This window comes from Stenotrophomonas sp. GQ19 (assembly GCF_059758695.1).
This window is the reverse complement of sequence record NZ_JCAXES010000012.1, coordinates 1-111,673: the sequence shown is the minus strand read 5'-3', so window position 1 is coordinate 111,673 and position 111,673 is coordinate 1. Positions and strand designations below refer to the sequence as shown.

The following is a 111,673-nucleotide window of genomic DNA, read 5'->3' as shown; positions in this document are numbered from 1 at the left end:
CTACCGGCAATCTGGCACCCGCCGAGGTAGGGTCGGTTCCCAAACGACCGCCGATATCCCGTCCACACCCGACGAACGCATGGCAATCATCGCGGCCACGCACGGTCACCGCAGAGCCGGCATCGTTCAATCGTAGGGCAGGACCTGCGCCGTTCAACGGTCATGTCGCCACCGCACGTTGCACCGTTACCGGCAGTCGATCAAAGGTTCGACCCTACCGGCGGACGCGGTGCGTGCGGTCTCCTAGGCCGCCTGTGCCAGGCGCAGGAACGCGTCGGCGGCCACCGGCCGGCCCAGGTGGTACCCCTGCAGCAGGTCGCAACCGAGGTCGCTCAGGTACTGGCGCTGGCCATCGGTCTCCACGCCTTCGGCGACGATCTGCAGCTGCAGCGAACGCCCCAGCGCGATGATCGAGGACACGATCGCGGCGTCTTCGGCGTTGTCTTCCAGGTCGCGCACGAACGCACGGTCGATCTTCAGTTCCGTGGCTGGCATGCGCTTGAGGTAGAGCAGGCTGGAATAGCCCGTGCCGAAATCGTCGATGGAGATGTTCACGCCCATGTCGGTCAGGCCATGCAGGATCTGCAGGCTGGCTTCCACGTCCTTCATGGCGGTGGTTTCGGTGACTTCCAGGGTCAGGTGGCGCGGATCCAGGGCGTGCTTTTCCAGCGTGCGCCGCACCGTTTCCAGCAGGGAACTCGAGGCGAACTGCAGCGGCGACAGGTTCACGGCCATCGACCAGTCCGGGTGGCCGGCGTCGTGCCACTGCCGCAGCTGCGCGCAGGCCCGGTCCAGCACCCAGTCGCCCAGCGGCAGGATCAAGCCGCTGCGTTCGGCCACCGGAATGAAGCTGTCCGGACTGAGCAGGCCCAGCTCCGGGTGCTGCCAGCGCACCAGGGCTTCGGCGCCGATCAGGGCCTGGCCATTGGCCGGGAATTTGGGCTGGTAGTGCAGCACCAGTTCGTCGCGCTGGATGGCACGGCGCAGTTCCTGCAGCAGCTTGAGCTGGCGGTTGGCGCTGACATGCATCGATTCGGTGAAGAAGGTATAGCCGTTCCGGCCCGAATCCTTGGTGTGGTACATCGCCGCGTCGGCGTGCGCCATCAGCGCCCGCTCGTCGGTGGCATCGGCCGGGTACAGCGCGATGCCCAGGCTGGCGGTGACCTGCAACTCCAGCGCATCGATAAGGAACGGCTCGGCCACGCAGGCGATGATGCGTTCGGCAACCACGGCGGCATCTTCGGGATCGTCCACCTGGAACACGATCACGAACTCATCCCCGCCCAGCCGCGCGAACGTGTCGTGACTGCGCAGCAATGCACTCACGCGCTCGCTCATCTGGATCAGCAGCTTGTCGCCAAGCTGGTGGCCGTAGGCATCGTTGATGGCCTTGAAGCCGTCCAGGTCGCAGAACATCACCGCAAAGCTGAACTGTCGCCGCTGCGCCTTCTCGATGGCCTGTTCAATGCGATCCTGCAGCAGCATGCGATTGGGCAGCTGGGTCAGGGGGTCGTGCAGGGCAGCCTGCAGCAGCTTTTCGTTGGCGTGGGCCAGTGAATCGGCCAGCAGGCCGGTGCGGGTGCGCATCTGGCGGTCGAACACCGAGGCCAGCAGGGCGATGCCGAGCGTGGCCAGGGTGGTCACGATGACCAGCACCGCCAGCCACTTGCTGTCCAGCCCGTCGCCGATCACGGCGCCGCAGATGCTGCCGGCGGGGAAGTTCGCCGCCGCCATGCCGGTGTAGTGCATGCCCACAATGGCCAGCCCCATCACCACCGAGGCCATGCCACGCAGCAGCAGCGCACGGCGCTGTTCCAGCCGCAGCCGGAAGGCGATCCAGAGGGCTGCACCGGCCGCAACCACGGCAATCAGCAGCGACAGCGTGAACCAGAACGGGTCGTACTCGATGCCCGGCTGCATCTGCAGTGCGGCCATGCCCAGGTAATGCATGGCCGCGATGCCCAGGCCCATCAGTACCGCACCGGCGCACAGCCGCGCCCACGGCAGTGCTGGGCGCGAGACCAGCCACAGCGCGTAGGCCGACGCGCCCACCGATACCGCCAGCGAGAACAGGGTGATGCCCAGGTCGTAGCCCACCGGGATCGGCAGGTGGAAGGCCAGCATGCCGATGAAGTGCATCGACCAGATGCCCAGCCCCATCGCACCGGCGCCGCCGGCCAGCCACCAGCGGGCGACCCGCCCCTGGGTGCTGGCCAGCCGGCCGGCCATGTCCAGCGCGGTGTACGAGGCGAGGATGGCGACCAGCAGCGAGAACACGACAAGACTCTGGCTGTAGGTGCCGGTCATGGAAAAGCCTGGAAAAGAACGGAAGGGGCAGTCGCCCGCTGTGGTATCGGCATCGCCGGGAGGATCTTTAGCGATGGGGGTGAGGCGGCGTCTCGGTTGCTGCGACGCGGCTCGGCTATCCTGCCCGACAACCGATGAAGTGGAAGTGGACATGGCCAAGCGACTCACCGCGTACGTCTGCAGTGAATGTGGCGCCGAATACAGCAAGTGGCAGGGCCAGTGCAGCGAGTGCGGGGTCTGGAACGTGCTGACCGAGATCACTCTGGAAAGCGCGACCCCCGCCGGCAAGGCCTCGCCGGCGTCGCGCCGCTCGGGCTGGGCGGGCAAGGTCGACGCGCCCAAGATCATGGCGCTCAAGGACGTGCAGCAGACCGAACACCTGCGGGTGAGTACCTGCATCGGCGAGTTCGATCGCGTGCTCGGTGGTGGCCTGGTGGAGGGCGCGGTGATCCTGGTCGGCGGTGACCCGGGCATCGGCAAGTCCACGCTGCTGCTGCAGGCGGTGGCGAAGATGGCCGCCACCCTGCCGGTGCTGTACATCACCGGCGAGGAATCGCTGTCGCAGGTCGCCGGCCGTGCGGTGCGGCTGGACCTGCCGCTGGACAACGTCAACGCACTGGCCGAAACCCAGGTGGAAGCGATCCTGCAGCACGCCAGCGTGGCCCGGCCGAAGCTGATCGTGGCCGACTCCATCCAGACCCTGTGGACCGAATCGCTGACCGCCGCGCCCGGCTCGGTCAGCCAGGTCCGCGAGAGTGCCGCGCGGCTGGTGCGCTTCGCCAAGGAAACCGGCACCGCCGTGTTCCTGGTCGGCCATGTCACCAAGGAAGGCGGTATCGCCGGACCGCGCGTGCTCGAGCACATGGTCGATGCGGTGCTGTACTTCGAAGGCGAGAGCGGCAGCCGCTTCCGCCTGCTGCGCGCGTTCAAGAACCGCTTCGGGGCGGTCAACGAACTGGGCGTGTTCGCGATGGGCGAGAAGGGCCTGAAGGAAGTCTCCAACCCGTCGGCGATCTTCCTGTCCGGCGGCAGCACCCAGCAGCCCGGCAGCTGCGTGATGGTCACCCGCGAGGGCACCCGGCCCCTGCTGGTGGAAGTGCAGGCGCTGGTGGACACCTCGCCGTTGTCCAACCCGCGCCGCGTCGCAGTGGGGCTGGAGCAGAACCGGCTGGCGATGCTGCTGGCGGTGCTGCACCGTCACGGCGGCGTGCTCACCGGCGACCAGGACGTGTTCGTGAACGTGGTGGGCGGCATCCGGGTGCAGGAAACCGCCGTGGATCTGCCGGTGCTGCTGGCAGTGCTGTCCTCGCTGCAGGACCGGCCGCTGGCCGAGAAGACCATTGCCTTTGGCGAGGTCGGCCTGTCGGGCGAGATCCGCCCGGTGCCCAACGGCGAAGATCGTCTGCGCGAAGCGGCCACCCATGGGTTCAAACGCGCGATCGTGCCCAAGGCCAACGCGCCCAAGACCGGCAGCGTGAAGGGCATGGAGGTGATCGCGGTGGAGCGGCTGTCCGAGGCGATCGAGGCGATCTGAACGCGGTGTTTCCGAAGCACCCGCCGCGCAGGCAATGCGCGGCCGGGCTGTGCTAGTTTTCCTCCCCTGAAATCCTCGTTCCAGCGCGTATCCCGGCCGGGGTGCGCCCGCCAGAGAAAACGATTCCATGCAAGAGACTCCCCTGGATGTACAGGGCGCCAGCGAGATCCGTCGCGCGGGTGTCGACCTCAACGGATTGATGACTGTCCTTGGCAAGCATCTGTATTCCACCCCGGTGGTGGCACTGCGCGAACTGGTGCAGAACGCGCACGATTCGCTGGTGCGACGGCGCCTGGAACAGGCCGACTGGCAGGAGCCGGGCCGGATCGAGGTGCACGGCGATGCGGTCAACGGCATCGTGCGCATCGTCGATACCGGCGCCGGGCTGACCCAGCAGGAAATCCACGATTACCTGGCCACGGTTGGCGTGGGCTATACCCGTGGCCTGCGCCAGGCCGGCGAGGACGACGAAGGCCTGATCGGCATGTTCGGGCTGGGCTTCCTGTCCGCGTTCGTGCTGGCGCGCCGGGTGACCGTGCGCACCACCTCCTACCAGCAGCCTTTGCTGGGCCACTGCTATGTCTCCAGCAACGCCGAGCAGTACACGGTGTCCCCGATGCCGGCACGCGCGGTCGGCACCGAAGTGGTGCTGGAACTGCATGGCAGTTACGTGCACCTGGCGCAGGAGCAGAACCTGCGCGATATCCTCGGCCGCTATTGCGCGCTGCTGGGCGAGCCGATCCACATCGGCCAGGATGCGCGCGCGATCAACCCCGAGCCGCCGCCGTGGCGCCCGCAGGCCGGCGTGGTCATGCACCCGCTGCAGGCGCAGCGCCGTGGCCTGGAGTTCGCCGCGCAGTTCGAGCGCAGCTTCGAGCCGATCGCCTGCATGCCGCTGCGCGCCGATGGCGGCAGCGATGCGGTGGGCCTGCTCTGGGTACAGGACGGCGCCACCTACGGCACCAGCGACAACCGCAATCTCTCGGTGTTCGTGCGCGGCATGCTGCTCGACGACGACGCACGCGACCTGCTGCCGCCCTGGGCCGGTTTCATCGGTGGTGTCATCGAATCCAGCCGGTTGACGCCTACCGCCAGCCGCGAGGACCTGCAGCGCGATGAAACCTACAGCGCAGTCCAGCATGCATTGGGCGAGGCGCTCATCGATGGGCTGGTGGAGATCGCACGGCAGCAGCCGGAGGCCTGGCGACGCATCCTGGCGCGGCACAACGAAGCGCTGCTGGGTGCCTCGCTGTGCGATGAGCGTCTGTTCCAGTTGCTGCTCGAACACGTGCGCGTGCCAAGTTCGCAGGGCGACATCAAGGCAAGCGAACTGCCCTCGCGCGGTGCGGTCCACGTGATCCTGGACAACGGTGGCGGTTTCGAGGAAATGCTGTTCCGCGCGATGGGCGTGCCGGTGGCGCATGGCAACCGTTACGCGGTGGTGCCGTTCCTGCGCCGCTGGACCCAGGCCAAGGGCATGCGCCTGGTGGAGCTGGGCACCGAACAAGGCAACCGCGCGCTGTTCCGCACCGATACGCTGCCCGAGGCGGACATGGAGTGGCTGCAGACCCACCTGGGCGACGGTGAGCAATTGTTGCCGGCGCATTTCAGCCCGGCCGAGCTGCCGGTGGTGGTGGTGCCCGACCGCGAGGCCGAGCTGAAACGCCGCCTGGAAGACGACGAAAACGACAAGCGTGTATCAATGGCCGCGCTGCGGCTGGCGCGCCAGTTCACCGCCCGGATCGTCGCGCGCGCACCCTCGCGCCTGTACCTCAACCTGGACAACCCCGCCGTGCAGGCGTTGCTGGCGGCGATGCGCGCCGGCAACCCGCAGGCCGCGTCCGCCGCGCGCCTGCTGCGCTCGCTGAAGGTGATCGTCAGCGCGCAGGGGCGCCCCCAGGACGGCGGCGCGGCCAGTAGCGACCTCAACCGCGCGTTCGGCGACATCGCCGATGCCTTGCAGCAGATGCTGCAGGCGCGCTGATATTCCCTTTCTTCATCATTACGCACGGCAGGACGACACGACCGCATGGATATCTGGAACTGGGTGGAAAAACTGCAGGACGATCTTGGCGAAGCCGGGCAGGCGCAGAGCGCACAACTGCTGACGCGCTTGACCGACGAAGTCTGCGAACTGCGCCTGGACCGTGTGGATGCCTTGCTGCCCGAAGCGCGTGCGTTGGGCAAAACGCTGGGCAATCCGTGGCTGGACGTGTTCGTCGGCCATTGGGACATGCGCAACCGCGTCGGCAACCGCCTGGAAGGCGAGTCGGCACTGGGTGACGCCGTGGCGCTGTTCGAGCGCGCGCACCGTGCCGACACGGTGGAGTGCCCGCAGTCGATCTGCGTAACCCAGGACCTGGCCGCCTGTTACGGCAACATCGACGGCCCCGGCTGGGTGCCCGAGCGCATCGAGGTCTGCGAGGAAACGCTGGCGCGGATCGATCCGAGCTGGGCATGCTTCCAGTGCCTCAGCTGCGAGAAGGCCGATGCATTGCTGGACGACGGCAACAGCCAGGGCGCCCTGGATTACCTGGACGTGCAGGCCGGCACCGTGCTGGCGCATGGTGGCAAGGTGTACGACAGCTTCCCGGAAATGCGCATCAAGATCCTGCTCGCCAGCGGCCGCGCGGCCGAGGCGCTGGCATTGATCGACGCGCGCCAGGCCGAGGTGGATGCCGAGGGTGACTACGAGCCGGCAAACTGCACCATCCCGCGCAAACTGTCGCGCGCATGGGCGCTGGCGCAGCTGGGTCGCGATGAAGAAGCGCTGGAATCGCTGGTGCCATGGAACCAGTTGTCGCCGAACTACCGCCGCATGTGGGCGCATACGGTGGCGCTGCTGGTGCGCAACGCACCCGAGCGCAACAGCTGGGACCTGGGCCGCCGGCTCAGCGCGACCCTGGCGCATTACGCAGCAGTCGGCGCGCATCGCTTCGTGATCGAGATTGCCGGACTGTGCGTGGACATGGCGCTGCAGCGTGGCGCGGTGTGGACCGCACGGCGCCACTTGGCGCTGGCCCGGGAGCACCTGGGCAGCCTGCGCCAGGACCGCGGTGCAAGCGAGGCCGTGAGGGCGATGGCCGCGCGCATCGATGCCGCCCCCGGCGCGGTGGCGTTGCCGGTGCCCGCCGAGGGCCTGCTGGACTGGCTGGTCGAACAGGGCGAGCAGGGCGACGGGCGCGACCCGGAACGCGAGGCGCAGTGGTTGCTGCAGGGCGTGGAGCAGCGTCCCGACGACGCGGCGATGCTGGATGTCGCCGCCTCGGCGCTGAATGCCTGCGGTGCCGAGGATGACGCGATTGCGATGCTGTGGGCGTTCGTCGAGCGCCACGCGCATGAGGATGCTCCCCCGGCGTACTCCCTGATGGGCCTGCTGGTGCAGCGTGGCGACCAGGCTGGGCTGGATCGCCTGGCGCAGCATTACCAGGCGCGGGTGCCGGTGTTCGCACTGTGGTGCCAGGCGCAGATGGCGCACAAGCTCTCCGATTGGCCCGCGCTGGAGCAGGCGAGCAGCGCGCTGCTGGCACTTTCGCCGCAGTCGCATGGCGCCCGCAACCTGCTGGCGATGGCCCTGATGGCCATGCAGCGCTTCCAGGACGCGGCCGCGCAGTACCGTCACCTCACCGAGGTACTGGAGGAGCCGCGCAGCGCGCACTGGGACCACATGACCGCCGCCAGTGCCGCCCGCGACTGGGCCGCCGTGCGTGGCTCGGCAGCGGCTATCGGCATGGAACTGGAAAGCACCGATGGCCCGGTCGAGGAATCCTTCGGCTGGGTGATCATCCGCTGCGCGGACGGCGGCGAGCCGATCGAATACTATGCGCGCCGCACCGGCCCGGTCACCGCGCGCATTGTCGAGAACGCGCCGGCCAACCGCCGCCAGCGCGTGGATGACTGGGTGGTGTTCGACGCCGAACTGGTCCATCCGGCACCGGAGGACGAGCAGGAGCGCGAGCGCTTCATGCCTACCTACGCCGAAGTCCACCTGCTTCAGCGCGGTGGCTATGCAGGCAGCTGGCTGGTCGATGGCGTGCACCCCGGTGAAGACGCGTGGACCGCATTCTCCGAGGCCGTGGAGGCCCGGGGCTGGAAGCTGTGGACGCACAGCCCGGACGATTACCAGCTCACCGATGCCCAGGGCGACGATGCGCCGCTGCCGGGCGTGCTGTTCACCCTGGCGCAGCCGCTGGAACAGCCGCCGCTGGACCTGCACCGATTCCTGCTCGAGGCCACCGCGCACTGGCCGCACCGGCTGTGCTGGCTGCGCCTGGCCGAGGCCTGTGGCCAGGACGAGCAGCGTCATGTGGACGTGATCGAGCGCTACGGTCTATAAGAGCCAGGCCGGGTGCGCCACTGGGGCGCCTGGCCCATTCACAGGGAAGGGAACGGGATATGCGGACACGTGGTTGGAAAATGTGCGGTGGCATGGTGCTGATGGCGCTGTGCGTGCCGGTGGTACAGGCCGCGCCGGCCTGTAGCGATCCGGTGGCAGTGGGGCAGGCCTTCCTGAAGGCCAGTGCGGACGATTTCCTCGCCACCTCGCCGAGCGTGCTTACCCCCGGTTTCGCCCAACTGCTGGCGGCCGAACGCGAATGCCAGCGGGTGGAGGAGGGTATCTGCCGGTTCGACAGCGATCCGTGGCTGGATGGGCAGGACGGTGAGATCGATGCGCCGCCGGTATTCACGGCCACGCCGTCGACGCAGGCCACGCGCGTCACCGTGGAAGCGCGCTACCGGGTGTGGAAGGCCGCGCGGTTGACCCGCCTGACGCTGGTGCGCGCCAACGATGGCTGCTGGCGGGTGGATGACATGATCACCCACAGCGGGCAATCGCAGCGCGCCTTGTTGTCGGCGCCGCTGTAAACCGTCGCCCGGATCCCGCCCGGCAATGGGAACCCCCGTAGTGCCGGGCTCTGCCCGGCAACCCTGGATCAGCAGCCGAGCGTAGTGCCGGGCTCTGCCCGGCAACCCTGGATCAGCAGCCGGGCAGAGCCCGGCTCTACGAGGCAACCCGTGGATCACGCAGCCGGGCAGAGCCCGGCTCTACCTGGAATGGCCGAACACCAGTTCGATCACGAACTGGCTGCCGAAGAACGCCAGCAGCAGCAGCGCCATCGCGGTCAGCGTCCAATGCACGGCCTTGGCGCCGCGCCAGCCGTACCGGCGACGACCGATCAGCAGCGTGCCGAACACGATCCACGACAGCACGCTGAGCACGGTCTTGTGCACCAGCTTCTGGGCCAGCAGGTCATCGACGAACAGCACGCCGGTGACCAGGGTCAGGGTGAGCAGCGCGAAGCCGACCGTGATCACCCGGAACAGCAGGGCTTCCAGGTCGGCCAGCGGCGGCAGGGCCCGCAGCCAGGGGCGGAAATCGCGGCGGCGCAGCGCACGTTCCTGCAGCCACAGCATGATCGCCAGCAGCGCGGCCACGCTCAGGGTGGCGTAGGCCAGCAGCGCCATCCACGCGTGCGTGGCCAACTGCCAGCCCAGCGGCTTGCTCGGCTCGTGCCCATACCCGTGGTAGATGCACAGCACCGCTGCGGCCATCGGGAAGACCAGTACGCCCAGCGCGGCCATGCGCCCGCGCGCGGCCACCAGCGAGGTCAGCCAGGCCATACCCAGGCCCACCAGCGACAGCGCGGCGAAGAAGTGCATGTCCGGGCCGCCGGTGGTGCGCATCGCCACCAGCACGTGGTAGCCGCCGTGCAGCAGCATGGCCGGCAGCGCCGGCCACAGCCAGGCGGGTGAGCGGATCGCGTCATCGCGGCTGACGGCGCGCACCAGCAGGGCGGTGGCGGTCAGGTACAGCAGGGTCGCGATGAGAACGATTGTCATCGTGGCAGTTTCGCATACCCCCGGGGTGCTGGCGATGCCTGCGGCCACGGCGCGCAGGTGCGGTCCGGGGTGCTTGGTGGACCCGCTATACTGTGCGTCTCTCTGTCTTTCGTTCTGAACAGGTTGCCTCCATGTTCGAGTCCCTGACCCAGCGCCTCTCCGGCACCATCGAGCGGCTGCGTGGCCGCGGTCGCCTCACCGAGGAAAACATCCGCGAGGCCACCCGCGAAGTGCGCATCGCGCTGCTTGAAGCCGACGTCGCCCTGCCGGTCGTGCAGGCGCTGGTCGAGCGCATCAAGGTGCGCGCCGTCGGCCAGGAAGTGCTCAAGTCGCTGACCCCCGGCCAGGCGCTGATCAAGGTCGTGCGCGACGAGCTGACCACGGTCATGGGCTCGGCAGCGTCGGACCTCAACCTCAACGTGCCGGCTCCGGCAATCATCCTGATGGCCGGCCTGCAGGGGGCGGGCAAGACCACCACGGTGGCCAAGCTTGCCAAGCACCTGAAGGAAAAGCGCAAGAAGAAGGTGATGGTGGTGTCGGCCGACGTCTACCGTCCCGCCGCGATCGAGCAGCTCAAGACCCTGGCCGACCAGGTGGGCGTGCTGTTCTTTGCCTCCAGTGCCGACCAGAAGCCCGAAGCGATCGTGCGCGCGGCCATCGATGACGCACGCAAGTCGTTCGCCGATGTGCTGATCGTCGATACCGCCGGCCGCCTGGCCATCGACGACGCCATGATGGCCGAGATCAAGGCGCTGCACGCAGCGGTCAACCCGGCTGAAACCCTGTTCGTGGTCGACGCCATGACCGGCCAGGACGCGGCCAATACCGCCAAGGCCTTCGGCGAAGCACTGCCGCTGACCGGCGTGGTGCTGACCAAGACCGACGGTGACGCCCGTGGCGGTGCCGCACTGAGCGTGCGCTACATCACCGGCAAGCCGATCAAGTTCGTCGGCGTCAGCGAAAAGCCCGACGGCCTGGACGTGTTCCACCCCGACCGTATCGCCAGCCGCATCCTGGACATGGGCGACGTGCTGTCGCTGGTGGAGCAGGTCGAGCAGCAGGTCGACAAGGACAAGGCCCAGAAGCTGGCCGAGAAGGTCGCCAAGGGCAAGAAGTTCGACCTGAACGACATGCGCGACCAGCTCGAGCAGATGCAGAACATGGGCGGCATTGGTGGCCTGATGGACAAGCTGCCGGGCCTGGGCAACATTCCCGAGCACCTCAAGCAGCAGGTCAGCCAGGGCAAGGAAGTGCCGCGCATGATCGCCATCATCAACTCGATGACCAAGAAGGAACGCCGCAACCCGGGCCTGCTCAACGGCTCGCGCCGTGCCCGCATCGCGCGCGGTTCCGGCCTCACCCCGGCCGACGTCAACAAGCTCATGAAGCAGTTCCAGCAGATGGAAAAGATGATGAGCAAGATGGCCGGCGGCGGCATGAAGGGCATGATGCGCAGCATGAAGGGCATGATGGGGGCCATGGGCGGCCGCGGCGGCCTGCCGTTCCGCTGAGTGCCCTGTGCGCGGCCGGCCTGCGGGCCCCGCGCACCCACTGCTTCAACGTAATGTCCGCACGCGTCATCGGCCTGCGCCGTTGCCTCTTGCCAGCGTCCTGGCCGGGTGATTGACTAGCCCGCTGTTGAACCTCTCAAAGGAATGCCCGTGAACAAATCGATCGTGGTGGTGGCGCTGGTCCTGGCGCTGGCCGCCTGCAAGGACGACACGTCGATGTCGCAGAAGGCAGGCAGTGCGATCAGCGGCACCGCCGCCGATTTCGTCGCCGGCCTGGGCGAGGGCGTGGACAAGCGCATGAGCGTGACGCTGCAGACCGACCCCGGTCTGGCCGCGCGCGGCCTGACCGTGACCCAGGGCAAGAGCCGTGGCATGGGCTCCAAGGACGCGGCGGTGTACGTGGTGGCCGACAAGCCGTTCAAGGGCAAGCTGGTGGCACGCGCGCTGGATGCCGAGGGCACCGAGATCGGTCGGGCCGTGGTCGAAGAAGAATTTGCCGCCGACGACGCGCGCTATGTGACCTTCACTTTCAACGAAGAAATGGACAGCCAGCTGGTCCGCACCTACGCGGTGTCTGCGCGCTGAATCCTGCCGGGGTGCATGCCGGGCAGGGCGGTGCGGCGTATGCTGGCCGGGTCTGACCCTACAGGTGCGCCGCGCGTGAGTCTTTCGCCGATCCTCGAACGCGCCGACAGTTTCTGTCGGCGTTTCGCCTTGCAGGCCCCGATCCTGCTCGCCCCGATGGCCGGCGCCTGCCCGGTGCCGCTGTCGGCCGCGCTGGCCACCGCCGGCAGCATGGGCGCCATGGGCGCGGTGTTGTCCCAGCCGCAGGACATCGTGGCGTGGATGGAGGATTTCCGCGCCCAGTCCAACGGCCCCGCCCAGGTCAACGTATGGGTGCCCGACGCGCCGCCGCAGCGCGATGCGCAGGCCGAGGCCGCCACGCGCGCATTTCTGGCGCAGTGGGGGCCGGAGGTGCCGGCCAGTGCCGCCGATGCCGGCCCAGCCGATTTCGATGCGCAGTTCGATGCGCTGATCGCCGCGCGTCCGGCGGTGGCCTCGACCATCATGGGCGTGCTGGACGCCGGTCAGGTGCAGCGTCTGAAGGACGCCGGCATCGCCTGGTTCGCCTGTGCCACTACCTTGTCCGAAGCACTGGCCGCGCAGGCCGCCGGTGCCGATGCCGTGGTCGCGCAGGGCTTTGAAGCGGGCGGCCATCGCGGCGCCTTCGAGCCAGAGGCGGCCGAGCGCCAGCTGGTGGGGCTGTTCGCCCTGCTGCCGCGCCTGGCCGACCACCTGCAGGTGCCGGTGATCGCCGCCGGTGGCATTGCCGATGGGCGCGGCGTTGCTGCCGCATTGCTGCTCGGTGCCAGTGCGGTACAGGTGGGTACCGTCTTCCTGCGCACCCCCGAATGCGCGATCGACCCGGCCTGGTCGCAGGCCCTGGCCGCGGCCGAGCCGGAAGACACCTGGCCGACGCGGGCGTTCAGTGGCCGCCTCGGTCGCGGGCTGGCCACCGCCTACGTGCGCGCCGCGGCCGGTCCCGACGCGCCGACGCCGCGGCCGTATCCGGTGCAGCGCGGGCTCAGTGCGCCGATGCGCGCGCAGGCCAACCGCGACCACCGCATCGACGCCATGCAGGCCTGGGCCGGGCAATCGGCCTGGATGGCGCCGGCACGCCCGGCCACCGAGGTGCTGCAGCAAATGTGGTCCGACGCACGGGCGCTGCTGGGATGACCCTGTACTGCAACGGCCAGCGCGCCAGCGTCGATGACCTTGCCGGCGCCTTGACCAACTACGGCCACTTCACCTCGCTGCAGGTGCGCGGTGGCGCGGTACAGGGCCTGGACCTGCACCTGCAGCGTCTGCAGGAGGGCACCGAGGCCTTGTTCGGCACCGTACTGGATGCGGCGCAGGTACAGGCCTGGATGCAGCACGCGCTGCACGCCGAAGAAATGCGCGATGCCGCGTTGCGGGTGACGGTGTTCTCGCGTGCGTTCGATTTCCGCCAGCCGCTGCGCCCGGTCGCGGTGGATGTGCTGGTGGCCGTCGCCCCGCCGGTGTCGATGCCGGCCACGGCGCGGCGCGTGCGTTCAGTGGTGTACCAGCGCGAGCTGCCGCACCTCAAGCACGTAGGCACCTTCGCGCTGTTCGAACAGCGTCGACAGGCGTTGCAGGACGGGTTCGATGATGCGGTGTTCATCACCGACGACGGGCAGGTCAGCGAGGGCAGTACCTGGAACATCGCCTTCCTGCACGACGACCAGGTGGTGTGGCCCCAGGCGCCGGCCCTGCGCGGCACCCACGAGCGGCTGCTGCAGGCCGGGTTCGCACCCGCGCAGCAGCAGGTGCGCCCGGTGGCGCTGGCCGAGCTGGACCGGTTCAGCGGGGCCATCGCGTGCAATTCGGCCGGGGTCTGGCCGATAGAAGCCATCGACGGGGTGACCTTCACCCGGTCCGAGATGTTCTGCCAATGGGCCCGGGGCAGCCTGGAGGCCGCGCCCTGGCAGCCTCTGGGGGCCATCGCCGGCGCCGGTTAGCGCGCTATTCAGCTTGGCCGGTCTTCACAGGCTTGGAATGGCGGCAGGCCGCCGCTATAATCGCCGGCTTACCGCGCCATCCTGGCGACTGGGCAATTGAGGAAACAACACCATGGTCAAGATTCGACTGACCCGCGGCGGCGCCAAGAAGCGTCCCTTCTACCACATCATCGTGACCGACTCGCGCAGCGCCCGTGATGGCCGCAACATCGAGCGCGTCGGTTACTACAACCCGGTGGCCCAGGGTGCGGAATCCCGCATCGTGCTGGACCTGCCGCTGGTCGACAAGTGGGTTGCCAACGGCGCCCAGATGACCGACAAGGTTCGCAACCTGTACAAGGAAGCGACCAAGGCCCAGGCCTCGGCGGCCTGATCCTGAAGGGCCGCGCCTGCCGCGGCCCATTCGGTCTATTCAGATGAAAGATACCGAGCGCCGGATCCTGCTGGGCAGGATTGTCGGCGCTTTTGGTGTGCGAGGCGAGATCAAGCTCGAGTCCTGGACCGAGCCGCGTACCGCCATTTTCAACTATCAGCCCTGGATCCTGCGTACGCCCGCCGGCCAGGAGAGCACCCTGACCGGGGCACGCGGACGTCAGTCCGGCAAGCATCTGGTCGCGGTGTTTCCGGGCATCACCGACCGCGATGTGGTCGAGTCGATGTACGGAACCGAAGTTTATGTATCGCGCAGCGCGCTGCCGCCGCCGAAGGCCGACGAGTATTACTGGGTCGACCTCGAAGGCTTGCAGGTGCGTACCGTTGACGGCGTCGAACTGGGGCGGGCTTCGCACCTGTTCTCGACCGGCTCCAACGATGTGCTGGTGGTGCAGGGCGACCGTGAGCGGATGATTCCGTTCGTGCAGCCCGAATTCGTTGTCTCGGTGGATTTCGAGACCAACCTGATCGTGGTCGACTGGGACCCGGAGTTCTGATCCGGTGAGAATCGACGTCATCACGTTGTTCCCCGAGTTCATGGCGCAGTCGGCCGCGCTGGGCGTGGTCGGCCGTGCCGCCGAGCGCGGCCTGCTCGACCTGCATGGCTGGAATCCGCGTGACTATGCCGAAGGCAACTACCGCCGGGTGGACGACCGTCCGTTCGGCGGCGGCCCCGGCATGGTCATGCTGATCGAGCCGCTGCGCGCCTGCCTGGCCGCGGCCAAGGCGGCCGACCCGGCGCCTGCGCCGGTGATCTACCTCAGCCCGCAGGGCGCGCCGCTGACCCAGGCCAAGGTTCGCGAACTGGCCGCGTTGCCGCGGATGATCCTGCTGTGCGGGCGGTATGAAGGCATCGATGAGCGGTTCCTCGATGCGGAAGTCAGCGAGGAAATCTCGATCGGCGATTACGTCCTGTCCGGCGGTGAGCTGGGTGCGGCGGTGATCGTCGATGCCGTCACCCGCTTGCAGGAGGGCGCCCTGGGCGATGCCGAATCGGCCGCGCAGGACAGTTTCGAAGGCCCGCAGGGGCTGCTGGACTGCCCACACTTCAGCCACCCGGCCCAGCATGAATGGGGCACTGTCCCGGATGTGCTGCGTTCGGGCAACCATGCCGCCATCGCCCGCTGGCGCCGCCAGCAGTCGCTGCTGCGGACCGCAACCCGGCGGCCGGACCTGCTTGACGAGGCCCAGCTGTCCAAGGCCGACCGGATTCTGCTCGCGCAGGCCCGGCAGGCCCTCGCCGACGACCCTTCCCCCTAGCGCGGGGCGGGAATCTTCGGTTATCATTGGCGATTCCCATCAGGCCGTTGCGCCCGGTGGTGGAAACCCTACAAAAAACGTGCAGCACAGTCCGGTGACTGCATGAGCCCACGTTGTCGAACGACACGACCACCCGAACACTATCGGTGCACCCATGAGCAAGCTGAACAAAACCATCCTTGCGGATTTCGAATCCGCCCAGATCACCCGCGAGCTGCCGAAGTTCAGCCAGGGTGACACCGTCGTCGTCAACGTGAAGGTCAAGGAAGGCAACCGTGAGCGCGTCCAGGCTTACGAAGGCGTCGTGATCGGCACCAAGAACGCCGGCCTGAACTCCGCTTTCACCGTCCGCAAGATCTCGCACGGCTACGGCGTCGAGCGCGTCTTCCAGACCCACAGCGCCATCATCGACTCGGTCGAAGTGAAGCGTCGTGGTAAGGTCCGCGCCGGTAAGCTGTACTACCTGCGTGGCCTGGAAGGCAAGGCTGCCCGCATCAAGGAAGATCTGGCTGCCGCTGCGCAGGCCAAGCAGGCCCGCCTGGCTGCTGCCAAGGCTGCCCAGTAATACCGCGCCGACAACCCCGGTTGTCGCGCAACGAACGGCCACCTTCGGGTGGCCGTTTTCGTTTGTGGCGCAAGCCAACGGTGTGGGCATGATCCGCAGGGGTACGTAGTGTTTGCCTCACCGGCCACGCACCGATTACGGTAACCCCCCCCAATGCTCAGGTCAGGATGACGATGCGCCCGTACCCCGCCAAAGTCCGCACCGCGCTGCAGCTCATGCACGATGCCGGTGTTCCGCAGGCGCTGCGCGCGCCGCCGTTGCACCGGCTGCTGTGGCGGTTGGGCATCGCGGTGCCGCCACCGCTGCTGGCCGGGTTCGCCGCCAACGCGCTGTCGATGGGCGTGTTCTTCGGCGTGACCTGGGGCGTGTTGATGCTGCCGCTGTTCGGGCTGCTGGTACCGCTGAAGACGTGGGGGATCGCGGGTAGCGCCTGCTTGGCCGGCGCATTGTTCGGCGTGATCATGGGGCTGATCATGCGCGCCCAGCAGCAGCGCTACCGGCTGCCGGCCTGGCGCAGCCTGCCGGATGGGCGCGCCGCTTAACCCGTGCGGTGTGGCACCGGTTGCGGGGCCGCCGTGGGCGGCGCTTCCGGGTTGAGGTCGGCCACCGGTGAGGGCGGCATGGCCGGCACTTCGGCCGGGGCCGCCAGTTCCTCGCGATGGGTCGGCAGCATGTGCGCCTTGCGCCAGCCGCCCCAGCGGTAATACGCCAGCGACAGCAGCATCGCGCAGAACGAGCTGACCGGGAAACTCCACCACACCGCGTCGGCGCCCCAGCTGTCCTGCAGCAGTTCGGCGAACGGCACGCGGATGCCCCACAGCGAAACGGCCAGGATCAGCAGCGGCGGAATCACCGCGCCGGTGGAGCGCACCACGCCGGAAATGACGAAGTTCACGCCGAAGAACAGGAACGACCACACCGCGATGTGGTTGAGGTGGCGGGCCACCTCCAGCGACTGGCTGGCCTCGGGCAGGAACAGCGCCAGCGTGTAGCGGTCCAGCAGGATCAGCGGCAGGATCAGCACGCCGGTGAGCAGGAAGTTGTACAGCACGCCACTGCGCGCGGTGCCCCGCACGCGATCCCAGTTGCCGGCGCCCACGTTCTGCGCCGCCATCGACGAGCAGGCCGCGCCAATCGCCATCGCCGGCATCTGCACATACGTCCACAGCTGCAGCGATGCGCCGTAGGCCGCGGCCGTGTCGGTGCCGTAGCCGTTGACCATGCTCATCATCAGGATCATCGACAGCGAGATCAGCACCATCTGCAGGCCCATCGGCACGCCCTTGACCACCAGCGCACGCAGGATGGTGGGGTCGATGCGGAACATGGCCATGTCCTTGCGGCCCAGCCACAGCACGTGCCGTTTGTTGCGCATGTACCAGAGCAGGCCGATCAACGACAGCGTCTGTGCGATCAGCGTGGCCCAGGCCGCGCCGGCGATGCCCAGCTGCGGGAACGGACCGATGCCGAAGATCAGCAGCGGGTTGAAGCCGATGTCCAGCACCACCGACAGCAGCAGGAAGCGGAACGGTGTGCGCGAATCGCCGACACCACGCAGTGCGGAGCTCAGGAACGCGAACGCATACAGCGTAGGCATCGCCAGGAAGATGATGCGCAGGTAGGCCTCGGCCAGCGGCAGCGATTCGGCCGGGGTGCCCATCGCGGCCAGCAGCGGGTGCGACAGCCACCAGCCGGCGATGGCGATCACCACCGACAGCCCGATGAAGAAGGTGGCACTGGTGCCCATCACCCGGCGCGCCTGGGGAATGTCGCGCGCGCCCATGGCCTGGCCGATCAGGATGGTGGCGGCCATGCCGATGCCGAACACCGAGCCGATCAGGAAGAACATGATGTTGTTGGCGTTGGCCGTGGCTGTCAGCGCCGCTTCGCCGAGGAACCGCCCCACCCAGATCGCATTCACCGACCCGTTCAATGACTGGGCAATGTTGCCGGCCAGGATCGGCAGCGCGAACAGGAACAGGTTGCGCCCGATGGGGCCGGTGGTCAGGTCAAGCGGCGCCTTGGCCATGTGCGGTGGAGATCGGGCTCGGGGAGAGGCACACTAGCATCAAGCCCGTCAGGGAGATATCGCGATGCCGATGTTCAACCGCAGCAGGGGCCGGCGCGCCGCACTGGCTGACCGGTTCATGCCCGCGCTGGCGCTGCTCTTGATTGCCGCGGTGCTGCCCGCATGTTCTTCGGGTATGGACCGCCTCGGCGATGCGCAGGTGCGGCCCATGGACCGACCGGAATGCCAGGTCGGCAGCGAGCGCCGGGATCTCGATGCGGGCGTGCCCGTGCTGATCGGTGGCACCGGCTGCCGCGGCAATCCGGCGGCGCCGCAACCCTTGAACCGACGACCGGCAGAGCCGGGGAGCTGAACAACCCGCATGATCGAAGCAACGCCGTTGGCCGCCGTGCGGCTGGACGTGTGGCTGTGGGCCGCACGCTTCTTCAAGACCCGCAGCCTGGCCAAGCAGGCCGTGGAGACGGGCAAAGTGGACGTGGCCGGGCAACGCCCCAAATCCTCGCGCGCGGTGCGCGTGGGCGAGCAGCTGCAGATCAGCCGGGGCGACGACGTCTACGAGGTGCAGGTGCGTGGCCTGAGCGAGCTGCGCGGGCCCGCGCCGGTGGCGCAGCAGTTGTACGAGGAAAGCGAGGCATCGCGCGCGCGACGGGCGGAGGTGCATGCCCAGCGCCAGGCTGCGCGCAACGGTTACCTGCCGCCGGAGCATCGCCCGGACAAACGCGCGCGTCGCTTGATCCGTGCACTCGGGGACATCGATTCGCTCTAGCGGATGGCGGGCTTCCACGCATTGTGACTATTGATGTCGGAAACAGGGACGTAGTCACGGTGTATGCCATGGGCATGCGTCAGGCTGCCGCTTCGTTCAAGGAGGTGCGCCCATGCGCCCGCTGTCGATCCGCCTTTGCTGCATGCTGCTGTGCCTGTTCGCCTTCAGTGCGCAGGCCGCCGTCAACACCTTCTGGAGCCAGCCGCAGCGCGGCGGCAACAGCTTCAACGAACAGCCACCGGACCGCGCCTATTTCGATGCGCTGCGCGCCACCGGCGCCACCTGGGTACGGCTGACACCGGACAAGTGGCGTTCGGCCGGTGGCCGCGATTTCCTGATGGGCAATGCCGATCGCTACCAGGGCTTGGTGCCGGCCGACGTCGCCACCCTGCGCCGGGTGCTCGACGATGCCGATGCCGCCGGCATCAAGGTGGTGCTGGTGCCCTTGTCGCTGCCGTTGCTGCGCTGGAAGCAGAAGAACGGCGGGGTGGTCGACCAGCGGCTCTGGCAGTCGTTCGACAACCATCGGCCCGCGCAGGCGTTCTGGCGCGACCTCGCGCGTGCGCTGCACGGGCACCCGGCGCTGGTGGCGTACAACCTGATCAACGAGCCCGCCCCGGAGTACGGCACCCCGCTGCGCGAGCATGCCGACCCGGCCGCGATGCGCGCGTGGTATGCCACCGTGAAGGACGGGCCGCGTGATCTGCCACGCTTCTACACCGGCTTGATCGCGGCCGTGCGCGAGGTCGATGCCGAGATGCCGTTGATGCTGGACCCGGGCTGGTATGCCGCGGCGGACGCGCTGGCGTACTGGCCCGCGCCGCTGAAAGATCCCCATCTGCTGTACAGCGTGCACATGTACGAGCCGTACGCGGCCACCAGCGCCCCCAACCAGAAGCGGGCCACGCCGTATCGGTATCCGGCCGTGGTGCCGTTCGGCCCGGGCAAGACGCAGTGGGATGCCAAGCGCGTGGCCAGCTACCTGCAGCAGCCCCTGGCGTGGGCCGACGAGCATGGCGTGGCGCGAAGCCAGATGGTGGTCGGCGAGTTCGGCTGCATGCGCCGCTGGCCGGATTGCCCGGCCTATCTGGACGATGTCCTGCGCGTGCTCGAGGCACAGAAGGTGCATTGGGCGTTCTACGCCTTCCGCGAAGACGCGTGGGATGGCATGGACTACGAACTGGGCGACGCCGCACTGCCGGCGACGTACTGGCGTGACGTGGAGGCGGGCAAGGTGCCTACGCCCATGCGCACCGAAAGCCCACAGTTCGCGCCGATCCTCAAACGTCTGCGCGCTGCCGGCCGCTGATACCCGCATGCGGCTGCAGGCCGTGGCATTGCATGCCGACGGACGCCGGAAGGGACCGACCCGCAGGTCGGTCCCCTGGATGGCTCAAGCGTGCAGGTCGTAGCGATCCAGTTCCATCACCCGCGTCCAGGCGGCGACGAAATCCTGGACCAGCTTCTTCTCGCCGTCGGCACTGGCGTACACCTCGGCCAGGGCACGCAGCACCGAGTTGGACCCGAACACCAGGTCGGCACGGCTGCCGGTCCAGCGCTTGGCACCGCTGCTTTCATAGCCACCGCCAGCGGCCTTCCACTGCGTGCGCATGTCCAGCAGGTTCACGAAGAAATCGTTGCTCAAGGTGCCCGGGCGATCGGTCAGTACGCCCTGCGCATTGCCATCAACGTTGGCACCCAGCACCCGCAGCCCGCCGACCAGTGCAGTAAGCTCCGGCGCGGTCAGCGTGAGCAGCTGCGCCTTGTCGATCAGCAGCACCTCGGCGGGCACGCTGTAACGGCCCTTGAGGTAATTGCGGAAGCCGTCGGCATACGGTTCCAGCACCGCGAACGATTCCACGTCGGTCTGGTCCTGGCTGGCATCGGTGCGGCCGGGAGTGAACGGCACGCTGATGTCGTGGCCACCGGCCTTGGCGGCCTGTTCAACACCCACGCCGCCGGCCAGCACGATCAGGTCGGCCAGCGATACCTGCTTGCTGCCGCTGCCGTTGAAGCCCGACTGGATCTTCTCCAGCGCGGCCAGCACCTTGGCCAGCTGCTGCGGCTGGTTCACCGCCCAGTCTTTCTGCGGGGCCAGGCGGATGCGCGCGCCGTTGGCACCACCACGCTTGTCCGAGCCGCGGAAGGTCGATGCCGACGCCCACGCGGTGGACACCAGCTCGGCCACGCTCAACCCGGCGCTGGCGATCTGTTGCTTCAAGCCGGCGATGTCCTGTGCGTCGATCAACGGCCGTGTCGCTGCGGGCACCGGATCCTGCCAGATGAATTCCTCGGCCGGGATCTCCGGGCCCAGGTAGCGCGAGCGCGGGCCCATGTCGCGATGGGTCAGCTTGAACCAGGCGCGTGCGAAGGCGTCGGCGAAGGCCTGCGGCTCGGCCAGGAAGCGGCGCGAGATCTTCTCGTACGCCGGGTCCACGCGCAGCGACAGGTCGGTGGTGAGCATGGTCGGGCGATGCTTCTTCGACGGATCATGCGCGTCGGGAATGATCGCCTCGCTGTCCTTGGCCACCCACTGATGGGCACCTGCCGGGCTCTTGGTCAGTTCCCACTCGTGGCCGAACAGGATCTCGAAGAAGTCGTGGCTCCACTGCGCCGGGGTGCGCGTCCAGGTCACTTCCAGGCCGCTGGTGATGGTGTCGCCGCCCTTGCCGGTGCCGAATCTGTTGGCCCAGCCCAGGCCCTGGCTCTCGAGCCCCGCCGCTTCCGGTTCCACATCGACGTTGTCGGCCGGACCGGCGCCGTGGGTTTTGCCGAAGCTGTGGCCGCCGGCGATCAGGGCAACGGTTTCCTCGTCGTCCATGGCCATGCGGCCGAAGGTATCGCGGATGTCGAAGGCGGCCTTGAGCGGATCGGGGTTGCCGTCCGGGCCTTCCGGGTTCACGTAGATCAGGCCCATCTGCACGGCCGCCAGCGGGTTCTCCAGGTCGCGCGAGTGCACGTCGCCGTCGGCGTCGTCATCGGACACCAGCACGCCGTGGTCTTCCTGCACGCCCTCGGAGCCATGCGCATAGCGCACGTCGCCGCCAAGCCAGGTGGTTTCGCGGCCCCAGTACACGTCCTGGTCCGGTTCCCAGGTATCGGGGCGGCCGCCAGCGAAGCCCAGCGTCTTGAAGCCCATCGATTCCAGCGCGACGTTGCCGGTGAGGATCAGCAGGTCGGCCCAGGAGATGGCCTGGCCATACTTTTGCTTGATCGGCCACAGCAGGCGGCGTGCCTTGTCCAGGCTGACGTTGTCCGGCCAGCTGTTGAGCGGGGCGAAGCGCTGCTGGCCGCGACCGCCGCCGCCGCGCCCGTCGCCGATGCGGTAGGTGCCGGCGCTGTGCCAGGCCATGCGCACGAACAGGCCGCCGTAATGGCCGAAGTCGGCCGGCCACCACTCCTGCGAGTCGGTCATCAGTGCGGTGAGGTCGGCTTTGAGCGCGGCGTAGTCCAGCCCCTTGAACGCGGTGGCGTAGTCAAAGCCGTCATCGAGCGGGGTGGAGCGGTTGGAATGCTGGTTGAGCAGGTCCACGCGCAGCTGCTTGGGCCACCAGTCGCGGTTGGTGGTGGCATCGCCGACGAGGGCGTGGTTGAACGGGCACTTGGCTTCGCTTTTCATGGGTCGCTACCTGTGTACTTGCGAATGTGGGCACCTGCCGCGGTTGGGCAGGGCAATCGGAAAGAGCGCTTCGCTCAGGGCGAGGAGCATCCGGCACGGTCGATGGGCATGGATTGGACGCGCGTGCGCGATGGGGTCAATCGATGCATCCGAGGATCTCCTGCGGGAATGCCTCTACGTTAAGCACGTTCAGGCATTCGGTAAATTCGAACGAATCAACCAAAGCGATAGGACAGGCCTATACCAAAGCGGCCCGCCGGTAGTGCCGGCCGCTGGCCGGCTCCCAGCACCCTATGGTCAATCGGACATCACCGCTTGCCGAGCAACCCGCCCCCCAGCTTGAGCAGATCCCCAATTCCCAGCTGGCCATCGCCGTCCTGGTCCAGCACCGAGGTGAGCAGGCCGCCACTGCTGGCCGCTTCCGCTTCCTGGCCGAGCGCCTGGCTGAGCTGGCCGGCGTTGCCGCCATTGGCGAAGCGCTGCGCCAGGTAGGACATGACGATCGGGGCGAGGATGGCCAGCAGCTGGCTGGTCTTGCTGCTGTCCAGCCCGGTGGCCTGGCTCAGGCCCTGCGCGGCGCGGTCGCTGTTGCCGCCAAACACATGGCCGAGGATGCCGGCCCCGTTGGTGGCGTTGCCACCGCCGCCGCCCAGCACGCTGCCGAGCAGGCCGCCCAGATCGAAGCCCCCCCCGGCGGCCGGCGCGTGATCGCGCTGCAGTGCGCCAAGCAGGGCGTCGGCGCCCTGCGGTTGCTGGGCGTTGCGGCCCATCGCGCCTAGCAGCAGCGGCAGCGCCGCGCCGACGGCGCTGCTGGCCTGGGCAGGTTCAATGCCCAGTTGCTGGGACACCTGCTGCAGGCCTTGGCCCTGCTGCAGTTGTTGGAAGAGAGAGGCGGCAAGTGATGCGTTGTTCACGACGGACTCCAGGCAGGTGGCGGACCGCCCGAGCATACCGCCGGATTTACTACGGGGATGCGAAGGGCCACCCGACCAACGGTCGGGTGCTACCGGGGGAAGAGGCCACTCGACCAACGGTCGGGTGCTACCGGTGTGGGGGCCGTCCGACCAATGGTCGGTCGCCCCCGTTGTGGTGTTCCGTGGGCGGTGCCCGGTTATCACCGGGTAGGGCACGGCCGTTGGTCGTGCTGCGGTGGGGTGCGTGGAGCCGGCCAGCGGCCGGCACTACCGGGGCTGTCCGATGGGTGGCGTCGTTGGGTTCGTCGTCGCCACCCGACCAACGTCGGGTGCCACCGCGTGGGCGCGTGGGCGTCCTTGCATCGCCCGGTAGGGCACGACCGTTGGTCGTGCCGGGCGCCGGTCAGACCAGCGCCTTCAACCGGTACAGCGCTTCCAGCGCCTGCTTGGGGGTGAGCTCGTCGGGGTCGATCGCGGCCAGCGCGTCCTGCGCGGCGGTGTTGGGCGCGTTGAACAGGCCGAACTGCTGCGGTGCATCCAAGGCCTGCGGGGTGACCGTGGCGACCTGGCTTTCCCCGCCACGCTGCTCCAGTTCGGCCAGGCGCCGGCGGGCCTGGGCCACCGTGGATTTCGGCAGTCCGGCCAGCGCGGCTACCTGCAGGCCGAAGCTGCGGTTGGCCGGGCCGTCCTTCACCGCATGCATGAACACCAGCGCGTCGCCATGCTCCACTGCATCCAGATGCACGTTGGCGATACCGCTGGTGCCGCCTTCGTGCTGCTCGTCGGCCAGTGCGGTCAACTCGAAGTAATGGGTGGCAAACAGCGTGTAGCAGCGGTTCTGGTAGGCGAGGTGGCGCGCCACCGCGTCGGCCAGGGCCAGGCCGTCGTAGGTGGACGTGCCGCGGCCGATCTCGTCCATCAACACCAGCGAGTGGGCGCTGGCGTGGTGCAGGATGTAGCTGGTTTCGGCCATTTCCACCATGAACGTCGACTGCCCGCGCGCGAGGTCGTCGCCGGCGCCGATGCGGGTCAGGATACGGTCGATCGGCCCGATCACCGCGCGGCTGGCCGGCACGAAGCTGCCGATGTGGGCCAGCAGTACGATCAGCGCGTTCTGGCGCATGTAGGTGGATTTACCGCCCATGTTCGGGCCGGTGATCACCAGCATGCGGCGGTCCGGGTGCAGGTCCAGGTCGTTGGGTTCGAACGGCTGCTCGCGCACCGCTTCCACCACCGGGTGGCGGCCACGTTCGATGCGCAGGCACGGTGCGGTCTCCAGCTCCGGGCGGGCCCAGTCCAGCGCCTGGGCGCGCTCGGCGAAACCGGCCAGCACATCCAGCTCGCTCAGGGCACCGGCGCACTGCTTGAGCGGTTCCAGCTGCCCGCCCAGCGTGTCCAGCAACTGCTCGTACAACACCTTCTCGCGCGACAGCGAACGCTCGCGCGCGGACAGCACCTTGTCTTCGAACGACTTCAGCTCTTCGGTGATGTACCGCTCGGCATTGGTCAGGGTCTGGCGGCGGGTGTAGTGCACCGGCGCCTTGTCGCTCTGGCCCTTGCTGATTTCAATGTAATAGCCGTGCACGCGGTTGTAGCCGACCTTCAGCGTGGCGATGCCGCTGCTGATGCGCTCGCGCTGCTCCAGGTCGATCAGGAACTGGTCGGCATGGGTGGACAGGCGGCGCAGTTCGTCCAGCTCGGCATCGAAGCCTTCGGCGATCACGCCGCCATCGCTCAGCTTCATCGGGGGCGTCGGCGCGATCGCGCTGGCCAGCAGGTGCGCGCATTCGTCGTGCTCACCCAGCGCTGCATGCAGCGCCACCAGGCGCGGCGAATCCAGCGGCGCCAGTACCGCGCGGACCTCGGGCAGCAGGCCCAGGCCATCGCGCAGGGTGGAAAAATCGCGCGGGCGCGCCGAACGCAGCGCCACGCGGGTGAGGATGCGCTCCAGGTCGCCGAGCGCCCGGAAGGCATCGCGGATGTCGCCCTCGGCACCGCGGTCGATCAGCGTGGCCACCGCATCGTGTCGGTGCACCAGCACCTCGCGCAGCCGCAGCGGGCGGTGCAGCCAGCGCCGCAGCAGGCGCCCGCCCATCGGGGTCACCGTGGTGTCGAGCACGCCGAGCAGGGTGTTGCGGGTATCGCCGTCTACCCGCGTGTCCAGTTCCAGGTGACGGCGCGTCGCCGCGTTCATCGCGATGGCCTCGCTGGCCGTTTCGGTGGCGATCGCGGTCAGGTGGGGCAGGCGCTGTTTCTGGGTCTCTTCGACATAGCCCAGCAGCGCGCCGGCCGCGGCGGTGGCGCGCGGCTTGTCGTCGATGCCGAAGCCGGTCAGGTCGTGCAGTTTGAAGAAGGCGAGCAACTGGCGGCGGCCACTGTCGGCATCGAACAGCCAGGGCGCCCGGCGGCGGATGCCGTTGCGGTGCTTGAGGAACTCGGGCCAGTTTTCTTCATCGGGCACCAGCAGCTCGGCCGGCTCCAGCCGGGCCAGCTCGGCCTCCAGCGCGTCTTCCGAATCCACCTCGTTCACCAGGAAGCGGCCACCGGCCAGGTCGGCCCAGGCCAGGCCATAGCCGTGCTTGCCGCGCGACAGCGCCATCAGCAGGGTGTCGCGGCGCTCGTCCAGCAGCGCTTCGTCGGTGACCGTGCCGGGGGTGACGATGCGCACCACCTTGCGTTCCACCAGGCCCTTGGCCAGGGCCGGGTCGCCGATCTGCTCGCAGATCGCCACCGATTCGCCCAAGGCCACCAGCCGGGCCAGGTAGCCTTCATAGGCATGCACCGGCACGCCGGCCATCGGGATCGGCGCGCCGCCGGAACTGCCGCGCTGGGTAAGGGTGATGTCCAGCAGGCGCGCGGCCTTGCGCGCGTCGTCGTAGAACAGCTCGTAGAAGTCGCCCATGCGGAAGAACAGCAGCAGGTCCGGGTACTCGGACTTTGCGGCGAAGAACTGCTTCATCAGGGGGGTGTGTTCGGGCTGCTTTTCGGTCACGCGGGGTCCATCAACGTCGGGGGCGGGCCGGAAGGCCACCAGAACGACCATTGTAGGGGAGGGGGCGGGGAGGGCGAAGCGCGGGCGGGCTGCCGGGTGCAGAACACACTCGGCCCGGGACAGCGGGCGCTGCGGATCAGTCCGTGGTCAGCCGCACGTTGGGATGCGCGGCGAAGATGTCCATCACGATGTCGAAGTAGGTCTGGCCGGTGCCGCGTTCCAACGCATCCAGCTGGGCATCGATGGCGTCGATGTTGAAGGTGCCTGGCTGTGAGCGTTTGCCCTGCAGCCAAGCCTTGGTTGCCGAAACGCCAAGGGCCGCGCGGCTGTGGGCGATGTCCTTCCAGTGCACGCGGGCGGCTGCCTGCCCGGCCAGTGCGCCGTAGCCGCCGTACAGCAGGTCATCCAGCGCGTCCAGGCTGGGCCCGAGCTGCCAGTCTTCGTCGGCCATGAACACGCGGTTGATCTCGGCATAGAAGCTGGCGATGTCGTGTATCGCGCTGCCGTCGATAAGCAGCGAGAGGGATGTCATCGCGCTACCCACGGGCTGGCAGCAAAAGATGGTTTTCCAGTGCAGCGCATGGAGGTCCACCACGGCGTGGGTGAGAGGGTCACGCCGGATCATACCGGGCCGTTGGACACGACTGCGTCGACGCCGCGCCGCATCGCCCGCAGGTGTCCGCCGCCTGAACACAATCACGACATTGACGTGGCCTCGACATGTTTTCACTGCCGGTTGCAGCCAACGGGCGCAGGCTGGCCCCATGTCCTGCGAATGAGGAGACGAACATGAAGACGATTCAACGTGTGATGTGCATGGGCGCCCTGATTGCTGCCTCGTTCGGCGCCGCTGCGCAGACCTATGGTCCGAAGGACGAAGGCCGCCGTTTCAACGACGGCAGCAAGGTGGTCTGCAAGAACGTGGAAGTGCAGCGCAACGCCAAAGACCCCAATCGTATCGCCGGTACCGCCACCGGTGCGGTGGTGGGTGGCCTGCTGGGCAACCAGGTGGGCGGTGGCAACGGCAAGAAGCTGGCGACTGTGGCCGGCGCCGTTGCCGGTGGCGCTGCAGGCCGCAACATCCAGGGACGCAGCCAGCAGAAGAACGGCGACCGCGTGGTGGAGCGCCGCTGCGAGCGTCAGTACCGCTGATTCTGCGCCCCCTGTAGCGATGACACGATGCCGGCCCCATGGGGCCGGCATTTTCGTGTCCGGGCCAGTGGCAACCTCGGGGACCGGCCGTATACTCCGGCAACACACCCCAGCACGAGCTGCCCGTGAGCGAAGCATTGGAGCCTGGCAGTACCCCCGGCCACCCGCCAACGGCGCCGGACCACGAGGGACGCTTCGCACGCCTGCGCGAACGCACCGATGAGCTGGAGCTGTTCATTTCGGGCCTGTTGGCGTTCGCGCTGTTGGCCGTGCCGGGGCGCATCTTCGAGGCGTGGGCCACCAGTACCGTGCATACCGAGGGCGTCTACGGCTACGCGTTGTGGTTTGGCTTCAGCACCAGCGTGGGCCTGTGCTACGTGGTGGCGGTGGCGCTCATCGCACACCTCGCCATCCGCGGGTACTGGGTGGGCCTGATCGGGTTGAAGGTCCACTTCCCCGACGGAATCCGCTGGGAACGGATACCGCTCATGGGGCGGGTGTCGCGGGTGTTCTACCAGGCACGCGTGGGTAGTCTGGACGGGGTGATCGCCAACGCCGACCGCGCCGCGTCCACGCTGTTTTCGGCCACCCTGCTGTTCGCCCTGACCATGGTGCTGATCGGCGCGGGCGCGGTTCTGCTGTTCGCCGTCGCCGGCGCCATCGGCGCGCTGTTCGGGAATGCCGACCGCTTCATGCTGATCATCGCCGGGCTGTTCTTCACCGTCCTGGTGCTGAGCAACTGCGTGCCCCTGGTACTCGAGAAAGTGATCGCGCGCCGGCACCTGCGCGGCGTGGCCAGCCCGGGGCTGGAACGGATCACCCATCGCGTGCTTGCCTTCAACCAGTGGTTGATCCCGATGCGCCTGCTGCTGCCGGTGCAGTTGACCCTGCAGAGCAACCGCTACGCCCGCAATTTCATGGTGGCGTACTTCGTCGCGGTGATGGTGGCGATGTCCATCGGTGGGTTGCAGGCGATCAGCTCGGCCAAGTTCTCGCTGTTCAACCGCTATGAGGTCATCACCACCGAAGCGGTGGACGAGGGCATGGTCAGTGCGCATTACGAGTCGCTGCGTGCCGACCACGATCGCCTGCTGCGCTACCCGATGATTCCCACCGACGTGGTGGAGGGTGCGCTGCTGCGGGTGTTCATTCCGCACCAGCCGCAGCGTGACAATGAACTGGCACGGCGGCTGTGCGGCGCACTGCCCGGCGGCGAGAACCGGCTGCGCGGGCCGGCGGCTGAAACGGCGGCGGTGCAGTGCGTGGCGCGCTTCTGGGCGGTCACCCTGGATGGCACGCCGGTCGCGTTGGACGGATTCGTGGCAATGGAGCGGCGCGACCTGGAAATGCGGGGCCTGGTCGGCTACCTGCCGCTGTCGGCGTTGTCACCCGGCCGCCACGACCTGCGGCTGGTCTGGAATGCCGGCGGGCCCGAGCGGGGCGCCATGCGCCACCGCGAGTTCCGCATTCCGTTCTGGTACGCGCCGGACGCTTCGCGCTGACTCAGGGCGTGCGCCGGCGCGCGCCCAGCCGCCACACGGCAAGCGCACCGTAGAGCACCAGCAACGCGGCCAGCGTCCACAACTCGTGGCTGACTTCGCCCAAGCGGGCATCCATCTGGTTCAGGCGCACCATCAGGTTGATGCCGGTGGTGGTGGGCAGCAGGTGGGCCAGGGCGACCAGCGCTGGCGGCGAGGTAACCGCCGGCCAGGACAGGTTGGCCAGGAAGAACAGCGGGATCGAGCAGGCGATGACCACCTGGAAGGCGCGTTCGCGGGTGGCGAAGAAGCTCCCGACGAACAGGCCGAACGCCACCGTAGCGGCAATGAACAACGTACCGCCGAGCACTTGCCCGAGCGGATTTCCGCCGCGCGGATAGTCCTGCACCCACGCGGTGAAGCCAGCGTAGTAGAGCAGGCCCAGCAGCCCGATGATGCCGAAGCCAAGCGCCATGCCGGCCAGGGTGGGCAGGTCGAAGCGCAGGCGCCGGCCGAGTGCCAGACGCCGCGTACCCAGCAGCACGCCAATGCCCATCAACAGCGTCTGGTGCACGATCAGTTCGGCCACACCGGGCACGATGGCGCTGCCGTAGCCTTCCAGCGTGTTGAACAGCGGCCGCTGCACCAGGGTGATCGGCGGTGGCTGCGGGGCGCCCATGAAGGCGGCCTGCGAGACCGCTGTTTCGCGCGCGAACGCGGTCAGTGCATCGGCCACGCCACCGAGTACCCAGCTGGCCCGGCCGAGGTAGGCACCGTTACCCATCAACACCAGGTGACCGGCACCGCCGCGCAGGATGTCGCGCTCCAGTTGGGCGGGAATCAGCAGGATGCCTTCGGCCTCCCCACGCTCGAGCGCGTGGCGGGCCTGGTTGAGGGTGGGGGGTTGGGCAACGATGCGCACGGTGCGCAACGCGTCCACGCGCCGCAGCAGTTCGCGGCTGGTGGCACTCTGGTCGTGGTCGACCACCACGATGGGCAGGTTGCTGGCCACCTGGTGGCGGTACGCGGCCGGGTAGAAGAACGAGTACAGCACCACCGCGCCAATCATCAGCACCACCGCATAGCGGTCGGTCAGCACCGCACGCAGGGTCTGGCGCAGGCTGGTGGTGAAGCGGCTCATGCGGCCGCCCCGTTGGAGGCCACCGGCGTGGGCAGGGCGCGCGCTGCGACGATCAGGCGCCAGCCGCCGATGCCGCCGGCCACCAGCACCATCAGCAGCAGCGTGGCCAACGGCCACAGCGATACCGTCCACGGTGCGCCCACAAACTGCTGCTGGGTCTGCAGCTTGACGTAGGCGGTGAGCGGCAGCAGCAGGTTCCAGATGCGGGTGAACAGCGGCGCATCCACCACCGGGAAGGTGGCCCCGGAGAATGCCAACGCGGTGCCGATGCTCAAGCCGATGGCCGACAGCGCGGTGCCCATGTCACGGGTGAGCCCCACAAACAGCAGCGCCACCGCCGCGCACGCGAGGTAGAACAGCGGCTGGCCCAGCATCAGCAACAGCAGGCTGCCGGCGATGCCGTCGCCGCGCAGCAGCGCCAGGTACAGCACGCCGAGTGCGCCATACACCGAGAACAGCGCGACATAGGGGCAGATCTTGCCGGCGATGGCCGCCCAGGGCGTGCTGCCCAGCCACGCACGCAGCTGGCCGTCGCGCACCTCGCGGCCCAGGCTGGCGGCCACCGCCAGCGCCAGGCCCAGCGACAACACTGCCGGAAACAGCAGGGGCAGCAGGAACAGTTCGTAGCTGCGCGCCGGGTTGTGCAGGATGTCCGACTGCACCGCGATGGGCGGCGCGCGCAGTTTGGCCGGGCCGACCTGTTTGCCGATGCCGCCGGTCAGCAGGCGCGCGTTCCAGGCACCGACCGCTTCCACGATATCGCGCACCGCCGACTGCCCGGTGGTGAGGTAGGTCGCGTTGTAGTAGGCGAACACGGTGCCCTGGCTGCCACGCAGCGCCTGGCGGGTGGCGTCGCGGGGGACCAGCACCACGGCAAAGACCTCCAGCCGCCGCAGCTCGGCCTGTGCATCGGCCAGGCTGGCCGGTTGGCTGGCCACGGCGATGCCCGGGCTGGCATCCAGCATGCGGGCCAGCAGGCGGCTCTCGGCACTGTGGTCGAGGTCGACAAGGGCAATGGGGATGTCGCGCATCACCGACGCGGCAAACAACCAGGCCATCACCGCCAGCATCAGCAGCGGCAACAGTGTCACCAGCAGCAGGTCGGCGCGGTCGCTACGCAGGTGCTGCAGCTCGCGTTGGAAGGCGGCGCCGAAGCCCGCCCGCCGCGACCGGTTCATCCCTGCGGCCACGCGAACAGCACGCTCATGCCGGGGCGGAAGCCCTCCACGCGCGCCACCGGGCGCAGCCGGATCTCGAAACTGCGCACGTCGTAGCCCGACGACTGCCGGGTAGCGCGCCAGGTGGCGTAATCGCCGGCCGGGTTGATGAAGTACACCTCGAACTCGACATCGCGATCCAGCGCGGGGACCTGACCGCGCAGTCGGTTGCCGATCTTCAGGCCCCGCATCTGCGATTCGCGCAGGTTGACCGATACCCACATGCGGTCGATGTCGACCAGGGTGAACACCGGGTAGCCTGCCGGCACCAGTTCGCCCACATCGGCCATGCGCTTGTTGATCTCGCCGGCCAGCGGCGCGCGGCCGTTGACCTCCTCGCGCGCGGCATCCACTTCGGCCACTGCGCCGCGTGCCTGGCGGACCTTGCCCTGTGCGGCACGCTTGTCCTGCTCGCGCGCGCCGGCCAGCGCCTGGTCGTACTGCGCACGGGCGGCATTGGACAGCTCGCGCGAACTGCGTGCCTGGGCCAGCGCTTCGTCGCGCTTCTGCCGGGTCATCACGCCTTCGTTGAACAGGTTCTGCACGCGCTGGTAGGTGGCATCGGCCAGCGTGGCACCGGCTTCAGCGCGTTTCCAGTTGGCCTGCGCGGCGCGGATGTCTTCGCTGCGCGCGCCGGCATCGGCCTTGTCGGCCACGGCGCTGGCAGCCTCCAGCGCGCCTTGCGCCTGTTCTTCCTTGGCGGCCACTTCCGGGCTGTCCAGCACGAACAGCACCTGGCCGGCCTGGACCCGGTCGCCTTCGCGCACCTTCAGTGCGGCCAGACGTGCGGTGATCTTGGCGGCCACGTTGACGGTGTCGGCGTCGGCCATGCCCTGCAGCTGTTCGGCCGGGCTGCGCCAGGCCAGCCACAGGCCAACCACCACCACGATCGCCAGCACCAGCGCGAGGGCAATACCGAGTTTGCGCTTGTTCGGCGGCGGCGCATCGGCGGGCGCCTGCAGTGTGTCATTCATGCGCGATCACCTCGTCGGCCTGGCGGCGGAATTCGTCATAACGGTCCATCTGTCCACTGATCTCCAGCAGTTGTGCCAGCGCCACGTCGTACTGGTACGCCGCCTGTGCGCGTTCCACCTGTGCACCGCCCAGCCCCAGCCGCGCATCGATCACGTCCAGCGAGGTGGCCTGGCCTTCGCGGAACGCCAACTCCTGCAGGCGCAGGTTCTCGCGGTTCTGTTCGATGCTGCTGTCCAGCAGCAGGAACTGCTGGCGTGCGGTATCCAGTTCGTACCAGGCCTTGCGCACGCCCAGGGTGACCTGGTTTTCCGCTTCGCGCAGGCCGGCCTCGGCCTGCTCCTGCTGCGCGCGCGCGGCGCTGATCTGCGCCGGGCGTGAACTGGGGGACAGGAAGGTGTACTTCAGGCCGATGCCGAACGCCCAGTCCGGGTCGGTCAGCATTTCGTCGCGGCGCAGGAAGTCGTACTGGCCAAACAGATACACGGTGGGCTTGAGCTTGGCCTGCTGCACGCGTACGCCTTGCTCGGCCTGAGCTACCAGTGCGCGCAGCCGCGCGATCTGCGGCTGCCGGGCCTGCGCATCGCGTTCGAAGCTGGGAAGCGCGCCGATCGGCGTGCGATGTACGAACAACGGCGACAGCGGGCGCACTTCGCCCCCGCTGCGCAGCAGGGTGGCCAGCGCGGCCTTCAGGGTCTGCAGGTCGTTGAGCGACTTCTGGTAGTCGCGCTCGGCCTTGTCGCGGGCCACGTTGGCCTGCAGGCGCTGGGCGCGGGTGGCGAAGCCTTCGCGTTCCAGCTTCAGTGCATCGTCGAGGTGGCGCTGCAGCCCGTCGCGCACGTCACGGCGCACGTCCACGGCCTGCTCGGCCAGGCGCTGCCCGAAGTAGGCCTGGGCCAGCTGCACGCTCAACGACTGGCGCTGCGATTCGCGTTCGGCGCTGGCCTGCGCGGTGGCGCCGGCGGCGGCCTGTTGGGCGGCCGGGATCAAACCGCCGGTGTACAGCGGCAGCACCGCGGTGACGACCGGGCGGGTGCGCCAGTCGCGCTCGGTGAACTGCAACGGCGACTCGATGCCGAACGCCTCGGCCACCGGGGCCAGCGAGCCCAGGGGCAGGGTCAGCGTCTTCTGGAACTGCAGGCGGCGCACTTCACCGGTGATCTCCGGCAGGCGCAGCAGGCGGGTGGCGTCCTGCAGGTCCTGCTTGTTGCGCACCGAGGCATCGGCGGCGGCCAGTGCGTCGGACACCTGTTCCAGGCGCTGCTGCGACTGCTGCCAGTCCAGCGCCGGAACGGCCGCCTCGCCGATGGACGACTGGGCCATGGCCGCGCCGCTGCACAGGAGCAGGGCGGTGCAGTGAAGTCCTTTCTTTGCGCGCGCAAGCGCCGTGTGCCGGCTCACGAATGGGCGTTCCGTATGTAAAGCATTCGGCAAAGTATGGTGCGCGCCGCGTGAAGCCCGGGTCTTCACGCCGGTCCCGTGCAGTGGCGGTGGCCTGCGAACCGCGTTGAGATGCGGTGCCTCGCATCATCGTTCGCTCGCACGCAGGCGATGCCGTGCGTATTGATGTCGATCAAGGCGCGGCGGGATCGGCGGCGTAACCTGACGGAAAGCACGGCGGTGCTACCGTCGGCGCAAGGCCGCGAGCGGCCATGCGATACCCCTGCAGACCAGAAGGATAGGTGCAATGACCCAGCAGCCCGCGCAGTCCGCTACGCCCGCCACGTCGCCCACGTTCGACCATGAGCCCGACGGCAGTGGCACCTACTGGTCCAACCAGCCGCTCAACACCCTGCCGCCGCCGGACACGATGGGCGCCTACATGCGCAATCGCCCGCTGCCGACGGAAGGCATCGCGCAGCGCCATGCGTACATCATCGGCACCGGCATTGCCGGGCTCGCCGCGGCGTTCTACCTGATCCGCGATGGCGGCATGCCGGCGGCCAACATCACCCTGATCGACAGCCTGGACATCGAAGGTGGGTCGCTCGATGGGGCCGGCAATCCCGAGCAGGGGTACCTGGTGCGCGGCGGGCGCGAGATGAACTGGAACTACGACAACTTCTGGGACCTGTTCCAGGATGTGCCCGCGCTGGAACTGCCCGAGGGCTTCAGCGTGCTGGACGAGTACCGCGCGGTGAACGACCACGACCCGAACTGGTCCAAGGCGCGGCTGCTGCACCAGCAGGGCAAGGTCCAGGATTTCTCGACCTTCGGCCTGAGCCGTGGCCAGCAGTGGGAACTGGTGAAACTGCTGCTCAAGCGCAAGGAAGAGCTGGACGATGTGACCATCGAGGACTACTTCAGCGAAGGCTTCCTGCAGAGCAATTTCTGGTTCTTCTGGCGATCGATGTTCGCCTTCGAGAACTGGCAGAGCCTGCTGGAGATGAAGCTGTACATGCACCGTTTCCTGGACGCGATCGACGGCCTCAACGATATGTCGGCGCTGGTGTTTCCCAAGTACAACCAGTACGAGAGTTTCGTGGTGCCGCTGGCGCGCATGCTGCGTGCGCAGGGCGTGCAGATCCAGTTCGATACGCGCGTGCATGACCTGGAAATGGCCGTGAACGGCGATGCACGCGCCGTCACTGCGATCCGCTGCAAGGTGGGCGGGCGCGAGGACCGCATCGCGGTGGGCGAGGGCGACCTGGTGTTCGCGCTGACCGGCTCGATGACCGAAGGCACCGCCTACGGCGACATGGATACCGCGCCGGTGCTGCAGCGTGATCGCCACGAACCGGGCGAAGACAGCGACTGGTCGTTGTGGCGCAACCTGGCGCGGCAGTCGCCGGTGTTCGGCAAGCCGCACAAGTTCTACGGCGATGTGGACCGCTCCATGTGGGAGTCGGCCACGCTCACCTGCCGTCCGTCACCGTTGGTGGACAAGATCGCCGCGCTGTCGGTCAACGACCCGTATTCGGGCCGTACCGTCACCGGCGGGGTCATCACCATCACCGACTCCAACTGGGTGCTCAGCTTCACCGTGAACCGCCAGCCGCATTTCGTCGACCAGCCACGCGACGTGCTGGTGGTCTGGGTGTACGCACTGCTGATGGACCAGGACGGCAACCACATCAAGAAGCCGATGCCGGCCTGTACCGGTCGCGAGATCCTGGCCGAGCTGTGCCACCACCTGGGCATTGGCGACCAGCTGGATGTGGTGGCCGAGGCCACCAAGGTCCGGCTGGCGCTGATGCCGTACATCACCGCGCAGTTCATGCCGCGTGCCGCTGGCGATCGCCCGCACGTCGTCCCGGCCGGCTGCACCAACCTGGGCCTGCTCGGCCAGTTCGTGGAAACCCGCAACGATGTGATTTTCACCATGGAAAGCTCGGTGCGTACCGCGCGGGTGGCGGTGTACACGCTGCTGGGGCTGGCCAAGCAGGTGCCGGACATCAGCCCGGTGCAGTACGACGTGCGCAACCTGCTCAAGGCGGCGCGGGCGTTGAACAACGGCGAGCCGTTCCCGGGCGAGCGGGTGCTGCATCGGTTGCTCGGCAAGAGCTACTTCGCCCACATCCTGCCGCCGCTGCCGGACGCGGAGAAGGCGCAGGACAAGCGCGGTTTCATGGAGGACGAACTGTCGTGGCTGTCCAGCAAGGGCAGCCTGGCATTGAAGGAGGTCTCGGCCCGCCTGGACCGCCTCGGCGACAAACTCGGCAAACGGTAGGTACCGACCGTTGGTCGGTACGTTGCGCGACCACCAACGGTGGTCGCCTACCGGGGCATTCACGTTGGGGTTGGCCGTGGGTCGACCGACACCGGTCAACGCGTCGGCGGATTCCCGGCGATGGTGCGCGCGCCGGTGATGATCATGCGCAGCATCTGCGACAGCTGCTCGATCAGTTCGGCGTCCTTTTCCTGCGGCTGGTCCACGGCGGTGGCCCCCATGGCAAACACCAGCCGGGTGATCGCCTTGGACGCGAGCGCCGGTTCGTGCAGCACCGCGCCGCCATCGGCGGCGGCCAGCCGGATCAGGTCGACCCGCAGTTCGTCTTCGAAGTAGTTCAGTTCGCGATCCACTGCCTGCTTGAACGCGTCCGAGCCGGCGCTGCCTTCGCGCAGCAGCACGTGCAGCAGCTTGTGGTCGGCGCGCAGCTGCTCGAAGAAGGTCTCCACCGACAGCCGGATCACGCTGCGCTCGGACGACGCCGCGCGCTGGCGCGCCTCGCCGATGATCGTGCGGAGAGAACGCCCGGACAGATCGATCAGCGCCACGGTCAGTTCGTCCATGTCGCGGAACTGGCGGTAGAACGAATTCGGGGCGATGCCGGCCTCGCGGGCCACTTCGCGCAGGCTCAGCGTGGAGACACTGCGGTGCGGGCCGATCAGGGCCAGCGCGGCGGCCAGCAGGTCGTCGCGCGAGATCGAGGCTTTGCGCGCCGGATGGGCATCGTCGGCAGCGGACAGGGGCAGGTCTGGGGAGGTCATCGGGGGCAGGGCGGTCAAGTCCCTGAATCATAGCCCGTCCGGTCAATATACAAGTGTATACACGCCTGTATGTGCGTGCGTATAGTGACCCCATGAGCGCCCAACCCCGCCCCCCGATCCGCCGCCGCAACCCGATCTCGCCCCGTCATTGGGTGTCCGAGGAGCTGTTCGACTTCTGGGCCGGGCGTCTGCACCCGCTGTGGACCCTGCGCCGGGCGCGGGCGCGGCTGGTGGCGCGCGAGCAGGCCAGTGCCGATGCGGTCACCCTGGTGCTGCGCCCGAACCGGCATTTCCGCGGGATGCAGCCGGGCCAGCACGTCACCCTCGGGGTGGACGTGGATGGCCGTCGCCTGTCGCGCAGCTACAGCCCCACGCGGCTGGCCGATGGCACCCTGGCGATCACCGTCAAGGTGATCGAGGGCGGCAAGGTCAGCCAGCACCTGGCCCACCACGCGGTGATCGGCGAGGCGTTCGAGCTGGGCCAGGCCTTCGGCGAGATGATCGTGGACCCCACCCAGGCCCAGCGCCTGCTGCTGTTGGCCGCCGGCAGCGGGATCACCCCGATGCGCGCGCTGCTGCGCCAGCTGGATGCCGCCGGCATGCCCGGCACGGTGGACCTGGTGTACTGGGCCCGCCGCCGCGAGGAACTGTGTTTTGCCGACGAACTGGCGGCACTGGCCGCGCGCCACCCGAACCTGCGCGTGCACCTGGCACTGACCCGCGACCCACACGCCGCGTCGCCGCGCGTGGATGCCTACGCGTTCGATGCACTGGGCGACCTCCGTGCGGCCCAGGTGCTGGTGTGCGGCCCGGGTGGCTTCGTTGATGCTGCCCGCGCACGCCTGCAGGGCAGCGTGGCCGCGCTGCAGTTCGAAGCGTTCACCCCGCCGCTGCTGCCCGACGCGGAAACCGGCACGGTGCAGGTCGAACTGCGCCGCAGTGGCCGCACCCTGACCCTGCCGCGCGGCACCTCGCTGCTGCAGGCGCTGGAAGCCGAAGGCCTGCGCCCGGCCAGCGGCTGCCGCATGGGCATCTGCAATACCTGCGTGTGCGGCAAGGCGTCCGGCGTCACCCGGCACACCCTGACCGGCGACTACGCCGATGAACCGGCCACGCAAGTGAAGCTGTGCGTCAACAGCGCCTGCACCGACCTGATCCTGGAGCTCTGAGCATGTCTTCCGTGCACAACCGCGTGCTGTCGCCTACCGAACTGGATGCGTTCGGCAATGAACTCGATGCGCTGCGTGCGCGCCAGCTGGCCACGCTGGGGGCCGCCGACGCGCGTTACATCCGCCGCGTGGTGGCCGGCGTGCGCTGGACCGGCGTGGCCGGCCGCGCGCTCCTGTTCCTGGGTGCCTTCGTGCACAGCGTGCTGATCCCGGCGTGGATCGCCGGCGTGGTGCTGCTGGCGCTGTCCAAGATCCTGGAAAACATGGAGCTGGCGCACAACGTCATCCACGGCCAGTACGACTGGATGGGCGACCCGCAGCTGCAGGGCAGTACCTACGAATGGGACATCGTCGGCACCGCCGACAACTGGCGCAAGACCCACAACTTCCGCCACCACACCTACACCAACGTGCGCGGGCTGGACGATGACATCGGCTACGGCCTGCTGCGCATCTTCCCCGAACAGCGCTGGCGCCCGTTTTACCTGACCCAGCCGGTGGTGGCGGTCGTGTTCGCACTGCTGTTCGAATGGGGCATCGCCATCCAGGACCTGCGCCTGGGCCGCTGGTTCGCCGGCAAGATCACCTTCCGCCAGCTGCTGGCGCAGGCGCGCCCGGTGGGCCGCAAGATGGGCAAGCAGATGTTCAAGGACTACCTGCTGTTCCCCGCGCTGGCCGGCCCGTTCTTCCTGCCGGTGCTGCTGGGCAACGTGGTGGCCAACCTGATCCGCAATGTGTGGACCTACGTGATCATCTTCTGCGGCCACTTCACCGCCGACGCCGAGACCTTCCCCAAGGAATGCGTGCGCGACGAAAGCCGTGGCCACTGGTACCTGCGCCAGCTGCGCGGCTCGTCCAACCTGACCGGTGGCAAGCTGATGAATGTCATGTCGGGCAACCTCAGCCACCAGATCGAACACCACTTCTTCCCGGACATCCCGGCCAACCGCTATGCAGCCATCGCGGTGGACGTGAAGGCGATCTGCGCACGCTACGGCCAGCACTACAACACCGGCTCGTTGCCGAAGCAGTTCGGCCAGGTGATGTGGCGCATCGTGCGGCATGCCTTCCCGAGCCGGCCGGTGCGCGCCAAGGCCGCTGCCGTCAACGCTCAGCCACTGCCGCAGCAGGGCTGAGCCGGAACGCCGGGGCTCAGTCCTCCAGCCCCATCGTCCCCTCGGCCAGCGGCACCCGGCTGCCGTCGAGCAGGCCGCGGCTGAGCACCCCGTCCTCGATGAACAGCAGTTCGCCGTTCTCGCCATTCTTGATGCTGCTGTCGATGGCGATGATGCGGTCGCCGTGGAAACTGCTCACGTGCGGCATCGAGGTGTGCCCGACCACGATGCGCTTGAGGTCCAGCTGGGTGAGCAGCGCATCGACCTGGGCCGTGTCCAGTTGCCCGTCGAAGTAGCCGCGGTACCAGATCGGGCTGGTCTTGCCGTCGAACAGGCGCGCCGTGTCAGGCGCTGCCTTGACCTGATCGCGCGGCAGCCCCACGGCGGCCTGGTAGGTGGCGTTGGTGGCGTCCATGCCGCGCACCAGGTCCAGGTTCTCCGGTGCGATGCCACCATGCAGGAACAACGTATCGCCGATCTTCAGCAGCACCGGGCGGGTGCGCAGCCACTGCCCGATCACCGAATCCGGCCCGTACAGCGCCGGGTAGCTGCGGCCCAGTAGCTGCGCGCTCCGGAGGTACTTCGGGTTCACGTAGCGCAGGTCGTCGTAAAGCACCATCGTTTCGTGGTTGCCCAGCACGAAGTGCACCGCGCCGCCGGCCGCGCGCGCCTGCTGCTGCAGGTTGTACAGCAGCCAGAACGCCTCGGTCACCTGTGGGCCGCGGTCGAACACGTCCCCGGCCACCACCAGGGTGGCACCGCCCAGCGACCACTGGTCGTGCGCGTCGATCACGTGGTGGGCGCGCAGCAGCCTGACCAGCAGGTCGTACTGGCCGTGGATGTCCGACACCGCGACAATGCGGGGCGTGGCCGGATACTGCGCCACCTCGGCGGTGCGCGGCGGCAGCACGGTCACCGGATGCGGGTAGCCGCACTCGGGCAGCACCTGGGTGGTATCGCCGCGGGCGTTCAGCGTGCGGCGCACGATGTGGTCGTTGCAGATCCACTCTGCTTCGTGGCCCTTGGCGGTAACGAACACGTACGGGCCGTCTGCATCGACGTGCTCGGCCGGTGCGGCCACCTCGCGCGCGCTGGTTGTGGACGTGGCCAGCAACAGCAGGCAGGGAAGCAGCGCGTGCATCGCGCGCAGGGAACGGCAGGCAGGCATCGGCGACGTCCAGGCAGAAAAAGGTGTGCGCAGGCGCACCGGATGATCCTACTCGGCGGCGCATGCGTTGGGCATGCGCCGTTGGTACCGGTGGATGTGCAGGAACAGGCGGTTGGCGGGTGACTCAGCCGCGCTGCAGGGCCTGGCGGCCGGGCGCCTCCGGCAACGTATCGTCGGCCAGCACCACGCGGTTGCGGCCGCGCTTCTTGGCCTGGTACATCGCTGCATCGGCGCGCGCCATCAAGCGCTCATAGTCCGGGTGGCCATCGTGCGCCGCCACGCCGATGCTGGCGGTCAATGCCAGTGCGGTGCCATCGGCCAGCTGTGCCGGGGTCTGTGCAATCTGCCGGCGCAGGTTCTCGGCGATCACCTCGGCCTGTGCCGCGGTGGCCTCCACCAGCACCACCACGAACTCCTCGCCGCCATAGCGGAACAGGTAGTCGCTGCCACGCGTCAGCTGCCCGAGCAGCGCGGCCACGTGCTGCAGGGCGCGGTCGCCGCCGTCGTGGCCGTGCGCATCGTTGATCGCCTTGAAGTGGTCCAGGTCCAGCAGCAGTACCGAGAACGGGGTGCTGGCCGAGGTGGCCAGCTCGATCTCACGGCGCAGCACGGTGGGCAGGAAGCGCCGGTTGAGCAGGTTGGTCAGGGCGTCGCTGCCTGCGTCCAGTTCGCCGATCCGCTCGAACAGCATGCCCATCAGGGTGCGGATGCGCGCCAGCTGCTCGCGGATGCCCTGCAGCGCACCGAAGCGTGCGGCCACATCGGCATGGGCCAGTGCGGCGTGCAGCTGCGCGTCCACCTGGGCCACCAGTGCGCCCACCTGCGCGGTCTCGCTGCTTTCGCCGAAACTGGGAATGCCCTTGTGGGTGAACCACAGGCCGAAGTCGGAGTGCGCCAGATCGACGGTATCGGCGTCGGTGGCCTGGCTGGCGATGGCGTACAGCAGCGCGTTTTCCCAATCCAGCAGCAGGGCCCGTTGGCGTTCGCGTTCGGTGCTGACGTTCTGCACCAGCGAAAACAGCCGGTACGCCGCATCGGTGCGCGAGGAGCGCTCGCGTGCGTGCGTGTAAGCCAGGGTCATGCCTTCCAGGGCGATGTCCACCGAGGCACTCAGGCAACTGATGGCGTCGAACGCCACGTGGCTGTTCGGTGCCTGGGCGACGATCCGCTCGAACAGGCGCTGCTTGAGCACGCGCGTGCCGCGCGTGACCAGGTCTACCGGAATGCCGACGCGCGCATGCACGTCGCCGATCACCCGTTGCGCAACCACCAGTGCGGCGACGCTGGCGGGCGTGGCCGTCAGCAGCTGGGTCAGCCAGCGCTGCATGGCCGGCTTCAGCCGCAGCCGCACCTGGTCGTGGGACAGGAAGCGGCTGGCGCGCGGGTCCTCCAGCAGTACGTCATAGAAGTGATGGGCCAGGTCAGGCGGCGAGTGGGCTGCCAGATCGGCCAGCAGTGCGGCCGCCTCGGGGCGGGTGGCCTGCAGCGTCTGCTGCCATGCATCGGCCAGTGGCCGGCTGGCCTCATCCAGGTTTGGAACGATATCCACGATGGTTGCTCTTCCCGCCACACAGGCCGTCGAAGGTTAACGGCCGCGCGTGGCTGTAATGAAGTTACAGAATGAACGCGAGCCCAAGTGTAATAGTCTCCGCCGCATTGCCTGCTTACTCTGCGCGCATTGCAACGGAGACACCTTCATGGGTCACGACCACGATCACCTGCCCAGCGAAATCCGCCACGAAAAACCCTTGTGGTGGGCGCTGGGCCTGACCACCACCTTCCTGCTGGTGGAAGTGGCGGGCGCGTTCTGGACCAACAGCCTGGCGCTGCTGTCCGACGCGGCGCACATGGCCACCGACACCTTGGCGTTGATGATCGCGCTGGTGGCGGTGCGGCTCAGTCGCCGCCCGCCGGATGCCAAGCGCACCTATGGCTACGCGCGGCTGGAAGCGCTGGGCGCGATGTTCAACGGCGGCATGCTGTTCGTGGTGGCCGGCTACATCCTCTGGGAAGCCATCGAACGGTTCCGCCAGCCGCAGGAGATCGCCTCCACCGGCATGCTGGTGATCGCCGCGTTTGGTCTGGTCATCAACCTGATCTCGATGCGCCTGCTGCGTGCGGGCAGCGGCGAAAGCCTCAACGTGAAGGGCGCCTACCTGGAAGTCTGGGCCGACATGCTCGGGTCGGTTGCGGTGATCATCGGCGCGCTGCTGATCCGCTGGACCGGCTGGAAACCGATCGATCCGATCCTGGCGGTGCTGATCGGTCTGTGGGTGCTTCCGCGGACGTGGGTGCTGATGCGCGAGGCCATCAACGTGCTGCTTGAAGGCGTGCCCAAGGGCACCGACATCGCGGCCGTGCGCGCGGCGTTGTGCGCGCAGGACGGCGTGGTCGATGTGCACGATCTGCACGTATGGGCGCTGGCATCCAGCACACCGGCATTGACCGCGCACGTGGTGATGGCCGACGGCGTGGAGGCCGATGCGCTGCGACGCGCGCTGACCACCACGCTGCATGACCGGTTCGAGATCGAGCATGTCACCCTGCAGATCGAAGCCGATCATTGCGGCGACAGTTGCAGCGTGGGCAGCCCCACGGCGGGCGATGCGCACGCCGGCCATGACCACGGCGACCACGCCCATGCCCATGCCGATCACACGCATGCTGCCACCGACAGCGGTCGCACCGGCACCGACGCGCAGGGCCACCACGGTCATCCACATCCCTGAACCGGCCCGCCCGGCTGCCGGGTGCGGGGCAGGGCAGGCTTGCCGCTACAATGCGGGTCTGCCTTGCCATCTGTCGGAGATACTGCAGTGACCCGGAAACTCGTACTGTTGCGCCACGGCCAGAGCCAGTGGAACCTGGACAACCGCTTCACCGGTTGGGTGGACGTGGAACTCACCGAACAGGGCCGCCGCGAGGCCGCCGCCGCCGGCCGCCTGATGCGCGAAGAAGGGCTGCAGTTCGATGTGGCGCATACCTCGGTGCTCAAGCGCGCCATCCACACCTTGCAGGGTGCACTGGCCGAACTGGACCAGGACTGGCTGCCGGTGAGCAAGAGCTGGCGCTTGAACGAACGCCATTACGGCGGGCTGCAGGGCCTGGACAAGGCCGAGACCGCGGCCAAGCACGGCGAGGACCAGGTCAAGATCTGGCGCCGTTCCTACGACATCCCACCGCCGGCCATGGACATCGAGGACCCGGGCCACCCGATCCACGACCGCCGCTACGCCGGCCTGGACCGCAACGCGCTGCCCGGCACCGAATCGCTGGCCACCACCCTGGACCGCGTGCTGCCGTACTGGTTCGATGCGATCGCCCCGCAACTGAAGGACGGCAAGACGGTGCTGGTGACCGCGCACGGCAATTCGCTGCGCGCGCTGTACAAGTACCTCAACAACGTCTCGCAGGAAGCCATCCTGGAGCTCAACATCCCGACCGGCATTCCGTTGCTGTTCGAACTCAACGACGACCTGACGGTGCAGTCGTTCCGCTACCTGGGCGACCCGGAGGCCGCCCGCAAGGCCGCCGAAGCGGTGGCCAACCAGGGCAAGGCGAAGTAACAACGAAAGGCCGGCGCAAGCCGGCCTTTTCTTTACCCCTGCGGGTAGAGCCACCCCATGGGTGGCTGCACGCGATGCACGGTTCACGCAGCCACCCATGGGGTGGCTCTGCCGGCGTGTGATGGTGTGACCTTTGGCCGGTCCCCCGCCGCCGCTGCCGCGCTACGCTGCCTGATTGCCCGCCCGCCGGGTAATGCATCCATCTGTAGCCGGAGAGACGAATGAAGTTTTCCAAGCTGGTCCCGCTGGGCCTGACCGTTGCCATCGCCGCGTCGCTGGCGTCCTGCGGCAAGACCGATACCGCGCCTGCCGCCACCGCCGATGCGGCCACGCCGGCGTTTGATCAGTCGCAGATCAAGACCGCGCTGATCTCGCTCAACAGCGCCGACCTGGACCCGTCGATCGCCGCCTGCACGGACCTCAACGGCTTCGTCAACAGCAAGTGGCTCACTGCCAACCCGGTGCCCAACGACCAGACCACCTGGGGCAGCTTCGAGATCCTGCGCGAGCGTTCGCTGGAAGTGCAGCACGCGCTGGTCCAGCAGGCCGCCGCCAGCAAGCCCAAGGCCGGTTCGGTGGAAGCCAAGATCGGTGACATCTGGAGCACCGGCTCGGACGAGGCCAAGATTGAAGCGGCCGGCATCACCCCGCTGCAGCCGCAGCTGGACAAGATCGCCGCGCTGAACGACACCGCCGCCATCACCCAGTACCTGCGCGACAGCCAGGCGCAGGGCCAGGGCGTGCTGTTCTCGCTGTCGGCCAATGCCGACTACAAGGATTCGGCCAACGTCATCGCCTACGTGGGCCAGGGCGGGCTGGGCCTGCCGGAGAAGGGCTACTACATCGATGATGCGCAGGCCAAGATCCGCGACGCGTACGTGGCTTACATCGCGCAGGCGCTGACCCTGTCCGGCGTGGATGCCGCGCAGGCCAAGACCGAGGCCAAGGCCGTGCTGGACTTCGAAACCCGCCTGGCCAAGGCCTCGCTGTCGCGCATCGAACTGCGCGATCCGGCCAAGCGCTACAACCCGGTCAGCGCCGCCGAAGCCGACAAACTGACCCCGAACTTCAGCTGGACCGCGCTGTTTGACACCCTGAAGGTGCCGGCCGCGCAGAAGTTCTCGCTGGCCCAGCCGGGTTTCTTCACCGAAGTGGACAAGATGCTCGCCGACGTGCCGGCCAGCACCTGGCAGGCCTACCTGCGCTTCCACACCATCGATGATGCCTCGCCGTACCTGAGCAGCGCGTTCGAGAAGGCCAACTTCGACTTCTACAGCACCACCCTGCGTGGCCAGAAGGAAATGCAGCCGCGCTGGAAGCGTGTGCTGGAATCGGTGAATGGCGCGATCGGCGAAGGCCTCGGCCAGCTGTACGTCAACGCGGTGTTCCCGGCCGACTCCAAGGTGCAGATGCAGCACCTGGTGGAAAACCTCTCGGTGGCGCTGAAGGCGCGCCTGGAGAAGCTGGAATGGATGGGCGAGGACACCCGCAAGAAGGCGCTGGAAAAGTGGGCCAGCTTCACCCCGAAGATCGGCTACCCGGACAAGTGGCGCGACTGGTCGGGCTATGAAACCAACGCCGACAGCTACCTGGGCAACATGCAGGCCGCGCGCGCGTTCAACTACCGCTACATGCTGAACAAGATCGGCAAGCCGGTGGACAAGACCGAGTGGGGCATGACCCCGCAGACCGTCAACGCCTACTACAACGCCACCAAGAACGAGATCGTGTTCCCGGCTGCCATCCTGCAGGCGCCGTTCTTCGACGCCAAGGCGGATCCGGCGTTGAACTACGGCGGCATCGGCGCGGTGATCGGCCATGAAATGATGCACGGCTACGATGACTCGGGCAGCCAGTTCGCCGCCAACGGCAACTTTGACAACTGGTGGACCGACAGCGACCGCAAGGCCTTCACCGGCCGCACCGACCAGCTGGTGGCGCAGTTCGACGGCTATGAATCGCTGCCGGGCGTGAACGTGAAGGGCAAGCTGACCCTGGGCGAGAACATCGGCGACCTGGGCGGCCTGACCGTGGCCTACGACGCGCTGCAGATGGCGTTGAAGGAAGACCCGAAGGCCAACGTGGCCGTGGACGGTCACAGCCAGGACCAGCGCTTCTTCATGAACTGGGCCACCGTGTGGCGCCGCAACTTCAACGAAGGCGAGCTGCGCGTGCGTCTGAACACCGACCCGCACGCCCCGGCCAACTTCCGCGCCAACGGTGCGCCGTCGAACATGCCGGCCTATGCCAAGGCGTTCGAGTGCAAGGCGGGCGATGCGATGGTGCGTGCCGATGACAAGCGTGTTGTGATCTGGTGATCGCACCCGGTTGAGTGAAACAGAGAACCCGGCGCAAGCCGGGTTTTTTGTTGGAGCATCGATGCGGGCGGTTGGCCATGCCCGGCGATCCGTGCGCGTCGCCGTGGCACGCGGAGGTAGGGTTGGATCCCAATCAACTGCCGTGAGCGGGTCAACGCGCTTTGACGCATGGAGCTTGAACGGGAAAGCGCCTTCACCGTTCTCAGGTGCTGCGTTCGTCGCGCGTTGAATGATGGTCTGCGGTCGATCGGGATGCGACCCTACCTCTGTGGGGCAGTGCCGCTTCTGCGCGTTGCGTTCATCGACCTTGCGTTCGTCGCGTGCTGCACGCGCATTGCGTGACAGCGCGATCGGATCCGTCCTGCGCAACTGCAGGTGTACTCGTTCGGCACGGGGCCTTACGCCAGCGCCGGTTCGCGCCGCAGCAGGTCCTGGAAGGCATCCAGCAGGTACGCGTCGATCATGCCGCCGGACGCGTCGTCCAGGATGCGCATGACCCGGCCGCGCTCCATGGCGCCGCGGTAGGGACGGTCGCTGGTCATCGCGTCCCAGGCGTCGACGATGGTGAGGATGCGTGCGCCCAGCGGAATGCTCTCGCCGCGCAGACCGTCGGGGTAGCCGCTGCCGTCGAAGGCTTCGTGGTGCGCGCGGATCAGGCGGGCCACGTCGGCGGCGTCGGCGCGCCCGGTGGCCAGGAAAATGCGTTCGCCGTGTTCGGGGTGTTGGCGCATGATCGCCTGCTCGGCGTGGTCATGCCGCCCGGGGTTGAGCAGTACGTCGTCGGGAATGCCGATCTTGCCGATGTCATGGAAGCAGGCGGCCAGTTCGATCTGGTCGCACTGGGCAGGGTCCAGGCTGCAGTGCCGGGCCAGCGAGCGGGCCAGCAGGCCGACGCGGTCGCAGTGGTGGCGGGTGTAGGCATCGCGCAGCTGCAGCGACACCGACAGCGCGTCGATGGAGCAGGCCAATGCGGCGGGGGCGTCGTGTGGGGAGTAATCGGTCACGGGGAAATACTGCCACGCTCCCGGTCGCCGAAGCGACCGGGAGCGGCGGAATCAATGCCTCTGCAGCTGGATGCCGTGCTTCTTGGCGTACGCATCCTGCGCCGCGTCCAGGGCCTGCATTTCCGTATCGATACGGTTGCCGACGGTCTGCAGCTTCTCGGCCAGCGGCATGACCTGTTCCTTGGTCTTGTCGGCCGGCAGCGCGGCCATTTCCACCAGGATGCCGAACATTTCCTCGGCGCTCTGCACGTAGGCGCGCAGCTTCTGGTGCACGTCCTTGGCGTCCTCGTCCGGCGGCATCTGGTCGATGCGGGTCAGGTACTGCTGCATCTCGGTGCGGGCGCGTTCCAGGCCGGGCTTGAGCGTGTCCAGGCCCTCACCGGTGGCCAGTGCCTTCTGCAGCGGCTCGCTCTTGTTGCCGACGGTCCACTCCTGCACGGTGCTGGCAGCGCCGTTCCAGAAGGCGACGTTCTCGGTGAGGTATTCGCTGGCGCTCATGCCACTGCCACTGCCACCGCAGGCGCTCAACAGGCCGAGGCTGGCAGCCAGCAGCAGGGTACGGAATCGTTTCAAAGCAACTCTCCTTGTCGCGGGCAGATAACAGGGAAAAAACCCTCCGGCCCGCAGAAGCGGAGGGTCACAGGGGAAACAGGGATCAGCGTGGCGACAGGGTCAACAACAGGGCCTTGGCCGCGCTGAAACGGTCTTCGGGCAACGGCAACGGGTGCTTTATGCGCAGTTTGTCCGGACCGTCCATGGTGTACAGCTTGGGCTGCTTCTGGATCATCTGGATGACCGCCATCGGATCGATCGCCGGCTTGGCCTCGAACACGATGCGCCCGCCATTTTCGCCCAGTTCCAGCTTGCGCACGCCCAGCACGTTGGCCTGCAGCTTCAGTTCGGCGATGGCGAACAGGTGCTTGGCCGGGTCGGGAAGCAGGCCGAAGCGGTCGATCATCTCCACCTGCAGTTCGCGCAGTTCATCGGTGTCGCGCGCGCTGCTGATGCGCTTGTACAGGGTCAGGCGGGTATGTACGTCGGGCAGGTAGTCGTCGGGGATCAGCGCCGGCACATGCAGTTCGACCTCGGCACCGCGCACTTCTTCGCCGGCATCCAGGTCGGGCAGCTTGCCCAGGCGGATGCTGCGCACCGCTCGTTCCAGCAGTTCGGTGTACAGGCTGAAGCCCACCTCGGCCATCTGGCCGCTCTGGTCTTCGCCGAGCAGTTCGCCGGCACCGCGGATTTCCAGGTCATGGGTGGCCAGGGTGAAGCCGGCGCCCAGCTCGTCCATCGACGCGATCGCATCCAGGCGCTTCTGCGCGTCGGGGGTCATCGCGCGCTTGTCCGGCACCACCAGGTAGGCATAGGCGCGGTGGTGCGAGCGCCCCACGCGGCCGCGCAGCTGGTGCAGCTGGGCCAGGCCGAAGCGGTCGGCGCGGTTGATGATGATCGTGTTGGCGTTGGGGATGTCGATGCCCGATTCGATGATCGTGGTCGACAGCAGTACGTTGTAGCGCTGCTTCTGGAAGTCCAGCATCACCCGTTCCAGCTCGCGCTCGGGCATCTGCCCGTGGGCGATGCCGATGCGGGCCTCGGGCACCAGTTCGGCCAGGTCGCGCTGCATGCGGCCGATGCTTTCCACGTCGTTGTGCAGGAAGTACAGCTGGCCACCACGGGCCAGTTCGCGCTGGAAGGCTTCGCGCAGCAGCGCGTTGTCCCAGGCGGTGATGAAGGTCTGCACCGCCAGCCGGTTCGGTGGCGGGGTGGCGATGATCGACAGGTCGCGCAGCCCGGCCATGGCCATGTTCAAGGTGCGCGGGATCGGGGTGGCGGTGAGGGTGAGCAGGTGCACGTTGGCGCGCATCGCCTTCAGCGCTTCCTTCTGGCGCACGCCGAAACGTTGCTCCTCGTCCACCACCACCAGACCCAGGTCCTTGAACTTCACGTCCGGCTGCAACAGGCGATGGGTACCGATGATGACGTCGATGGTGCCGGCGGCGACCTTCTCCAGCTCGGCCTTGATTTCCTTGGTGGTCTTGAAGCGCGACAGCACTTCCACCCGCAGCGGCCAGTCGGCGAAGCGGTCGCGGAAGTTGCGGTAGTGCTGCTCGGCCAGCAGCGTGGTCGGCACCAGCACGGCCACCTGTTTGCCGGCGCTGGCCGCGGCGAACGCGGCGCGCACGGCCACTTCGGTCTTGCCGAAGCCGACGTCGCCGCAGACCACGCGGTCCATCGGCTGGCTGCTGGCGAGGTCGCGCAGGGTGGCGTCGATGGCGGCCAGCTGGTCGGGGGTTTCCTCGAACGGGAAGCCGGCCGCGAACGGCTCGTACATCGAGCGGTCCACGTGCAGCGCCAGCCCGGCGCGGGCGCGCCGGCGCGCCTGGATTTCCAGCAGTTCGGCGGCCACGTCGCGGACCTTTTCGGCCGCACGGCGTTTGGCCTTGCTCCACTGCTCGCCGCCCAGCGAATGCAGCGGCGCGGTTTCGGCCGATGCGCCGGAGTAGCGACTGATCAGGTGCAGCTGCGCCACCGGCACGTACAGGCGGTCGCCCTTGGCGTATTCGATCTCCAGGAATTCGCCTGGCATGCCGCCGGCGTCGAGCACGATCAGGCCGCGGTAGCGCCCCACACCGTGGTCTTCATGGACGATCGGCGCGCCTTCGGTGAGTTCGCCGAGGTCGCGGATGATCGCTTCCGGCTCGCGCCCCACGCGGCGGCTGCGGCGGGTGGTGCCGGCACGCTCGGGGAACAGCTGGCGCTCGGTCAGCACCGCGATCTGCGGCGTGTCCAGCGCGAAACCGTCTTCCAGCGGCGCCACGGTGATCGCAAAGCGGCTGCTGGCGTCGGCCAGGAACGCCGGCAGGTCGACCACCACCGGCGGCTTCAGCTCGGCTGCCTGCAGCACTTCCAGCAGCGCTTCGCGGCGCCCCGGCGAATCGGCGGCAATCAGCACCCGACCCGGGTAGTGGCCAATGAAGGACTTCAGTGCTTCGCCGGCCGGCGCATCGCGCGCGGCCACCGGCAGCGGCGGCAACGGCTGGTCGCCCAGCGGCTGCGCGTCGTCGATGCGCGCGTGGTCGGCGTTCCAGATCTCGATGCGGTGCAGGGCATTGAGGGTGGAGTTCAGTGTTTCCGGGCTGAGATACAGCTCCTGCGGCGCCAGCAACGGGCGCTCCACGTCATGCCGGCGCTGCTCGTAGCGGTTGCCGGTCTGCGCCCAGAAGGCGGCGGCCGCTTCGCCCACGCCGGCGCCGACCACCGGCAGCACGTTCGGCTGCAGGTAGTCCAACAGGGTCGCGGTCTGGTCGAAGAACAGCGGCAGGTAGTACTCCACGCCGGCCGGGGCCAGCCCGGCCTTGAGATCCTGGTACAGCGCGCTGCGCCGGGTATCCACATCGAAGCGCTCGCGCAGGGTGGCCAGCACCCGCGACACGGCCAGGTCGTCCAGCGGCACTTCGCGGCCGGGCAGCATGCGGACCGCATCCACCTTGTCCAGCGAGCGCTGGCTCTCCGGGTCGAAGGCGCGGATCGAATCGATGTCCTCGTCCAGCAGCTCGATGCGCAACGGCGTCTGTGCGCCCATCGGGAACACGTCGAGCAGCCCGCCGCGCACGGCGAAATCGCCCGGGTCCATCACCTGCGGCACGTTGCGGTAGGCCGCCGCTTCCAGGCGTCGCTTTTCCGCATCCAAGTCCAGGCGCTGGCCGACCTTCAGGTCGAAACTGCCCCCGATGATGTACTTGCGCGGGGCCAGCCGCTGCAGCAGGGTCTGCACCGGCACCACCACGATGCCACGGGTGAGCGTGGGCAACTGGTGCAGCGCGGCCAGGCGCTGGGAGATGATGTCCGGGTGCGGGCTGAAGGCGTCGTAGGGCAGGGTTTCCCAATCCGGGAACGCGACCACCGGCAGCGCGGACGCGCTGCCCAGCAGGGTGCGCAGATCCGATTCGATCTGGTTGGCCCCGTGGTTGTCGCGTGCGATGACCAGCAGCGGCCCGTCATGGACCTCCGCGGCACGGGCGACGTACCAGGCCAACGCCGTGGCCGAAGCGGGAGCGCGCCACCAGGCGCGGAGCTGGCCGGAACGGGGCAGCGGCGGAGCGGGATAGGAGGGACGTGACATGAACCGTCGATTTTAGCAGACGCCGAAGTCACGGCCATGTCAGCCCGGCTCCTCGCCGCTCACCGTTGCGTGTCTGGTGGCACAGCCCCGGTAGGTGCCGGCCGTTGGCCGGCACGCCCTCTAAACCGTAGGTGCCGGCCGTTGGCCGGCACGCCGTCAGCTGTCGAGCTCCAGCACCATGCGCACCAACCCGGGCGTGCCCTGCGGGTGCGGCACCGGCTTGAAGCCCAGCGAAGCAGCCAGCTGCTTCATCGGCTCGTTCTCTTCGGCCACGTCGCCGTACAGGCGATCCAGGTACTTGCCGCGCGCCCACTTGACCAGCTTGCGCATCAGCTGCCGGCCCAACCCCTGGCCCACCAGGAAGCGGCTGACCAGGATGGCGTACTCGGCCTCGCGGGTGCCTTGGATGATCGAAGCCCGTGCCACCGCGCCGACCACGGCTTCACCGGCGGGCAGCGACTCGGCCGCCACCAGGGTGATTTCGCTCTTCGGATTGGGGTGGGTCAGGCGCTGGGTGGTTTCCGGCGACAGCTCGGTCACCGATTGCAGGAAGCGGTCGCGGATCTCTTCGGGCCCGAACAGGCTGAAGGCCGCATGCAGCGGCGCCCCGTCTTCGGGGCGGATCGGGCGGATCAGCAGCTCGTGGCCACTGGGTGCCTTGAAAATCTCGTGCCAGGGCGGCATGCGGTTACGGGTAGCCATACCGGTGATTCCTAGGTGGTCTTTGGATTCTCGCATCCCGGGGCGCCGGTTCCGTGAACGGAACGCTCACGCCGTTCAGGGGCGCGCAAGGACGCTCATTCGGCCTGCTTGAGCCACTGCAGCCGGGTGCTGGCGCCGGCCTCGCCCAGGAACTGCTTCAGCGCCGGCATGGCCGGGGCCAGCACCTGGTCGAACTGCCAGGGCGGGTTGAGCAGCAGCATGCCGCTGCCATTGAGCCGCAGCGGCGAGTCGTCCGGCCGGATCAGCAGTTCGGCGGTCAGCACCGACTTCACCGGCAGCGCACAGGCCTTGCGCAGGAAATGCAGGATGGTGCGGCGCTGCTTGATCGGGAACCAGATCGCGAAGGTGGCCTGCGGCCAGCGGCCGAGGATCTCGCTCACCGAGGCCAGGATGGCCTGGTATTCGGCGTCCTGGCCCTCGTAGGGCGGGTCGATCAGGACCAGCCCGCGGCCGATCTTCACGCCGTTGGCCTTGGGCGGCAGCAGGGCACGGTTCTGGGCGTAGCCGTCGGCGTGGTAAACGCCGACCCGGCTGTCGTGGGCGAACAGCGCCTTCAGCGAGGCCGCCTCGTCGTCCTGCACCTCGCAGACCGCCATGCGGTCCTGCTCACGCAGGGCGCGGGCGGTCAGCAGCGGCGAGCCGGGGTAGCTGATCATGGCCCCGACCGGGTTGTCGGCCTGGACGGCCTTCAGGTAGCGCTCGACCACCGCCGGCAGCGTGGGCTGGGCCATCAGGCGCATCACCCCTTCCTCGGCCTCCAGGGTCTTGCGGCTTTCCTCGCTGGCCAACAGGTAGCGGCCAGCGCCGCCGTGGGTGTCCAGCACGAAGAACGGGCTGTCCTTGCGCTTGAAGGTGTCGAGCAGGGCAAGCTGCACGATGTGCTTGAGCACATCGGCATGGTTGCCGGCATGGAAGGCGTGGCGGTAATTCATCGGCGCAGTGTACGGGGCGGCGGGCCCAGCGGCTATGCTGCGCGCATGAACCGCCCCCTGCACAACGTCCTGGTCGTCGAAGACGAAACCGCCATCGCCGACACCGTCCTGTATGCCCTGCGCAGCGAAGGCTACGGCGCCCAGCACTGCCTGCTGGGCGGTGGCGCGCTGGAGGCCCTGCGCCAGCAGGCCTTCGACGTGGTGGTGCTGGATGTGGGGTTGCCGGACATGAGCGGGTTTGAAGTGTGTCGCAGCCTGCGCACCTTCAGCGAGGTGCCGGTGATCTTCCTGACCGCGCGCAACGACGAGTTCGACCGCGTGCTGGGCCTGGAACTGGGCGCGGACGATTACATGGCCAAGCCTTTCTCGCCGCGCGAACTGGTGGCCCGAGTGCGTGCGCGGCTGCGCCGCAGCAGCAGCGCCCCGGCCGAGCTGGCCGGCTGGCAGCAGCACGGCCGCTTCGCGATCGACCGCGAGGGCCGTCGCATCCGCTTCGCCGAGCAGCCGCTGGAGCTGACCCGCTACGAGTACGCGCTGATGGCCGCGCTACTGCAGCGCCCGGGGTCCATCCTCAGCCGCGCCCAGCTGATGGACCGTGGCTGGGACACCGACGCCGACAGCGCCGACCGCACCGTGGATACCCACGTCAAGACGCTGCGGGCCAAGCTGCGTGCCGCAGGCGCCGACCCCGACCCGATCCGCACCCATCGCGGGCTCGGCTACGCGCTGGAGGTCTGAGCCATGCGGCTGGGCCTGAAGCTGTTCCTGGGGTTCTTCCTGATCGTGGGCATCGCCGCATTCTTCGTGATGCGCATCTTCGTCAACGAGGTCAAACCGGGCGTGCGCCAGGCGATGGAGTCGACCCTGGTCGACGCGGCCAACGTGTTGGCCGAGATGGCCGCCGCCGACCTCAAGGCCGGGCGCATCCGCAACGGTGCGTTCGTGGCCAGCCTGGCCCGCGCGCAGCGCCGCGACCCCAAGGCGATGGTGTGGCGTTTTCCCAAGCGCACGCTGGATTACCGGGTGACCATCACCGACGCCAAGGGCATCGTGGTGTACGACTCCACCGGGCAGGGCATCGGCCGCGACAACTCGCGCTGGAACGATGTCTACCGCACCCTGCGCGGCGAATACGGCGCCCGCTCCAGCCCGGAAACGCCAGGCGACGACACCCATTCGGTGATGCACGTGGCCGCGCCGATCCATGACCCGGCCGATGCCACGCGCCTGATCGGCGTGCTCAGCCTGGCCCAGCCCAACCGCAGCATCGACCCGTTCATTGCCGCCAGCCAGCGCGCCATCATGCGGCGGGGCGCGTGGTTGATCGGGTTGTCGGCGCTGATCGGGCTGCTGATGACGGCGTGGTTGATGCATGGCGTGAACCGGCTCAACCGCTACGCCAAGGCGGTCAGCGCCGGCGAACCGGTGCCGCCGCCGAAGCCGCGCCGCGATGAGATCGGCGACCTTGGCCAGGCACTGGAAACCATGCGCCGCAAGCTGGAGGGCAAGGCCTACGTGGAGCAATACGTTCAGTCGCTGACCCACGAAATGAAGAGCCCGCTGGCCGCGATCCGCGGCGCGGCCGAGCTGCTGCAGGAACCGTTGCCCGATGCCGACCGCGTGCATTTCGCGCGCAGCATCCAGGGCCAGGAGCAGCGCCTCACCGAAACCATCGACAAGCTGCTGGCGCTGGCCGAAGTGGAACAGCACGGCTGGCTGCAGAAGCGCGAACGCATCGCGCTCGCCCCGTTGCTGCAGGCCGCTGCCAGCGCGGTGGCGGTGCGCGCGCAGGCGGCCGCGGTGGCGATCGACGTGGAGGTCCCCGATGGCCTGGTCATCCAGGGCGACGGTTATTTGTTGCGCCAGGCCTTGAACAACCTGCTGGAGAACGCGCTGGCGTTTTCCAGTGCCGACAGCCGCCTGCAGCTGAGCGCCGCGCGCGAGGGCGACGGCGTGGTGCTGCGCGTGGCCGACCGCGGCAGCGGCGTGCCCGACTATGCGCTGGACCGCGTGTTCGAGCGCTTCTATTCGCTGGCGCGGCCCGCTACCGGCCTGCGCAGCTCCGGGTTGGGGCTGTCGTTCGTGCAGGAAGTGGCGCGCCTGCATGGTGGGCGGGTGCAGTTGCGCAACCGCGAAGGCGGCGGTGCGCTGGCCTCGCTGTGGCTGCCAGTACGCGACCCCGGCGCGCCGATCCGGCGCTGAGCCCAGGCGCCGCGGGCACTTCACACAGACTTCAAACTCAGCACAAACCCCGCACACCACCGCGCCCGAAGCTGGCCCCCTCCCAACCGAGGACGGGCCATGAAATCCCTGAAGATGCTGTTGCGGTTCGCCATTGTCGGCGGGCTGATCCTGTTGCTGCTGATCCCGTTGATGATGATCAAGGGCGTGATCAAGGAGCGCGAGGCGTACCGCGACGAAGCCTACCTGCGCGTGTCGCAGAGCCGCGCAGGCGCGCAGACCCTGACCGGCCCGGTGCGCGTGGTGCCGTGGACCGATACCCGCGAGGTCGAGGTGGTCGACGCGGCCGGCAACATGAAGAAGGAAATCCAGACCGAGCATAGCTACTGGCTGCAGATGCCGGCCACGCTGCGGGTGGACGGGCAGATGCAGCCCGACGAACGCCGGGTCGGCCTGTTCCGGGTGCCGGTATACAGCTGGAAGGCCAAGATCACCGCCGAGTTCGCCGACGACGATTATCCGATCAAGGCCGGGCGCGTGTATGGCACCCCGTACCTGGCCGTCGGCATCGCCGACCTGCGTGGCCTGGTCGGTTCGCCCACGCTGCAGGTGGATGGGCAGGCGTTGACGCTGCAGCCGGGCATCGGCGAGGTCAACGGACTTGGCAAGGGCCTGCACGTGCCGCTGCGCGACTTCGACGACAGCATCGGCGGCATGCTCAAGGGCAGCCGCCTGCAGCTGGACATGGTGCTCGACGGCACGCGTTCGCTGGCGGTGGTGCCGGTGGGTGACGACAGCCGCATCGCGATCCGCTCGCCGTGGCCGCACCCGCTGTTCGGCGGCAGCTTCCTGCCCAACCAGCGCACCGTCACCGACACCGGGTTCGACGCCCAGTGGGCCGTCTCCTCGCTGGCCTCCGAAGCACAGCGCCAGCTGCGCGACAGCAAGGACCTGGACCCGGAAACGGTCAGCGTTGAACTGGTCAACCCGGTGGACATCTACACCCAGGCCGACCGGGCCAGCAAGTACGGCATCCTCTTCATCCTGCTCACCTTCGTCGGCTTCATCCTGTTCGAGCTGATCAAGCGCCTGCGCATCCATCCACTGCAGTACCTGATGGTGGGCCTGGCCCTGGCGATCTTCTTCCTGCTGCTGCTCAGCCTGTCCGAGCACATTCCGTTCTGGCTGGCCTATCTGGTGTCGGCGGTAGCCTGCATCGGGGTGCAGGCGGTGTATCTGTCGGGGGTGTTGAAGAGCTGGACGCGCGGCCTGGGCTTTGCCGGCATGCTCACGGTGCTGTACGGCGCGCTGTACGGCCTGTTGATCTCGGAGAACAACGCGTTGCTGATGGGCTCGCTGCTGCTGTTCGGCGTGCTGGCCAGCGCCATGTGGATCACCCGCCGGATCGACTGGTACGAAGTCGGCGCGAGCCTGAAGTAAGGAGAGGCACATGAGCTGGCGCAACGGGTTGCGGCAACGCGCGTGGCAGGGCATTCCGGAACTGCTGGAAGTGGACGCGCTGCTGCAGGCCAGCAGCGTGCTGGCGGCCTTGCCGGGGGCGCGCATCGCCCCCGGCCTGGTGCGCTTCAAGCTCGCGGCGCGGACCTGCGAAGGGGTGCAGCAGCAAGGCCTGGACTGGTTGTCCGGCGCACGCCAGGGCCGCGGTGCCCTTGCCGGAAAGGTGCCGCGTTACCGGCCATGGAAGGCCGGCGATGCGGCGCTGGCCGAGATCGGCATCGCCGGGCTGCCCATGGACTGGCCGGCGCACGCGGCGGTGTATGGCTGCAGCAGCGTTGACCGCCGGCACTGGCTGTTGCTGGTGCCGGGCAGCGCTCAACTGTGGCTGGGCTGGACCGGCTGAGCAGCGCCCGCCGGACACATCCATGCGTGCGCACATGACCGATGGGACGGGGGCCAGGCGCTCGCGCTGGCTAGACTCGATGGCTTGACGAGCAGTGCCGAAGGGCCGGGGTGGGGCGTGTTGAAGTGGAGCGGGCTGAAGTGGGGCGTGCTGGCTGTAGCGCTGGCGATGGGTGGCAATGCAATGGCGCAGCAGCGCGAAACGGTGGACCTGGACATGGTGGGGAAGATCCGCCAGCAGGCCTTCCACCAGTCCCAGGTGATGGACACCTTCAGCTACCTCACCGAACGCATCGGGCCGCGCCTGACCAACTCGCCGGCGATGGGGCGCGCCAATGCCTGGACGCGCGGCCGGTTCAACGACTGGAAGCTGGACAACGTCCACGACGAAGCCTTCGATGCCTTCGGCCGTGGCTGGGAATTCACCTCGGCCAGCGTGGAGATGCTGGGCGATCGCGTGCAGCCACTGCATGCGCTGCCCAAGGCCTGGACGCCGGGCACCCAGGGCCCGGTCGAGGGCGAGCTGGTGCAGGTGGACATCAAGAAGCCCGACGACATCGAGAAGTACCGCGGCAAACTGCGCGGGAAGATCCTGTTGCTGGGCGAGGCGCGCGAGTACAAGCGGGGCACCGACGCCGATTCGCACCGGCATGACGCAACCTCGCTGGAGGGCCTGCAGGAATTCACCCTGCCCAAGGACAAGGACGTGGCGGCCGACCGCGCCAAGCGGGTCAAGGAGTACCAGGAGAAGCAGGCGCTGGCGGCCAAGGTCAACGCCTTCTTTGTCGACGAAGGCGCACTGGCCTCGATCAGCATCAGCAGCTGGGACAACGGCATCATCCGTGTTGCCGGCGGTGGCTCGCGCAAGGCGGGTGAATCGGTCGGTATTCCGGAGCTGGCGATGATCGCCGAGCATTTCAATCCGCTGGCGCGTGCGCTGGAGGCCAAGCAGACCGTGCGCCTGCGCGTGGATGTCGCGGCGCGCTTCACTGACCAGACCGACCAGCCGGGCTACAACACGCTGGCCGAGATCCGCGGCAGCAGCCGGCCCGATGAAGTGGTGATGATCGGCGCGCACCTGGATTCGTGGCACAGCGGCACCGGCGCCGCCGACAACGCCGCCGGCGTGGCGGTGATGATGGAGGCCATGCGCATCCTCAAGGCCGCTGGCGCCAAGCCGAAGCGCACCATCCGGGTGGCCCTGTGGAGTGGTGAAGAACAAGGGCTGATCGGCTCGCAGGCCTATGTGGCCAAGCACTTCGGTGGCTTCCCCGAGCCTGCCGATGCGGCGCAGAAGGCGCTGCCGGCCTCGTTGCGCGAACCGACCGGTGCCCTGCAGAAGACCCGCGATTACAGCAAGTTCCAGGTCTACTTCAACATGGACAACGGTTCGGGCCGCTTCCGCGGGATCTACGCGCAGGAGAACATGGCGGCCGTGCCGATCTTCGAGGCCTGGCTGGCCCCCTTCCATGACGTCGGTGCCACCACCGTGGCCACCCGCAACACCGGCAGCACCGACCACATCAGCTTCGACCGCATCGGCCTGCCGGGCTTCCAGTTCATCCAGGACCGGCTGGACTACTTCACCAACGTCCACCACAGCCACCTCGATACCTGGGACCACGCCGAACCGGAAGACCTGAAGCAGGCCGCCGCCATCGTGGCGTCCTTCGCCTACCACGCGGCCATGCGCGAGCCGTCCTTCCCGCGCAAGCCCGCGCCTCAGCCGCAGCCGTAAGGAGGCCGGACGGAGGGGGCGCCCGCCGCCTCCGTGCCCTCCCGGGGGTAATGGTAAAATCGGGGGATTCCCGTTCCCCGAGCCTTCCATGACCTGCCGCACCCGCTTCGCCCCCAGTCCCACCGGCTACCTGCACATCGGTGGCGCCCGCACCGCGCTGTACTGCTGGCTGGAGGCCCGTCACCGTGGCGGCGAATTCGTGCTGCGCATCGAAGACACCGACCGCGAGCGCAGCACCCAGGGCGCGATCGACGCGATCCTGGAGGCAATGGACTGGCTGGGCCTGGGCTACGACGAAGGTCCGATCTACCAGACCCAGCGCGTGGCCCGGTACCTGGAAGTGGCCGAGCAGCTGGTCGCCGACGGCAAGGCCTATTACGCCTACGAAACCCGCGAAGAGCTCGACGCGATGCGCGAAGCGGCGATGGCGAAGCAGGAAAAGCCGCGCTACAACGGCGCCGCGCGCGACCTGGGCCTGCCGTACAAGGACGACCCCAACCGCGTCATCCGCTTCAAGAACCCGCTCGAGGGCACGGTGGTGTTCGACGACCTGATCAAGGGCCGCATCGAGATCGCCAACAGCGAGCTGGACGACATGGTCATCTTCCGCCCGGACGGCTTCCCCACCTACAACTTCGCGGTGGTGGTGGACGACTGGGACATGCGCATCAGCGAAGTGATCCGCGGCGATGACCACATCAACAACACCCCGCGCCAGATCAACCTGTACGAAGGCATCGGCGCGCCCGTGCCGAAGTTCGGCCACATGCCGATGATCCTGGACGAGCAGGGCGCCAAGCTGTCCAAGCGCACCGGCGCGGCCGACGTGATGCAGTACAAGGACGCCGGCTACCTGCCCGACGCGCTGCTGAGCTACCTGGCCCGGCTGGGCTGGTCGCACGGTGACCAGGAACTGTTCAGCCGCCAGGAGCTGATCGACCTGTTCGACGTGACCAACTGCAATTCCAAGGCCGCGCGCCTGGACATGGCCAAGCTGGGCTGGGTCAACCAGCACTTCCTGAAGACCGAAACGCCGGACAGCATCGCCCCGCACCTGGTCTACCAGCTGAACAAGCTGGGCCTGGATCTGGCCGCCGGCCCGGCCCCGGCCGATGTGGTGGTGGCACTGCGCGACCGCGTGCAGACCCTGAAGGAAATGGCCGAGAAGGCGGTGGTCTGGTACCAGCCGCTGACCGAGTACGACGAGGCGGCCGTGGCCAAGCACTTCAAGCCGGGCGCGGAACTGCCGCTGGGCAAGGCTCGCGAGCTGTTGGCGGGGGTTGCCGACTGGACCGCCGAGGGCGTGTCGGTGGCGCTGCATGAGGTGGCCACGGCGCTGGAGATCGGGATGGGGAAGGTGGCCCAGCCGCTGCGCGTGGCCATCACCGGCACCCAGGTCAGCCCGGACATTTCACAGACGGTGTTCCTGGCCGGGCGTGAAGAGGCCTTGAAACGCATCGACGTCGCACTTACTAAAGTACCGACGGCCTGACCACAGGAGACCGCGCATGCCTGCCAAATCCGCTTGTACCGCCCCGCACCACCACGTCCACGACGCATCCGACTTCGTGAAGGTGGTGGAACGCGTGTGCTCGGAACGCGGGCTGCGCCTGACGCCGATCCGCGCCAACGTGCTGCGCCTCATCGCCGAGGCCGGCAAGCCGGTCAAGGCCTACGAACTGCTGGAGTGGGTGCGCAACGGCAAGGGCGTCGGTGCCGACGCCCCGCCCACGGTGTACCGCGCGCTGGATTTCCTGATGGCCAACGGTTTCGTGCACAAGCTCGAATCGGTCAACGCGTTCGTGGCCTGCCACCATCCCAGCAGCGCACAGCATTCGGTGCCGTTCCTGATCTGCAACAGCTGCCACAGTGCGGTGGAACTGGAAGACAAGGAGATCGTGAGCCAGCTGGAAAAGCGCGCCAAGGAGCTGGGCTTCCAGCCGCAGGCGCAGACCCTGGAAGTGCACGGCCTCTGCGCGCGCTGCGCCGGGTAGGTACCGACCGTTGGTCGGTGCGCTCGCTGCAAAAATCGCCGCGCCCTGCGCGGCTTTTTTTTGCTTCTTCGCCCATCTGCGGGGCAAGCAGAAATGTGCCTTGGCACTTTCCAGGCGCGGTTGTTGGCGGATCGGGCGCTGGGCCCCATGCCCTTTCCGGCGAATGTCCCCCGGCGTCGGCCTGCGGCCGCCCCCTCCTCCTTTATTTCGCCTCCAAGGGCATGGGGCCCAGCGCCCGACCCGCCAACAACCATCAAAAAAGCCCGGCTCCCCGCCAGTACCGCAAGCCGAGCCCCGTAGCGGCCGGTAGGCTCCTGGGCAAAATAAAGGAGGAGGCCGCCCCGCGGCCGGGGGACATTTGCACCAGGGGCCTACCGGCCGCTGCGGGGCCCTCACGCTCGCGACAGGCCTGATCGGCGACGCCAGCCGATCCAAACGGCGCCCGCACACCCGGGCACCCGCCCTTGCAACAAGTCGCTCCCCTCGATGGGAGAAGAGCCTTCTTTGCGCGATGTCCCGGATCGATCATCCCCTTGGTAGAACCACGCCATGCGTGGCCGCCCCGGCGATCAGCTGCTCCACCTCCAGCGCACCACCGTAAGCCGCCGGCGCGCTGCCCTTGGCCGCCTTCTGCGCCAGTGCGTTGAACTTCATCGGCGCTCCGCCGCGGCGGTATCGCTGCCGTCTGCCGCCGTATCCACCTTCACCACCACCGACATGCCCGGGCGCAGCCGCTTGGCCAGCGGCTGGTCCGGGTCGATGGAAATGCGGATCGGCAGGCGCTGCACCACCTTGGTGAAGTTGCCGCTGGCGTTGTCCGGGCGCAGCACGCTGAATTCCGAGCCAGTGGCCGGGGCGATCTGCTCGATGTGCCCGTGCAGCTTTTCACCGTCGAAGGCATCCACCTTGAACGAGGCGGGCTGGCCGATGCGCATTTTCCAGGTCTGGCCTTCCTTGAAGTTGGCCACTACCCACAGCGTGTCCGGCACCAGGAACAGCAGCTGCGAGCCGGCCGTGACGTACTGGCCCAGGCGCACTGAGGCTTCGCTGATCTGGCCGTCGCGCGGGGCATGGATGACCGTGTTGGCCAGGTCGATCCGGGTCAGTTCCAGCTGCGCCTGTGCGGTTTCCACGCGGGCTTCCAGACTCTTGCGTGCCACCTGGGTGGAGGTCAGCGTTTCCTCGGCGATGCGGATCTGCGCCTGCGACTGCAGCACGGCCGCCTGCGCCGACTGCGCCCCGGTACGTAGCTTGTCGCGGTCGCTGAGCGCCACCAGCTGCTGCGCGGCGAGGGCTTCATAGCGCTTGAGCTCGGTGCGTGACCGCGCCAGCTCCGATTGGCCGGCAACAAGGTTGGCCTGCGCGGCACCAATCTGCGCGCGGTTCTGCGCCTGGGCCTGGTCGGAGTTGGCCAGCGCGGCCTTGGCACTGTCCAGGTCGGCCTGGGCCTGCGCCACTTTTTCCTTGTAGATGCGGTCATCGACGCGCACCAGCGGGTCGCCTTGTTTGACGTGCTGGAAATCCTTGACCAGCACCTCGGTGACATAGCCATTGACCTGCGGCGCCAGCACGGTGATCTGGCCCCGCACATAGGCGTTGTCGGTGCTCACCCGGGTGCTGTCGAACGGCCACAACGACCACGCGCGCAGGATCAGCGCGATGCCCAGCAGCGCGATCACGATCATGATCACCACGCTGCGGGTGCTCGGCTTGAGGTACTTGGGCGCGCTCGGCGGCGGCACCGCACCCGGCGCGGCCGCACTGCTGGCGGGGGCGGCATCGGTCGGCGGGGCCGGGTTGACGTTCTCGGGTGCGCTGTCGTCGCGGGGCGGGGGCGTGGGCATGGGGGGGCTCATCGGGGCGGGGCGGGCAACGGCGCCGCGACTGAAGGGGAAGAGGGGGCAGGGTGGCGCTTGCGCCACTGCTTGAGGACGGCGGTACGCACCGATAGCAGCAGCAACCAGCCCAGGAAGCCCAGCGCGACCGTGCCGCTGAGCCGGAACACATCATTGAAGGCGCGCACATTGGCTTCGCGGCGTGCGGTCAGCGCCAACTGCGCCGTGCCCTGCGCACTGCGCTGCACCGGGTCGGTGATCAACCCGGCGTAGAGCTGCTGTTGTTGTTTCAGGCGCTGTGCGACCACGCCGTCGGCCGGGTCGAGCTGGCTGACCAGTGCGCTGGAATACAGCTGCTCGCGGTGCAGCTGGTAGGTGCCCAGCACCGCCGAGCCGGCCAGCCCGCCCAGGGTCTGGGTGATCGACAGGGTGACCAGGAAGGTGATCATGTGGTCCACACCCTGCTTCAATGCCTGGGTGATGCCAAGCATGATCAACGGCCCCATGAACATGCCGGCGCCCACCGACGCCAGGAACTGGCTGGCGTAGAAGTCGTGCGGGCGATCCAGGCTGGTGCGGCTCTGGTCGAGCAGGGCCGCGCTGCCGAGCAGCAGAATGGCCATCAGCAGCTGGGCGATGATGCGCTTGGGGCCGAAGGTGAGCGAGGCAGCCGCGATGCCGGTGACCACACCGGCCAGGATTACCCCGAACAGCGGGCGCATCTGGTCCGGCCCCATGCCCAGCTGGCGCATCAACCCGACCACGCCGTACGACTGCTCGGTGGTGAGAAAGCGGATCAGGAACGCGCCGACGATGAAGTGCAGCACCGGCAGGCTGGCCAGCCAACGCGTCTGTAGCAGCGGGTTGCGCCGGTAGTGCTCGAGGATGAAGCCGGCGGTGGCCAGCGCGACGGAGGCCACCAGCGCCCACCCCAGCCACGGCGTGTCCAGCCACCAGCGCACGTAGCCCTGCGCCAGCACCACCACCAGCAGGCCCACCGCCGGGGCGAGCAGGGCGAAGGTGAGGAAGTCCAGCGGCTCGAAGGCCTTGATCTGCACGCCCGGCGGCAGCTTCAACACCACCACCGCGGCGAAGGCGCACAGGGCCAGGCCGGCCTCGAACAGGTACAGGTTGTGCCACTGGCCGGTGTCCACCAGCCCCGGCGACACCAGCCAGGCGATCGGCACGGCCAGCTGCGAGATGCCCACGCCGATCACCAGCAGGTTGCCGGTGTATTTGCGCGGCAGCGACTGCAGCATGTACAGCGTGCCCAGGGTGCTGCAGGCAGCGCCGGCGAACCCGCTGGCCGCGCGTGTCAGCACGGTGGTTTCATAGCTGCCCACGAACAGGTGCAGCACCGCCAGCGCGGCATACAGGCCCAGGCCGATTTCGGCGAACAGGCGGATGCCGTACTGCTGGCGGAACTTGAAGGCGAGCAGGTTGGCGGTGACATTGACCATCGCATAGGCGGCCACCAGCCAGCTGCCCTGCGCCGGGGTCAGGCCGAGCTGGCCCTGCATGAAAGGCAGGTTGGCGGTGACCAGCGCATTGCCCAGCCCGCCGGTGATGCCCACCAGCAGCGCCACGGCGGCATAGGCCACGCGCCGGTGCCAGGGATGCCATGGCATCGACGCCGAGCCGGGCAGGGTCGGCTTTTCGTGGTCTTCCCAGTCCGGGATCGGTTTGAGGTACTGCGCCATCAGCCCTCCGCGTCGACGGGTCCCTGCAGTCCGGTACGCAGCAACTGCAGGGCGCGCGCCACCAGCTTGGCCCGCTCTTCGCGGGATTTGCCACGCAGCGCGGCTCCCAGCATGCCTGAGATCAGTGAAATGTCCGTCACCTGCAGGTCCGCCCGGCACAGGCCGGCGGCGATCGCGCGCTGGATCGGCGCTTCCAGCAGGCCCCAGATGGTGTGCCGGGCGGCCTTGATGGCCGGGTCATCGGGGTCCACCGCGCGCCAGTAGTCCGACAACGCCGGCGACTGCACGATGCGGGCGGCCATGCTTTCGAGCACGTCGAACAAGGCATCATCGCGTTCGCCCAGGCTCTGCACCTGGCGGTTGATGCGGGCCACCGTGCGCTGCAGCAGCGCCTCCACCAGCGCGGTGCGGTCGGGGAAATTGCGGTACAGCGTGGCGCGGCCAACCTGCGCACGTTCGACCACCAGGTCGAGCGGGGCGGTGACGCCATGCTGGCCGAACACCGCATCGGCGGCGTCCAGGATGAGGGCGCGGCGGGCAGCCGCATCGGCACGTTGGGAGGTCATGAGACATCTTCGGACGAAAATGTCCGCAACGGAAGGGGCCGATGAGACGGGGGTGGGGCAGGATGCGGAAAGGTCTGCGGGGCGTGAAGCCGTCGACGATCGCGCGCCCAGGCAGTGTCAGCTCACAGCACCCGCGGACGGTACTGCAGGATCCGATCGGCGATCTGGGGCGCGGACAGGTCTGCATGGAAGATGTAGTTCACCGCGTCCGGATCGAGCACAGCGTCCACCAGCCGCTGGATATCGGCATCGGTGTCCTGTTCGGTGCCCGGTGCGGCCTGGATGCGCGCGATGAGCGCGACCAGCGCGTCACGGTCCAGGCGTGAACCGGCGGGGAAGGAATCGGTCATCGGTGCACCGGCATCAACGGGAGGTAGGGACACCGTGGCAACCATAGCGCGCTTCGCGGATCGGCAGGTTGACCAGGGCGGCGATGGCGGCCAGCGCGATGTCGGCGTACCACATCCACAGGTAGTTGCCGGAATGGGCCAGCGCCACGCCCCCCAGCCACGCACCGAAGAAGCCGCCGAGCTGGTGCGAGAGCAGGGTCAAGCCGAACAGGGTGCCGAGGTAGCGCGGGCCGAACAGCTTGCCGACCAGGCCGGCGGTGGGCGGGACGGTGGCCAGCCAGGTGAAGCCGAGCGCGGCGGAGAACACGTAGAAGGTGGTCGGGGTGGGCGGGGCAACCAGGTACAGGCCGATCATCACCGCGCGACTGGCGTACATCCAGAACAGCAGGTACTTCATGCGGTAGCGCTGGCCGAGCGCGCCCACGATGAGGCTGCCTGCGATGTTGAACAGGCCGATCAGCGCGATCGAGGTGGAGGCGACGGTGGGCGACAGCCCGCACAGGGCGATTTCGCCGGGCAGGTGGGTGACCAGGAAGGCGATGTGCAGGCCACAGGTGAAGAAGCCCAGGTGCAGGCACCAGTAGCTGCGGTCGCGCACGGCCAGGCGCAGCTGTGCGCGCAGGCCGCCGTCCTCGTCGGCGCTGGCGCCGGCGGCATGGTCGCCGGCACGGCGGCGCAGGGGCCAGGCCAGGGGGAGCGAGAGCAGGGTGATGGCGGCCATGGTGAACATGGCGCGGGCCCAGCCGGCGCTGCTGATGATCCATTGCACGAGCGGGGCGAACACGAACTGGCCCAGCGAGCCGCCGGCGTTGATGAGGCCGGCGGCGAAGGAGCGTTTTTCAGCGGGGAGGCGATGCGCGGTGGCGCCGATCAGCACGGAGAAACTGCCGGCGCCGGCACCGGCGGCCATGAGCAGGCCGAGGCTGAAGCTGAGGCCGAGCGGGCTGGTGAGGTAGGGCGCCAGCAGGAGGCCGATGGCGAGCAGGACGCCACCGAACAGCAGTACGGGGAGCGCGCCGCGCTGGTCGGCCACGGCGCCGAAGACGGGTTGTACGGCGCCCCAGACGAACTGGCCGATGGCGAGGGCGAAGCTGATTTCAACAATGCTGACGCCGGTGCTGCGGTGGATGGGGTCGAGGTAGAGGCCGCTGGTCTGGCGCACGCCCATGGTGACCATGAGGATGGCGGAGGCGGCGACGAGCAGGCCCCAGTGCATGGTCGGGGCGCGCGGGGTGGCGGGCTGGGCGGTCATGCGGGGGCTCCAGGCGCGAGGGCGTGGTCGAGCTGGTCGAGGAGGGTGTTGAGGTGGGTGGTGGGGAGGGTGCCGAAGGCGCGTTCGATGTGTGCCTGGGCGCGCTGCCAGAGGGGGCGGGCGCGGCGCAGGACGGCTTTGCCGGCGGGGGTGATGGCGATGAGGCGTTGGCGGGCGTCGTGACCGCGTTGTTCCTGGAGCCAGCCGGCGAGGAGGAGGGGTTTGAGGTTGCGGGTGAGGGTGGTGCGGTCCATGCCGAGGGCGTCGGCGAGTTCGCCAAGCTGGCGGGGCGCGGGGGCGCGGCGAAGGATGGAGTAGGCGTTGAGGCTGAGTCCGGCGGGCGCGAGGTGGCTGTCATAGATCTGCGAGAGCTGGCGCGAGGCGCGGCGCAGGCGGAAGCAGGTGCATGGGCTGGCGGTGGTGGGGTCCATGGGGGCGCGCCGGGTGGTCTGGCTGGATCATACGTGTATATGCACGTAAAAGGTCAAGTGCCAGGGCCAGAGCTGGAGCCGAAGCCAGAACCGGAGCCGGAGCGGTTTGGCGGTGGCCGGTGGTTGGCGTGTATGGGCGGCGGGTACGCGGTTCCAGGACACGCCGTGAACCCATCCCTGGGGGCTCGTGGGCGCCATCCATGGCGCCCAACGGTCCTGGAACCGCGTACCCGCCACCCATCTCACAGATCACGCGCGTGCTGGCAAACAGCTGGGGCATCGGGGCTTTTGTTTACTGCGACGCTGGCATTGGTGATCGAAGCGGCTGTTGCTCTAGAAATTGCTTTCGCAGTTGCGATGGCAGTCGATCTTGTTGTTGATCTTGTTGATCTTGTTGTTGTTGTTGCTGTTGTTGCTGTTGTTGCTGTTGCTTTAGCGCTTTCGATTGCTCTTGTTTTTTTGGGCCACCGTAAAACTGTCGAGGGTGGGGGTCTGTGGGTTCACGGGACCCTGAGCGCCATGGATGGCGCGACGGAGCCTACAGGGACGTACTTGCGGCGTGTCCCGTGAACCCACAGACCCCCACCCACCCAGGTAGACAGTGGAACAACAAGCTTTTAGCTTCAGAAAAAAAAGGGGGCCTTTCGGCCCCCTCAGGGTGATCAAACGACCCCAGTCGAAACGAGTGTCTTAGAAGAAGGCGCGGATACCGAACGCGACGCCGCGGCCCGGCAGTGGGGAGTAGTCGCGCAGCAGCGAGGTGTGCGGGCGCACTTCCTGGTTGGTCAGGTTGTTGCCGTCCAGGAAGACCTCGTAACTGTTGCTGTCGTTGCGGTCCCAACGGTAGGCCAGGTGCGCGTCCACCAGCGTGTAGCCCTTGCTCGTATCCTCGTTCTGCGCCACGTCCTTCTGGCTGCTGTAACGCACTGCGCCCACCGATGCGCGCCAGCCGTCACGCGACCAGCGCAGGTCCGCGCCCACCCGGCCCGGCGCGATCCGCGGCAGGTAACCGGTGTTGGCCAGCTCCACGGTGTAGTTGTGGTTGTGATCGCCGTGCGGCACGGCGATGTCCACGTTGCGGCTGCCGCTGCCATCCAGCTCCGCCTTCACGTAATCGCCGAACACCCGCAGATCCCAATCACCCGCGTTGCCCTCGAACAGGTGGAACAGCGCTTCCGCTTCGGCACCCTTGAAGGTGGCGTCCTGCTGCGTCCACAGGCGGACCGGCAGCGATTCGACCACCCCGGTGTCGGCCAGGTAGATGAAGTCCTTGAACTTGGTCTGGTAGATCGAGGCGGAGAAGTCGATGCGGTCGCTGTGGGTATGGATGCCCAGTTCGACGCGCTGGCCGCGTTCGGTCTTCAGGTTCGCATCGCCGATCTCCAGCGAGCGGGTGGCGATATGCGCACCGGCGGCGTAAAGCTCTTCGTTGGTCGGGGCGCGCTCGGAGCTGTCGATGCCGAAGCGCAGATCGACGGCGTCGTTGAGGGTCCAGATGCCGGCCGCGGAGAGATTGGTGGCGTCGAATTTGCGCGCGCGGTAATCGCCGGTCGGGTCCAGCTTCACCTGATCATGGCGGCCGCCCAGTTCCAGCTTGAACGGGCCGAACTGCTTTTCCTGCAGCACGAACAGGCCGATGTTCTTCGTGCCCGTGTCCGGCACGAACGCTTCCTCGCCCTTCGCGCCGAAGTCGCTGTTGCCGAACTGCAGGCCGAACGCGCCGTCCCAGCCGCCGATCTGTTCCTGCACCGCTTCCAGGCGGCCTTCGATACCACGGTTGGTGAAGCGCGTGGCCGGCGTGCCGGCTTCCAGTTCGGTGTGCTCGTAGTCGGTGTAGGCCGTACGCAGGTTGATGTTCTTCAGGAACGAGGTCGGCTGGTAAATGCCGCCCTTGGCCTCGAAGCGGTTCTGCACCATGTCGATGCGGACGTCATGCTCGTCGCCTTCTTCCTCGTCGCCATGGTCGTGATCGTGGTCATGACCATGGTCGTCGTCGGCATGCACGTGCGCGCCGTTGGGAATGCCGTAGTTGGTGCGGTAGGTGCTGGCGGACACGCCGAAGTAGCCGTCATCGCCCAGCCAGGTGGCACCGACGCCGCCGGCGCGGGTACGGATCGAACTGTTGTCCAGACGACCGCGGCGCGGTTCGTCGGTGTCGCCTTCGGCGTGCTCGTGACCGCTGTGGTCTTCCAGGCCATCGATCACCGCATAGCCGGGAATGCGGTAGTCATCGCCGTTGCGGACCAGGCCGTCCACATGCAACACGACGTTGCCGCTGACACCGTCCAGGCGGAACATGCCGCTGCGCTCATCATTGACCGAATTGCCGCGCAGTTCGGCGCGACCACTCAGCGGACGGTCCGGCAGTTCGCGGGCGATGCGGCCGTCCACCACGTTCACCGCGCCGCCGATCGCGCCACTGCCAAACAGCAGCGTGGCCGGGCCCTTCAGCACTTCGATCTGGTCGGCCAGGAACGGCTCGATGCTGGTGGCATGGTCGGCGCTCACCGTGGAGGCATCCATGTTGCCCATGCCGTTGGACAGCACCGCCACGCGCGGACCTTCCTGCCCACGGATGATCGGGCGGCCCACGCCGGGGCCGAAGAAGGTGCTCTGCACGCCGGGCAGCTTGGCCACGGTGTCGCCCAGGGTGCCGGCCTTCTGCTCGTCCAGGCGCTCACCGGCCAGCACGTCGACCGGGCGGGCCAGCGATTCGGCATCGCCCTGCAGCGGCGAGGCGGTGACTTTCACGGTGGACAGTTCGGTCAGGTGGCCGTCGCGGTGGCTGCCGGGGGCGTCCGCGGCCATGGCCAGCGACGGCAGCAGGGCGGCGGCAAGCGCCAGGGACAGGGCGTGGGGTGTGAGCAGGAGGGAGCTGGAGCGCATAGGGCAAGGGCCTTCGGTCAATTGTTACAATATATCAATGGTAGGGCGCGCGGATCCCGTAACGGGACGGGGGAGGGCAAGTCAGGGGGAGGCAAGGGTGCGCGTCAGGATTGATGTTATATTATTCCATAACGCTTCGCCGACCCTGCTGGAAGTCATGCCCCTGTTCGCTCGTGTTCGCCATCTGCTGGATCGTTTCGGTGCCACCGGCTCGTTGCTGTGCGCCGTGCATTGCGCTGTGCTGCCGGTGCTGCTGGCGGCTGCGCCGTCGTTGGGGCTGTCGGTCTGGATGGGCGACGGCGTGGAGCTGGCCCTGGTGAGCTTTGTCACCCTGCTGGGCCTGTTCAGCCTGGTCTGGGGCTGGCGCCGGCACGGCGCGTTGCGCGCGCTGGCCTTTCTGATTCCGGGCCTGACCGCGCTGTGGGCGGGGTTGCTGTACGACCCGCTGCACCACTCGGCGGTGCCGCATGCGGTGGTGATGACCCTGGGCGGCGTGCTGGTCGGCGTGGCCCATCTGGTCAACCTGCGCCTGAACCACGGCCACGTCCACGACGCCAGCTGTGCTCATTGAGAGCGCGCATGGTAGGCTTCCAGATCGTGCGCGGGGGCGCCTGAGAGGGCGGCCCCGCCGAACCCGTGTCAGTGCGGGGTAATCAGAATCAGGTTTCAGACTAAGGAGTTGACGACATGGGTAAGGGTGACCGCAAGACCGCCAAGGGCAAGCGTTTCAACGCCAGCTACGGCAATTCGCGCTCGCACGTGGTGAGCAAGGTGGCCGTGGGCGCAGCTGCGCCGGTCGCCAAGAAGACCGTTGCCAAGGCACCGGCCAAGAAGGCCGTGGCCAAGAAGGCTGTCGCCAAGGCCGGTTGATCCCGCCTGGCGGGTCGAAGAAAACGCGGCGCTTGCGCCGCGTTTTTTTTATGCGTCACGCACAGGCCGCGCGGCGCGCGCGGCATGCAGATCAGCGCAGCGCCGGCAGCAGCCGCTCGGCATCGCCATCATTGGGGGCCGCTGGAACGCCCAGCAGGCGCGCCAGCAGCGGATACACGTCGACGTTGTCGAAGCCTGCGATGGTCTGGCCCTGCTTGAACGATGGACCGCGTGCAATGAACACCGCGCGCATCGAGGGCAGGGCGTTGTCGTACCCGTGCGAACCACGGGTACCGGGCGCGCGGGTGGCCACGCTGGCGCGGCTGAGTGCGTTCCAGCCCTCGTGCATCTGGCACACGATCGGGGGAATACGCGGGTTGGACCCGTAGTGCCAGCGCGCCGGCAGCGTCTGCCGGGTCCAGCAGTCGTACTGCGCGTGTGCCCCCAGCAGCGCCTTTTCGGCTTCGCGGCGCTTGCCCGGCAAGGGCGCAAACCCCACCGACTGCCCCATCGACACATCCGTGGCAATCGTCGGGTCGACCATGTCTTCGATGGCGATGGTCTGGCCGTCGGGCACGCTGGCCATGCCGTGGTCGGATACCACGATCACGTTGGTGCTGTTTTCCAGCCCGCGCGCTTGCAGGCCGTCCAGCAGCCGACCGATGGCCTGGTCGACCTCGCCGATCGCGGCGGCATACTCCGGCGAATCCGGGCCATGGTCGTGGCCGGCGTGGTCCACCTGTTCCATGTACAGCGTGACCAACCGCGGCGCATCGACATCGGTCTGGCCGACCCAGCCCAACACCTGGTCCACCCGGTCGGGCAACGGCACGCTGGCATCGTAGGTGCGCCACTGGCTGGGGCGTACGCCCTGGATGGCGGCTTCGCTGCCGGGCCAGGACAACGTCGCGGTGCGCACACCGGCTTTTTCCGCGCCCACCCAGATCGGCTCGCCGCCCCACCAGCGTGCATCGGTCACCGCTTCACGCTTGCTCAGACGGAAGCTGCCCAGTGCGTCCTCGTGCATGCTGTTGTGGATGATGCCGTGGTGGTCCGGACGCAGCCCGGTGACGATGGTGTAGTGGTTGGGGAAGGTCAGGGACGGATAGGACGGGGTCATCCAGCGTGCACGCACGCCCCCGTCGACAAGGCGCGACAGGTTGGGGGTGATGCCGCGGTCGAGCATGTCTGCACGCAGGCCGTCGATGGACACCAGCAGCAGCTTCGGCGTGGTAGCGGGCGCGGCAACCGGCACGCGGCCCGCCGTCGCAGAGTCGAAAGGAACGCTGGCACAGCTGGTCAACGCGAGGGTGGCGGCAAGCGCCAACGAAAGGCGGACGGAAGTCATCCGGCCATGATAGTCCGGTGGGGTGACGCGGCGAAGACAACCGATGGCAGGGTCAGGCCAGGTGAGCGATGTGCATCACCTGCGCGATCAGGCGAACAGCGCGCCGGTGTGCGTTTCCAGCTGCAGCAGCGCGGCCTTGGTCGGCAGCCCGCCGCCGAAGCCGGTGAGTGCGCCGCTGCTGCCGATCACGCGGTGGCAGGGCAGCACGATCGGCAACGGATTGCGGCCGTTGGCGGCACCGACCGCGCGGCTGGCCGTGGGGTGGCCGATGTGGCGGGCCAGCTCCACGTAGCTCCAGGTCTGGCCGAAAGGAATGTCGGCCAGCGCCTTCCACACGCGCAGCTGGAAGGGCGTGCCATGCGGGGCCAGCGGCAAGGCGAAGCGCTGGCGTTCGCCCTGCAGGTACTGCAGCAGTTGCGTACGCGCATCGCGCAGTGCATCGGCGTCGTGCTGCCACTGCGCGCGGCCCTTGGCGTCGTAGCGGTTGTTTTCGAACAGGATGTGGTGGATGCCCTGGGCGTCACCGGCCACGGTCAATGCGCCGATGGGGCTGTCGAAGGTGTCGTAGAACAGGGTCATGGGGTCGCTCCGGAAGTGGGGGTGGACAGGTGCCAGAGGTGCAGCACCGCATAGGCGCGCCACGGTCGCCAGGCCTGCGAGCGCGCTTCGGTGGCGCGTTCGCTCAGGCGGGTCTGGCCGCCAAGCACCTGCTGCAGCACCAGGTCGCCGGCGGGGAAGGCATCGGGAAGCGCCAGTGCGCGCAGTGCCATGTAATGCGCGGTCCACGGCCCGATCCCGGGCAACGCCACGCAGCGTTCGACGAAACTCTCCAGCCGTTGGCCGGCGCTGAAATCCAGGCGGCCTTCTGCTACCGCCAGGGCCACGGCGCGCACGGTGGCGGCGCGGGTTTTCGGCAGCCCGATGCTTTCCAGCGGCGCCTCGGCCAGTGCCTGCGGGGTGGGGAACTGGCGGTCCAGTCCGGCCGGCATGCCCGCCAGGTCCTGTCCGAACCGATCCACCACGCGCCGCGCCAGGGTCGTGGCGGCGGCCACGCTGACCTGCTGGCCGAGCACCGCGCGCACCGCCACTTCGAAGCCATCCCAGCCACCGGGCACGCGCAGCCCGGGGCGCAGTGCGATGCCGCGCGCGAGCAGCGGGTCCTGCGCCAGCGTGGCGTGCACGATGCGCAGGTCGGCATCGAGGTCGAAGATGCGACGCACCCGGCGCACGATCCCGGGAATGGCACGCGGGTCGACCTGGCCCAGCTGCAGGCGCAGTTCGGCACGTTTGGGGTCGGCGCTGACCCGCAGCACGCTGGGCCGTTCGGGCGGGCCGATGACGCGCTGATAGCTGTCCGCGTCGATGCACTCGATGCCGGGAATGGAGCGGCGGCGCAGGAAATCCAGCATCGCGGCGAAATCCAGCGGCGGCCGATAGCCCAGGCGCAGGGTCAGCGCGCCATCATCAAGGGCCCCGCGCTGGCGGCGGATCGCGGTGGGCGGCATGCCGCAGCCGTCCACGAACGCGGCGTTGAAGCGGCGCAGGCTGTTGTAGCCGGCAGCCATGGCCACGTCGGTGACCGGCAGCGCGGTTTCGGTCAGCAGCTGCTTGGCCAGCAACAGGCGGCGGGTGGCATGGATCTGCGCCGGCGCCGCGCCCAGGCGCGCCACGAACAGGCGCTGCAGCTGGCGCGCGCTCAGTCCCAGCCGGGTGGCCAGCGCGGGTACGGCGGCGTCCTGCAGGTAGCCATCGTGGATCAGGGCCAGGGCGCGCTGCAGCGTTTCGTTGCTGAGGGCGTCCTGGGCCTCCGGCGCCAGTTCCGGGCGGCAGCGCAGGCAAGGACGGAACCCGGCCGCCGCGGCCGCCGCAGCGGTGGGGTAGTAGTCCACGTTGCGCGGCTTCGGCGGGGGCGCCGGGCACACGGGCCGGCAGTAGATGCCGGTGCTGCGCACGGCGGTGAAGAACACCCCGTCGAAGCGCGCATCGCGGGCAAGGCGGGCGCTTTCGCAGGCGGCGTAGTCCAGGGGCAGGGCGGTGTCCATGGGGCCCAGTCTATGCCCGGCCGTCGCGCTCGGCTCGCCATTTTCGGACAGCAATGCGACGGCCGGTCGCGTTGGTTCAGGGCAGGTTCCCGCGCAGACGGTCGCGCACACTAGACTGTGTGTTCACGCGCCGCTGCGCGCGCTCCTTCGTACGGATACCGGGTCGTTCATGTTGCTCAAGTCGTGGTGGTTGCCCCTGTTGTGCCTGGGTCTGGCCGGTTGCAGCCAGCTGGAGAATCCCGGCAACGTCACTGCCGCCGACAAGGCGGTGCGTGCACAGACCGCCGATGGCGACCACATGGTGTCGTTCAACGCCGCCGATGCGCCGGCACCGGCCCCGTTGCCGCCCAAGCGCGGCGACCAGGGCTGGGGCGAGGCGGCGCTGGAAAACGGCAAGGCGTGGGTGAGCTGCGACACCGATTACGCCGGCGAAGGCGGCGATGGCATCGCGCTGGAAACGCTGGACCGCGCCAGCATCGACGCCGCGCTGGCACCGTGCGTGGAGCGCGGGCTGGTGCGGGTGCGCTACGTGGGCAAGATCAACCCCGGCTTCTCCGAGCTGGTGGCGCGGTTGGCGATGGTGGCCGACGCGCAACGCATCTCCAAGCGTGTGCTCGACCTGGATTCCAGCGGTGGCCAGGTGGAAGCGGCGATCGTGGCCGGCGACCGCATCGGCGAATCCAACTGGACCATCTGGATCCGCGAAGGCTCGGTCTGCCACAGCGCCTGCGTGTTCGTGCTGGCCGCCGGCGACAACCGCCTGGTGGCCGGCAAGGTCGGCATCCATCGGATGATGCGGATCAGTTCCAAGGCGACCTCGCGGGCCGAGCTCAACCGCGAGCTCCATGAGGTCTACGACAACGTCAAGGACTACCTGCAGCGCAACGGCGTGGCGGTCGGCGTGGCCGACCTGATGATGACCGTGCCCAACCGCAGCCTGCGCCTGCTGACCAGCGACGAGTTGCGCCAGTTCGGGCTGGATGGCACCAACGCGGTGCAGGACGACTTGGAGCGGATCAAGCAGATGCGCAAATGCGGCGATGATTTCGTGCGGCGCAAGGACGCGTTCCTGATCGCCTTCGACCAGACCTGCAAGCGCGAAGGCACCGAACTGGAGACCGTCAACAGCTGCGGGCAGACGCTCAAGCAGCGCTACGGTTTCCCCGATGCCACCTGCCCGGACGAGAGCCCGCTGTCGGAGATCGACGTGTCCACGCTGCTGCCGTCCAGCGTTGCGCCCGGCCATGACGCGCCGGCCGAGCGCACTGCCAGCGACGTTGGCCAACCCTCGCCGGAAACCGCCGAACGCAACTGACGAACCACTCACGGGGTTCCCGTAGACTGGCCTGGATCCTTCCAGCCAACGGTGTCCTGATGCGTGTTCCGCTGCTGCTGTCTTCGCTCCTGCTTGCTGCTGTTGCCCAGGCCCAGACCCCGCCGCCGGCCACGCCCGCGCCGGCCCCTGCGCGCCCGGCTCCGGCCGCCGCACCCGCTGCACGCCCGGCCCTGACCCCGGCGCAGCAGGCGCAGGTGCACAAGCAGGATGCGGAAATGAGTGCAGCCGCGTTGCAGGTGGCGCAGCTGGTGGACACCAACCGCGCTGCCGAGGCATGGAAAGGCGCCTCGGCCGTGGCGAAGAAGTCGGTCACCGAACAGGCCTTCGTCAGCCAGCTCAACGCCGACCGCAAGCGCCTCGGCGCGCTGGCGGCGCGCGGCCAGCCGGTGGTGACCCGGGTCAAGTACGCCGCCGGCGCAACCGTGCCCGAAGGGCTGTACATCAACGTCAGCTTCCCCACCCGGTTTGCCAACAGCGCCCAGCCGGTACGCGAGCTGGTGTCGTTCCGGCTGGACGAAGACCGGGTCTGGCGCCTGGCCGGTTACAGCGTGCGCGCCGCTACGCCCTGATCGACCCCGTCATTTCCTGAGGAGTGCAGCATGAGTATCGAGATCCAGATGCTGGTGTGGTCGATGGTGCTGGGTATCGTGCACCTGTTCGCCGCCTCCACCGCCGTCACCCGCGAGCGCGGGTTGCAGTGGAACGCGTCGGCCCGCGATGGGCAGAACCCGCCGGTGCGGCCGCTGACCGGGCGCCTGCAGCGTGCGCAGTCCAATTTCATGGAAACCTTCCCGTTCTTTGCGGCGGCGATCCTGGCGGTGGTGCTGACCCAGCGTCAGGACGGGCTGACCGCGCTGGCCGCGCAGCTCTATTTCTGGGCACGGGTGGTGTATCTGCCGTTGTACGCAGCCGGCGTGCCGTACGTGCGCAGCCTGGTGTGGCTGGCCTCGCTGGTGGGCATCGTGCTGTTGCTGTGGGCGTTGCTGTAACGCACCAGTGAACGGCGGCTGCGGCCGCTGATCCAGATCAAGGCGGGGCGCGCGCGATCGGCGCTAAGCTGGCATGGACCAGTCACCGCAGGATCGGACATGTCGGACCAACCCACCCAGGAGCAGTGCATGCCGGAGCAGCCGGTGGACGTGGTGGTGGTGGGCGCCGGCCCGGCCGGGCTGTGTTTCGCCCGCGCGCTGGCCGGCAGCGGCCTGCAGGTGGCGCTGGTGGAACAGCAGCCGCGCGCGGCACTGGCGGAGGCCGCCTTCGATGGCCGCGAGATTGCGCTGACCCATGCCTCGCGGCAGAGCCTGGAGACGCTGGGCATCTGGCAGCGGCTGGACCCGGCCGAGATCTCCCCGCTGCGCGACGCCAAGGTGATGGACGGCAGCTCGCCGTTCGCGCTGACCTTTGCCGCCACCCAGCGCGATACGCAGGATCTGGGCTGGCTTGTACCCAACCATCTGATCCGCCGCGCCGCCTGGGCCAGCGTGCAGGACCAGCCGGGCCTGCAGATCCTGGATGAAACGCGCGTGGCCGGCATCGTGCCGGGGGCAGGGCGCAGCGTGGTCACCCTGGCCGATGGACGCCGCCTGGCCGCGCGCCTGGTGGTGGCCGCCGACAGCCGCTTCTCCAGTACCCGGCGCATGCTCGGGATCGGGGCGCGCATGCGCGACTTCGGCAAGTCGATGCTGGTCTGCCGGATGCAGATCGAGGTGCCGCACCAGCACACCGCGTGGGAGTGGTTCGGGTACGGTCGCACGATGGCGCTGCTGCCGCTCAATGGCGACCAGGCCTCGGCGGTGATCACCCTGCCGCCGCGCCAGATCGAGGCCTTGATGGCGCAGGAGCCGGCCCGCTTCGGGCACAGCATCAGTGGCTTGTTCGAGCAGCGGCTGGGGGCGATGGTGCCCAGCGCGGCCCCGGTGGCCTACCCGCTGGTGGGGGTATATGCCCATGCGTTCGTGGGCGATCGCTGCGCGTTGATCGGCGATGCAGCCGTGGGCATGCACCCGGTCACCGCGCATGGGTTCAACCTGGGCCTGGCCGGCGCGCACCGGCTGGCCAGCGTGCTGAACCAGGCGGCGGCCCGCGGCGGCGACATCGGCGCACCGGCCGGGTTGGCCAGTTTTGAGCGCGGCCACCGGCTGGCCTCGCGCCCGCTGTACGAGGCCACCAATGCCATTGCCACGCTGTACACCGATGACCGCCTGCCCGCGCGGATGCTGCGCCGGGCCGGGTTGCGCCTGGCGCACGGTGTGGCCCCGTTCCGCCAGTTGATCGCCGCCCACCTGACCCAGCGCGACGCGCGGGTCTGAGGTGGGTCAGGGGGCGTCGCTGTCGGCCAGCACGTTGATGGTGGTGTCGCCGAACTGCACCACCTGGCCGCCGCGGATCTTGCAGGCCTTGCGCAGTTCGACCTCGCCGTCGACCAGGACCTGGCCGTCGCCGATCACGGTCTTGGCCTCGCCGCCGCTGGTGACCAGGTCGGCCAGCTTGAGCAGCTGCTTGAGCTCGACGTAGTCGCGGTCCAGTTCAAATTCGAGGGTCTGCATGGAACGGGTATCCTGGGAAGGGGCGCGGACGTGGGACCGGGCCGGGAGAGGGCGCGTATTGTGCGCCAGCAGGCGGCAGAACGGCATCCATGCGGAAATCTGTACGCGTTGTTCAGGAACGATGGAGTATCATCGCGGCCTGAGCGAGTGAATTCTCCTCCGACCGAGCAGCGCTAGGGCACGCGATAAGAAAGGGCGCCCAAAGCGCGGACCATCCCCTTTTTTATCTCACTGCCTCCTCAACGGCAGTGCTTTGGAGTTCCCCATGTCCCAAGAAACCTCCGCGCCGCTGCTGTTCGCAGACCTCGGCCTGTCCGACGCTGTGATGCAGGCCGTCGCCACCGTCGGTTACGAAACCCCGTCGCCCATCCAGGCTGCCACGATCCCGGCGATGCTGGAAGGCCGCGACGTGCTCGGCCAGGCCCAGACCGGTACCGGCAAGACCGCCGCCTTCGCGCTGCCGGTGCTGTCCAACCTCGATTTCAACCAGACCAAGCCGCAGGTGCTGGTGCTGGCGCCCACCCGCGAACTGGCCATCCAGGTCGCCGAGGCGTTCCAGACCTATTCGTCGGGCATCCCCGGCTTCCGCGTGCTGCCGGTGTACGGCGGCCAGCCCTACGGCCAGCAGCTGCAGGCCCTGCGCCGTGGCGTGCACGTCATCGTCGGCACCCCGGGCCGCGTGATCGATCACCTCGAGCGCGGCACCCTGGACCTGTCCGAGCTGAAGACGCTGGTGCTGGACGAAGCCGATGAAATGCTGCGCATGGGCTTCATCGACGACGTCGAAGCCGTGCTGAAGAAGCTGCCGGAGACCCGCCAGGTCGCCCTGTTCTCGGCCACCATGCCGTCGCAGATCCGCCGCATCGCGCAGACCTACCTGAAGAACCCGGCCGAAGTGACCATCGTCAGCAAGACGACGACCTCGGCCAACATCCGCCAGCGCTACTGGTGGGTGAGCGGCATGCACAAGCTGGACGCGCTGACCCGCATCCTGGAAGTGGAACCGTTCGACGCGATGATCATCTTCTCGCGTACCAAGGCGGCCACCGAAGAGCTGGCCGAGAAGCTGCAGGCCCGTGGCCTGGCCGCGGCCGCCATCAACGGCGACATGCAGCAGGCCCAGCGCGAGCGCACCATCGGCATGCTGAAGGAAGGCAAGCTCGACATCCTGGTGGCCACCGACGTGGCCGCCCGTGGTCTGGACGTGGAGCGCATCAGCCACGTGCTGAACTACGACATCCCGTACGACACCGAAAGCTACGTGCACCGCATCGGCCGTACCGGTCGTGCCGGCCGCACCGGTGACGCGATCCTGTTCGCCACCCCGCGTGAAAAGGGCATGCTGCGTGCCATCGAGCGCGCCACCCGCCAGCCCATCGAAGAGATGCAGCTGCCGAGCGTGGACGCGGTCAACGACACCCGCATCACCAAGTTCATGAGCCGCATCAGCGATGTGCTCGATGCCGGCGGCACCGAGTTCTACCGCGACCTGCTGCAGCGCCTGGAAGGCGAGAAGAACGTGCCGGCCATCGAGATCGCCGCCGCGCTGGCCAAGCTGCTGCAGGGCGATTCGCCGTTCCTGCTGACCCCGCCGGTCCGTGGTGCCCGTGAAGAGCGTGCCCCGCACCAGCGCAACGAGCGCAGCAACGACCGTGGCGAGCGTCCGGCCCGTTTCGAGCCGCGCTTCGAGCGTGGCCCGCGTCGTGAAGACGACCGCGGCCCGCGTCCGCCGCGTCCGGAAGGCGACTTCGGCAACAGCGACGGCGGCTTCGAACGCGCCCCGCGCCGTGACATCGCCCCGCGCGGTGCCGCCGAGCCGGGCATGGAAACCTTCCGCATCGAAGTGGGCCATGTGCACGGCGTCAAGCCGGGCAACATCGTCGGCGCGATCGCCAATGAAGCCGGGCTGGAAAGCCGCTTCATCGGCCGCATCGACATCCACGACGACTTCTCGGTGCTGGACCTGCCTGCCGAAATGCCGCAGGACCTGCTGACCCACCTCAAGAAGGTGTGGGTCTCGGGCCAGCAGCTTCAGATGCGCAAGGTCGAGCCGGGTGAAGACCTGACCCCGTCGGCGCGCCCGGCCTTCAAGCCGAAGTTCGGTGGCAAGCCGCGTGGTCCGGGTGGTCCGGGTGGCCATCGTGGTCCGGGCGGCCCGGGCGGCAATGATCGCCCGCCGCGTCGCGACGGCTTCAAGCCGCGCGGTCCGCGCAACGGCTGATCGCCCACGCGATCCAGACAACGCCAGCCTTCGGGCTGGCGTTGTCGTTTCCGGGGGGCGGAAATGCCGCAACGCGCCGCCGCTCGGTTTCGCACCGTTTCAACATCCCCCGATCTAGCCTGAAGGTTGATGGGCTCGATACACCACCCACTCCACGGCTCCGGGGGGATCCGCGATGCTGGCAACTGGCAGGGATGTTGGTGCAACAGCGGTACCGTATCTCACGCGGGGATTGACCCTGCGCTTCGTCCTGCTGACCGGCATGGCGATTGGCCTGGTGGGCATTTCCGCGCTGATCCAGGAGCTGCAGGCCGCGTCCACCGCGTGGATCGTGGGGCAGAGCCACTGGTCGCGGAGCCAGCAGCAGGCCAGCTTCGCGCTCAGCCGCTATATCAACCACGGTCGACCGCGTGACTTGGCTGAAGCCCGCCAGGCACTGACCGTGCCGTTGGGCGACCTGGACGCGCGGCGCGCGCTGGAGCAGGACGACGCCGACCTGGCCCGGGCCCGGCGCGGGTTCCTCGGCGGCGGCAACGCGCCGGGTGACATCAACCGCCTGATCCTGTCGTTCCGGTACCTGGGCCACCTCGGCTATTTCAAGGATGCAGTACGGCTGTGGCGACAGACCGACGCCCCGTTGCTGCAGCTGGCCGGCCTGGTCGGCGCGGCGCAGGTCCTGCACGCCCGCCGCGACGTGGAACCGGTGACCCAGGCGCTGTTGCTGGACCAGCTGCAGGCCCTGGATCGTGACCTGCAGGCCCGTGCCAAGGCCTTTTCGATGTCGCTGCAGCGCACGGCCTCGATCGTGCGCATCACCACCTTGCTGGTGGGCGGATTGTCGGTGCTGTTGATCACCCTCGTGGCCGTGATGCTGTCGCGACGGGTGCGGCACGATCTGCTGGAACAGGAAAGCCGCTTCCGTGCGGCCTTCTACCAGGCCACGGTGGGCATGCTCAAATTCGACCAGACCGGTGGTGTCATGGAGGTCAACCAGGCCATGGCCGACATCCTGGGCTACTCGCGCGATGCGCTGCTCGGGCTGTCCATCCAGGACCTGGTGGCCGAGGGCGAACTGGTGCTCGACGACGCGGGCCAGATCGACTGGGGGCGCCAGCTGCGCCCGGCCGAGCTGCGCTTCCGGCGCGCCGATGGCGGGCTGATGTGGGGCCGCTGGAGCGGCACGCTGGTGCGCACGGCCGGCCGCGAGGTGTCGGTGTTCGCCATCGTGGAAGACGTGTCGCAGAACCATGCGTTGGCCCGCGAGGTGGAACACCACGCCAGCCACGATCCGTTGACCGGGCTGATCAACCGGCGCGAGATCGAACGCCTGCTGGAGCAGGCCCTGATCGATGTTCGCAACCATGGCGGCGTGCACAGCCTGTGCTACATCGACCTGGACTATTTCAAGCTGGTCAACGACGGGCTGGGCCACGCCGCGGGCGACCAGTTGCTGCGCAACTTCGCCGATTACCTGGTGGGGTCGGTGCGCGAGGGTGACTGGGTAGGGCGGCTGGGCGGCGACGAGTTCGCGCTGTTCCTGGCCAATGCGGCCCAGGAAGAGGCCAAGCAGGTGCTGCAGCGGATCGTGCGTTCGCTGGGCCAGGCCAACTTCCAGCATGGCGACGGCAGCCTGCGGGTCAGTTGCAGCGTCGGCGTGGTGGAGGTCACCCGCGAGGCGGTGGACGTCAACTGGCTGATGAGTGCGGCCGACAGTGCCTGCTATGCCGCCAAGGAAGCCGGGCGCAACCGCGTGCACTGCTACAACGAAAGCCGCATGGCGCTGGACGAGCGCCGGCAGGAAGCCGAACGCCTGGCGCGGGTGACCAGTGCCATCGCCGAGAACCGCATGCTGTTGTATGCGCAGCGCATCGAGCGCGTCGGCGATCCGGGCTTCCTGCATTACGAAGTGCTGGTACGCATGCGCAGCCCCGACGGCCTGCTCCAGGCCCCCGGTGAGTTCATGCCGGCCGTGGAGCGCTATGGCATGGGCATGGCACTGGACCGGCACGTGCTGGGGCTGCTGTTCCGCCACCTGCAGGTGTGCCCGGCGCACGTGCAGCGGTTGGGCCTGTGCAACGTCAACGTGTCGGCGCAGTCGATTGCCGAGCCGAGCTTCCTGGCCTTCGTCTGCGACCTGCTGGAGCGCAACCGCGGGCTGGCGCGCAAGCTCTGCTTCGAGGTCACCGAGACCGCCGCCATCAGCAGCCTGGCCCAGGCGCGCAGCTTCATCGAAGCGGTCAAGGCGCGGGGCTGCCAGGTAGCGCTGGATGACTTCGGCTCGGGGCTGTCCTCGTTTGGCTACCTGCGCCAGCTGCCGGCGGACATGCTCAAGATCGACGGTGTATTCGTGCGCGACATGGACATCGATCCGGTCAGCCGCGCCGCGGTGCGCGCGATCACCGAGATTGGCCGTGAGCTGCACATGACCGTGATTGCCGAATGGGTGGAATCGACCGACGTCGCCGAACAGCTGCAGGTGCTGGGGGTGGACGGGCTGCAGGGGTATGCGATCGAGCGACCGATGGCGCTGGAGCGGATGACCCAGCCGGCGCTGTGGCCGGGGCGCAGCGCGCTGCCTTCGGAGGGCCGGCCGGGCCAGCCATGAGACCAATGGCCCGCGCCGCCCGCCGCGATGGGCTGCGTGAAAGCGCCAGGTTCGGGCGATAATCCCCGCCAGGGGCGGCACGCGACCTGCGTGGCGGCATCGAGGTTGGGGCAGGGTGTGAGGGGATGGCGCGGCAGGTGGATGGAATGGGGCGCAGTGCAGGTACTGCTGGCCCTGCTGTTGCTGCCGGCCTGGGCGGCCGCCGACACCGTGCTCGCCGCCACCACCCGGGTGGGCACCGACGTGCTGCTGCTGGGCGCCGCTACGGCTGAACGCACCCCCCAGCGCGCCTGCACTGCCGAAGTGCTGGCCCGCCACCAGCAGGTGCTGCACGTGCCCGCGCCCGCGGGCGGCTGGTCCGGTGAGCCGCAGGCGGTGGACGTGTTCGGGGTGCTGGCCGGCGAGGTGCGGATCAGCCACGGTGACCGCCAGATCTGCGGCAGCATGCATGATGCGCGCACCCGTGATTCCCGCTTCCGGGCCGGGGTGGGCATGGTGGTGGTGCCCACTGCCGGCGATCACGAACCGATCGTGGTGTCGTGGGCCGCGCCGATCAAACCCCGCTGGATTCCCACCGTGCAGCTGGGCGCGCCCAGCCCGGTGCAGCAGGACGACACCGCCCGGCTGCTGGTGCGCGCGGCCTGCGTGGCGGTGGCCATTGCCTTGGCGCTGTCGGCGCTGATGGGCTATGTGACCACCAAGGACCGCTCGTTCCTGATCTACGTGGCCATCTGCCTGCTGCTGGTGCTGTGGCAGGCCGTACTGGGCGGGTTGAGCGGGTATCCCGAGCCGTGGTTGCCGGTCGAGAACCGGGCCTCGTGGTGGCTGGTGTCGCTGACCGCGTTCACCGAGGCAGTGCTGCTGCCGGTGCTGTGGCGCCTGTGTGGCGGCGACCGCCGCTGGCCAGGGTCACGGCCGGCCCAGCATGTGCTGCTGTGGGGCTTGTTCGCGCTGGGTCTGGGCGTGCCCTGGATGCACTTTGCGGTGTTGCCGGGCGTGGCCGCCGGACTGGAAGCGTTGTTCGTGCTGGGCTGCGTAGCCTGCCTGGCGGCCGGCAGCTGGGGCGTGCTGCACCGCGACCGCTACGCGCTGGCCGGGCTGAGCGCGCTGCTGCCGTGGTGGATCATGATCATGGCCGATGCGCTGCACGCGCAGTGGCTGGTGGCCTACCGGATCGAGTCGCTGCAGCTGGGCACGACCTGGTTCCTGATGATGGCCGCCTACGCGCTCAACCTGCGCCTGGGCCGGCTGCGCCAGCAGCGCGACGAACTGCGCCAGCTGGCGGATACCGATGCCCTGACCGGCCTGCCGAACCGACGCGCCGGCCTGCGCAAGCTGGCCCACTACCTGGAACGTGCCGTCCAGGACGAACAGCCGCTGGCGATCGGGTTCCTGGACATCGACCTGTTCAAGGACATCAACGACCAGTTCGGCCATGCCGTGGGCGACCAGGTGCTGGTGGCGGTGGCGCGCCAGCTGCGCGATTCGGTGCGCAACCACGACGATGTGATCCGCATGGGCGGTGAGGAGTTCCTGGTGCTGCTACCGGGCGCCAACCGGGCCAGCGCCTTCGCCCGCCTGGAAACCGTGCGCCAGCAGGTGCAGGCGGTGACCCGGGTGCTGGCCGTGCCGGGGTTGGAGGTGTCGGGAAGCATCGGCCTGGCCGTGCTGCGCGGGGACGGCGACGACCTGACCTCGCTGCTGCGCCGCGCCGACCACGCCATGTACTGCGCCAAGCGGGCCGGCCGCAACCAGGTATTCGACGCCGACCAGGCCGCCCCGGCCGACGCGCCGCTGCGTGTGTGAACAGCCGGCGCCCTGCGCGGGCCGGGTTTGCCGGATAATGGGCCGATGACAATCCGACTCAACAAACACATCGCCGAAACCGGCTTCTGTTCCCGGCGTGAAGCCGACCGCCTGATCGGCGAACGCCGCGTCACCGTCAACGGCCACCCGGCCGGCACCGGTGCGGTGGTCGGCGAGGGTGACGTGGTGCTGGTCGACGGCCAGCCGCTGCGTGCCCGCGAAGCCAAAAAGGCCGGCGGCCGCAAACACGTCTACATCGCGCTGAACAAGCCGGTCGGCATCACCTGCACCACCGAAAGCACGGTCAAGGGCAACATCGTCGAGTTCGTCGGCCACGAGCAGCGGATCTTCCCGATCGGCCGCCTGGACAAGGATTCCGAAGGCCTGATCCTGCTGACCAGCAACGGCAACATCGTCAACCAGATCCTGCGCGCCGAGAACGGCCACCAGAAGGAATACATGGTGGCGGTCAACAAGCCGGTCACCGACGAGTTCCTGCGTGGCATGGCCCGCGGTGTCCGTATCCACGATGAAACCACGCTGCCGTGCCGCACCAGCAAGCTGGCCAAGTTCGGCTTCCGGATCACCCTGCAGCAGGGCCTGAACCGGCAGATCCGCCTGATGGCCGCGGCCTTCGGCTTCCGCGTCACCCAGCTGCGTCGCGTGCGCATCGACAACATCAAGCTGGGCGCGCTCAAGCCGGGCCAGTGGCGCAACCTGACCGACGCCGAGCTCAAGGGCCTGCTGCCCAAACAGCTGGAATGGTAAGGACGCGCGTCACGCGGTGAGCTGGCCGTCCGGCTAGACTGCGCAGGCACAACCCGCCTGCCTGCCGCCGATGATCAAGCCGTCCCTGCCGGACAACGAAGAGCAGCGCCTGCTGGCGCTGCAGCGCTACCAGATCCTGGATACCGCCAAAGAGCGGTCCTTCGAGGATCTGGTCACCATTGCCACGGCATTGTGCGGCACCCACATGGGGGCGGTGACCCTGATCGACCGCGACCGCCAGTGGTTCAAGGCGCGCCAGGCGCTGGATGCCACCGAAACCTCGCGCGACATCTCCTTCTGCGGCCATGCGATCCTGCAGCCCGACCAGGTCATGGTGGTGGAAGACGCACGGCAGGACCCGCGGTTCTTCGACAACCCGGTGGTGGTCGACGACCCGCATATCCGCTTCTATGCCGGCGCGCCGCTGCTCAGTTTCGATGGCCTGCCGCTGGGCACGCTGTGCGTGTTCGACGCCAACCCGGGGCACCTGCGGCCCGACCAGGCCCAGGCGCTGGTGGCGCTGTCGCGCCAGGTGTCGCTGGTGATGGAGCTGCGCCGCTACGCGTATGAGATCCAGCAGCACATGCGTGACCGGGCCTGGTACGAGCAACGCCTGTCCGAATACAACGCCCTGCTCGAACAGCAGAACGCCGACCTGGCCGAGCAGAGCCGCACCGATCCACTGACCGGGCTGCCCAACCGGCGGGCGATGAGCCTGGCGCTGGAAGCGGCGGTCACCGATGCGGACGGACAGCCGCGGCAGACCGCGGTGGCACTGCTGGACATCGACCATTTCAAGAACGTCAACGACCTGTACGGCCACGCCACCGGCGACCACGTGCTGGCCGAACTGTCGCGCCTGCTGCGCGCGCATTTCGCCGGGCAGGGCCTGGCGGCACGTTACGGGGGCGAAGAGTTCGTGGTGCTGATGCCCGACACCACGCTCGGCACCGCCGAGCTGCAGTGCGACTTCCTGCGCATGGCCGTGGCCGACCTGCCGCTGGGCATTCCCTTGACGATCAGCATCGGAGTTGCCGCGCATCGCCATGGCGACGGCGTGGACCAGACCCTGGCACGTGCCGACGCGGCGCTGTACCGGGCCAAGCATGAAGGTCGCAACCGGGTGGTGCGCGCGGAGTAGGCGCGTCGCACCGCCTGCGAACGCGCTGCCGCAGACTGCCGGGCCCTCCACGCCGAGCCCTGCGCATGCTGCAGACCCTTGCCATTGCCAACTACCGCTCCCTGCACCAGCTGGTGGTGCCGATGGAGCGCCTGAACCTGGTCACCGGCGACAATGGCAGCGGCAAGTCCAGCCTGTATCGCGCGCTGCGGCTGTTGGCGGAGACCGCGCAGGGCGGGGTCGCCGCGGCCCTGGCCCGCGAGGGCGGGCTGGGCTCGGCGCTGTGGGCCGGCCCCGAACAGATCGACCGGCGCATGCGCCAGGGCGAGATCCCGGTGCAGGGCACGGCGCGTACGCAGCCGGTGTCGCTGCGGCTGGGCTTCGCCGCCGAGACGTTCGGCTATGCCATCGACCTGGGGTTGCCCGTGCCCAGCCAGTCGATGTTCGATCTGGAGCCGCAGATCAAGTCCGAGTGCATCTGGGCCGGGCCGTTCCTGCGCAGCAGCACGCTGCTGGTGGAGCGCCGTGGCGCGCGCGTGCGGCGCCGCAGCGGCCACGGCTGGGAAGGGCTGGACGAACCGCTGTCGGCCTTCGACAGCTTTTTCACCCAGCTGGCCGACCCCCAGCGCATGCCGGAAGTGATGCAGCTGCGCGAGTACATCCGGCGCTGGCGCTTCCACGATCATTTCCGCACCGACAGCGGCGCGCCGGCACGGCAGCCCACGCTGGCGATCCGCACCCCGGTGCTCAGCCACGATGGCCACGACCTGGCGGCCGCCTGGCAGACCATCCTGGAAATCGGCGACGCGCCTGCGCTGGCGCGTGCGGTGGACGACGCCTTCCCGGGCGCACAGGTGCACATCGACGCACACGAAGGACGCCTGGCGCTCAAGTTTCTACAGCCAGGCCTGTTGCGGCCCTTGGCGGCAACGGAACTGTCCGACGGCACGCTGCGTTACCTGCTGCTGGTCGCCGCGTTGCATACGCCGCGACCGCCACCGCTGATGGTGCTCAACGAACCGGAAACCAGCCTGCACCCGGACCTGCTGCCCGCGCTGGCGCGGCTGATCATCGCGACCAGTGCACGCAGCCAGCTGTGGGTGGTGTCGCACGCCAGCCGCCTGATCGCGGCGCTGCAGGAGGCACCGGCCTGCCACACCATCGGGCTGCACAAACTGTTCAGCCGAACCGAGGTGATGGGACAGGGGCTGCTGGACGCACCCGCCTGGCACTGGCCGTCGCGGTAGATGGCTACCGTCGGTCGGCACGATGCGGCGTTCAATCGACGACGTTGTGCGCCTCGGCCGTGCCCAGGATCTCCGGGTGTTGCACCCGCTTGCGCCGGTTCAACAACGGGTGCAGGAACACCGCGCCGACGATGATGGCCACGCCGACGTAGAACACCGGGGTCAGTTCACGCTGCTCGCTGAGCAGCACCATCGCCAGCAGGATCGCGTACACCGGCTCCAGGTTGGTCACCAGCTGCGAGGTGTAGGCACTGATGTGGCGCAGCGCGACCAGGGCCAGCGCAAACGGCAGCAGGGTGCAGACCCCGGCCAGCACCAGCAGCAGCACGCCGTCGTGCAGGCTGGGCACCACCCACAACGGGCCGGCCAGCGGCGGCAGCAGGAAGGGCAGCAGCGGTGCCAACAGGGTCAGGGTGACGGTACCGGCACCCAGTTCCAGCGCCGTCACCGTGAGCGGGTCGGCGTGGCTTACCAAGCGCTTGTTGAGCGACCCGAACACCGCCACCAGCAGCGCCGACAGCGCCCCGATCAAGACCCCCAGGCGCATGCCATGCGGCACCCCACCCACCACCAGCGCCACGCCCGGCAGCACGGCGATGCCGAAGGCCAGTTCGCGCAGCTGGAACGGCCGCTTGGCCACCCACGGTTCGATCACCGCGGTGAACACCGGGGCCAGTGCGATGCAGGTGGCGGCCACCGATGCGTTGGCCAGCTTCACCGCGCCATAGAAGGTCAGCCAGTGCAGCGCGACCAGCGCGCCGACCCCGCAGTAGCCGGCAAACAGCGCCGGTGACAACTGGCGCAGGCCGCGCCAGACCCGCGGCAGCACGGCCAGCATTGCCACCACCAGCAGCATCCGCCACCACACCAGTGGCAGCGCGGGCAGGGTGATCAGCTTGCCGAGGATGGCGGTAATGCCCCACAGCAGCACACAGAAATGGATTTGCAGCAGCGCGCGGCGGGTATCGGTCATCGGCATCGGGATATTGTGCGGCAAGCCGCGGCCGACCGCGACAACCGCGCGGCACCTGGCATGGCATCCTGCGCACATGCAGCCCCATGTCCACGCCCCGCGTCCGCCCGCCGCCGCACCTGCCGTGCCGTCCGCCAGGGCGCGCGTGTGGGCCGGCCTGACCGCCGTCGTCGCCGTCGCCGCGATCACGCTGCAGTACGCGGTGCTGCTGGCCTCGGTGGGGGCCACCGCCGGCAGCGGTCAGGCACTGCTGCGGCTGCTGGGCTACTTCACCATTCTCAGCAACATCGGCGTGGCTGCCGTCTGTCTGGCGCGCCTGCGGGGACGCACCGGCGGCATGGCCGCCCCGGCACCCAGCGCCGCGGTGGCGGTGTACATCGGCATCACCGGCCTGGTCTACGTGCTGGTGCTGCGCACGCTGTGGCACCCGCAGGGCCTGCACTGGTGGGCCGACACCGGCCTGCACTACGTGGTGCCCGTGCTGTACCTGCTGGGCTGGCTGGCCGGACCGCATGGGCAGCTGCGCTGGCGCCAGCTGGGCGGCGTGCTGCTGTTCCCGGCGCTCTACCTCGGCTGGGCGCTGCTGGTGGGGCGATGGAGCGGGCAGTACCCGTATCCGTTCCTGGATCTGGCGGCGCTGGGTGCGGTGGGCGTGGCACGCAACGCGGCCGTGGTGGGGCTGGCCTTCGTGGCCCTGGCCGCGTTGCTGTGGCGGATCGACATGCGGATGGGCGCGCGATCACGCACCGTGCGGTAGGTATCGACCGTTGGTCGATACGGGTTTGACGCAGGGCGAAAAGGCAGCCGGGCAGAGCCCGGCTCTACGTGGCGCCTACGCGCGCCAACTGGTCGCGCAACGCCATCGCCGCGCCGGGATTGCGCTGCTTGGCCGCACCAATGAACAGCATGTACACCTCGCGCGGGCCCGAGGTCGGTGCTTCGGCGGCCACATGCGGCAGGTCCGGATTGTCCTCGCCGCGGGCCCAGCGCATCGCACGCAGGCACCACTGTTCCAATGCGCGCTCCGGGTAGCCCGCACGCAGGTTCGCGCGCGCATGCATCAGCCGCGCGTAGACGAAGTCCGCGGTGGGGTCGGCAAAGCTCGGGTAGTCGTTGGAGCCGCTGAAGACCAGCGCGGCGTTGTGCGCGCGCGCCACCGCCACCAGTTCCGCGCTCCACGCGGCCGGGTTGCGCACCTCCAGCGCGTGCTGCAACGCGCGCCCGTCGGCCTTGCGCGGCAGTTGCGCCAGGAACCGGTCGAACTCCTGCGCGCCCGCCGGATGGGTGTCGCCGAACTGCCACACCAGCGGTCCGAGCCGATCGCCGAGCGCGACGATGCCGTCGATGAAGGCCTCCGCACGCGCGCCTACCGTCGTCAGGTCATGGGTCTGGGTGATGGTGCGGGGGGCCTTGGCCGAAAAACGGAACCCCGGCGGCGTCTGCTCGCGCCACTGCGTGTAGATAGCCGGCTTCTGTGCCCGGTAGAAGGTGCTGTTGATCTCGATGCAGCCCAGCGCCCGGCTCGCGTGCGCCAGCTCTTCGCGTTGCGCCAGGCCGGCCGGATAGAAGGTTCCGCCGCGCCAACCCGGAAACACCCAGCCGCCGATGCCGGTACGGATGCGTCCTGCCGCCGTCATGCGTCGCCCGCGTGGGCGCGCCACGGGTCGTAACTGCCGAACCACCACAGGTAGCCTTCCAGGTCGCGGCACGCGTAGCCGCGGCCGCCATAGGCCTGGTCGGCGATGTCCATCACCACCTGCGCGCCGGCGGCCACGGCGCGCGCGTAGTGCGCATCCGGGTCGGCCACGATCACGCAGGCACTCTGGGTCTGGCGGCCGTCCACCTCGTCGGGGTGCACGCTGTAGCGCCCCCACTCGCTGGCGTTGTCGACCGAGCCGAGCATGATCATGCCGTGGCCGTACACCAGCTGCGCGTGGTGTACGACCTCGCCATCGGCATATACCGCCTGCGGCTCAAAGCCGAACGCGCGCTCCAGCCACGCAATGGCGGCGTGCGCATCGTGATAGCGCAGGCAGGGAATGACGGTGGATACGGTATCGGCAGGCGCGGTCATACAGGGCTCCGGGGCGGTCCGCCTTCTGGCACAGGCGAGCCTGAGCGCCCCCGCGTTACCATCGTGCGAAACCCGGCCCAGGCGCGCCTGCGCGCCTCAACGCCCCCGCGACACGCAACTGGAGACACTGCTTGAACACATCCTGGATCGGAGGCGTTGTGCTGCTTGCATGCGCACCTTTGGCATCGGCGGCGGTGCCGGCCGAACTGCAGCGGCTGGACGCCACGGTCGAGCGTGCGCGCAGCACATTCGACGTACCCGGCATCGCGGTGGCGGTGGTCAAGGATGGCCAGGTGGTATTCGAGCGCGGCTACGGCGTGCGCGAGCTGGGCAAGCCGGCACCGGTGCAGGCCGATACCCTGTTCGCCATCGCCTCCAACACCAAGGCGTTCACCGCCACCGCGCTGAACCTGCTGGCCGAGCAGGGCAAGCTGAAGATGGACGACCGGGTGATCGACCACCTGCCCGGGTTCCGCATGTCCGACGCCTACGTCACCGGCGAAATGCGCATCCGCGACCTGCTCTCGCACCGCAGCGGGCTCAGCCTGGGCGCGGGCGACCTGCTGTTCTGGCCGACCACGACCTACAGCAACCAGGAAGTGGTCGCTCGCCTGGCCAAGGTGCCGCTGAAGGCCGGTTTCCGTGACCGCTACGCGTACGACAACATCCTGTATGCAGTGGCCCAGCAGGTGATCGAGCAGGTGTCCGGGCAGTCCTACGCCGATTTCCTGCAGCAGCACATCTTCACCCCGGTTGGCATGGCCGGCACCCGCTACAACGCCGACCACCTGCAGCCGGGCGACAACGCCGCCGTTGGCCATGCCAAGTACGACTTCAAGGCCCTGCGCACGGTGGCGCCGCTGACCTGGTCCAACAACGCCGGTGCGGGCGGCATCTATTCCAGCGTGCATGACATGGCGCGCTGGATGAACGTGCAGCTGGCCCACGGCACGCTGGAAAACGGCACGGCGCTGTTCAGCGCAAAAAGCCAGCAGGGCATGTGGCAGATGATCACCCCCCAGGTGGTACCCGAACCGAGCGTGCCGCAGCTGGCGGCCGCGCGCCCGAACTTCGCCGGCTATGGCGAAGGCTGGAGCCTGAGCGACTACCGGGGCCAGAAACTGGTCTGGCATACCGGCGGCTGGCCGGGCATGGTGTCGCGGGTGACGCTGGTGCCCGAACAGAAGCTGGGCATCGTGGTGCTGACCAACCAGGAAGTGGGCGCGGCCTTCAACGCCATCACCATGGACGTGCTGGACGCCTACCTGAGTGCACCGCAGACCGACTGGGTGGCGGCCTATGCCGCGGCCGTGGCCAAGGCGCAGGACAAGGCCGATGAAGGCTGGGCCACCCACCAGGCCGCACGCGACGCGAAATCCACGCCCTCGCTGCCGCTCGCAAGCTACGCGGGCGGCTACCGCGACGCGTGGTATGGCGACGTCTTCGTCGAGCAGAGCGCGGGCAAACTGCGCCTGCGCTTCGGCAAGACCGCGCAGCTGGTGGGCAAACTGGAGCACTGGCAGCACGACACCTTCATCGTGCGCTGGGACGACCGCTCGCTCAACGCCGATGCCTTCGTCACCTTCAGCCTGGACCCGGACGGCAAGGTTCGCGATGTGCGCATGCAGGCCATCTCGTCGTTGACCGATTTCAGCTTCGATTTCCAGGATCTGCTGCTGGTGCCGATCAAGACCGACGTCAAGGGCTGAACCGCACGCGCGGCGTGAGCTGCAGGTAAAGGCATGCAGCAGGCCGCGGTGGGATAATCGCGGCCTGCTTTGCTTCGGGGTAATGGAATGTTCCGCTGGTTCGAGTCGCTGATTCCGGTTTTTCCGCCCATCGACGGGCGCATGCCACCGCGCAAGGTCGTGCCGTTCTACATCCACTACCTGCGCCCGGTGTGGCCGGTGCTGCTGGCCACGCTGATTGCCGGGCTGCTGCTGGCGCTGGTGGAAGTGGCGATGTTCGACTTCCTCGGCCGCATCGTGGACATGGTGGCCGAACAACCCGGTGCCGGGTTCTTCCAGCGCCACGCCAACGAGTTGCTGTGGATGGTGGTCATCACCGTGCTGCTGCGCCCGGTGCTGGTGGGCCTGCACAACCTGCTGGTCAACCAGGCCATCGTGCCGGGGCTGAGCAACCGCTCGCGCTGGCTGATGCACAACTACGTGGTGCGGCAGAGCCTGAGCTTCTTCCAGAACGATTTCGCCGGCAGCATGGCCAACCGGGTGATGCAGACCGGTACCTCGCTGCGCGAATCGGCCGTGCAGATGGTCGATTCGCTCTGGTACATCGTGGTGTACACCGGCACGGCGCTGTACCTGTTCGCGCAGGCCGACTGGCGGCTGATGATTCCGCTGCTGCTGTGGATGGTCGCCTACGTGGTGATCATGTGGTACTTCGTGCCGCGTGCGAAGGAACGCGCCTGGATCGCCTCCGAAGCGCGTTCCAAGGCGATGGGCCGGATCGTGGACGGCTACACCAACATCCCCACGTTGAAGCTGTTCGCCCACGGCGGGCGCGAGCAGGCGTATGTGGCCGAGGCGATCGACGAGCTGGCGGCCAAGCACCGCCGACAGACCCGGGTGACCACCGGCATGGACCTGACCATCGCCATCGTCAACGGCTTCCTGATCGCCGGCACCTGCGGCCTGGCGCTGTGGCTGTGGAATGGCGGGCACATCAGCGTGGGCGCCATCACCCTGGCAACGGGGCTGGTGATCCGCATCCACAACATGTCCGGCTGGATCATGTGGACCATCAACGGGATCTTCGAGGACATCGGCACGGTGCAGGACGGCATCACCACCATTTCCCAGCCGTTGACCGTGCAGGATCGCGACGACGCGACCGCGCTGCAGGTGACGCAGGGTGGGGTGCATTTCGACCACATCCACTTCCACTACGGCAAGACCGGCGGGGTGATCGCCGGGCTGGACCTGGACGTGAAGCCGGGCGAGAAGATCGGCCTGGTCGGACCGTCGGGTGCGGGCAAGTCCACGTTGGTGAACGTGCTGCTGCGTCTGTATGACCTGGAAAGCGGGCAGATCCGCATCGACGGCCAGGACATCGCCAGCGTCACCCAGGAAAGCCTGCGCCGGCAGATCGGCGTGGTCACCCAGGACACCTCGCTGCTGCATCGTTCGATCCGCGACAACCTGCTGTACGGCCGCCCCGACGCCACCGACGCGCAGCTGCGCGCCGCCGTGGCCAAGGCGCGTGCGGAAGCGTTCATCGACACCCTGCGTGATGGCGAAGGCCGCCAGGGCTACGACGCGCACGTGGGCGAGCGCGGGGTGAAGCTGTCCGGTGGCCAGCGCCAGCGCATCGCAATCGCGCGCGTGCTGCTCAAGGACGCGCCGATCCTGGTGCTGGACGAGGCGACCTCGGCGCTGGACTCGGAAGTGGAAGCGGCCATCCAGGACAATCTGGACGAGCTGATGGCCGGCAAGACGGTGATTGCCATCGCGCACCGTCTTTCCACCATCGCGCGCATGGACCGGCTGGTGGTGATGGACCAGGGCCGCATCGTGGAAACCGGCACGCACGCCGAGTTGATCGCGGCCGGCGGCCTGTACGCGCGCTTGTGGGCGCGCCAGACCGGCGGCTTCGTCGCCGCCGACGCCTAACCGACGCCGACGCTGCCGGGGGGGGTAGAGCCGACTGTCAGTCGGCTGCTCCGGCTCTACGAAACCACACAAAAAAACGGCCCGGTTCGCACCGGGCCGTTGCCTGTCTGACGAGGAACCAGGCGGGTTTACTCGATCGGCTGGTCCAGCATCAGCTGGCGCGCGAAGCGCACCGGCGGGGCGCCGTAGGACAGCATCTGGTCGTGGTAGGCCTTCAGGTTGAACTTCGCGCCCTGCTTGTCCTGCACGGCCTTGCGGGTGTCGAAGTGTTCCTGCGCACCGACGAAGTAGGTCGGCAGCTGGGCCGAGGTCAGCTGCGCGCGCACCCACTTGCCCGACGCTTCGCTTTCCTGCTGGAACGCATCGTGGGTCATCAGCTGCATCGCCTGCTCACGCGTCCAGTTGTCCACGTGCACGCCCTGGTCCAGGATCGCGTTGGAAATGGTGCGCAGGTAGAACTTCAGCTGCACCAGGTGGAACAGCGGATCGTTGTCCAGGTAGCCCTGCTCCTGCATCATCCGCTCGGTGTACACCGCCCAGCCTTCGGCGAACAGGCCCGAACGCAGCACCGCGCGCAGCGTCGACGGGAACTTGCCCGAATGCCAGCCTTCCAGGTAATGGCCCGGCGTGCCTTCATGGATGCTCAGCAGGTGGATCATGCGGCTGTTGTATTCGCGGAGGAACGAGTCGACCTGCTTGTCGTTCCAGTCGTCGGGAATCGGCGAGACCGCGTAGAAGGTCTTCAGGTTCTTGTCCAGCGGGCCCGGCGAATCGCAGTAGGCCACGGCCACGCCGCGCTGGAACTCCGGCATCAGGATGATGTCCACCGGCGAATCGGGCAGGGTCATCAGGTCATGCTTGCGCACGAACTCGGTGGACTGCGCCAGCGCGGCCTTGGCATCGTCGACCACCTTGTCGCGGGCCGGCTTGTCGGCGTAGGCCAGCTCCAGCGCCGCTTCGATCGCGGCCTGCTGCTGTTCATCGCTCGGGTTGGCCGGCAGTGCCGGAGCACCCGGCTTGTCCTTGAGCACGGTCTGCGCGATGCCGTACATGTCCTGGCGCACGCGCTTGAGTTCGGCGCGCGCGCGCTCGCCGATCTCGGCGCGCGACAGCGACGAGTTCAAGGCGAACTTCAGCTTCTGGTCGTACAGCTCCGCACCGATGCGGAAGTCGCCCTTGGCATTCGGCACCAGGGTCTTGTCCAGCCAGGTCTGCTGCTCTTCAACGGCCTTCTTCAAGCCATCGATGGCCGCCTGCAGGCGCTTGCCGTCTTCGGCCGGCAGCTCGCCGATGTGCGGGGTGATGAAGGTATCGACGATGCTCAGGATGCCGCGGTTCTGCTTGGCCACGGTCTCGGCATGGATCTTCGGCACGCGGGCCGGGTCCAGGTTCTCACGGGCCTGGGCAAAGATCTGCGGCAGCTTCTCCATGCGCGCGGTGGCCGACTTCAGGCGCTCGGGCAGCGGTGCGAACTCGCGTGCCATCAGGCCGTAGATCGCGCTGCCGGCCACGCCGTTGTAGATCTGCGGATCCCACTTGGACGACTGCAGCACCTCGGCGCTCCAGATTTCCGACTGCAGCTGGTTGCGCAGGATCGCCGCGTCCACCTGGTTCTCGCGCGAAAGCTTGCTGACGTCGATGCGGTCCAGGTCGGCGACAAGGCCCTTGTAGGCCGTCAACATCTTCTGCTGGCCGGCGGCGCTCAGGTCGTCGATCTCCGCATCGTAGCGGTGGTCGCCGATCTGGGTGGCGCTGATCGGCGACAGCTGCATCCAGGTATCCAGCGCGCGCTTGGACAGGTCGGCAAAGGCGGCGTCCACGGCGGCGTCGCCAGCGGGGGCAGCGGCGGCCGGCGTACCGGGTGCGGCGGTCGGGGCGTCGGCCTGCTGGCAGCCGCCGAGGGCGGCGATCAGGGCGAGGGCGAGAAGATGCTGGCGCATCGGCGATCCTGTGCTGTGGTCAATCGCCGAGCATAGGCCCCCGCGCCCGGCCGCGCCCGTGCCATTGGATTACCATGGCCCTTTCCCAGCCGGAGGGTGCGCCATGCAGTACGAAGGGAGCTGCCATTGCGGGCAGATCGCGTTCGTGGTCGAGGCGGCCGAGCCGATCACCGAGGCCCTGGACTGCAACTGTTCGCTGTGCCGTCGCCGCGGTGGCCTGCTGTGGTTCGGCCCGCGCGAGGCGCTGCGGCTGACCACCGATCCGGCCGACGTGGCCACCTACCAGTTCAACCAGCACCACCTGGAACACCACCATTGCCGTACCTGTGGCACCGCCCCGTTCAGCGAGGGCGTGGATCCCCGCAGTGGAAGCAGGATGGTGGCGGTGAACGTACGTTGCCTGCCCGGGGTGGACCTGGACGGGCTCACGATCAATCGCTTCGACGGAGCAAGCAAATAAATGAAACGGACGATGTGGCACCCCAAGGGTGCATGGGCAGGGATGCTGGTGCTCGGGCTGGCCGGCTGTGCGGCCCAGAATCACGGCGAAGCGGCCGCCGACGCGGGCGCCGGTGCACTGGCATCGCCGGAAGGCGCGATGCTGGCCTACGAACACGATCTGGACATCACCCTGGACGCGGCCGGTATCGCCCCGCGCGTGAAGCAGATCGCCGAGGCGTGCCAGTCCGCGCGGTTCGGTGACTGCGCGGTCCTGCAGGTGGGCCAGCAGGGCGGCGAATACCCCAGCGGTTCGGTCAAGGTGCGGATCGCGCCCAAGGGGGTTGAGCCGCTGATCGGGCTGGCCGGGCAGGGCGGTGAGGTGGCCTCGCGCAACACCCATGCCGAAGACCTCGCCCAGCAGGTGGCCGATACCGCGCTGACCAAGGCGCGCCTGCAGAAGGAACACGAACGGCTGCTGGCCTACCAGGACAGCAAGGACATCAAGCTCGCCGACCTGCTCACCATCACCCAGCGCCTGTCGGAAATCGAGGCCGGGGTCGAGCAGGCCAACAAGGAGGCGGCCCAGCAGCACCGCCGTATCGACACGCAGCTGGTGACGATGCAGTTCCACACCCCGTCCGGGCAGCGCAGCCGCAGCCAGATCGGTGAAGCACTGAGCGAGTCCGGCGCCGTGCTGACCACCAGCGTGGCCTTCCTGATCCGCGCGCTGTCGGCGTTGCTGCCGTGGGCGGTGGTGGCCTGGGTGTTCGCCTGGATCGGCAGCGTGCTGTGGCGCCGCCGCAAGCGCCGCCTGGCCGCACGGGCCAGCTGACGCGGCAAGGCGCGGTGCCGGTCAAACCCGGCACCGCGCAGCCATCAGCCTTCGTCGTGTTCGTATTCCACGAACACGTCCAGCTCCAGCGCCAGTTCCTGCACCGCATCGCGCACGCGCTGGGCGGCGAGCGCATTGCCTACCTCCACTTCCAGCTCGTGGATGCCCGGGCCGATGTCGTCGGACAGGCCGGCCGAACTGGAATCGTCATCGTCCATGTGCGGCATCAGGTCGTCGGTTTCCTCGACATGCTCGATGCCTTCGATGCTCTGCAGCAGGTCGGTGATGGCACGCGCGTCGTCATCGCTGCCGGTAATTCTGAGTCGCAACAGGGCCATGGAACACGCCTTGGGGGAAAGGAACTCCAGCCTAGCCAGCGCGTGGACAAGGCCGGGTGAGGATGGGCGCTACCGCGCACCGGACAATGCGGGCCGGCCCAGCAGTTCATCCGGCAGCGCCGGTATCGGTGTGCGCTCATCCAGCGCTTCGCGTTTGAGCCAATCCATGAAGGCCACCGCGGTGGGGCTGAGCGGGCGGTGTTCGGCATGCACCACGTAATAGGCATAGCGCGCCTTCAGGGCCGGGCCGGGCAACCGCACCAGTTCATAGCGTTGCAGATACGGCTGGGCGATGTGCTTGCGCGCCAGCACCGCGCCGATGCCATACACCGCCGCGCGCATCGCGTCGGTGCTGTCGCTGAATGAATGCACCGACGGCAGTTCCAGACCGCGCACCCCGGCGGCGCGGAACCAGTCGCGCCAGCCCTGCGGCGACATGTCGCTGATCAGGGGCAACGCCGCGATCTGCGCCGGTTCGCGCAGGGCCGCCACGCCGGCCAACGCGGGCGACGCGACCGGGCACAGCTCGTCGTCCATCAGGTGATGCGCGCGCAGGCCGGGCCATTGCCCCAGCCCGTAGCGGATGCCCAGTTCCGGCCCGGTGTCGTCGAAGCGCACCAGCTCGGTGCTGGTCTGCAGTTCGATGCGCACCTGCGGGTACTGGGCGGTGAAGCGGGCCAACCGGGGCACCAGCCAGCAGTACGACAGCGAGCGGATGGTGGTCACCCGCAGCGGCACGATGTCGGCCTGGGGATGCAGGTTGCCGGCCACCGCGTTGAGATCGCTCAACGCCGCGGCGGCGGCATCGGCCAGCTGGCGGCCTTCGGCGGTCAACCGCACCCCGCGCGCGTGGCGCTGGAACAGCACCGTGCCCAGCAGCACTTCCAGCTTGCGCACGTGGTGGCTGACCGCACTGGCGGTCAGGTGCAGCTCTTCGGCGGCATGGGCAAAATTCTGGTGGCGCGCGGCGACCGCGAAGACCCCCAGCGCGGGCAGCAGGGCAGGGCGCAGGATCATGGACGAGACCCAAATGAGATTTGTGGCTTGCCCGGATACTACGCGCTTGTGGGCCCCTTCCGGTAGGCGGATGCTGTGCCCCTGTCCCCTGGAGCCGCCCCCATGTTGCCGTCCGCGACCGCCATTCAGCCACGCATCTGCCTGTTGTCCGGGGTGCGTCCATGAGCGGCGCACCGCTGGCCAGCGCCGTGGTCGAACGCGACTGGCGCACCCCGCTGGAACTGACCGTGTTGGGCGCGATCTGGGGCTGCTCGTTCCTGTTCATGCGCGTGGCGGTGCCCAGCTTCGGCCCCTATGCGCTGGTGGAAGTGCGGCTGCTGCTGGGCGCGCTCGTGCTGCTGCCGTTCCTGTGGCAAGCCCGCGCGCAGTTCCCGGCACGGCGCTGGCTGTGGTTGGCGCCCATCGGCGTGATCAACTCCGCGATCCCGTTCGTGCTGTTCGCCTGGGCCGCGCAACACGCCCCGGCTGCGATCGGGGCGATCTGCAATGCCATGACCGTGCTGTTCGCCGCGCTGATTGCCTTCCTGTTCTTCGGCGAAAAGATCGGCATGCGCCGCGCCATCGCGCTGCTGGTCGGCTTCGCTGGCGTGGTGGTGCTGGCCACCGCCAAGGTGTCGGGGCTGAGCATCGGCGCGGCGGTCATCGCCGGCGCTTTGGCCGCGCTGCTGTACGGCCTGGGGGTGAACCTGGTGAAGCGGCACATGACCGGCTTGCCGCCGGCCGCATCCGCGGGGGCCACCCTCGGCTGCGCCGCCATCGCGCTGCTGCCGATGGCGCTTACCCACTGGCCCACCGGCCCGATCCCGACGGTGTCCTGGGTTTGCGCCATCGCCTTGGGCGTGGTGTGCACCGGTCTGGCGTTCCTGATGTTCTACCGCCTCATCGCCCGCATCGGCCCGGCCCGCGCCTCGACCGTCACCTACCTGGTCCCGATCTTCGGCGCGCTGTTTGCGTGGTTGTTCCTGGGCGAAGCGGTGACCGGGGCGATGGTGGTCGCCGGTGCGTTGATCCTGGGTAGCGTGGCCGCGTCGCAGAAGCGGTAGGTCGTGCGGTCGCGGGCAGGGGCAGCCGACCAACGGTCGGCTCTACCAACGCCTCTTACCCAACCGCACGCGCAATCTGTCCAGAGGCAGGGCGACCCGCCGGCCGCGCGCGCAGACAATCAAAACGCCAACGCGTGTGCCGTTACCGCACCGGCACCGCGATATTGCACAGGTCGATGTGCCCCGCCGGGCGCTTGTAGAAATCATCCACCCGGTTGCGGCGTGCCTCCACCACATCGGCGAACGTCTTCGACTCGGTGCGCAGCACCTCCAGCTTCGGCCGTTGCGCCGCCGGCACATCGCTGGCGCGCTGGATCGACTGGATCGCCGTGCGCTGCGCGGCGTCGGCATAGAAGCCCATCGGCGCCGGCCCACGCGGCAGCGCACTCAGCAGCTCCATGCCCTGCAGCACCCGCCCCACCACCGTGATGTTGCGGTCCAGCTGGCGTGGCGACTGCCCGGTTACCACGTACAGCTCCGCCCCGATGCTGCTGTCTTCCTCGTTGCTGCGCCCGGCACCCAGCGCGCCGTAGCAATGCGCAAGCCACGTCTTCCCGTCCTGCCGGTCCTGGCCCACCGGGAAACCATCGACGAAGCCGGTCTGGTCGGCCCAGCCGTCACGGTCGGGCAGCACGCTCACCTTCAACCCCTTGCTGTCGCGCTGGAACTCGGCCGGGAGCTTGCGCTTGGCACTGCCCAGGGGCTTGGCCTTGGCCGCATCGTCGGCATCGGCGTCGCCGAACTGCACCACGAAGTTGTCCTGGGCCCGGTAGATGCTCTCGCCATCCCAGAAATGTTCGTGCGCCAGCGTCTGGATGTTGGCCACGTGCTTGGGCGCGAACGCCGGGGCCAGCTCGATCGTCACCCGCCCGGCCGGCAGGGTCATGTACAGCACGTTGGCCGGGTCCGGCGTGCGCCAATCGCTGGCCGGGGAGGCATCCAGAATCTGCTGCGGGCTGCGGTAGGGTGTAGCCGCGCCAGCGGTGGCGGGCAGCGCGCAGGCAAGGGCGAGGGCAAGCAGGGCAGTGCGGCAAGGCGACATGGCGAACCCGTTCAGGAAGTGTCTGCCGATTGTGCGCGAAGCGCGGTCGCTGCGACCAGCGGAGGCGTGGTGTCCAACCGGCACGGTGACTAAGGGCACATTCGCTATACCGGACTTCACACTAGTGTTGACTCCACGCTAGTTGGAGAACGCGATGAGCGACCACGATGCCTACCTGAAGAAGTTCCAGAAGGAGCTCAGCTCCGGCACGGTCTCGCTGGCCTTGCTGGCGGTGCTGGCCAAGGCCGGCGAGCCGCTGTACGGCTACCTGATCGCCAAGGAGCTGGAGCGGGTCGGCGAAGGCGTGCTGAGCGGCAAGCAGAGCGCGCTGTACCCGGTGCTGCGCAACCTGGAAGGGGCCGGGTTGCTGGAAAGCCATGTTGAACCGTCGATGGCCGGTCCGCCGCGACGCTACTACCGCATCAATGACACGGGCCGTGAGGTGCTCCGGCAATGGACCGCCGCGTGGCGCGCTACCCGTGATTCCGTCGATTCCGTCCTGGAAGGGGTAATTGAATGAACATCGCGTCCGTGGCCGGTCGGGCCTTGCCGACCACCATTCCCGAGTACCTGGCGCAGCTGCGCGCCGCCCTGCATGACGCCGACCCGGCGATGGTGCAGGACGCGTTGTACGACGCCGAAGAGTACCTGCGCTCCGAGCTGGCGGCCCAGCCCGGCCGCAGCGAGGCCGAGGTGATCGCCGACGTCGCCAGCAGCTATGGAGCGCCGGAAGAAGTGGCCGATATCTACCGCGAAACCGAAATCACCGTGAACCGCGCGCTGCGGACGCCCAGCGCGGGTGCCGCGCCGCTGCGCCGGGCCGTGGTGGCCACTGGCACTGTCGGTGGGGCGGCGGCCGCGGCAAGCATCGGCACGCCGCCGGCTGCCACGCCCAAGCCGCGTTCGGCGCTGGCCCGGTTCTTCGGCGTAGCGCTGGAAGCACGCACTTATGGGGCGCTGTTCTACATGCTGCTGTCGCTGGCTACCGGCACGTTCTTCTTCACCTGGGTGGTAACCGGGTTGTCGCTGTCGCTGGGGTTGATGGTGCTGATCATCGGCATTCCGATCACCGTGCTGTTCTTCGGATCGGTCCGCGGCCTGTCACTGCTGGAAGGGCGGCTGGTGGAAGCACTGCTGGGCGAGCGCATGCCGCGCCGGCCGACCTATTCCGACCGCAGCCGCAGCTGGCTGCAGCGGGTGGGCGACATGTTCACCGATGGCCGCACCTGGCTGACGCTGCTGTACTTCGTGCTGATGCTGCCGCTGGGCATCGTGTACTTCACCATCGCGGTGACCTTGCTGTCGATCTCGCTGAGCTTCATCTGGGCGCCGGTCGCAGCCTTGTTCACCGGTGAGATACCGGGCATCTACATCGAAGGCGAGCAGATGCTGTCGATGTGGGCCACGCCGCTGCTGGCGGTGGCCGGGGTGCTGCTGCTGTTCGTCACCCTGCACCTGGCACGCGGCATCGGCCGCCTGCACGGGATGATGGCCAAGCACCTGCTGGTGCGGCTGTAGATCCCGACGGTTGCCCGGTGAACGAAACCCGGTAGTGCCGGCCGCTGGCCGGCTCCAGGCAATGCAGAACGAAACCAGGTAGTGCCGGCCGCTGGCCGGCTCCAGGCAACGCAGGATGTACAAGGAGCCGGCCAGCGGCCGGCACTACCGGATGCGATGCGGCTGCGCCGCACGCATGGCAAGGCGGTCTTAGCCCGCCTTGCGCCGCAACGGGGTGACGTTGCTGGTGATCTTGGCGGCCTTCTTCGGCTTGGTCGCGGCCGTCTGCGCATGGGCCGCGAAGAAATCACGCACCTTCGGGTACACCGTTTCGCGCCAGCGGCGGCCGCTGAAGATGCCGTAATGGCCGGCGCCTTCCACGATGAAATGCTCACGATGCTCGGCCGGAATGCCGCTGCACAGCGCCTGCGCCGCTTCGGTCTGGCCCAGCCCGGCGATATCGTCCAGCTCGCCCTCGATGCTCAGCAGGGCCGTCCCGGTGATCGCCGCCGGGTTCACGTGCTCGCCGTTGACGTACCACTCGCCACGCGGCAGCAGGAACTGCTGGAACACCACCTCGATGGTGTCCAGGTAGTACTTGGCCGGCATGTCCAGCACCGCGTTGTACTCGTCGTAGAAACGACGGTGCGCGTCGGCGTCTTCCATGTCGCCCTTGACCAGGTCGGCGTAGAAATCCCAGTGCGAACTGAAGTGCCGGCTCGGGTTCATCGACAGGAACCCGGCATGCTGCAGGAAGCCCGGGTACACGCGGCGACCGGCGCCGGGGTAGGTGCCCGGGACGGTATGGATGACGTTGTTCTCGAACCACGACAACGGGTTCTGCGTGGCCAGGTTGTTCACCGCGGTGGGGCTGCAGCGGGCATCGATCGGGCCCCCCATCATCACCAGCGTGCGCGGCGTCGGTTCGCCACGGCTGGCCATCAGCGATACCGCCGCCAGCACCGGCACGGTCGGCTGGCACACACTCACCACGTGCAGCTTGTCCGCGCCCAGGTGGCGGATGAATTCCTGCACGTAGGCGATGTAATCGTCCAGGCCGAACTCGCCTTCGCTGCCCGGCACCATGCGCGCGTCCACCCAGTCGGTGACATACACGCGGTGGTCGCGCAGCAGCGTGCGCACGGTGTCGCGCAGCAGCGTGGCGTGGTGGCCCGACAGCGGCGCCACCACCAGCACGAACGGCTGGTTGAGCATGGTGTGCAGCTGGTCGGCTTCGTTGCTGTGGCGCTTGAAGCGCAGCAGCTTGCAGAACGGCTTGCTGACTTCCTCGTGCACCACGATCGGCACGCGCTCGCCATCGACCTCGATTTCGTTGATGCCCCACTCGGGCTTCTCGTAATCCTTGCCGATGCGATGGAACAGCTCGTTGACCGCCGACAGGCGATCGGCACCGGGCATCTGCGACCACCAGTGACCCTGGTTGGCGAAGAACTTGGCGTTGGCCTGGGCCTGGTGAACCCACGGGGCGAGCATGTTGCGGGTCAACTCATGCAGTTGATAGAGCATGGCGTCCGAATATGTATGGTCTTATGTTGCCGCGCAGCATAGCCTACCGGCGGGATCGGCGCGTTAATACGGGGTCTGTCTCAGTTGTTATCGAGATTCAGCGGTCGGCACGTTCCAGCGCGGCGGCATGCCCGGCCAAGGCCGGAGACAGCCAGCAGTGCGAGCCCAGCGCGGTGAAGCCGGCGTTCTTCAGGCCGCTGCGGTACCAGCGCGCCGGACGCGCCTGGAAGCCCTCATGGTCGCCGTCGAATTCGTCCTCGGCGCTGAACGCCTCCAGGAACGCCACGCCGCCCGTGAGTTCGGCAAAACCGTCCAGCGCCGGGCGCAGCTCGCGGCTGGGCACGTAATGCATCACGTCAGAACAGACCAGCAGGTCGACCGGCGCACACGGGCGCAACCAGGCGAAGTCGCCGACCTTGGCCATGTGCAGGTTGCGGCTGCGGCCATAGCGCTGGATGGCGTACGCGCTGTTGTCGAAGCCCAGGTACTGCACGCGCGGGCGCAGCTTGAGCAGCGGTGCGCGCCAGGCGCCTTCGCCGCAGCCGATGTCGAGCACGCTGCGGATCGGGCGTTCCAGGTAGTACTCGGCGCTGGCCACGGCCAGGGCCACCTTGCGCGCCAGGCGCGCGGCACCACCGGCCTGGTCGGCCTGGTACCAGCGCTTGAAGTAGTCGGCGTCGTAGGTCTTGTCCATGGCGATCATGCGAAGTCGTGAAAACGGCGCCTATCGTACGGTGTCGCGCGGCGGCCTGGGTGGCGGTGGTGTGGCGATTGGTCGCGCCAGCCACGCATGGGGCGGCTGTACCCGGGCATGCGAGAATGCCCGACAACCTACGCCAGCCGCTGGAGCGAGCGCATGCAGAGCTATTACTGGGTCAAAACCTTCCATCTGCTGTTCGTGGTGGCCTGGATGGCGGCGGTGTTCTACCTGCCGCGGATCCTGGTGAACCTGAGCGAGACCGCCGGCCAGCTGCCGGTGACAGAGCGGCTGCAGCTGATGGGCCTGCGCCTGTACAAGTTTGGCCACATGATGTTCGGCTTCGCGCTGATCCTGGGCCTGGTGCTGTGGCTGGGTTACAAGGTGATCCCCGATTTCCCGACCATGGTGGCCCCGGGTGCGGCCGGTTGGTTGCACGCCAAGCTGGGCCTGGTGGTGCTGCTGCTGGTGTATTACTCCTGGACCGGTCGGTTGCTGAAGGGCAACGTGCGCGGCAAGCCGCTGCCGACCTCGCGCGCGCTGCGCTGGTTCAACGAACTGCCGCTGGTGCTGTTCATCGGGGTGGTGTGGTTGGTGCTGGCCAAGCCGTTCTGAGGGGAGCAACCGCAGCCGACCAACGGTCGGCTCTACCCGATCGGGTCATCGCAACGGTTGGGCAACGGCAACGGCAGCCGACCAACGGTCGGCTCTACCGGTAGTGCCGGCCGCTGGCCGGCTCTCGACCGTGTCCTGTGACCTCGATAGCCGACCAACGGTCGGCTCTACCCGGTGGGGGGCATGAAAAAAGCCGGGCGCTTTCGCGTCCGGCTTTTTTCGTTCCACCCGGAAGACAATCCGCTTAGATGGTCTCGTAGGTGCCGTAGCTGCGCAGGCGCTCGTAGCGCCGGGCCAGCAGGTCGTCCACCGACAGCTTCTGCAGGGCGTCCAGTTCGTTGAGCAGCACGGCCTTCAGGCGCTTGCCCATCTGGTTCGGGTTGCGGTGGGCGCCGCCGGTGGGCTCGCGCACCATCTTGTCGATGAGGCCCAGGCTCTTCAGGCGCGGGGCGGTCATGCCCAGCTGCTCGGCCGCTTCCTTGGCCTTGCCGGCGTCCTTCCACAGGATCGAGGCGCAGCCTTCCGGGGTGATGGTCGAGTACACGCTGTATTCCAGCATCACGGTACGGTCGCCCACGCCCAGCGCCAGCGCGCCGCCCGAGCCGCCTTCGCCGATCACGGTGCAGATCACCGGTACCTTCAGCTCGGCCATTTCCATCAGGTTGCGGGCGATCGCCTCGGACTGGCCGCGCGATTCGGCGTCGATGCCCGGCCAGGCGCCTGCGGTGTCGATCAGGGTCAGCACCGGCAGGCCGAAGCGTTCGGCCATCTTCATCAGGCGCAGCGCCTTGCGGTAGCCCTCCGGCTTGGGCATGCCGAAGTTGCGTTTGATCTTTTCCTTGGTGTCGCGGCCTTTCTGGTGGCCGATCAGCATGACCGAGCGGCCGCCGATGCGGGCCAGGCCACCCATGATGGCCTTGTCGTCGGCGAAGGCGCGATCGCCTGCCAGCTCCTGGAACTCGTCACAGAAGATGCGGATGTAGTCGGCGGTGTACGGGCGCGAGGGATGGCGGGCCAGCTGCAGGACCTGCCACGACGTCAGGTTGCGGAAGATCTGCGCGGTACGCACCCGCAGCTTGTCCTGCAGGGCGTTCACCTCGGCCTCGACATTGACCGCAGGCCCGGCGCTGGCGCTGCGCAGGTCCTGGATCTTCGCCTCCAGATCAGCGATGGGTTGCTCGAAGTCGAGGTAGTTCGGATTCATCGGAAACCGTCGTGAAGTAAAGAGGGAAAGTGTAGCCGAATGCGCCGAAAAGCCCCGTACGCCGTCGTCTGGAAACCGACGGTAGCGCAGCGGGGCGGGTCGCGCCAGTCAGCTCAGGGCACAACCAGCGCGGCACTGCCCATCAGGCTGCCGCGGGTCTGCACGAAGGTGTTGTAGGCCTCGTTGGCCTCCACCGGCAGGCCCGAGCCGAGCGCGGCGGTGGCGGCGGTGAAGGCCATCTGCGCCTGGAACGCCTCCTGCTGCAGCTGCAGCTGGGCGTCGGCGGTGGTGGCCTTCAGGTAGCGCGCATACAGCTCGCGCAGGGGCGCGGCATGCCGTTCGAAGGCCGGGTCCAGCGCGGGCAGGGCGGTGGGCGCCGGCTCCAGCGTGTAGGTCGGGGCCTGGTAACCGGCCGGCTGCTGCCGCCGGTAGGCGCCGGGCTGGCCGCTGCGCGCCTCGGCGTAGTCGATGAAATCGGCGGCGGTGAAGATCTTGGTGTTGATCCGGCCACCGGTCTCGTCCACGTGGGCCACGGTCTGTTCGTCGGGGAACGGCTCGCGCACGCCGAAGGTCCAGGCGTGATCGATGAACAGCGCGTGGGTCGTGCTGTACGGGCCATCAAAGCCGACCCCGCCCAGCGCGATATGGTTGTCCACGGTGCCGAAGTGGCGCAGCTTGTCTTCGCCGGTGACGTAGACCTCGCTGGCAATCACATACTCGCCCAGCGTCGGGTTGATCAGGCCGCCTTTGCCGCGGGCGTAGACGATGAACCGCACATCGCCCAGGGCCGGGGTCTGCAGGTGGTGCTCACCGGGCTTGAGCTTCACCGGCCGCGAGGCGTGCGCGGCGATCGGCAGTTCGTTGCCGTCGATGCGCAGGGTCAGCGGGGTGTCGCCCGGGTTGTCGATCTCGAAGGTCTGGGACGGGCTGGAGCAGCCGCTGAGGGCAAGGGCGGCAAGCAGCAGCCCGGCAAAACGTGTGATCAAAACCGGTTACCTGTTGTGTAGCGGAAGAACGGTGGGACGTGGAACGGTAGAGCGGATCAGTTCGCCCAGGGCGGGCTGTAGCGGACCTTCACGGTGCGCACGGCGGGGTCGGCGCGCAGCGCGTCCACCAGCTGGCTGTCCACCCGCACGGCGATGTCGCCGCCGACGTCGAGCATGCCGGCCACCGGACCCTGCTCGGACCCCAGCAGCAGGTCCATGCGCAGCGGCGTGCGGCCGGGGCGGTGACGGTCGAGCAGGGCGTTCACGCGCTCCCACACGGGGCCGTCCTGGCGCAGGTCCAGGCGCAGCGACAGGCGGGTGGCGTAGTTGGCGCACACCTCTTCGTAGTCCCAGCACTGGCGGATGCGCAGCGCGTAGCCGCCGTTGAATTCATCCTCGCGCAGGCCGCCCTTGACGATCAGGATGCGGTCCTTGGTCATCAAGTGGCCGAACTCGGCCAGGCCGTCGGTGAAGGCACTGCACTCCACGCGGCCCTTGCTGTCTTCCAGCTGCATGAACACCTGGCTTTCGCCCTTGCGCCGCACGCCCACCACCTGGCCGGCCAGGATCACCGGGGTTTCCTGGCGCCATGCCCGCTTCTCGCCGTCCTTGCTGGGACGGGGGGGGGGAATCAGGCGTTCGAGCATGCCCAGGTCGGTGCCGACCAGTTCCTTGACGTCGTCGGCGTACGGATCGAACGGATGTCCGCTCAGGTAGAAGCCGAGCGTGTCGCGCTCGCCGTCGAGCAGCTGGTTCAGCGCCCATTCCTTGGCTTCGGGCAGGTCCAGCTGCTGCGCGGTGGCCTGCGGGCTGGGGGCACCGAACAGCGAGTTCTGCCCCGACGCCTTCTCGCGGGTGATCTGGTCGGTGGCCTTGAGCACTTCGGGCAGCTGCAGCATCAACGAGGCGCGGTTCTTGCCCAGGCCGTCCATCGCGCCGCAGTTGATCATGGCTTCCAGGGTGCGCCGGTTGAGCTTGCCCGACTCGGCGCGCATGCAGAAATCCAGCAGCGATTCGTAACGGCCGCCACGCGCGCGTTCCTCCACCACCGCTTCGCATGCGCCCTGGCCCACGCCCTTGATCGCGCCCAGGCCGTACACGATGGTGTCGGCACTGGAGGCTTCGAACATGTAGGCCGATTCGTTCACGCGCGGCGGCAGCACGGTCAGGCCGAGGTTGCGCACTTCGGCCAGGAAGCCCACCACCTTGTCGGTGTTGTCCATGTCCGAGGACAGCGTGGCCGCCATGAACTCGGCCGGGTAATGGCGCTTGAGCCAGGCGGTCTGGTAGCTGACCAGCGCGTAGGCGGCGGCGTGCGACTTGTTGAAGCCGTAGCCGGCGAACTTTTCCATCAGGTCGAAGATGGCGTCGGCCTTGGCCTCGCTCACCCCGTCCTTGGCCGCGCCCTCGCGGAAGATCTCGCGGTGTTTGGCCATTTCGGCCGGCACCTTCTTGCCCATCGCGCGGCGCAGCAGGTCGGCGCCGCCGAGCGAGTAACCGCCCACGATCTGCGCCATCTGCATCACCTGCTCCTGGTACACCATGATGCCGTAGGTGTCTTTCAGGATCGCTTCGGTGCGCGGATCGGGGTAGATGATTTCTTCCTGCCCGTGCTTACGCGCGTTGAAGGAGGGAATCAGGTCCATCGGGCCGGGGCGGTACAGCGACACCAGTGCGATGAGGTCTTCGAAGCGGTCGGGGCGTGCGTCCTTGAGCAGGCGGCGCATGCCCGAGGATTCGAACTGGAACACCGCGCCGGTGTTGCCGTTGGCGAAGATGTCCTTGTAGGTGGCCACGTCGTCCAGCGGCAGCGCGGTGATGTCCACCGGCGGAATGCCCGCGCGTTCGTGGCGCTTGTTGATCGCCTTGACCGCCCAGTCGATGATCGTCAGCGTGCGCAGGCCGAGGAAGTCGAACTTCACCAGGCCGATTTCTTCGACGTCGTTCTTGTCGAACTGGGTAACCGGGTTACGGCCGCGGCCGCCTTCGTCGTGTTCGGCGAACAGCGGGCAGAACTCGGCCAGCGGCTCGGGCGCGATCACCACGCCACCGGCGTGCTTGCCGGCGTTGCGGGTGAGGTCTTCGAGCTGGCGGGCCAGGTCGATCAGGTCGCGGACGTCGTCTTCGTTCTGGTAGCGCTGGATCAGCTCCGGCGACGCCATTTCCGAGTCCTTGCCTTCGCCCATGGCGTCCTTGAGCGAGATGCCCAGGATGTTGGGGATCAGCTTGGAGACGCCGTCGACCAGGCCATACGGGAAGCCGAGCACGCGCCCGGAGTCGCGCACCACCGCCTTGGCGGCCATGGTGCCGTAGGTGATGATCTGGCTGACGCGTTCGCGGCCGTACTTGCGCGCGACGTAGTCGATGACTTCGTCGCGGCGGTCCATGCAGAAGTCGATGTCGAAGTCGGGCATCGACACGCGTTCGGGGTTGAGGAACCGCTCGAACAGCAGGTTGTACGGGATCGGGTCCAGATCGGTGATCTGCAGCGCCCAGGCGACCAGCGAGCCGGCACCGGAACCACGGCCGGGGCCGATCGGGATGCCCTGGTTCTTTCCCCACTGGATGAAGTCGGCCACGATCAGGAAGTAGCCGGGGAAGCCCATCTTGATGATGGTGGCCAGCTCGAATTCCAGGCGCTCGAAGTAGTCGGCGCGGGTCTTGCCTTCGGCCAGCGGGTTCTTTTCCAGGCGCGCTTCCAGGCCCTTGCGCGATTCGCTGCAGATCCAGCTGTCGAGCGTTTCGTCTTCGGGCACCGGGTAGTTGGGCAGGAAGTAGGTGCCCAGGCGCATTTCGATGTTGCAGCGTTCGGCCAGCGCGAGGGTGTTGTCGATCGCGTCGGGGATATCGGCGAACAGCGCGCACATGTCGTCGGCCGACTTGAGGTACTGCTGGTCGCTGTAATCGCGGGGACGCTTGGGATCGTCGAGCACGCGCCCGGAGGAGATGCACACGCGCGCTTCGTGGGCGGCGAAATCCTCCGGCTGCAGGAAGCGCACGTCGTTGCTGGCCACCACGGGCAGGCCGCGCTGGCCTGCGGCGAGCAGGGCAAACTGGTTGAAGGCTTCTTCGCCCTCGCGCCCGGTGCGGGTGAGCTCCAGGTGCAGGCCATCGCCGAACACGCGCTGCCAGTCGGCGAGCTGCTGCTCGGCCAGGTCGTGGCGGCCTTCGCCGGCGAGGCGGCCGGCCAGGCTGTCGCGGCCGGCCAGGGCAAACAGGTTGTGGCAGCCGGCCTTGAGCCAGTCCGGATGCACGGCCACGCCGCCTTCGGGGCGGTGGCCTTCCATCCAGGCGCGGGTGAGCAGGCGCGAGAGGCTGAGGTAGCCGTCACGGTCGCGGCACAGCAGGGTCATGCGCCAGGGGGTCATGCCCTCTTCGGCGATCATGATGTCGGCGCCGGCGATGGGCTTGATGCCCACGGTTTCGGCGGCCTTGTAGAACTTGACCAGGGCGAACAGGTTGTTCAGGTCGGTCACTGCCAGGGCAGGCAGCTTGAGTTCCACCGCGCGGCTGAGCAGGTTGGCCTGCTTGGCTTTCTTCGGGTCAGCCTGATCCGGCTTCGCCGGGACACGGATGGTCGAATCCGCCAGCGAAAACTCGGTGTGGACGTGGAGATGTACGAAACGGGAAGTGGACATGCCGGGCCAATGTAATGCCCGGTCAGGGTAGCGGCGCGCGCCTGAGCGAACAAGGCTTGACAGGGGTGTTACAGGGGGCGGGGTGGGTTGCGGGGTTCAGGTTAGTTTTTGTTTTTTTTCGAAGCTGAGGTCAAGTTCAACGGCAACGGCAACGGCAACGGCTACAAGCCCGGGGTGCGGGTGCCGAAGGGCTGGGGCGGGGGAGGCAGGGTCGCGGGACACGCCGCAAGTACGTCCTTGTAGGCTCGTTCGCGCCATCCATGGCGCTCTACGGTCCCGCAACCCTGCCTCCCCCACCCCCCGATAGTGCGGCTTTGCTCATGGGGGAGCAGGAGCGGAGCAGGAGCCGAGGCCGAGGCCAGAGCCAGAGCCAGAGCCAGAGCCAGAGCCAGGGCGGTTGGGTGGTCGATTGGGGGGAGGGCAGTGCCGAGCAACGCTCGGCACCTACGAACAAACCCCAATACCCACAATCCCCAATTACCGAATTACCGAATTACCGAATTACCCAATCTACGAATCCGACGCCGAAGCCCCAGTGCGTGGATTCACAGAGAACGTCCCCGAAACCAAAAGGCCGCTGTCACTCACGGCTACGGGTGGTCTGTCGAGGGGCGGTACGGTTGGGTTGGCGGGACCGTAGAGCGCCATGGATGGCGCGA

Annotated in this window: 96 protein-coding genes; 53 read left to right on the top strand and 43 right to left on the bottom strand. The window is 68.1% G+C overall.

The genetic code is table 11. The features are described 5' to 3' along the window. Positions 1–243 precede the first annotated feature (243 nt). Positions 244–2,307, bottom strand: a complete 2,064-nt coding sequence (locus tag AC6CHL_RS19105) for a putative bifunctional diguanylate cyclase/phosphodiesterase (RefSeq protein WP_498295814.1) — start codon at positions 2,305–2,307, stop codon at positions 244–246. A 151-nt stretch (positions 2,308–2,458) separates the two neighbouring features. On the opposite strand from AC6CHL_RS19105, the gene radA reads away from it, so the two are divergent. The 4 genes from radA (at position 2,459) to AC6CHL_RS19085 (ending at position 8,707) form a co-directional block, all read left to right on the top strand. Then, complete coding sequence (gene radA, locus AC6CHL_RS19100; protein WP_038692408.1) at positions 2,459–3,841, top strand: DNA repair protein RadA; 1,383 nt, start codon at positions 2,459–2,461, stop codon at positions 3,839–3,841. Positions 3,842–3,968: 127 nt separating this feature from the next. Further along, complete coding sequence (locus tag AC6CHL_RS19095; RefSeq protein ID WP_498295812.1) at positions 3,969–5,825, top strand: ATP-binding protein; 1,857 nt, start codon at positions 3,969–3,971, stop codon at positions 5,823–5,825. Positions 5,826–5,870: 45 nt separating this feature from the next. Next, positions 5,871–8,177 carry a hypothetical protein gene (locus tag AC6CHL_RS19090; protein ID WP_498295810.1) on the top strand — a complete coding sequence of 769 codons (2,307 nt, stop codon included), beginning with the start codon at positions 5,871–5,873 and terminating at the stop codon, positions 8,175–8,177. A gap of 59 nt (positions 8,178–8,236) precedes the next feature. Next, positions 8,237–8,707 carry a hypothetical protein gene (locus tag AC6CHL_RS19085; RefSeq protein ID WP_498295808.1) on the top strand — a complete coding sequence of 157 codons (471 nt, stop codon included), beginning with the start codon at positions 8,237–8,239 and terminating at the stop codon, positions 8,705–8,707. A gap of 180 nt (positions 8,708–8,887) precedes the next feature. Here AC6CHL_RS19085 and AC6CHL_RS19080 read toward each other — a convergent pair whose 3' ends face one another. After that, entirely contained in the window at positions 8,888–9,682 is a 795-nt protein-coding gene (locus AC6CHL_RS19080; RefSeq protein WP_038689637.1) for a cytochrome C assembly family protein, read from the bottom strand. Positions 9,683–9,813: 131 nt separating this feature from the next. Between AC6CHL_RS19080 and ffh the strand changes: the two genes are divergently transcribed. The 9 genes from ffh (at position 9,814) to AC6CHL_RS19035 (ending at position 16,532) form a co-directional block, all read left to right on the top strand. Further along, positions 9,814–11,193 carry a signal recognition particle protein gene (gene ffh / locus AC6CHL_RS19075; RefSeq protein ID WP_038689636.1) on the top strand — a complete coding sequence of 460 codons (1,380 nt, stop codon included), beginning with the start codon at positions 9,814–9,816 and terminating at the stop codon, positions 11,191–11,193. 150 nt (positions 11,194–11,343) lie between these two features. Beyond that, positions 11,344–11,778 (top strand): hypothetical protein, encoded by a 435-nt coding sequence (locus AC6CHL_RS19070; protein WP_141057214.1) that lies wholly within the window; start codon positions 11,344–11,346, stop codon positions 11,776–11,778. Between the two features lie 75 nt (positions 11,779–11,853). Beyond that, positions 11,854–12,930, top strand: a complete 1,077-nt coding sequence (locus AC6CHL_RS19065; protein ID WP_498295805.1) for an NAD(P)H-dependent flavin oxidoreductase — start codon at positions 11,854–11,856, stop codon at positions 12,928–12,930. Continuing rightward, on the top strand, positions 12,927–13,733 hold the full coding sequence (locus AC6CHL_RS19060) for an aminotransferase class IV family protein (RefSeq protein ID WP_428712707.1): 807 nt from the start codon (positions 12,927–12,929) through the stop codon (positions 13,731–13,733). The genes AC6CHL_RS19065 and AC6CHL_RS19060 overlap by 4 nt, the downstream gene beginning before the upstream one ends. Positions 13,734–13,845: 112 nt before the next feature. Continuing rightward, a complete protein-coding gene (gene rpsP, locus AC6CHL_RS19055; protein WP_017356068.1) occupies positions 13,846–14,106 on the top strand; it encodes a 30S ribosomal protein S16 in 261 nt (86 codons plus the stop codon). 43 nt (positions 14,107–14,149) lie between these two features. After that, a complete protein-coding gene (gene rimM, locus AC6CHL_RS19050; RefSeq protein ID WP_038689629.1) occupies positions 14,150–14,662 on the top strand; it encodes a ribosome maturation factor RimM in 513 nt (170 codons plus the stop codon). A gap of 4 nt (positions 14,663–14,666) precedes the next feature. Further along, on the top strand, positions 14,667–15,425 hold the full coding sequence (trmD, locus tag AC6CHL_RS19045; RefSeq protein ID WP_038689627.1) for a tRNA (guanosine(37)-N1)-methyltransferase TrmD: 759 nt from the start codon (positions 14,667–14,669) through the stop codon (positions 15,423–15,425). Between the two features lie 154 nt (positions 15,426–15,579). Next, positions 15,580–15,990 (top strand): 50S ribosomal protein L19, encoded by a 411-nt coding sequence (gene rplS, locus AC6CHL_RS19040; protein WP_038689625.1) that lies wholly within the window; start codon positions 15,580–15,582, stop codon positions 15,988–15,990. Positions 15,991–16,163: 173 nt separating this feature from the next. Continuing rightward, positions 16,164–16,532 (top strand): DUF6404 family protein, encoded by a 369-nt coding sequence (locus AC6CHL_RS19035; protein ID WP_498295802.1) that lies wholly within the window; start codon positions 16,164–16,166, stop codon positions 16,530–16,532. Here the strand turns inward: AC6CHL_RS19035 and AC6CHL_RS19030 are convergent. Next, the gene (locus AC6CHL_RS19030; protein ID WP_498295800.1) at positions 16,529–18,019 is read right to left on the bottom strand and encodes an MATE family efflux transporter; all 1,491 of its coding nucleotides are present in this window, start codon (positions 18,017–18,019) and stop codon (positions 16,529–16,531) included. The two genes, AC6CHL_RS19035 and AC6CHL_RS19030, sit on opposite strands and share 4 nt — an antisense overlap. Positions 18,020–18,083: 64 nt before the next feature. Here AC6CHL_RS19030 and AC6CHL_RS19025 point away from each other — a divergent pair, with 64 nt between their 5' ends. From AC6CHL_RS19025 to AC6CHL_RS19015, 3 genes are all read left to right on the top strand, one after another. Next, positions 18,084–18,371, top strand: coding sequence for a hypothetical protein (locus tag AC6CHL_RS19025; protein ID WP_258317351.1), 288 nt, complete (start codon positions 18,084–18,086; stop codon positions 18,369–18,371). 9 nt (positions 18,372–18,380) lie between these two features. Then, a complete protein-coding gene (locus AC6CHL_RS19020; protein WP_498295798.1) occupies positions 18,381–18,785 on the top strand; it encodes an RNA-binding S4 domain-containing protein in 405 nt (134 codons plus the stop codon). A gap of 112 nt (positions 18,786–18,897) precedes the next feature. Next, positions 18,898–20,094: a glycoside hydrolase family 5 protein gene (locus AC6CHL_RS19015; RefSeq protein WP_498295796.1), complete on the top strand. Its 1,197-nt coding sequence runs from the start codon at positions 18,898–18,900 to the stop codon at positions 20,092–20,094. 84 nt (positions 20,095–20,178) lie between these two features. Here AC6CHL_RS19015 and katG read toward each other — a convergent pair whose 3' ends face one another. From katG to AC6CHL_RS18995, 4 genes are all read right to left on the bottom strand, one after another. Continuing rightward, a complete protein-coding gene (gene katG, locus AC6CHL_RS19010; protein WP_447592580.1) occupies positions 20,179–22,404 on the bottom strand; it encodes a catalase/peroxidase HPI in 2,226 nt (741 codons plus the stop codon). A gap of 308 nt (positions 22,405–22,712) precedes the next feature. After that, the gene (locus AC6CHL_RS19005; RefSeq protein ID WP_137188936.1) at positions 22,713–23,354 is read right to left on the bottom strand and encodes a DUF937 domain-containing protein; all 642 of its coding nucleotides are present in this window, start codon (positions 23,352–23,354) and stop codon (positions 22,713–22,715) included. A 367-nt stretch (positions 23,355–23,721) separates the two neighbouring features. Beyond that, positions 23,722–26,277, bottom strand: coding sequence for a DNA mismatch repair protein MutS (gene mutS / locus AC6CHL_RS19000; protein WP_498295822.1), 2,556 nt, complete (start codon positions 26,275–26,277; stop codon positions 23,722–23,724). Positions 26,278–26,446: 169 nt separating this feature from the next. Next, entirely contained in the window at positions 26,447–26,842 is a 396-nt protein-coding gene (locus AC6CHL_RS18995; RefSeq protein WP_498295794.1) for a barstar family protein, read from the bottom strand. Between the two features lie 257 nt (positions 26,843–27,099). On the opposite strand from AC6CHL_RS18995, the gene AC6CHL_RS18990 reads away from it, so the two are divergent. Beyond that, complete coding sequence (locus tag AC6CHL_RS18990; RefSeq protein WP_128096016.1) at positions 27,100–27,462, top strand: glycine zipper 2TM domain-containing protein; 363 nt, start codon at positions 27,100–27,102, stop codon at positions 27,460–27,462. Between the two features lie 125 nt (positions 27,463–27,587). Then, a complete protein-coding gene (locus tag AC6CHL_RS18985; RefSeq protein WP_448133261.1) occupies positions 27,588–28,964 on the top strand; it encodes a hypothetical protein in 1,377 nt (458 codons plus the stop codon). A 1-nt stretch (position 28,965) separates the two neighbouring features. Here the strand turns inward: AC6CHL_RS18985 and AC6CHL_RS18980 are convergent, their stop codons facing one another. Genes AC6CHL_RS18980 through AC6CHL_RS18965 form a run of 4 tightly spaced genes read right to left on the bottom strand, consistent with a single transcriptional unit; the run spans position 28,966 to position 33,593 of the window. Next, entirely contained in the window at positions 28,966–30,081 is a 1,116-nt protein-coding gene (locus tag AC6CHL_RS18980) for an ABC transporter permease (protein ID WP_498295792.1), read from the bottom strand. Further along, positions 30,078–31,259: an ABC transporter permease gene (locus AC6CHL_RS18975; protein WP_463600622.1), complete on the bottom strand. Its 1,182-nt coding sequence runs from the start codon at positions 31,257–31,259 to the stop codon at positions 30,078–30,080. The genes AC6CHL_RS18980 and AC6CHL_RS18975 overlap by 4 nt, the downstream gene beginning before the upstream one ends. Beyond that, complete coding sequence (locus tag AC6CHL_RS18970) at positions 31,256–32,272, bottom strand: HlyD family secretion protein (protein ID WP_498295790.1); 1,017 nt, start codon at positions 32,270–32,272, stop codon at positions 31,256–31,258. The genes AC6CHL_RS18975 and AC6CHL_RS18970 overlap by 4 nt, the downstream gene beginning before the upstream one ends. Next, positions 32,265–33,593, bottom strand: a complete 1,329-nt coding sequence (locus tag AC6CHL_RS18965; RefSeq protein ID WP_498295788.1) for a TolC family protein — start codon at positions 33,591–33,593, stop codon at positions 32,265–32,267. The genes AC6CHL_RS18970 and AC6CHL_RS18965 overlap by 8 nt, the downstream gene beginning before the upstream one ends. A 364-nt stretch (positions 33,594–33,957) precedes the next feature. On the opposite strand from AC6CHL_RS18965, the gene AC6CHL_RS18960 reads away from it, so the two are divergent. After that, positions 33,958–35,940 carry an oleate hydratase gene (locus AC6CHL_RS18960; protein ID WP_498295786.1) on the top strand — a complete coding sequence of 661 codons (1,983 nt, stop codon included), beginning with the start codon at positions 33,958–33,960 and terminating at the stop codon, positions 35,938–35,940. Positions 35,941–36,035: 95 nt separating this feature from the next. Here AC6CHL_RS18960 and fabR read toward each other — a convergent pair whose 3' ends face one another. Continuing rightward, positions 36,036–36,701 carry an HTH-type transcriptional repressor FabR gene (gene fabR / locus AC6CHL_RS18955; RefSeq protein ID WP_038692404.1) on the bottom strand — a complete coding sequence of 222 codons (666 nt, stop codon included), beginning with the start codon at positions 36,699–36,701 and terminating at the stop codon, positions 36,036–36,038. Between the two features lie 92 nt (positions 36,702–36,793). On the opposite strand from fabR, the gene AC6CHL_RS18950 reads away from it, so the two are divergent. Both AC6CHL_RS18950 and AC6CHL_RS18945 read left to right on the top strand, forming a co-directional pair. Beyond that, positions 36,794–37,870: a ferredoxin reductase gene (locus tag AC6CHL_RS18950; RefSeq protein ID WP_498295784.1), complete on the top strand. Its 1,077-nt coding sequence runs from the start codon at positions 36,794–36,796 to the stop codon at positions 37,868–37,870. A gap of 2 nt (positions 37,871–37,872) precedes the next feature. Next, positions 37,873–39,006, top strand: a complete 1,134-nt coding sequence (locus AC6CHL_RS18945; protein ID WP_038689586.1) for a fatty acid desaturase family protein — start codon at positions 37,873–37,875, stop codon at positions 39,004–39,006. A gap of 16 nt (positions 39,007–39,022) precedes the next feature. Here the strand turns inward: AC6CHL_RS18945 and AC6CHL_RS18940 are convergent, their stop codons facing one another. After that, positions 39,023–40,153: a metallophosphoesterase gene (locus tag AC6CHL_RS18940; protein WP_463600625.1), complete on the bottom strand. Its 1,131-nt coding sequence runs from the start codon at positions 40,151–40,153 to the stop codon at positions 39,023–39,025. Positions 40,154–40,277: 124 nt separating this feature from the next. After that, a complete protein-coding gene (locus AC6CHL_RS18935) occupies positions 40,278–41,702 on the bottom strand; it encodes a GGDEF domain-containing protein (protein ID WP_498295782.1) in 1,425 nt (474 codons plus the stop codon). Positions 41,703–41,850: 148 nt separating this feature from the next. On the opposite strand from AC6CHL_RS18935, the gene AC6CHL_RS18930 reads away from it, so the two are divergent. From AC6CHL_RS18930 to AC6CHL_RS18920, 3 genes are all read left to right on the top strand, one after another. Beyond that, a complete protein-coding gene (locus AC6CHL_RS18930; protein ID WP_498295780.1) occupies positions 41,851–42,882 on the top strand; it encodes a cation diffusion facilitator family transporter in 1,032 nt (343 codons plus the stop codon). An 87-nt stretch (positions 42,883–42,969) separates the two neighbouring features. Continuing rightward, positions 42,970–43,719 (top strand): 2,3-diphosphoglycerate-dependent phosphoglycerate mutase, encoded by a 750-nt coding sequence (gene gpmA, locus AC6CHL_RS18925; protein WP_038689579.1) that lies wholly within the window; start codon positions 42,970–42,972, stop codon positions 43,717–43,719. Positions 43,720–43,940: 221 nt separating this feature from the next. Next, positions 43,941–46,037: a M13 family metallopeptidase gene (locus tag AC6CHL_RS18920; RefSeq protein ID WP_498295778.1), complete on the top strand. Its 2,097-nt coding sequence runs from the start codon at positions 43,941–43,943 to the stop codon at positions 46,035–46,037. A gap of 398 nt (positions 46,038–46,435) precedes the next feature. On the opposite strand, the gene AC6CHL_RS18915 is transcribed toward AC6CHL_RS18920, so the two are convergent. The 5 genes from AC6CHL_RS18915 to AC6CHL_RS18895 all read right to left on the bottom strand — a co-directional run bounded on the left by AC6CHL_RS18915 (position 46,436) and on the right by AC6CHL_RS18895 (position 52,819). After that, complete coding sequence (locus tag AC6CHL_RS18915; RefSeq protein ID WP_463600629.1) at positions 46,436–47,041, bottom strand: HD-GYP domain-containing protein; 606 nt, start codon at positions 47,039–47,041, stop codon at positions 46,436–46,438. A 51-nt stretch (positions 47,042–47,092) separates the two neighbouring features. Further along, positions 47,093–47,614: a kinetochore Spc7 family protein gene (locus AC6CHL_RS18910; RefSeq protein WP_038689572.1), complete on the bottom strand. Its 522-nt coding sequence runs from the start codon at positions 47,612–47,614 to the stop codon at positions 47,093–47,095. A gap of 82 nt (positions 47,615–47,696) precedes the next feature. After that, complete coding sequence (gene mfd / locus AC6CHL_RS18905; RefSeq protein ID WP_498295776.1) at positions 47,697–51,164, bottom strand: transcription-repair coupling factor; 3,468 nt, start codon at positions 51,162–51,164, stop codon at positions 47,697–47,699. Positions 51,165–51,320: 156 nt separating this feature from the next. Continuing rightward, on the bottom strand, positions 51,321–51,866 hold the full coding sequence (locus AC6CHL_RS18900) for a GNAT family N-acetyltransferase (RefSeq protein ID WP_038689569.1): 546 nt from the start codon (positions 51,864–51,866) through the stop codon (positions 51,321–51,323). A gap of 95 nt (positions 51,867–51,961) precedes the next feature. Continuing rightward, positions 51,962–52,819 (bottom strand): 23S rRNA (adenine(2030)-N(6))-methyltransferase RlmJ, encoded by an 858-nt coding sequence (locus tag AC6CHL_RS18895; RefSeq protein WP_038689566.1) that lies wholly within the window; start codon positions 52,817–52,819, stop codon positions 51,962–51,964. A 45-nt stretch (positions 52,820–52,864) separates the two neighbouring features. On the opposite strand from AC6CHL_RS18895, the gene creB reads away from it, so the two are divergent. From creB to AC6CHL_RS18860, 7 genes are all read left to right on the top strand, one after another. Continuing rightward, positions 52,865–53,557: a two-component system response regulator CreB gene (gene creB, locus AC6CHL_RS18890; protein WP_498295774.1), complete on the top strand. Its 693-nt coding sequence runs from the start codon at positions 52,865–52,867 to the stop codon at positions 53,555–53,557. A 3-nt stretch (positions 53,558–53,560) separates the two neighbouring features. After that, complete coding sequence (gene creC, locus AC6CHL_RS18885) at positions 53,561–55,021, top strand: two-component system sensor histidine kinase CreC (protein WP_498295773.1); 1,461 nt, start codon at positions 53,561–53,563, stop codon at positions 55,019–55,021. Positions 55,022–55,120: 99 nt separating this feature from the next. Then, a complete protein-coding gene (gene creD, locus AC6CHL_RS18880) occupies positions 55,121–56,440 on the top strand; it encodes a cell envelope integrity protein CreD (protein ID WP_428711885.1) in 1,320 nt (439 codons plus the stop codon). A 10-nt stretch (positions 56,441–56,450) separates the two neighbouring features. Continuing rightward, positions 56,451–56,861: a hypothetical protein gene (locus tag AC6CHL_RS18875; RefSeq protein WP_498295771.1), complete on the top strand. Its 411-nt coding sequence runs from the start codon at positions 56,451–56,453 to the stop codon at positions 56,859–56,861. Between the two features lie 168 nt (positions 56,862–57,029). Next, complete coding sequence (locus AC6CHL_RS18870; protein WP_498295820.1) at positions 57,030–58,598, top strand: M28 family metallopeptidase; 1,569 nt, start codon at positions 57,030–57,032, stop codon at positions 58,596–58,598. Between the two features lie 88 nt (positions 58,599–58,686). Continuing rightward, positions 58,687–60,090 carry a glutamate--tRNA ligase gene (gene gltX / locus AC6CHL_RS18865; RefSeq protein ID WP_498295769.1) on the top strand — a complete coding sequence of 468 codons (1,404 nt, stop codon included), beginning with the start codon at positions 58,687–58,689 and terminating at the stop codon, positions 60,088–60,090. Between the two features lie 16 nt (positions 60,091–60,106). Further along, positions 60,107–60,592, top strand: coding sequence for a Fur family transcriptional regulator (locus AC6CHL_RS18860; protein ID WP_038689556.1), 486 nt, complete (start codon positions 60,107–60,109; stop codon positions 60,590–60,592). A gap of 525 nt (positions 60,593–61,117) precedes the next feature. On the opposite strand, the gene AC6CHL_RS18855 is transcribed toward AC6CHL_RS18860, so the two are convergent. The 7 genes from AC6CHL_RS18855 to AC6CHL_RS18825 all read right to left on the bottom strand — a co-directional run bounded on the left by AC6CHL_RS18855 (position 61,118) and on the right by AC6CHL_RS18825 (position 66,726). Continuing rightward, positions 61,118–61,246, bottom strand: coding sequence for a hypothetical protein (locus AC6CHL_RS18855; RefSeq protein ID WP_275131306.1), 129 nt, complete (start codon positions 61,244–61,246; stop codon positions 61,118–61,120). After that, positions 61,243–62,436: an HlyD family secretion protein gene (locus AC6CHL_RS18850; protein ID WP_447592621.1), complete on the bottom strand. Its 1,194-nt coding sequence runs from the start codon at positions 62,434–62,436 to the stop codon at positions 61,243–61,245. The genes AC6CHL_RS18855 and AC6CHL_RS18850 overlap by 4 nt, the downstream gene beginning before the upstream one ends. Positions 62,437–62,444: 8 nt before the next feature. Further along, positions 62,445–64,130 carry an MFS transporter gene (locus AC6CHL_RS18845; RefSeq protein ID WP_038692398.1) on the bottom strand — a complete coding sequence of 562 codons (1,686 nt, stop codon included), beginning with the start codon at positions 64,128–64,130 and terminating at the stop codon, positions 62,445–62,447. Next, entirely contained in the window at positions 64,127–64,693 is a 567-nt protein-coding gene (locus AC6CHL_RS18840) for a TetR/AcrR family transcriptional regulator (RefSeq protein ID WP_038692396.1), read from the bottom strand. The genes AC6CHL_RS18845 and AC6CHL_RS18840 overlap by 4 nt, the downstream gene beginning before the upstream one ends. A 122-nt stretch (positions 64,694–64,815) precedes the next feature. Then, positions 64,816–65,043, bottom strand: coding sequence for a hypothetical protein (locus AC6CHL_RS18835; RefSeq protein ID WP_447592625.1), 228 nt, complete (start codon positions 65,041–65,043; stop codon positions 64,816–64,818). A 13-nt stretch (positions 65,044–65,056) separates the two neighbouring features. Next, positions 65,057–66,295, bottom strand: coding sequence for an MFS transporter (locus AC6CHL_RS18830; RefSeq protein ID WP_498295766.1), 1,239 nt, complete (start codon positions 66,293–66,295; stop codon positions 65,057–65,059). After that, complete coding sequence (locus AC6CHL_RS18825; protein ID WP_038689550.1) at positions 66,292–66,726, bottom strand: MarR family winged helix-turn-helix transcriptional regulator; 435 nt, start codon at positions 66,724–66,726, stop codon at positions 66,292–66,294. The genes AC6CHL_RS18830 and AC6CHL_RS18825 overlap by 4 nt, the downstream gene beginning before the upstream one ends. A gap of 288 nt (positions 66,727–67,014) precedes the next feature. Between AC6CHL_RS18825 and AC6CHL_RS18820 the strand changes: the two genes are divergently transcribed. Beyond that, positions 67,015–67,296 carry a hypothetical protein gene (locus AC6CHL_RS18820; RefSeq protein WP_498295764.1) on the top strand — a complete coding sequence of 94 codons (282 nt, stop codon included), beginning with the start codon at positions 67,015–67,017 and terminating at the stop codon, positions 67,294–67,296. Between the two features lie 120 nt (positions 67,297–67,416). Here AC6CHL_RS18820 and AC6CHL_RS18815 read toward each other — a convergent pair whose 3' ends face one another. Next, a complete protein-coding gene (locus AC6CHL_RS18815) occupies positions 67,417–69,612 on the bottom strand; it encodes a TonB-dependent receptor (protein WP_498295762.1) in 2,196 nt (731 codons plus the stop codon). Between the two features lie 157 nt (positions 69,613–69,769). Here AC6CHL_RS18815 and AC6CHL_RS18810 point away from each other — a divergent pair, with 157 nt between their 5' ends. Continuing rightward, on the top strand, positions 69,770–70,183 hold the full coding sequence (locus AC6CHL_RS18810; protein WP_038689545.1) for a MerC domain-containing protein: 414 nt from the start codon (positions 69,770–69,772) through the stop codon (positions 70,181–70,183). A 116-nt stretch (positions 70,184–70,299) separates the two neighbouring features. Further along, the gene (locus AC6CHL_RS18805) at positions 70,300–70,482 is read left to right on the top strand and encodes a 30S ribosomal protein THX (protein ID WP_038689543.1); all 183 of its coding nucleotides are present in this window, start codon (positions 70,300–70,302) and stop codon (positions 70,480–70,482) included. A gap of 91 nt (positions 70,483–70,573) precedes the next feature. On the opposite strand, the gene AC6CHL_RS18800 is transcribed toward AC6CHL_RS18805, so the two are convergent. From AC6CHL_RS18800 to AC6CHL_RS18790, 3 genes are all read right to left on the bottom strand, one after another. Then, positions 70,574–71,830: an alkaline phosphatase family protein gene (locus AC6CHL_RS18800; protein ID WP_498295760.1), complete on the bottom strand. Its 1,257-nt coding sequence runs from the start codon at positions 71,828–71,830 to the stop codon at positions 70,574–70,576. Positions 71,831–71,917: 87 nt separating this feature from the next. Then, the gene (locus AC6CHL_RS18795) at positions 71,918–72,409 is read right to left on the bottom strand and encodes a methylated-DNA--[protein]-cysteine S-methyltransferase (RefSeq protein ID WP_498295758.1); all 492 of its coding nucleotides are present in this window, start codon (positions 72,407–72,409) and stop codon (positions 71,918–71,920) included. Next, positions 72,406–73,872, bottom strand: a complete 1,467-nt coding sequence (locus AC6CHL_RS18790) for a DNA-3-methyladenine glycosylase 2 family protein (protein ID WP_498295756.1) — start codon at positions 73,870–73,872, stop codon at positions 72,406–72,408. The genes AC6CHL_RS18795 and AC6CHL_RS18790 overlap by 4 nt, the downstream gene beginning before the upstream one ends. Before the next feature lie 169 nt (positions 73,873–74,041). On the opposite strand from AC6CHL_RS18790, the gene AC6CHL_RS18785 reads away from it, so the two are divergent. The 4 genes from AC6CHL_RS18785 to ubiM all read left to right on the top strand — a co-directional run bounded on the left by AC6CHL_RS18785 (position 74,042) and on the right by ubiM (position 77,517). Then, the gene (locus AC6CHL_RS18785) at positions 74,042–75,187 is read left to right on the top strand and encodes a COG3904 family protein (protein ID WP_038689537.1); all 1,146 of its coding nucleotides are present in this window, start codon (positions 74,042–74,044) and stop codon (positions 75,185–75,187) included. Positions 75,188–75,243: 56 nt separating this feature from the next. Further along, positions 75,244–75,777: a DUF4019 domain-containing protein gene (locus AC6CHL_RS18780; RefSeq protein ID WP_498295818.1), complete on the top strand. Its 534-nt coding sequence runs from the start codon at positions 75,244–75,246 to the stop codon at positions 75,775–75,777. A 30-nt stretch (positions 75,778–75,807) separates the two neighbouring features. Continuing rightward, entirely contained in the window at positions 75,808–76,197 is a 390-nt protein-coding gene (locus AC6CHL_RS18775; protein WP_038689533.1) for an MAPEG family protein, read from the top strand. Between the two features lie 99 nt (positions 76,198–76,296). After that, on the top strand, positions 76,297–77,517 hold the full coding sequence (gene ubiM / locus AC6CHL_RS18770; RefSeq protein WP_498295754.1) for a 5-demethoxyubiquinol-8 5-hydroxylase UbiM: 1,221 nt from the start codon (positions 76,297–76,299) through the stop codon (positions 77,515–77,517). Positions 77,518–77,523: 6 nt separating this feature from the next. Here the strand turns inward: ubiM and AC6CHL_RS18765 are convergent, their stop codons facing one another. After that, positions 77,524–77,754 (bottom strand): RNA-binding S4 domain-containing protein, encoded by a 231-nt coding sequence (locus AC6CHL_RS18765; protein ID WP_038689530.1) that lies wholly within the window; start codon positions 77,752–77,754, stop codon positions 77,524–77,526. A gap of 265 nt (positions 77,755–78,019) precedes the next feature. Here AC6CHL_RS18765 and AC6CHL_RS18760 point away from each other — a divergent pair, with 265 nt between their 5' ends. The 6 genes from AC6CHL_RS18760 to AC6CHL_RS18735 all read left to right on the top strand — a co-directional run bounded on the left by AC6CHL_RS18760 (position 78,020) and on the right by AC6CHL_RS18735 (position 87,521). Next, positions 78,020–79,975, top strand: a complete 1,956-nt coding sequence (locus AC6CHL_RS18760; protein WP_137188966.1) for a DEAD/DEAH box helicase — start codon at positions 78,020–78,022, stop codon at positions 79,973–79,975. 175 nt (positions 79,976–80,150) lie between these two features. Next, positions 80,151–82,580, top strand: a complete 2,430-nt coding sequence (locus tag AC6CHL_RS18755; protein ID WP_498295752.1) for a putative bifunctional diguanylate cyclase/phosphodiesterase — start codon at positions 80,151–80,153, stop codon at positions 82,578–82,580. Positions 82,581–82,721: 141 nt separating this feature from the next. After that, on the top strand, positions 82,722–84,386 hold the full coding sequence (locus AC6CHL_RS18750; protein ID WP_038689525.1) for a sensor domain-containing diguanylate cyclase: 1,665 nt from the start codon (positions 82,722–82,724) through the stop codon (positions 84,384–84,386). A 45-nt stretch (positions 84,387–84,431) separates the two neighbouring features. Continuing rightward, a complete protein-coding gene (locus tag AC6CHL_RS18745) occupies positions 84,432–85,154 on the top strand; it encodes a pseudouridine synthase (protein WP_038689523.1) in 723 nt (240 codons plus the stop codon). Positions 85,155–85,224: 70 nt separating this feature from the next. Next, on the top strand, positions 85,225–86,295 hold the full coding sequence (locus AC6CHL_RS18740; RefSeq protein ID WP_498295750.1) for a sensor domain-containing diguanylate cyclase: 1,071 nt from the start codon (positions 85,225–85,227) through the stop codon (positions 86,293–86,295). Positions 86,296–86,360: 65 nt separating this feature from the next. Then, on the top strand, positions 86,361–87,521 hold the full coding sequence (locus tag AC6CHL_RS18735; protein WP_498295748.1) for an AAA family ATPase: 1,161 nt from the start codon (positions 86,361–86,363) through the stop codon (positions 87,519–87,521). A gap of 31 nt (positions 87,522–87,552) precedes the next feature. Here the strand turns inward: AC6CHL_RS18735 and AC6CHL_RS18730 are convergent, their stop codons facing one another. Beyond that, positions 87,553–88,500, bottom strand: a complete 948-nt coding sequence (locus AC6CHL_RS18730) for a DMT family transporter (protein ID WP_141058815.1) — start codon at positions 88,498–88,500, stop codon at positions 87,553–87,555. Between the two features lie 70 nt (positions 88,501–88,570). Between AC6CHL_RS18730 and AC6CHL_RS18725 the strand changes: the two genes are divergently transcribed. After that, a complete protein-coding gene (locus AC6CHL_RS18725; protein ID WP_498295746.1) occupies positions 88,571–89,251 on the top strand; it encodes a Pr6Pr family membrane protein in 681 nt (226 codons plus the stop codon). Between the two features lie 64 nt (positions 89,252–89,315). Here AC6CHL_RS18725 and AC6CHL_RS18720 read toward each other — a convergent pair whose 3' ends face one another. Both AC6CHL_RS18720 and AC6CHL_RS18715 read right to left on the bottom strand, forming a co-directional pair. Next, positions 89,316–90,131, bottom strand: a complete 816-nt coding sequence (locus AC6CHL_RS18720) for a DUF72 domain-containing protein (protein WP_498295745.1) — start codon at positions 90,129–90,131, stop codon at positions 89,316–89,318. After that, a complete protein-coding gene (locus AC6CHL_RS18715; protein WP_498295744.1) occupies positions 90,128–90,568 on the bottom strand; it encodes a VOC family protein in 441 nt (146 codons plus the stop codon). The genes AC6CHL_RS18720 and AC6CHL_RS18715 overlap by 4 nt, the downstream gene beginning before the upstream one ends. Positions 90,569–90,699: 131 nt before the next feature. On the opposite strand from AC6CHL_RS18715, the gene AC6CHL_RS18710 reads away from it, so the two are divergent. Beyond that, positions 90,700–92,277 carry a serine hydrolase gene (locus AC6CHL_RS18710; protein WP_038689514.1) on the top strand — a complete coding sequence of 526 codons (1,578 nt, stop codon included), beginning with the start codon at positions 90,700–90,702 and terminating at the stop codon, positions 92,275–92,277. 87 nt (positions 92,278–92,364) lie between these two features. Further along, the gene (gene smrA, locus AC6CHL_RS18705; protein ID WP_038689512.1) at positions 92,365–94,197 is read left to right on the top strand and encodes a multidrug efflux ABC transporter SmrA; all 1,833 of its coding nucleotides are present in this window, start codon (positions 92,365–92,367) and stop codon (positions 94,195–94,197) included. Positions 94,198–94,325: 128 nt separating this feature from the next. Here the strand turns inward: smrA and AC6CHL_RS18700 are convergent, their stop codons facing one another. Further along, on the bottom strand, positions 94,326–96,137 hold the full coding sequence (locus AC6CHL_RS18700) for a DUF885 domain-containing protein (RefSeq protein ID WP_448135524.1): 1,812 nt from the start codon (positions 96,135–96,137) through the stop codon (positions 94,326–94,328). Between the two features lie 103 nt (positions 96,138–96,240). On the opposite strand from AC6CHL_RS18700, the gene AC6CHL_RS18695 reads away from it, so the two are divergent. Beyond that, positions 96,241–96,597, top strand: coding sequence for a GFA family protein (locus AC6CHL_RS18695; protein ID WP_038689509.1), 357 nt, complete (start codon positions 96,241–96,243; stop codon positions 96,595–96,597). Beyond that, positions 96,598–97,410 (top strand): DUF4349 domain-containing protein, encoded by an 813-nt coding sequence (locus AC6CHL_RS18690; RefSeq protein WP_425598279.1) that lies wholly within the window; start codon positions 96,598–96,600, stop codon positions 97,408–97,410. A gap of 44 nt (positions 97,411–97,454) precedes the next feature. Here AC6CHL_RS18690 and AC6CHL_RS18685 read toward each other — a convergent pair whose 3' ends face one another. Beyond that, complete coding sequence (locus AC6CHL_RS18685) at positions 97,455–97,748, bottom strand: hypothetical protein (protein WP_038689504.1); 294 nt, start codon at positions 97,746–97,748, stop codon at positions 97,455–97,457. A 69-nt stretch (positions 97,749–97,817) separates the two neighbouring features. Next, the gene (locus tag AC6CHL_RS18680; RefSeq protein ID WP_354287669.1) at positions 97,818–98,765 is read right to left on the bottom strand and encodes a LysR substrate-binding domain-containing protein; all 948 of its coding nucleotides are present in this window, start codon (positions 98,763–98,765) and stop codon (positions 97,818–97,820) included. A gap of 161 nt (positions 98,766–98,926) precedes the next feature. Between AC6CHL_RS18680 and AC6CHL_RS18675 the strand changes: the two genes are divergently transcribed. Next, positions 98,927–99,808, top strand: coding sequence for a DMT family transporter (locus AC6CHL_RS18675; RefSeq protein ID WP_498295741.1), 882 nt, complete (start codon positions 98,927–98,929; stop codon positions 99,806–99,808). A gap of 142 nt (positions 99,809–99,950) precedes the next feature. Here the strand turns inward: AC6CHL_RS18675 and AC6CHL_RS18670 are convergent, their stop codons facing one another. Then, positions 99,951–100,850, bottom strand: a complete 900-nt coding sequence (locus AC6CHL_RS18670) for a peptidylprolyl isomerase (RefSeq protein WP_498295739.1) — start codon at positions 100,848–100,850, stop codon at positions 99,951–99,953. 154 nt (positions 100,851–101,004) lie between these two features. Here AC6CHL_RS18670 and AC6CHL_RS18665 point away from each other — a divergent pair, with 154 nt between their 5' ends. After that, positions 101,005–101,370, top strand: coding sequence for a PadR family transcriptional regulator (locus AC6CHL_RS18665; protein WP_038689494.1), 366 nt, complete (start codon positions 101,005–101,007; stop codon positions 101,368–101,370). Then, positions 101,367–102,368, top strand: coding sequence for a sensor domain-containing protein (locus tag AC6CHL_RS18660; protein ID WP_498295737.1), 1,002 nt, complete (start codon positions 101,367–101,369; stop codon positions 102,366–102,368). Before AC6CHL_RS18665 ends, AC6CHL_RS18660 begins: the two co-directional genes overlap by 4 nt. A gap of 189 nt (positions 102,369–102,557) precedes the next feature. On the opposite strand, the gene AC6CHL_RS18655 is transcribed toward AC6CHL_RS18660, so the two are convergent. Both AC6CHL_RS18655 and AC6CHL_RS18650 read right to left on the bottom strand, forming a co-directional pair. Next, entirely contained in the window at positions 102,558–103,874 is a 1,317-nt protein-coding gene (locus tag AC6CHL_RS18655) for a polyhydroxyalkanoate depolymerase (protein ID WP_038689490.1), read from the bottom strand. 97 nt (positions 103,875–103,971) lie between these two features. Beyond that, complete coding sequence (locus AC6CHL_RS18650) at positions 103,972–104,568, bottom strand: class I SAM-dependent DNA methyltransferase (RefSeq protein WP_498295816.1); 597 nt, start codon at positions 104,566–104,568, stop codon at positions 103,972–103,974. 162 nt (positions 104,569–104,730) lie between these two features. Between AC6CHL_RS18650 and AC6CHL_RS18645 the strand changes: the two genes are divergently transcribed. Next, positions 104,731–105,186 (top strand): CopD family protein, encoded by a 456-nt coding sequence (locus AC6CHL_RS18645; RefSeq protein WP_038689489.1) that lies wholly within the window; start codon positions 104,731–104,733, stop codon positions 105,184–105,186. A gap of 244 nt (positions 105,187–105,430) precedes the next feature. Here AC6CHL_RS18645 and AC6CHL_RS18640 read toward each other — a convergent pair whose 3' ends face one another. The 3 genes from AC6CHL_RS18640 to dnaE form a co-directional block, all read right to left on the bottom strand. Further along, complete coding sequence (locus tag AC6CHL_RS18640) at positions 105,431–106,390, bottom strand: acetyl-CoA carboxylase carboxyltransferase subunit alpha (protein WP_448133299.1); 960 nt, start codon at positions 106,388–106,390, stop codon at positions 105,431–105,433. A gap of 113 nt (positions 106,391–106,503) precedes the next feature. Continuing rightward, a complete protein-coding gene (locus tag AC6CHL_RS18635; RefSeq protein ID WP_498295735.1) occupies positions 106,504–107,376 on the bottom strand; it encodes a hypothetical protein in 873 nt (290 codons plus the stop codon). 56 nt (positions 107,377–107,432) lie between these two features. Continuing rightward, a complete protein-coding gene (gene dnaE / locus AC6CHL_RS18630; protein ID WP_498295733.1) occupies positions 107,433–111,014 on the bottom strand; it encodes a DNA polymerase III subunit alpha in 3,582 nt (1,193 codons plus the stop codon). Positions 111,015–111,673 lie beyond the last annotated feature (659 nt).

Bases quoted from the DNA above. Each gene is read 5' to 3' on its own strand.
- AC6CHL_RS19105 (WP_498295814.1), bottom strand. From the start codon at position 2,307: ATGACCGGCACCTACAGCCAGAGTCTTGTCGTGTTCTCGCTGCTGGTC.
- radA (WP_038692408.1), top strand. From the start codon at position 2,459: ATGGCCAAGCGACTCACCGCGTACGTCTGCAGTGAATGTGGCGCCGAA.
- AC6CHL_RS19095 (WP_498295812.1), top strand. From the start codon at position 3,969: ATGCAAGAGACTCCCCTGGATGTACAGGGCGCCAGCGAGATCCGTCGC.
- AC6CHL_RS19090 (WP_498295810.1), top strand. From the start codon at position 5,871: ATGGATATCTGGAACTGGGTGGAAAAACTGCAGGACGATCTTGGCGAA.
- AC6CHL_RS19085 (WP_498295808.1), top strand. From the start codon at position 8,237: ATGCGGACACGTGGTTGGAAAATGTGCGGTGGCATGGTGCTGATGGCG.
- AC6CHL_RS19080 (WP_038689637.1), bottom strand. From the start codon at position 9,682: ATGACAATCGTTCTCATCGCGACCCTGCTGTACCTGACCGCCACCGCC.
- ffh (WP_038689636.1), top strand. From the start codon at position 9,814: ATGTTCGAGTCCCTGACCCAGCGCCTCTCCGGCACCATCGAGCGGCTG.
- AC6CHL_RS19060 (WP_428712707.1), top strand. From the start codon at position 12,927: ATGACCCTGTACTGCAACGGCCAGCGCGCCAGCGTCGATGACCTTGCC.
- rpsP (WP_017356068.1), top strand. From the start codon at position 13,846: ATGGTCAAGATTCGACTGACCCGCGGCGGCGCCAAGAAGCGTCCCTTC.
- rimM (WP_038689629.1), top strand. From the start codon at position 14,150: ATGAAAGATACCGAGCGCCGGATCCTGCTGGGCAGGATTGTCGGCGCT.
- rplS (WP_038689625.1), top strand. From the start codon at position 15,580: ATGAGCAAGCTGAACAAAACCATCCTTGCGGATTTCGAATCCGCCCAG.
- AC6CHL_RS19035 (WP_498295802.1), top strand. From the start codon at position 16,164: ATGCGCCCGTACCCCGCCAAAGTCCGCACCGCGCTGCAGCTCATGCAC.
- AC6CHL_RS19030 (WP_498295800.1), bottom strand. From the start codon at position 18,019: ATGGCCAAGGCGCCGCTTGACCTGACCACCGGCCCCATCGGGCGCAAC.
- AC6CHL_RS19025 (WP_258317351.1), top strand. From the start codon at position 18,084: ATGCCGATGTTCAACCGCAGCAGGGGCCGGCGCGCCGCACTGGCTGAC.
- AC6CHL_RS19020 (WP_498295798.1), top strand. From the start codon at position 18,381: ATGATCGAAGCAACGCCGTTGGCCGCCGTGCGGCTGGACGTGTGGCTG.
- AC6CHL_RS19015 (WP_498295796.1), top strand. From the start codon at position 18,898: ATGCGCCCGCTGTCGATCCGCCTTTGCTGCATGCTGCTGTGCCTGTTC.
- katG (WP_447592580.1), bottom strand. From the start codon at position 22,404: ATGAAAAGCGAAGCCAAGTGCCCGTTCAACCACGCCCTCGTCGGCGAT.
- AC6CHL_RS19005 (WP_137188936.1), bottom strand. From the start codon at position 23,354: ATGCTCGGGCGGTCCGCCACCTGCCTGGAGTCCGTCGTGAACAACGCA.
- mutS (WP_498295822.1), bottom strand. From the start codon at position 26,277: ATGAAGCAGTTCTTCGCCGCAAAGTCCGAGTACCCGGACCTGCTGCTG.
- AC6CHL_RS18995 (WP_498295794.1), bottom strand. From the start codon at position 26,842: ATGACATCCCTCTCGCTGCTTATCGACGGCAGCGCGATACACGACATC.
- AC6CHL_RS18990 (WP_128096016.1), top strand. From the start codon at position 27,100: ATGAAGACGATTCAACGTGTGATGTGCATGGGCGCCCTGATTGCTGCC.
- AC6CHL_RS18980 (WP_498295792.1), bottom strand. From the start codon at position 30,081: ATGAGCCGCTTCACCACCAGCCTGCGCCAGACCCTGCGTGCGGTGCTG.
- AC6CHL_RS18975 (WP_463600622.1), bottom strand. From the start codon at position 31,259: ATGAACCGGTCGCGGCGGGCGGGCTTCGGCGCCGCCTTCCAACGCGAG.
- AC6CHL_RS18970 (WP_498295790.1), bottom strand. From the start codon at position 32,272: ATGAATGACACACTGCAGGCGCCCGCCGATGCGCCGCCGCCGAACAAG.
- AC6CHL_RS18965 (WP_498295788.1), bottom strand. From the start codon at position 33,593: ATGGCCCAGTCGTCCATCGGCGAGGCGGCCGTTCCGGCGCTGGACTGG.
- AC6CHL_RS18960 (WP_498295786.1), top strand. From the start codon at position 33,958: ATGACCCAGCAGCCCGCGCAGTCCGCTACGCCCGCCACGTCGCCCACG.
- fabR (WP_038692404.1), bottom strand. From the start codon at position 36,701: ATGACCTCCCCAGACCTGCCCCTGTCCGCTGCCGACGATGCCCATCCG.
- AC6CHL_RS18950 (WP_498295784.1), top strand. From the start codon at position 36,794: ATGAGCGCCCAACCCCGCCCCCCGATCCGCCGCCGCAACCCGATCTCG.
- AC6CHL_RS18945 (WP_038689586.1), top strand. From the start codon at position 37,873: ATGTCTTCCGTGCACAACCGCGTGCTGTCGCCTACCGAACTGGATGCG.
- AC6CHL_RS18940 (WP_463600625.1), bottom strand. From the start codon at position 40,153: ATGCCTGCCTGCCGTTCCCTGCGCGCGATGCACGCGCTGCTTCCCTGC.
- AC6CHL_RS18930 (WP_498295780.1), top strand. From the start codon at position 41,851: ATGGGTCACGACCACGATCACCTGCCCAGCGAAATCCGCCACGAAAAA.
- AC6CHL_RS18920 (WP_498295778.1), top strand. From the start codon at position 43,941: ATGAAGTTTTCCAAGCTGGTCCCGCTGGGCCTGACCGTTGCCATCGCC.
- mfd (WP_498295776.1), bottom strand. From the start codon at position 51,164: ATGTCACGTCCCTCCTATCCCGCTCCGCCGCTGCCCCGTTCCGGCCAG.
- AC6CHL_RS18900 (WP_038689569.1), bottom strand. From the start codon at position 51,866: ATGGCTACCCGTAACCGCATGCCGCCCTGGCACGAGATTTTCAAGGCA.
- AC6CHL_RS18895 (WP_038689566.1), bottom strand. From the start codon at position 52,819: ATGAATTACCGCCACGCCTTCCATGCCGGCAACCATGCCGATGTGCTC.
- creB (WP_498295774.1), top strand. From the start codon at position 52,865: ATGAACCGCCCCCTGCACAACGTCCTGGTCGTCGAAGACGAAACCGCC.
- creC (WP_498295773.1), top strand. From the start codon at position 53,561: ATGCGGCTGGGCCTGAAGCTGTTCCTGGGGTTCTTCCTGATCGTGGGC.
- creD (WP_428711885.1), top strand. From the start codon at position 55,121: ATGAAATCCCTGAAGATGCTGTTGCGGTTCGCCATTGTCGGCGGGCTG.
- AC6CHL_RS18875 (WP_498295771.1), top strand. From the start codon at position 56,451: ATGAGCTGGCGCAACGGGTTGCGGCAACGCGCGTGGCAGGGCATTCCG.
- AC6CHL_RS18870 (WP_498295820.1), top strand. From the start codon at position 57,030: ATGGGTGGCAATGCAATGGCGCAGCAGCGCGAAACGGTGGACCTGGAC.
- gltX (WP_498295769.1), top strand. From the start codon at position 58,687: ATGACCTGCCGCACCCGCTTCGCCCCCAGTCCCACCGGCTACCTGCAC.
- AC6CHL_RS18860 (WP_038689556.1), top strand. From the start codon at position 60,107: ATGCCTGCCAAATCCGCTTGTACCGCCCCGCACCACCACGTCCACGAC.
- AC6CHL_RS18855 (WP_275131306.1), bottom strand. From the start codon at position 61,246: ATGAAGTTCAACGCACTGGCGCAGAAGGCGGCCAAGGGCAGCGCGCCG.
- AC6CHL_RS18850 (WP_447592621.1), bottom strand. From the start codon at position 62,436: ATGCCCACGCCCCCGCCCCGCGACGACAGCGCACCCGAGAACGTCAAC.
- AC6CHL_RS18840 (WP_038692396.1), bottom strand. From the start codon at position 64,693: ATGACCTCCCAACGTGCCGATGCGGCTGCCCGCCGCGCCCTCATCCTG.
- AC6CHL_RS18835 (WP_447592625.1), bottom strand. From the start codon at position 65,043: ATGACCGATTCCTTCCCCGCCGGTTCACGCCTGGACCGTGACGCGCTG.
- AC6CHL_RS18830 (WP_498295766.1), bottom strand. From the start codon at position 66,295: ATGACCGCCCAGCCCGCCACCCCGCGCGCCCCGACCATGCACTGGGGC.
- AC6CHL_RS18825 (WP_038689550.1), bottom strand. From the start codon at position 66,726: ATGGACCCCACCACCGCCAGCCCATGCACCTGCTTCCGCCTGCGCCGC.
- AC6CHL_RS18815 (WP_498295762.1), bottom strand. From the start codon at position 69,612: ATGCGCTCCAGCTCCCTCCTGCTCACACCCCACGCCCTGTCCCTGGCG.
- AC6CHL_RS18810 (WP_038689545.1), top strand. From the start codon at position 69,770: ATGCCCCTGTTCGCTCGTGTTCGCCATCTGCTGGATCGTTTCGGTGCC.
- AC6CHL_RS18805 (WP_038689543.1), top strand. From the start codon at position 70,300: ATGGGTAAGGGTGACCGCAAGACCGCCAAGGGCAAGCGTTTCAACGCC.
- AC6CHL_RS18800 (WP_498295760.1), bottom strand. From the start codon at position 71,830: ATGACTTCCGTCCGCCTTTCGTTGGCGCTTGCCGCCACCCTCGCGTTG.
- AC6CHL_RS18795 (WP_498295758.1), bottom strand. From the start codon at position 72,409: ATGACCCTGTTCTACGACACCTTCGACAGCCCCATCGGCGCATTGACC.
- AC6CHL_RS18790 (WP_498295756.1), bottom strand. From the start codon at position 73,872: ATGGACACCGCCCTGCCCCTGGACTACGCCGCCTGCGAAAGCGCCCGC.
- AC6CHL_RS18785 (WP_038689537.1), top strand. From the start codon at position 74,042: ATGTTGCTCAAGTCGTGGTGGTTGCCCCTGTTGTGCCTGGGTCTGGCC.
- AC6CHL_RS18775 (WP_038689533.1), top strand. From the start codon at position 75,808: ATGAGTATCGAGATCCAGATGCTGGTGTGGTCGATGGTGCTGGGTATC.
- ubiM (WP_498295754.1), top strand. From the start codon at position 76,297: ATGTCGGACCAACCCACCCAGGAGCAGTGCATGCCGGAGCAGCCGGTG.
- AC6CHL_RS18765 (WP_038689530.1), bottom strand. From the start codon at position 77,754: ATGCAGACCCTCGAATTTGAACTGGACCGCGACTACGTCGAGCTCAAG.
- AC6CHL_RS18760 (WP_137188966.1), top strand. From the start codon at position 78,020: ATGTCCCAAGAAACCTCCGCGCCGCTGCTGTTCGCAGACCTCGGCCTG.
- AC6CHL_RS18755 (WP_498295752.1), top strand. From the start codon at position 80,151: ATGCTGGCAACTGGCAGGGATGTTGGTGCAACAGCGGTACCGTATCTC.
- AC6CHL_RS18750 (WP_038689525.1), top strand. From the start codon at position 82,722: ATGGAATGGGGCGCAGTGCAGGTACTGCTGGCCCTGCTGTTGCTGCCG.
- AC6CHL_RS18745 (WP_038689523.1), top strand. From the start codon at position 84,432: ATGACAATCCGACTCAACAAACACATCGCCGAAACCGGCTTCTGTTCC.
- AC6CHL_RS18740 (WP_498295750.1), top strand. From the start codon at position 85,225: ATGATCAAGCCGTCCCTGCCGGACAACGAAGAGCAGCGCCTGCTGGCG.
- AC6CHL_RS18735 (WP_498295748.1), top strand. From the start codon at position 86,361: ATGCTGCAGACCCTTGCCATTGCCAACTACCGCTCCCTGCACCAGCTG.
- AC6CHL_RS18730 (WP_141058815.1), bottom strand. From the start codon at position 88,500: ATGCCGATGACCGATACCCGCCGCGCGCTGCTGCAAATCCATTTCTGT.
- AC6CHL_RS18725 (WP_498295746.1), top strand. From the start codon at position 88,571: ATGCAGCCCCATGTCCACGCCCCGCGTCCGCCCGCCGCCGCACCTGCC.
- AC6CHL_RS18720 (WP_498295745.1), bottom strand. From the start codon at position 90,131: ATGACGGCGGCAGGACGCATCCGTACCGGCATCGGCGGCTGGGTGTTT.
- AC6CHL_RS18715 (WP_498295744.1), bottom strand. From the start codon at position 90,568: ATGACCGCGCCTGCCGATACCGTATCCACCGTCATTCCCTGCCTGCGC.
- smrA (WP_038689512.1), top strand. From the start codon at position 92,365: ATGTTCCGCTGGTTCGAGTCGCTGATTCCGGTTTTTCCGCCCATCGAC.
- AC6CHL_RS18700 (WP_448135524.1), bottom strand. From the start codon at position 96,137: ATGCGCCAGCATCTTCTCGCCCTCGCCCTGATCGCCGCCCTCGGCGGC.
- AC6CHL_RS18695 (WP_038689509.1), top strand. From the start codon at position 96,241: ATGCAGTACGAAGGGAGCTGCCATTGCGGGCAGATCGCGTTCGTGGTC.
- AC6CHL_RS18690 (WP_425598279.1), top strand. From the start codon at position 96,598: ATGAAACGGACGATGTGGCACCCCAAGGGTGCATGGGCAGGGATGCTG.
- AC6CHL_RS18685 (WP_038689504.1), bottom strand. From the start codon at position 97,748: ATGGCCCTGTTGCGACTCAGAATTACCGGCAGCGATGACGACGCGCGT.
- AC6CHL_RS18680 (WP_354287669.1), bottom strand. From the start codon at position 98,765: ATGATCCTGCGCCCTGCCCTGCTGCCCGCGCTGGGGGTCTTCGCGGTC.
- AC6CHL_RS18675 (WP_498295741.1), top strand. From the start codon at position 98,927: ATGAGCGGCGCACCGCTGGCCAGCGCCGTGGTCGAACGCGACTGGCGC.
- AC6CHL_RS18670 (WP_498295739.1), bottom strand. From the start codon at position 100,850: ATGTCGCCTTGCCGCACTGCCCTGCTTGCCCTCGCCCTTGCCTGCGCG.
- AC6CHL_RS18665 (WP_038689494.1), top strand. From the start codon at position 101,005: ATGAGCGACCACGATGCCTACCTGAAGAAGTTCCAGAAGGAGCTCAGC.
- AC6CHL_RS18660 (WP_498295737.1), top strand. From the start codon at position 101,367: ATGAACATCGCGTCCGTGGCCGGTCGGGCCTTGCCGACCACCATTCCC.
- AC6CHL_RS18655 (WP_038689490.1), bottom strand. From the start codon at position 103,874: ATGCTCTATCAACTGCATGAGTTGACCCGCAACATGCTCGCCCCGTGG.
- AC6CHL_RS18650 (WP_498295816.1), bottom strand. From the start codon at position 104,568: ATGGACAAGACCTACGACGCCGACTACTTCAAGCGCTGGTACCAGGCC.
- AC6CHL_RS18645 (WP_038689489.1), top strand. From the start codon at position 104,731: ATGCAGAGCTATTACTGGGTCAAAACCTTCCATCTGCTGTTCGTGGTG.
- AC6CHL_RS18640 (WP_448133299.1), bottom strand. From the start codon at position 106,390: ATGAATCCGAACTACCTCGACTTCGAGCAACCCATCGCTGATCTGGAG.
- dnaE (WP_498295733.1), bottom strand. From the start codon at position 111,014: ATGTCCACTTCCCGTTTCGTACATCTCCACGTCCACACCGAGTTTTCG.